Genomic DNA, 113,215 nt, shown 5'->3' on the forward strand with positions numbered 1-113,215 from the left:
AGGAGGGCGGGAAGATGGTTCCTTTGACGGAGTTGTGGCTGCCGATCGTGCTCTCGGCGGTGATTGTGTTCATCGCCAGTTCGATCATTCACATGGTGCTGCTCATCCACAAGAGTGACTACAAGCGACTGCCGAACGAGGAGAAGCTGCTCGAGGCCATGCGCAGCGAGACTCTGCCGACGGGCTTGTACCACTTTCCGCATGCCGCCAGCATGAAGGAATGCGGCTCGCCGGAGATGGTGGAGAAGTTCAAGAAGGGGCCCGTGGGCCTGCTCACCGTCATGCCTTCGGGCGCGCCGACGATGGGAAAGTTCCTGGGCTTGTGGTTCGTCTATTGCCTGTTGGTGGGATTCTTCACCGCCTACCTGGCAGGACGGACGCTGGCTCCGGGCACGCACTACCTGGCGGTGTTCCGGGTGGCGGGCACGGCGGCGTTCATGAGCTACGGCCTGGCCAGCTTCGTCGATTCGGTGTGGAAGGGGCAGCCCTGGAGCAACACCATCAAGCACATGATCGACGGGCTCATCTACGGGCTGCTCACCGCAGGGACGTTCGGCTGGCTGTGGCCGAGGTAAAGCGGCACTCAGCCGTAGGTCTTCAGCCATGAGCTAAGCCTGGGCGATCTGGGACGGGAAGTTGACCCAGGTTCGCGCTGGGAGGCTCCTCGCTTTTCGCCCTTGAGAAGCCTCCGGAGCGGCGAGAACTTTGCTATAGCGGTCCGCCTGCACATCTCGCTTTCGCGTCTCCCGTAAGGAGGGTAACCCTTCCCCGGTTACCCGAACCCCACGGAAGTGCCATTGTGACCAGTGCGTTACGGCCCTATTCTGAAATCCCCAGTGGTTCGGTGTCTCTTCCCCCTTACAGCGACGCCATTGCGGGACTATTCCCAGGGAGGAAACATGAAGCGGGTAAGCAAACTCGGATGGGTAGCGCTGGCACTGGTGGCGCTGGCAGCCACGGCCTTTGCGGGCAAGGCGCTGGTGCTGAAGGCGGATCTGACCGAGACCTGTTCGAACTGCCGGACCGATGTCAGCAACGAGACGCCGGGTCCGTACAGCGTACGCAATGACATTCCGGGGGGCTACTTGCCGGGCAACGGCGTGAAGTCGCAGATCCTGACGCACAGCGCGGTGTACACGCTGGACACCATGAGCACACTGGTCAACGGCGTGGTGGGTGCGGGGACGCGCTACGTCCGCATGCACTTCTACTCGCCGGTGGAAGGCCAGTTCCCCGGGCATGTGCTGCCTCCGTGCTGGCAGGGCGATTACGATCAGGAGCAGGCGGTGAACTGGTCGATCTTCTCTGACAATTCCATGTTCTTCGACAACATGACCATAGGCCAGTCCTATCCGGGGCGGGCGCGCATGGACTTTAACGTGCGCAACGGGGTGTGCGACCGGCAGATCTACCGCTACTACCTCTTGTGGCCGAGCGTGTGCATCAAGCGGACCGGAGCGACGTCATGGGAAGCCACTTCCGGCGCCTGCGAAACAAGCACGGTCAATTACGGCGAAGCCAACCTGCGCGGCCAGGGCGGACAAAGAAAGGAAACCATCAACTACGGCGACTGGCGCATGCCCTTCAAGCTGACCATCAGCGCGCCGTAAAGAAGCACTCAGCAGTCAGGCAAGACCAAACAAAGCACGGAGCAACAAGCTCCGTGCTTTTCTTCTTGGTCCTGTCGCCTAGTGTGCTGTTTCCGCCGACTGCTGACAGCTGAGTGCCGAGTGCTATTTCCGGCTCCAAGCCAGGCGAAGGCCCAGGCCAAGGAAGACGGTGCCGGTGAACCAGCGTTGCCAACGGGCAAGGCGCGGGCTGCGGCGCAGCAGATCGCCCAGGCGCCCGCCGGCGGCGGCGACAGCCAGGTTCACTAGCGTGCCCCCGACATCGAAGACCATCCCCAGAAACAGGATCTGAAAGGCGACCGAGCCGCGGCGCGCGTCCACGAACTGCGGCAGGAAGGCGAGGAAGAACAGCGCCACTTTGGGGTTCAGGACGTTGGTCACCACGCCCTGCCAGAAGATGCTGCGGAGGCTGGCGGGTTCCAGGGCTTCGGTCTCGAGGCTGCCGTTGCGGAGCGCCAGCAGGCGCACGCCGAGGCAGATGAGATAGGCGGCGCCGGCGTAACGGACTGCGTCGAAGGCCGCGGCGGAAGAAGCCAGCAGCGCCGCCAACCCGACGGCGGCAGCGACGATGTGCACCAGGCAGCCGACGAAGATCCCCACCGCGGAGACCACGCCTGCCTTGCGTCCCTGGCCCACGCTGCGGCCGATGACATAGAGCATGTCCGGCCCGGGAGTGACGTTAAGCAGGAGCGCCGCGGCCAGAAACGTCAGAAAAGCGGTTTGGTCAGGCATGGGCTAAAGATGCGCCCCGGTGGCAGGTGTTGCGGGAAAAGACGGCCAGCCGCGGCTGAACCCGGATAAGCACGGATGATTCTATCCGGTCGCCAACCGCCCCGTTCTCTTGCCAAAGGCGAGTAGGGCGCGGAGTGTGAATGAGCATTCATTTCCTGGGAAAAAACGCGAGACCCGATGCCGGCCCGCTCCGTCCAATAGCCATGCCCATACAAACTGTGAACCTGGCGGAGAAGTTCGGCCGTTTTTCCGAGCCATGGCAGCCCAAGATCGCGGGCGAGATCAACGACACTTACGTGAAGCTGGTGAAGTTCACGGGCGAGTTCGTGTGGCACCACCACGAACAGGAAGACGAGATGTTCCTGGTGGTGAAGGGTGTTATGCGCATGAAGCTGCGCGACCCCAAGGAGCGCGAACTGGTGGTGCGCCCGGGCGAGTTCGTCATCATTCCGCACGGCACCGAGCATTGCCCGGTGGCCGACGAGGAGGCGCACGTGGTGCTGTTCGAGCCCAAGACCACGCTCAATACCGGCAATGTCCGCAACGAGCGCACGCTGCCGGAACTGAAACGTGTGTGAAGAGCAGCACTCAGCAGTCAGCTTGAAGCAGGCGAGCAGTGGCTGAGTGCTGAATGCTGAGTGCTGAGTGCTGAGTGCTTCTTTTTCTCATCCAGCAGGCGAAACCGACTTCATCCAGCGCAGCTCGTCCAGCTTGTGACACACCTCTTCGAGGAACTTGGCGACCTTTTCCGGTTCCTCCAGCTTGCCGCCGCTGGAACGGATGGTCTCCTTGGTGATATCGACCGCCATGGTCAGCACTTCCGGCGCAATGGGCATGGGTGGCTCTCCTCCGAATGAGCGGGAAATATGGCGTAGAGGCGTGCGGGTGTCAAATCGTCGGAAGCAATAAGCGATTATCCGTAAGCTGAGAGCAAGCACGTTGAAGCGTCAGCGCCGAAATCCACCCGGGAGGCCCGGATGCGGGTTGTACACTGGTCGCGCAGGGCGTTCTTGAAGAGGGCTTCGCAGGAGCGACAGGAATGGTAAGCCGGCAAGTCGTGATTGCGTCGGGTCTGGCCGGAGATGCAGGGCCTGCTCATGATGCCGATCTTTCCGCGCTCACGCTATCGCAAGCGTCGCAACTCGTGCAGGGCAAGAAGATTTCCCCGGTCGAGCTGACCGAGGCCTGCCTCCACCGAATCGACCGGCTCGATCCCACGCTCAACGCCTTCATCACAGTGACGGCGGACTCCGCACTGGCCGAGGCCCGCGCCGCAGAAGCGGAGATCCAACGCGGACGTTGGAAAGGGCCACTGCATGGCATCCCGCTTGCCCTCAAGGACCTGGTGGACACGGCCGGTGTACGCACCACCGCAGGCAGCGGCGTGTTCAAGGACAGAGTCCCCTCTGCGGATGCGGAGGTTGTGCGCCGGCTGAAGGCGGCCGGGGCGGTGCTGCTGGGCAAGCTGAACCTGCACGAGTTCGCGTACGGCGGAAGCTCGGCAATCAGTGGTTTCGGTCCGGTTCGGAATCCCTGGGCACGCGACTACAGCACGGGCGGTTCTTCGGGCGGGTCGGCAGCGGCGGTGGCGGCTGGCCTGTGCTATGGCGCCATCGGCTCCGATACAGGAGGCTCCATCCGCCAGCCGGCGGGTTACTGCGGCATCGTCGGACTCAAGCCGACCTATGGACTGGTGAGCACGCGGGGCGTCGTACCTCTCTCCTGGTCTCTCGACCACGTGGGACCGATGACGCGCACAGTGAAAGACGCTGCCATGCTGCTCCAGGTGATTGCGGGTTACGATCCGCAAGAGCCGACCAGCATCGAACTGCCCGGTCGCGATTACGCTGGAGCTGTGACTGGCAAGACTGCTTCGCTCCGGCTGGGCATTCCGCGGGCCTACTTCTACGAGGGACTCGACCCCGAGATCGAAGCGGCGATGGAAGAGGGCTTGTCGACGCTGAAAAAGCTCACCGCGAGTCAGCGCGATATCGCCCCGCTGGCCAGCGACGGAACCTATGCCTCCATCCTGGATGCGTACACGACGGTATTCCTCGCGGAAGCGTACGCGTACCACCGGGAGTTCGCTGCGAAGACGCCGGAGCTCTACCAGGAAGCGACGCTCGGGAGAATCCGCGCCGGAGCCGACATCGCAACACCCGCATATATCGAGAGCCGTCGCCAACTCGACCAGATCCGGCGCTCGGTTTCGCAGGTGTTCGACACCGTGGACCTGCTGGTGACTCCGACCGCTCCTGTGCCTCCGTTCGCGATCGCCGACCTGTTGGGCGACATGAACGCGATTCGCGGTAAGGAGCTTCTGATGCTGCGCAACACGCGGCCCGTCAACCTGCTGGGGCTGCCCGCGGTCTCGGTCCCGTGCGGCTTCACGCGCGTGGGGTTACCCATCGGCATGCAGATCATCGGTCCGTCGGGAGGGGAAGAAACGGTGCTACGCCTGGCCCACGCCTACGAGCAGGCCACGGAGTGGCACAAGCGGCGGCCGGCGGACGACGTTTGACCGATTCGCTGCCTTCTTCAGTACCTCAAGCAGCTCTTATTCGCGCCCTTCAGCCGCTTTGACTAGAATGGTCGCATCTTTCCTCCCGGGGGCTTAGATGGCGTTGATCCAGTTCACTCGCAACCACAACGACCACTCGACCGACAAAGGCTACCAGTTCGAGTTTTTCTGCGACCGCTGCGGCAACGGGTTCACCAGCGAATTCAAGGCTTCGGCCACGGGGATGGCGGCCAGCGCGCTTCGCGCCGCCGGAGGGCTTTTCGGGGGTGTCCTGGGTTCGGCCGGGTCGAGCGCCTACGAGATCCAGCGCGCCGTCCAGGGTCCGGCGCACGACAAGGCCTATCGCGAAGCCATCGACGAGGCAAAGCCCAATTTCCGGCAATGTCCCAAGTGTTCGAAGTGGGTCTGCAAAGCGACCTGCTGGAACCAGAAACGCTCGCTCTGTTACGAGTGTGCACCCGACATCGATACTGAACTCGCCGCCGCCCAGGTGCAGGCTACGGTGGAGCAATTGAAGGAGAAGGTCCGCCAGCAGGACATGACCAAGGGCATCGATGCGACCCGCGAAGCCGTGGCGTATTGCCCGGAGTGCGGAGCCCATACCCAGGGCGCGAAGTTCTGTCCGCAATGCGGGAAGCCACTGCGCCCCAAGAACGAGTGTTCGAAATGTGGCACGAAGTTCGAAGCGGGCACGAAGTTCTGCCCGGAGTGCGGGAACAAGATAGCGTAGCCATGCTTGGACGTTAGAGGAATTGGCGGGATTATGGGCACCATGCGCATCGGCCGCAGATTCCTCTTGCATAGTGGTATCGTTCCGGGCTGGTCCTAGCCACTTCTCATCCTCGCCCGTGGCCGGGATTCTCTATCGTCCACTACGAGGATGTATGAACTGCAGGAGGTCGCAACAGTGGGGGAAAACAAGACCAAGTCAACCAACGCCAGCGTGAGCGCCTACATCGCCTCGCGCGCCAAGAATGAAGAGCAAAAGGCGGACAGCAAGGCGCTGATGTCCCTCTTCAAGAAGATCACAAAGCAGCCGCCCAAGATGTGGGGCCCGAGCATCGTCGGCTACGGCTCGTATCGCTACACCTACGAGAGCGGACGATCTGGGGAGATATTCCTGGCCGGCTTTGCGATTCGCGGCCCGGCGTTCGTGGTCTATGTCAATGCGAAAGGAGCAGCGCAGAAGGCGTTGCTGGCCAAGCTGGGCAAGCACTCGATGGGCAAGTCATGCCTCTACTTCAAGCGGCTGGCCGATCTTGACAAGGCTGTGCTCGAGAAGCTTATTTCGAACTCGATTGCCGCCGTGAAAGAGCAGTATGCCGGCACGGGCGCCGCGGGAAAGAGAGGCGCATGAATCAAACTGCCCCACTACCTTACCGGCGGGTCCGTTTGACCGCCGCCCCGCAAGCACGTTAGAATCAAATGGTTTGCCGGTAGTGCCAATCCCTCTAAGCAAGCGCCCGTCCCGCATCTGAGGGGCGGAGAGGCGATTCCAGCGCATCCCATCGGGGACGTTCAACGGAGGAAGCATCATGTACGCGGTCATTCGTGCGGGCGGGAAACAGTATCGGGTAGCGCCCGGCGACGTCATCCGGGTGGAGCGGGCGGGCCACAAGAACGGCCGGCTGGAGTTCGACGTGCTCGCCGTCTCGGCGGCCGAGGGCCAGATTTCGCGCGGCAACGGCGCCAGCGTGGTGGGCCAGGTAGTGGAAGAGGGCCGCGGCGCCAAGGTCATGGTCTTCCACTACAAGCGCAAGAAGCAATACAAGAAGTTGGCCGGACATCGGCAGCCGTTCACGGCGGTGCGCATCACCGAGATCGCGTTCGAAGGGCAGAAGTTCACCGCGCCCGAGCTTCCGGAAAAGAAAGTGAAGGCTCCGAAACCCAAGCCGGAAACGGTTCCGGCGGTGGAAGCGGAAGCCACTCCGGCTGCGAAGAAAGCCGAGCACAAGGCGAAAGCCAAGAAGGAAGCCAAGCCCAAGGCCGAAGCGCACGAGAAGAAGGCCGCCGCGCCCAAGGCAGCCGCAAAGCACAAGGCGTCCAAGCCGGCGGACAAAGGTAAGAAGAAGAAGTAAGTTGCCCTCAGGGGCTGAAGCCCCGGTCTATTGGGTGGCGCTTGACGGCGCGGCTAGAAGCCGCGCCCTTTCAAAGACGGGTTTTCTGAGAACGGACAACTGAGAACTGAGAACTAGCCATGGCACACAAAAAGGGACTGGGAAGTTCACGGAACGGCCGCGATTCCAACTCGCAGCGGCTGGGTGTGAAGGCGTTCGGCGGGCAACTGGTGTCCGGCGGCACCATCATCGTGCGGCAGCGGGGCACGCGCATCAAGCCGGGGCTGAACGTGGGCCGCGGCAAGGACGATACCCTGTTCGCCAAGATCACCGGGGTCATCAAGTTCCAGGACAAAGGCTCGATGGGGCGCTACGTCACGGTGGTCCCGGTGGATGAGCCGGCCAAGGCGTAGGGTTTCGCCACAGAGACACAGAGGCACAGAGAAATCTGTGCCTTTTTTGCTTTTCAAGAGCAGCCACGGATTCACACGGATGAACACGGAATTGCTCGCTTCCGCCACCGTGCTGGGCTACTTTCGGCGCGCCCCTATGGGGCTTGCGCGACCTCGCATTGCGAGGTCGCGGATGACAAGCTAGTGGGAGAGCAGGGTCGGCACGAGTGAACCGTGCTCTGATACAAATCAAGCTGTGGCATTCAAGAGTCCATGTTCTCCGTGCCTCTGTGTCTCCGTGGTGAACTGGCCACTGACCACTAGCCACTGACCACTGATGTTCATCGACGAAGCCAAAATCCGGGTGAAAGCGGGCGACGGAGGCAACGGCTGCGTGGCCTTCCGGCGGGAGAAGTTCGTGCCCCGCGGCGGGCCTTCGGGCGGCGATGGCGGCAAGGGCGGCGACGTCTATCTGGAATCCTCCGAGCGCCACAACACGCTGGTGCACTTCCGCTTCAATCCGGAATACAAAGCCGAACGCGGGCGGCACGGCGAAGGCTCGAACAAAACCGGTCGCGACGGAGCCGACATCGTGCTGAAAGTGCCGGTGGGTACCGTCGTCTACGACGAGGACACGGGCGAGCGCGTGCACGACTTCGCACGCGCCGACGAGCGCATCTGCATCGCCCGCGGCGGACGCGGCGGGCGCGGCAATGCCCGCTTCGCCACTTCGACCCACCAGGCGCCGCGCGAGTCCGAGCCCGGGCGTCCCGGAGAAGAGCGCCATCTGCGCCTGGAGCTGAAGCTGCTGGCGGACGTGGGGCTGGTGGGCTATCCCAACGTGGGCAAGTCCACGCTGATCTCGCGCATCTCGGCGGCGCGGCCCAAGATCGCCGACTACCCGTTCACCACCCTCCAGCCCAACCTGGGCGTGGTGGCGGTGGGCGAGGCGGCGGAAATGTTCAGCTTCGTGGTCGCTGATATTCCCGGGCTCATCGAAGGTGCGCACGCAGGCGCCGGCCTGGGCACGCAGTTCCTGAAGCACATCGAGCGCACGCGCCTGCTGGTGCACCTGGTGGACGTGAGCGAGGCGAGCGGCCGCCCCGATCCGGTGGAAGATTTCAACGTCATCATGAACGAGCTGGAGAGCTTCGGCGCGGGCCTGGAGCGGAAGCCCATGATGGTGGTGGCGTCGAAGCTGGACATCGCCGACCGCAAGTCACGCGACTCGAAGCTCGCCCGCCTGCGCCGCCACGCCCGGAAGCTCAAGCTCGAGTTCCATGCCATTTCCGCCGTGGCCGGCGAAGGGATCGACGAGCTCAAGTATGCGATGGCCGAGCGTGTGCGCCGGTTGCGCTCCCGGGTGACGGCTCTCGCCGCGGATTCACGCGGATAGACGCGGATTCTCTGTGTTCCTCCGTGTCCTCTGTGGTTAAACTCACGACAGTGCGAATTGCCCTTTTCGGCGGGACGTTTGACCCGGTGCACCGCGGACACTTGGCGGTTGCGCGCGCGGCCATTCGGCGCTATCGGCTGGACCGGGTGCTGTTCGCGCCCGCTGACCTGCCGCCGCACAAACTCAAGCGTCCGCTCACGCCTTTTTTCCATCGCCTGGCGATGCTGGCGCTGGCGGTTTCCGGAGAAGGCCGTTTCGTGGTCTCGGCGGTGGATGCGGCCGGCAAGCGCACGCGCGCCAGCTACTCCATCGAGACGGTACGCCGGCTGAAGCGGCGCCTGGGCAAGCGCGACCGCCTGTTCTTCCTCATCGGCATGGATGCCTTCAAGGACATCGCCACCTGGTACCGGCCGGAGGCGCTGCTCAAAGAGTGCGACTTCATCGTCGCCAGCCGGCCGGGATTCTCGTTGAAAGACGCGTTCGACGCTTTACCCCTCCGCCTGAAGCCCAAGGCGATCGTCGATCGCAAGCGCCACGCTATCGCGTTGGGAAAGACCACGGTGTACCTGATGGGCGGCGTGCGCGTGCCCGTCTCCGCCACTGAGGTGCGGGCGGCGGCGCGGCGGGGGAAGTCGCTCGCGACGCTGGTGCCGGCGCGCGTTGCGGCGTACATCCGCCGGGCCGGTCTTTACAAACGTTAGCCACGGATTTGCACGGATAAACACGGATTCCAGAAGCTCACCACTGAGGTCACCCTTCGGCCTCGCTCAGGGCGGGCTCCGGCAACGCGAAGGACCAGCCCTGGTGGAGTTTGCATCCGTGTAATCCGTGTTCATCCGTGGCAAGGCACTTCTCGCTGACGCGCGGCCACGCCGTCCAGTCGCTCACGCTATACTGGTCACGCCCACATATACACGAATGAGCACCGCGCAGATCCGCCGCCAGGTCGCCCAAGCCATCGCCGCCTGCCAATCGAAGAAAGCTGAAAACCTCACCGTGCTGCAGATGGACGCTGCGGCGTCGGCCTTCACCGACTATTTCGTTTTGTGCACGGGGCTGAACCCGCGCCAGATCCAGGCCATCTCGGACGAAGTGGAAGAAAAGCTGGAGAAAGCGGGGCTGCGGCCCACGCACGTCGAGGGCTACCACCAGGCCGAGTGGGTGCTGCTGGACTACGTGGACTTCGTGGTGCACGTGTTCAGCGAGCGGGCGCGCAACTACTACGACCTGGAGCGGCTGTGGAAGTCGGCGCGGCGGCTGGACCCGGCGACGCTGAAGGTCGCTGTGCCGCGGGCTCGTACCGGGGCGCGTCGTGCGGCGAAGCCGCGCAAAACGGTAAGCCGCCGGAGGCGCTGATCGCCATGCCGCGCGACGGCAGGAGCGCCGGCGCTTCGGAGATCCTGCACACCTGGATCGCCGCCGATCCGAAATCCGTACGCCTGCTGGAGCAGGTGAAGCGCGTGGCGGCGAGTTCCTCCACCGTCCTCATCCGCGGCGAGAGCGGCACAGGCAAGGACCTGCTGGCCACGCTGCTGCACTATCTTTCTGCGGGGCGCGCGGAGCCCCTGGTGAAGATCGATTGCGCCAGCCTGCCGCCGGAGCTGGTGGAGAGCGAACTGTTCGGCTACGAGCGCGGAGCTTTCACCGGGGCCACGCAGATGAAGCGCGGGCGGCTGGAAATGGCCGGCGCCGGCAGCATCGTGCTCGATGAAGTGGCGGCGCTGCCGCTGGCCGTGCAGGCCAAGATCCTGCGGGCCGTGGAGGAAAAACGCTGCGAGCGCCTCGGCGGCGACCGCCCCCTCCGCCTCGCCGCCCGTATCATCGCGCTTACCAGCGCCGACTTGGAGCATGCCGTCGCGCGGCACAGCTTCCGCGAAGACCTGTTCTACCGCTTGAACGTGATCCCGCTGGTTATTCCGCCGTTGCGCGAGCGGCCGGCGGACATCCGTCCGCTCGCTCTGCATTTCCTGAAGGCGCTGGCCGAGACCCATCGCCGTGCCGGGATGCGCCTGGCACCGGCGACCCTGCACACCTTCGAACGGTATAGCTTCCCCGGCAACGTGCGCGAGTTGCGCAACCTGATCGAGCGCGCGGTGGTCTATGGAACTGCTCCCGAGATTCAGCCGGAAGATCTGCCTGCCACCGTGCGCGAAGGCCGGGAGCGCCGCATGACGCTCGCAGAGATGGAGCGCGCCTATATCGCGGAAGTCTTGGACGCGGTGCGAGGGAAAAAGTCGAAGGCGGCGGAGATCCTGGGCATCAGCCGGAAGACTCTGTTGGAAAAGCGGAAGAAGTACGGGCTGGATTGAAACTGCTTGGCCGCGAATCAACGCGGATGACACGGATCTTATTTCGTGGATGATCTCATCAATCTCCGTGCCTCCGTGTCTCCGTGGTGAGGTGTTGCTTCGCCTCCCACGGCCCCAGCGTGCGGATATAAGCGTCCACGGTCTCGAGCTGAGCGAGCTCGATGCGGCAGCCGGCTTGCTCGGAGATTTCCTGCAACGCAGTCTCGAGCGCTACCGTGTGCAGCGAGTCGAACAGCGATTCATCCACCACGCTGCCTTCCCACAGACGGTCGTCCGGCCGCAGCAGTGTGCGCGGCACGCCGGTGGCCCGCTCCAGGTCCTCCAGCAGCTTGAACACGACTTCTTTTGGCAGCCCGGAACTCTGGTAGTAGGTCGCGAAGAAGGCTTCCGGCGATAACGGGGAGCGTCGCCGGATGCCCGCCGTGCGGCGCCGCTGCGCCACGAGGTTCCACAGCCAGGCGCCGGAGATGGCCAGCGGCACCACCACCATGACCACCAGCCCGACCTTGAGCAGGGTCTCCATGGGCGATTTCGGGAGAGGCTCGATTTTACGCGGCCGCGCGGCTCTGCGTCTTGGCAAGCCGGGCTGGTAGCATAGTGCGTCTCCCAAAGACTGAGAACTGAGAACCGGGAACTGAGAACTGCGTGTGAAGCTCCACATCGCCTGGATCGGGAAGACGAAAGAAAGCGCCATCCGCGCGCTGACCGAGGAGTATCTGAAGCGGCTGGGACGCTACACGCCCACCGAGCCCCATGAGCTGGCCGACGAAGCCGCGCTGCTCAAGCTGGTGGAAAAATCCAGCGGGCGCACACGGCCGACGTTCGTGGTGCTGGACGAGAAAGGGCGGCAGTTCACCTCCCAGGACTTCGCCGACCTGCTGCGCGACCAGCAGCAGCGCGGCGCCCAGAACCTGATCTTCGCCGTCGGCCCGGCCGACGGGTTCGCTCACAACACGCGCCACGTCGCCGACCTCGTGGTCTCCTTCGGCAAGATCACCCTGGCACACGAACTGGCGCGCGTCGTCCTGCTCGAACAACTCTACCGGGGATTTACAATCCTGCATGGGCATCCGTACCACAGAAGCAGTGGCTAGTGGTCAGTGGCCAGTGGCAGGCAAAATCCTCTCGAAAAACGAAAAACGAGAAACGGGAAACGAGGAACCGGCGTCATGGCTGACGTTCGCCGCGGTCTGATCATCGTGCATACCGGTCCCGGCAAGGGCAAGACCACCGCCGCCATGGGGACCGCCTTGCGTGCCGTCGGCCAGGGCATGAAAGTCCTGATGCTGCAGTTTCTGAAGGGCTCGTGGCACTACGGCGAGCTGGATGCCGTGCAGGCCTTCGGCGACAAGTTCGTGATGAAGCAGATGGGCCGTGGCTTTGTGAAGGTGGGTGGCGCCGAGCCTGACCCGGAAGACGTGCGCATGGTGGCCGAGGCCTGGGCGGAGGCGGAGAAGGCCATTCTCTCGGGCGACTGGGATTTGGTGATCCTGGACGAGATCAACTACGCCATCAGCTACGGCATGCTCGACCCGGCAAAAGTCGTGGAAACACTGAAAAAGAAGCCGGAGATGGTGCACGTCATCTTGACGGGGCGTAACGCGCATCCGACAATCGTCGAGCTGGCCGACACCGTCACCGAGATGCGCCAGGTCAAGCATGCCTACGAGAAGGGCGTGATGGCGCAGCGGGGCATAGAATACTGAGTACCGAGTGGCAAGTTGCGGGTACAGAGTTCGCGGTGACGGCTTTGCTTTTGCAGTTTAATGGCAACTAACCACTGACCCCTGGCAACCGCCGGCTATTGAGTACGGATTTCATGGTGCAGAGTTTGCTTTTGCAGTTACTGACAACTAGCCACTGACCACTGGCAACTGTCTTTCGATGGCTTGGTTCAAACGCGAAACCGGAGACCTGGAGCCCACGGGCGAGAAGCGCGTCCGCACCGAAGGGCTGTGGGTGAAGTGCGAAGGCTGCCGCCAGATCATCTGGAAGAAGGACCTGGAAGCCAACTGGAACGTCTGTCCCAAGTGCGACCGGCACTTCCGCATCGACGCCCGCACCCGCCTGGCCCTGTTGCTGGACGATGACAAGTACGAGACCTTCGACACCAACCTGGCTTCCACCGACCCGCTGAAGTTCGTGGACGTCCGCTCCTACGCCGAGCGCCTGCGCAAGACGCAGTCGGTCACCGGGCTGAAGGACGCGGTCATCAACGCCGCCGGCACGCTCGAGGGGCGGCCGGTCATCATGAGCTCGATGGAGTACAGCTTCATCGGGGGCTCCATGGGCGCGGTGGTGGGCGAAGCCATCACCCGGGCCATCGAGCGGGCCACCGAGCAGAAGAAGCCGCTCATCATCGTTTCCGCCTCGGGTGGCGCGCGCATGATGGAAGGCGTCGTCAGCCTGATGCAGATGGTCAAGATCTCGGCCGCGCTCGCCCGCCTGGACGAAGCCAAGCTGCCCTACATCTCCGTGCTCACCGACCCGACCACCGGCGGCGTCACCGCTTCCTACGCCATGCTGGGCGACTTGAATATCGCTGAGCCGGGCGCGCTCATCGGCTTCGCCGGGCCGCGCGTCATCGAGCAGACCATCCGCCAGAAGCTGCCGGAAGGCTTCCAGCGCGCCGAGTTCCTGCTGCAGCACGGCATGCTCGACGGCGTGGTCCACCGCAAGGAGATGAAGGCCTATATCGCCCGCGCCCTGAACTTCATGATGGCGAACGGGAAACCGAGCCACTAGTAATTGGCAATTCGCTACAGCGATAAGCAATAAGCGGCAAGCGATAAGCAATCAGGCTCTCATCCGCTAAAATCACCCCTGGCAACTAACCGCTGGCCACTGACCACTGCTTCATGTCCTACGCCGCTGCCGTTGAACGCCTGCTCGCCCTCGGCCACGAACTGCACGCCACGCCCTCACACAAGTTCGACCTCGGGAACATGCGGGTGCTGCTGGAGGCGCTCGCTCATCCTGAGCGCAAGTTCTCCAGTGTGCTGATCGCCGGCACCAACGGCAAGGGCTCGACGGCGGCCACGCTTGCCTCGATCCTCGAAGTCGCAGGCCACCGCACCGGCCTTTACACCTCGCCGCACCTGCTGCGCGTGAACGAACGTATTCGCGTGATGGGCGAAGAGATTTCGGACGACGAGTTTGCCAAGGCGCACGAACGAGTCGAGGAAGCCGCGCAGAAGCTGGTAACGGCGGGCTCCCTGCCCTGGCATCCCAGCTTCTTTGAGATGCTGACGGCCATGGCTTTCGAGCACTTCGCCAGGACCGGCGTGCGGCTGGCCGTGCTCGAAGTCGGCATGGGCGGGCGGCTGGACGCCACCAATGTAGTCGAGCCCGTCCTCAGCGTCATCACGGACATCGCGCTCGACCACCAGAAGTTCCTCGGCAACACCATCGCCGAGATCGCGCGCGAGAAGGCGGGCATCATCCGCCCGGGCGGCGTGGTGGTGACGCTGCCGCAGCATCCGGAAGCGAATGACGTGCTGGGCAATACCATCCTGGAGCGCGACGCCCGTGGCGTGAACGCGGTGCCCTACGTGCCACCGGTTTCGCCGGGATCGGAACTGGAAACTCGCAACTGGAAACGGGAAACTGATTTTCGCTCGCATTATCCCCTTGAAGTTCTCGGCTCGACCATCACCGTCGATTCCCCTCTCGCCGGCCGCCACCAGCTTCGCAACTTGGCGCTGGCCATCGCGGCCGCAGTTGAACTCAATGCACAAGGCTTTGCGCTGACCGCGCGTGACGTCGAGCGCGGCATCCGCGAAACCCGCTGGCGGGGCCGCCTGGAGATGCTGCCCGCCGCGGCAGGCCGCCCGGCAGTGCTGCTGGACGCCGCCCACAACCCGGCCGGGGCCTGGGCGCTGCGGGCAGCGCTTTCAGAGCTGGCGGGTGAGCAGCCGGTCACGCTGGTCTTTGCGGCCATGCGGGACAAGGCCATCGGCGAGATGGCCGAGATCCTGTTCCCCGTGGCTGCCCATGTTGTCGCCACGCGCGCGCAAAACCCGCGTTCGGCCACGCCCGATGAGGTGCGCGCCGCCGCGGCGCGCCTGGGCCAGGAGATTGCCGCCGAACCCGACGTCCCCGCTGCCCTGCGCCGCGCTTTTCAGTTCGCCGGACCGGATGGGCTGGTCGTCGTGGCCGGCTCCATTTACATTATCGGCGAAGCGATAGAGACCATTGAATCAGTCAATCAGTGAATCAGTGGAAAACCGTTGGGTCTTAGACGACCGGGTTGCTTTTCAATGATTCAATGACCAAATGATTCAATGATTCAATCGATCCACTTCCGTGGCCAAGCGAACCAACAAGCTCCGACACACTTTAAGTCTTCTACGCTCCATCCTCATCCTCAACAATCTGATCTATCTCTACACCGTTATTCTCGGCACACTTTCGCTTCTTTCCTCGCTTTTCGACTCGAGCGGCCGCGTGCAGCACTGGTTCGCGCGCACCTGGTCGTGGCTCATCCTGAAGACGGCCATGTGCCCGGTGACGGTCGAGGGTCTGGACAAGATCGATACTTCCAAGCCCTACATGTACGCGGTCAACCATCTTTCGGCGCTGGACATCCCCGTGGTGTACGCTCACCTGCCCTTCCAGTTCCGCATCATGGCCAAGGAGGAATTGTTCCACTACCCGTTCATGGGTTGGCATCTGCGGCGCTCCGGCCAGGTTTCCATCGACCGCTCGAACGCGCTGGCTTCCATGCGGAGCCTGAACCGCGCCGCCGAGACGCTGAAGGCCGGCATGCCGCTGGTGGTCTATCCCGAGGGCGGGCGCTCGGCCTCGGGCCAAATCATCCCCTTCCTGGGGGGCGTCTTCTACGCCGCCATCAAGGCGCAGGCGGACGTGGTTCCCATCGCCTTAGTCGGCACTTACGAGGCGCTCCCGATGGACACCTTCCACATCATGCCGCGGCGTCTGTTGATGCTGGTGGGCGAACCCATCTCCACCGCCGGCCTGGTGCCGCGCGACATGGACGCCCTCGCCCTCAAAGTGCAAAAGGCGGTTGAAGACCTATACTATTCGTGCGCGGAAGTTCCCGATCCGCGTGTTCAACCTTCGGAAGCGGTCGCCCCGCGAAGTGGCTGAATGCTACATGCTGATTGCTGACTGCTGATTCTTCATGAAGCCTCGCATCGCCATCCCTGTTCCCCACTCCTCCGACAAGGACTACGACGACCGCGCCTTGCCGCAGTACAAGAAAGCCGTCGAGCAGGCCGGAGGCGAGGTCGAGGTCATCCCCCTGGACAAGAGCCAGGAAGAAGTCGCGCAACTGCTGAAGCGCTGCGACGGCGTGCTGCTGCCGGGCAGCTCCGCCGACCTCGACCCGCAGAAGTACAGCGCCAGGCGCGACCCGCACACCAATCCCGCCGACCCGGCGCGCGACGCCGTCGACGAGCTGCTGCTGCAGGATGTGCACAACATGCGCAAGCCGCTGCTGGGCATCTGCTATGGCCTGCAGGCGCTGAACGTCTGGCGCACCGGGACCCTGGTGCAGCACATCCAGAGCAGCGTGAAGCACGATGCCGGGCGGAGAGTGAAAAAAGCCCACACCGTGAGCGTCGCACCCGACTCACGGCTGGCCAAGATCCTTTCCGACGCCCCGAATACCGAGCTCTATCCCTCGCCCGACTTTACCGCCATGCAGTTCAAAGTGAATTCCAGCCATCACCAGGCGGTGAAGAAGACAGGCAGCGGCCTGCGGGTTTCCGCGCGCTGCCCTGACGACAGCATCGTCGAAGCCGTGGAGGGCACTGAGCCCGACCACTGGCTCATCGGTGTGCAGTGGCACCCGGAGCGCACCGCCGACGAGGATCCTTGCTCCCGGGCCTTGTTCACTGCATTGGTGGAAGCCGCCCGCGAATGGCACGAAAGTCCCCGCGCCCAGGGTGAACCGGAGGGCCTGCCACCGTCGAAATTTGCCAGGCCCGCCAAAGGCAAGGTCAAGTAGCAGACCACATTGCCTGCCGCCCTCAATCTGTCCCTGTGCCCTCGGTGTCCTCTGTGGTTAAACTAGAAGATTCCCATGGTCCCGCTAAGCCTGGAAGGCAAGGTCGCGCTGATTACCGGGGGCTCGCGCGGCATCGGCGCGGCCACCGTCCGGATGTTCGTCCAGGCGGGGGCCCGGGTGATGTTCAACTACCAGCGAGCGCGCGCCGCTGCCGAGGCGCTGGTGAAAGAATGCGGTGCGGAGCGCTGCTCCGCCCTGCAGAGCGATCTGGCAAGCGAAGGCCCGGCCAAGGCGCTGGTCGAAGCAACGGTTGCCCGCTTCGGCCGGCTCGACATCCTGGTGGCCAACCACGGCATTTGGCCGCATGAGGACATCCCCATCGAGCAAATGACCGAGGAGCACTGGAAGCGCACTTTCGCCGTGAACCTGGAGAGCGTCTTCGGCCTGGTGAAGCACGCCGTGGCCCAGATGAAGCGGCAGGGCAAAGGCGGGCACATCGTGCTGGTCAGTTCCACTTCAGGCCAGCGCGGCGAGGCCTTCCACGTGGACTACTCCGCCACCAAGGGCGCGCTCATCAGCCTGACCAAGGGGCTCTCCACCGAGCTTGCGCCCCACGGCATCCTGGTGAATAGCGTGGCGCCCGGCTGGGTGGCCACGGAGATGGTCGCGCCCACCCTGGCCGACCCCAAGTCGCGCGAGTGGGTGCTGGCCGCGCAGCCTCTGCGACGGCTGGCTACCCCGGAAGAGGTCGCCGGACCCATCCTGTTCCTGTGCACCGAGCACGCCGGCTATATCACCGGCGAGATTCTCAACATCAACGGAGGGTCGGTGCTGGTGGGATGAGGCAGCGGCACAGCCAAAGTCTGCGTCCTACAGTCTGTCACATGCTCGTCGGCTCCCCAATTCGTCTGCTGCTGGTGATGGCCCTCACGGCCACGCTGGCCGCGGCCCGGCAGCAGGCTGTGCCGCCCGCTTCCGCCCCGACCTCGGCCAACTCCGCGGCGGCCGCCAACACGCAAAAGGCGCGTGCGGTTCTGGACCGCGCCCTCCAGGCGCTGGGCGGCAAGGCTTTCCTCGAATTCACCGACCGCGTGCAGCACGGCCGCACCAGCCGCTTCTACCGCGGCCGGCCGGTGGGCGTGGGCGGCGACTTCCGCCGCATCTGGAAGTGGCCCGGCAAGGAGCGCTACGAGTTCTTCAAGGGCGCCGAATGGGTGGTCATCTTCAACGGCGACGAAGGCTTCGACATCACCTACCACGGCACTCGCCACGTCGATCCGCCCGACCTTGAGGAGCACATCCGCCGCCGCGACCGCTCGCTCGACTATGTCTTCCGCCTCTGGCTAAGCGACCCCAAAACACTGCTGTTCCACGAAGGCACGGTCATCGTGGACCGCAACCCGGCCGATAAAGTCACACTCGTCAACCCCAGGAATCAGGACGTCAGCCTGTTCTTCGACGCCCAAACCGGACTGCCCGTCCGCCTTTCCTACACCTATCGCGACCCGCACACGCGCGAGAAAATCGAAGAGGGTGAGATTTTCGCCAACTACAAATCCATCCAGGGCATCCAGACGCCCATGCGCGTGCAGCGTACGCGCGACGGAGAGATGACCCGCCAGTACTTCTACGACAGCGTCACCTACAACACCGGCGTCGCGGACTCCCAGTTCGCCGCCAAAGTTACGTACGAGGCGCCAAAGACCTACCCACCCCGCTAGGGACAAAGCCGGGAAGTTGCGCCCCGAAAACCACGAACTGTGGCAAATCTGCCACAGACGCAAGCTCTCGGAAAGTGCTCTAATCCATTGAGCAGTAGTCGCCTGGCAGCCTCTGCCTTTGCTTTTCGAGCAGACAATCCGTGAGCCCGTGGGATGTCGCGGCGTCGGACTACACTCCGGCGCGCAGGTCGACCTGCGTATCCTGCCGGCGCCCGCGGGTGCTGGTGTCGTCTTCCGGCGCATGGACCTGGACGGCTTCGAAGTCGAAGCCACTGGGCGCAACGTGGCCCGCGTCAGTTACGCCACCAGCCTGATGAAAAAAGGCGTCTTCATCTCCACCACCGAACACCTGCTTTCGGCGTTCATCGGCATGGGCCTGGATAACGCCATCGTCGAGCTGGACAACCTCGAGCTTCCTATCCTGGATGGCAGCGCGCTGCCGTTCGTGGAGATGGTGCGCCGCGCCGGGCTCAAGCGCCAGCGCCGCAAACGCAGCTACCTGCGTGTCCGCAAAGAGATCGAGCTGCGCGACGGCGACAAGTTCATCGCCGTCTATCCTGCCGACCGCTATTCCGTTTCCTACCGCATCAACTTCCCACATCCTCTCATTGGCCGGGAGTTTTTCGAAGTCGCTCTGGGAGGGGTGGGAATGGACGCGGCCGCCGAAAGCGAGGCCTACAGCCGCGAGATCGCACCGGCCCGCACCTTCGGCTTCCGCCACGAGGAAAAGGCCATGCGCAACATGGGCCTCATTCGCGGCGCCACGGTCGAGAACTGCATCGTGCTCACCCGCGAGGGTGTGGAAAACGGTCCGCTGCGCTTCCCCGACGAATTCGTCCGACACAAAGTGCTGGATCTGATCGGCGACCTGGCCCTGGTGGGACGCCGCATCATCGGGCGCGTGGTGGCCGACCGCGCCGGCCATGCCATGCACACCGCCCTGGTTTCGCTCTTCCTCCGCGACCGCTCGCTCTGGGAGGAGGTCACCTGGGACGAAGTGGCCCAACCCGCCGCGGTGCTGGCCTGAAAGTCTTTGCTGGATCCTGATTGCTGAAGGCTGAGGGCTGAGTGTGGAGGTCAGCACGCCCGGCGCGTAGCGTCCACGAAAAACTGCGGCGCTTCCGGCGCGGTCTTCTCCTCCAGCCAGCGGCGATACTGCAGACGCGACATCTGCAGGATCTCTAGGAAGCGGACGCCCGCCCGGCCCTGCCGGTCGCTCCATGCCACCTCGCCGCGGGCCTCGACCGGCGTTCTTTTTCCCGGCAAGTCGAAGCGGATCTCCAGCCGGCTGCCCGCCGGGATGGGGTCCACGGTCTCCAGCAGCATGCCTTCTTCGCTCAGGTTGGCGGCGCGCGCATAGACGGCGTGCGCCCCCGGCAGCGTCAGCGAAACGGCCAGATCCACGGGGTAGCGGTCGTAGCGCCGCCGCTCCCGCTGCGCCAGCCCTGCCGCCGTGCGCAGGCTGCGCGTCGTGCGTTCCCGGCACAGCGGCTTGTCAAGCACGAAGTTGGCGCCCATGCGGAAGGCGGTTCCCACGCTGGTAAGCCCGTTCAGGATGGCGAAGCGGATCGCCCGCCGGTTGCCCGCCGCATGCCGCAACTCCATCAGGAGGTCGGCGGCGCCATCCATGTCATCGCAATCCACCACCACCGCGTCGAAGCGCTCCCGCTCCAGCAGGCGGGCCGCCTGGCGCAGCGAAGTGCAGACTTCCACCTCAGCGCGCACTTCGGCCAGCATTTGCCGCATCGGTCCCAGAACCTGGGGATCGCGGCTCAACAGGAGGGCATGGAGGGCCATGTTCTGAAGGTAGAGGTCCGCGTCAAAGTCGCCCAGATAACTTCGGTAACTCCGCGCCGCAGCCAACTGCTAACTGCTGCCTTTCTACGCTGTCGCTTCCGCCCGCGCCCGGATGAGGCTGCCGGCGGCACGCAGGGTGCGGGCACCACGCTCCGTGCTGATGGGCTTGTCCAGCACAAAGTGGGCTCCCATGCGGAATGCGGCCCCGCCTTTCGCGCTCCCGCTCAGGATGGCGAACACGATGGCGCGCCCATTCACCGGGTGCTGCCGCAACCGCTTCAGGAACTCCTCTGCGGCATGGAGGTCGTCGCAGTCCAGCAGGATGGCGTGGAACTTCCGGCTGGCCAGCAGGTCCTGGGCGGCGGGATGGCTGGGCGAGACGTCCAGCCGCATGTCCGCGTCGCGCAGCAGCCGCCGTAGCACGCTTTCCACACGCGGATCGTTAGTCACCAGGAGAGAGTCTGGTTGCATAACGTTGTTCACTCTAGCCGGGCCACCCTCGCCTCGCCAGATACCCAAAGTTACCCTGCCCTGTTACCGCCGGTTACCACGCCATTGCAGAGTCCAGCATTCTCTTAGCGTTAGCTCACCCGCTGGGCCTTGTGCCGGTACATTTGCTGATCCGCCGCCTCGACTGTGACCTCGACCGGTCTTCCGCGTAAGTACTCCGCCAAGCCGCAACTCAGGCTCATGCGATAGCCATCGTGGCCGTGGGTTTCGTTCCAGGCCCTCACCGCCGCATGCACGCGCTCGACCACCCGCTCGCTCTCCCGCAGCCCGGTTTCCCACAGCAGGGCCAGGAACTCGTCTCCGCCGTAGCGGATGATCGTGTCGGAGTTGCGCAAGGTGCGGCGCAGGACGTGCGCCACCTCGGCCAGCAACCGGTCCCCGGCTTGATGTCCCAAACGGGTATTGACCCGCTTGAACTCGTCCACGTCCATCATCAGCAGGGTCAGGGGATCGCCGCTGCGCTCCAACCGGCTCAGTTCCCGGGGCAGGACGTGCGTCAGGTAATGACGGCTGAAGGTTTCCGTCAGGGCGTCGGTGAGCGACGCCCACTGCAATGCCTCGTTACGCAGTACCTGGTCGATCAGTTCCTCGCGGGCCTTCCGCACGCGCAAGTGCTGCTGCATGACGTACACGTTCGCCAGAATCACCAGCGCGATGAATCCGAACAGCAGTTGCGGCAGGTAGCGCCCGTCGGCGCGCAGCATCCCCAGGTTCCAGGCCAGATTGGGAAGGATGATGCCCACCACGCCCGCCGCCACCACCAGCAACAGCAGGAGCGCGATTCCCCACAATTGGACATCGCGCGCCTCCAGGCCTTGGATCCGGCGCCGCAGGTCGGAAGCGCCCGCCGCCTCTGTCGTCATCCTGCCCTTGATGATAAGTGCGCGGCGCCGTTTCGGGTCCTCCCCGCACAACCGGCCGGACCTCCCCCGGCCCGATTTGGGATCGCAGAAGAGAACGGGAAACGGCCGGACCCGACGGTGGCTATGTCTGTGCCGCGCCTCTCGGCGCAGGCGTGGGATGAGTCGGCGAGGCGGCGAGGACCAATCCATCCTCGCTCCCCGGCCGTAATAGAAGGCGGGAGGTTACAGGTGCCGCACGGATTCGATCTCGAAAAATATCTCCGCAACACCCGGAAGGTCGACGTCAGCGACCTCGACTGGGCCGCCGTCCCCGAGCATCCGCTCTCGGCTGAGGAACGCCGCTGCCTGACCTACATGATGGATATCGAATCGCACACCATCGTCTATCTGAAGGGCATCCTGAACACCTGTGCCATCCGCGACCCGGAGACCACCGCGTTCCTGAATTGCTGGGCCTATGAGGAGTTCTTCCACGGCCACACCATCCGCCGCTTTCTGGAAGCGGCCGGCGCGCGCTTCTCCCCCACCCGCGCGGCGGAAGTGCAAGGCAAGGCTTCTTTCTATGAGTGGCTCAAGGACCTGGGCGCATCTCTGGCGTGCCAGCTTACCGACCACTTCCACGCCGCCTACCTCACCTACGGCGCGATTTCCGAGCTGACCACGCTCGAAGGCTACGGCGTCGTGGCCCGCCGCACGCGGCACCCCGTCCTGCGCGCATTGGTGCTGCGCCTGGCCAAAGACGAACGGCGCCACTTTTCCTTCTACTACAACAAGGCGCGCGAGCAGCTCGCGGCGCGCAACGCGCAGCGGCTCACTTCCTGGGTCATCCGCAACTTCTGGCTGCCTGTGGGTGGTGGTGTAAAGCCGGAGACCGAAGTGGATTGGATGATGCACTACGTGCTCGGCGATGAAGCCGGACACACCGTCGCTGCCCGCATCGATTCCACCATCGCCCGCCTGCCCGGCCTGGAATGGTTCGACCGCATCTCCCGCAGCCGCGCCGATGTCTTGCGCCAGCTGGGCGCAGCCCAGGCGCTTCCTGCGTTGGCCTGATTTCGGCTCGCAGCGCCGGCGTCTCGTCGGCTGCAGCGGCGGCATCCCTGCCGCCGCAACTCATAGTCACCGGGCAGGCTAACCCTTCTTGAAACCAGCCTATCCCTTACCCCTTCTTGATCATCTCCAGATCGATGGTGATCTCGACCGTCTCGCCCACCACCAGGCCGCCGGCGTCGAAGGTCTTGTCCCAGCTCACTCCGTAGTCGAAGCGGTTGATCTTGGTCCTGGCGGTTGCCCCCCGCCGCGTGTTGCCCCACGGGTCTTTGATCTCAGGTGTCGGGCCCTCCACTTCGAGCACCACCGGCTTGGTCACCCCGCGGATGGTCAGGTCGCCCGTCACCCGAAGCTTGCCTTCCCCCGCCTTCTCCACTTTCGTGGACTGGAACGTCATGGTGGGGAAATTGGCCACGTCGAGGAAATCCGCGCTCTTCAGGTGCGCGTCGCGCTTGGGCTCGCGCGTATCGATGGTGGTGGTGTCGATGGTAGCCTCGACGCGCGATTTCGTGATGTCTTTCTCATCCAGATACACGGTGCCGGTCACGTTGTGAAAGTTCCCGCGCACCGTGCTGATGAGCAGGTGGCGCGCCGAAAACTGCGCGCTCGAATGCTGCGTGTCGATCTGAAAGGTCGCGGTCTGGGCCGCCGCCGCTGGGCTCAGCGCCACCACTGCGGCGAGGAGGAGGAAGATTGTACGTTGCAGTCGCTTCATGGATTCTTAGACTCCTTGTTTAATCTCGACGTGAGCCGTTGCTACGACCGGTCCCGATGGCGCGGGCCTTTTCCAGCAGCCCGATCAGCCGGCGCAGCTCCGTCCGCTTCATGTGTCCGAGCTGCCGCCGGTGCGCTTCCAGCACCGGCCCGTCCAGCCTCTTCAGGATGCGCAACCCCGCCGCGCTGATACGCACGGTGACCACGCGCCGGTCCCTTCCGTCCCGCGCGCGTTGCGCCAGGCCGCGCTTTTCCAGGCGGTCCAGGAGGCGCGTGACGTCCGGGTCGCGCGTGACCATGCGCGCCGCGATCTCACTGCACGCCAGCCCCGCCTTCCCTGCCCCGCGCAGGATGCGCAGTACGTTGTACTGCGCTCCCGAAAGGCCTTCCCGCTTCAGGGTTCCCACCTCCGCCCGCGCCAGCACGTCGGCCGTGCGCTTCAGGTTGAGGTAGGCTTCTTCCTCCAGCGCCTGGAACGGCTTGGTCTGCAGGATCTCGCGTTGCAGTCTGCCTGCCATCAAGGAGCATAATAGTCGTTGCAACGACTATCGTCAAGAGGAATAGATGCTGGACGGGCGCCCAGGATTCAGGACTTGGATGGGAAAGGGACTCAGCCCTGCGTTACAACGGGCTCCAATGTGGGCTCTAGGCCTGGTGAGGAAGTATTGGCTGACCACCAGCCGCTAACCACTCACCACGGCTTTTTCCGCCGGCCGTATCGCCACCAGGTCGAAGTGTTCCAGCTCGTACCCGGCGGTCACCCAGGCGTCGAAGCCGCCCTCCAGCGGCCGGACACGGCTGAATCCGTGATCCATCAGCATGCGCGCCACACGGGCGGCCGAGGCCTCGTTCGGTCAAGTGCAGTAGAGGATGATCTCCCGATCTGCGGGCAGTTCCGGCACCTTGCGTTCCAGTTCGGTCGCATCCAGCAGCAGCGCCCCCGGGATGCGCCGCGGATCGCCCCGCCGCGCCGCGGGCGAGCGCACGTCCACCACCACCGGCGCCTTCCCTTCCGCGATCAGGCGGTTCAATTCTTCCACCCCGATGCGTGCCAGCCGCAACTCGTTGTAGAACCGCTTCCGCTCCCGCCACTTCACGAAGATGAACACCCCCAGCGCCGCGCCCACAATCACCAGCGCCCATCCTCCCAGGCTTTCCAGGTAGGTGATCACGCGGTCGATGGCGTCATGGAAGATCATTCCCAGCCCGATGCCCAACCCCGCCCAGATCACTGCGCCCATTCCGTCGTAGATGAGGAACGCCGCTGCTCCCAGCCGGGTTGCGCCGGCCACCGGCGGCGCCACCGTCGAGAATCCCGGAACGAACTTGGCCACGATCAGCGAGCGCGCGCCCCAGCGCTCAAACAATGACTCCGTCTGCCGCACGCACGAAACCGGCGAGAGCGACACGCGGCACAGCGCGCTCAGCACCCGATGCCCGTGGTACCGCCCCAGTCCATACCATGCCGTATCCGCGATCAGGCAGGCCAGCACCGCGGCCGCCAACAGTTCCGGCCCCGAGTGCAGCCCCATGCCCACGAGCGCGCCCGCCACCAGCAGCGTCGGGAACGCCGGAATCGGCAGCCCGAACTGCTCCCCCAGCACGTTCAGGAATACGAACGGCAGCCCATACTGCGCCACTTTGGAGGAAAGGTCGGTCACGCTTCTGCTCTCTCAGGCTCCTCTCATGAGATGGCGTACCCGCCGAAAAGACGCAACCGCCGATGGCCGACCGGCAAACCGCTGGCCACGGATTGACACAGATGACCACGGATCACCGGTAATCTACCCTTCGTGCAACCTTCGTGTCCGAAGCCTGCCCTGAGCATCGCCGAAGGGTGGTGCAGTTTTGTTTTTTTGGAATCCGCCCCAATCCGCGTTCCTTCGTGGCTACTCGATTTTCCGCACTTTGGCATCGCCCGCCGGCAGCGTGTCCCGCAGCTCTTTCACCGTGCGTCCCAGCACCGGATGCCTCGCCTCCGGCGCGATCTCCGCCAGCGGCTCCAGCACGAACCTGCGCGCGTGCATCGCCGGATGCGGGATCACCAGCTCGCCCGTATCCACCACCGCTTCCCCGAACAGCACAATGTCGATATCCAGCGTCCGCGGGCCCTTCGCCACCGCTCGCCGCCGCCCCGCTTCCTGCTCGATCATGCGGATTCGTGCCAGGAACTGCTTCGGCATCAGTTCCGTTTCCAGCGCCACGGCACAGTTCAGGAACCAATCCTGGCGCGTGTATTCGACGGGCTCGGTCTCGTACAACGCGGAGACCGCTCGGATCTCGCCCAGTTCCCCCAGCCGCCTTATCGCTTGTTCCAAATACTCGCGCCGCTCCCCCACATTCGACCCCAGCGAAAGATAGACCAGCTTCTTCACGATGGGAATCGTAGCAGCGCCTGATGACAAACTTCTATCTTTGAGGCCGTCATCCTGAACGAGGGAGGGCTCCCAAGCGTTCTCACCAGCTTGGGAAACCCGAGTGAAGGACCTGGGTCTTGCTTACGGAATCACTATGCTCCGCCCCGCCTCCGGAGCCACGATATTCGCCTCTTTCTCCGGGAAGCGGCTGAACAGGAAATCCAGGAACGCCCGCGACTTCGGCCGGCCCGACGTCCGGGCCAGCGCCATCCGCACCAGGAACACCAGCGCTTCCAGCACTTCGCTGTCGCGCAGGGTGGCGTAGCCCACGTGTTTCTGTTCCGTCTCCCGATAGCTGGCGATCATCTTCTCCAGCTCCGCCACGATGGACTGCTGCGTCCCCAGTCCCTGTTCTGTTCCGGTAATTAGGCCCGAGGAAGTCAGTGTCTGGTAGCGCCGCGTCAGCGCCGAAAGCGCCGCAATCAGGTCGCGATCCACCAGCGCCCGGTCCGTCCGCGCCGCTTTGACCAGCGCGAACGACAGCCCCACCATCAGCGGCTCGCGCTCGCGCAGCAGCGCCTGCCGGATCTCCACCTCGGCGAACACTTCGGCCGCGGGCAACTCATTCAGCGGACGGGGTTTCTCGCGCTCCCGCGCCTGCCGCAGGTAGGCACAATCGCTGGGACACTCCAGCGTCACTTCCCTCTCGGTGCCGCAGCACACCGCGCAAATCCGCCCATGCACCGCCGGGCAGAAGCGCCTTTCCTTCCGCGTCTCGCAGATCTGGCAAGCCATGGCTGGTTCGGCATTCTAATGGGCCGGAACCTTGCTTCCCATTTTGGGAATCAGGCCCCGCTACACCCACCCCTCCCATCCCCGCATTGCACTTGGTTTTGTGCAACCCCACCCCTCTCAAACCCGCATAAAAAGCGGGCCCGAGGCTTCCCATCCCTGCGAAACTGTTGTATTATGCGGCTCGGAACAGGGGAGCACTTCTTACCATCACACCCCCGAGAGGAGAAACACTCATGGGCATGACCAAGACACAACTCGTCCGTCACATGGCCGAGAAGATCGAAACCAGCAACAAGACCGCGGCCGCGTTCCTCGACGCGCTCTGCGACACCGCCATCAAGGAGACCAAGAAGAGCGGCGTGTTCGTGCTGCCCGGTCTGGGCCGCCTGAAGAAGGTGCAGCGCAAGGCGCGCATGGGCCGCAACCCGCAGACCGGCGAGGCCATCAAAATCCCCGCCAAGACCACCGCCAAGTTCTATCTCGCGAAGGCCGTGAAAGACGCCATCGCGCCCAAGAAGTAAACTTCTTTACCCCGCAGTTCCAGGGCCGGCTCCCGCGAGCCGGCCTTTCCTTTTTTCGCCGCCGATGCACGCGGATGGTGTTGTTGGAAAAGCGACGAGCGCTCACCAGCACCGTCATCCTGAGCGAGGGAGGGCTCCCGCGCGCAGTTTCCAGCGCGGGAAACCCGAGCGAAGGATCTTGGGTCCGATTTTTCCGAGGGGCACGACTTCAGTCGTGCCGACACGAATCGGCTGAACATCCGGCTTTAGCCGCTGGGGACCTCTTTCTATCCGTGTTCCTCCGTGCAATCCGTGCCTGCCTTTATACTGAAATCGTAATGTCGCCCATGCGCTTGGCTGCCCTGCTCGCGTTGTCACTCTCCGCCCTTGCCCAGGATTCCGTTCTCGCCCGCGGCGAGCAGATCGCGCGCACCAAGTGCGACACCTGTCACACTCTGCGCAACTCTGGCAAACCCGTCGTCGGCTTTCTCGCCGGCGGCAAGACGTTCGGCACCGTGGCGGCGCACAACCTCACGCCCGACCCTTCCGGCATCTCCTACTTTGATGAGAAGCTTTTCTTCGACGCACTGCGCAACAACAAGGTGGGCGCGCGCAAGCTTAAGCCCCTCATGACTCCCGTCGTCAAGAATCTCTCCGACGACGACCTGCGCGCCCTGTTCGCCTATCTCAAGACCATCCCGCCCGTGCAGCACCGCGTGGACAATACCGAACCGCCCACTTTCTGCAAGCTCTGCAAGCAGCGCCACGGCGCCGGCGACAGGAACTGAGGACCTCACCTCACCGCCGAGGCTGCTCAGTTCGCCGCCGGCTCGGCCACAACACGACTGGACCTTAGTGCAGCCTTCGTGTCCTTTGTGAAGGGACGACTGAAGAGTCCTGCTGAAGATTGCAGAGAACCACGAGGCCAGGGGCCGACAGCTAGTAGCTAGCAGCGCTTCACTTCAACACCACCTCAAACTCCACCTTCACCTCATTCTTCACCTTCACCGTCCCCCCGGCCACGCTGACCGGTTCCATCCCGAACTCTTTCTGCTTTACGCCCGCCGTGCCGGTGTAGCGCCCGTTGCCTCCCTTCACCCGCACCTCCACCGGGCGCGTCTGGCCGTGCAGGGTCAGTTCGCCGCGCACCGTCCACTCCTCGCCGCTTTTCCGCGCTTCGCTCGAGCGGAAGCGGATCTCCGGATAGCGCGCGCTGTCCAGCACCTTGGGGCCGTGCATGGTCTCCTGCACTTCCTGGCGCTCTTTCGCGTCCACATCCGGATCGAGCACCAGCAACTGCCGCGCGTCCACCGCGATTTCCACCTTGCCCCTGGTTTCGTCCACGCTTCCGCTCGTGATCGGCGCTCGGATCTCGTGGTTATGTCCGGCGAAGCTGAACAGCCCGCCGCGCAGCACCCGCACCGTCATGTGCGAGCGTTCCGTATCCACCGCCCGCGGCTGCTGCGCCACCGCCGCCGCGGCCGCCACGAGGACACACGCCAGGCTGGCCACTCTCTTCATGTCCGCTTAGATGCGCATTCCGGTCCGGAAGAGACGGGCCTATCTGAAAACTTGAAACTCGAGACTGGAAACTCCACGTATGTCGGTGCCCATGTCTGCGCCGCGCTGTTTGGCGCGAACGTGGGAGACAGCCTCGCACCGACGGATCGCATTAGCCGGCGATGCATCGGTGGGAGGCGTGCCTCGATGAAATCACGGTTTGTATCATGGCGCTCTTGGTTTCGGAGACATCGTCGTGCGCTGACGCGAGCGTGGGCTCAAGCACGGTCCCAGCCCCTGCAAGGGGCGGAAAATCTGTAGCCCAGGGTGCAGAGCGCAAGGGAGCGCAGCGACCGCGCGCTCGCAACCCTGGGTAGGCTGGCAAGAAACCCTCGCCCGACCGCATGCGACCGCAAACGGAAGGCGGGCGCAAACTCCGCATCTGTTCACAGTTCACAATTCATAGTTCGCAGTTCGCTGGTTTCCTGCCTTCTGCCTCCTGCCTCCTTTTTTCCTTTCAACCCGCTCCTTGCTCCGGGCATCTAATCTGTAAGGAAGCACAGAGGCGAACGAACGTCCTGACCAAGGACGGGAGGTGAGCGATGAGACGCACAGCAGTCATTCGCCGGTCGGCGCGCAACCACGGTGTGCGCACCGCCGTCATCAGTTCCGTGATCTCTGCCGTGCTGGCTTCGGCTCTGACCGCCTTCGCCATGCCGCGGCTCATGAATCAGGACAATCCGCTGCTCCAGGACGCGCTCTACAACGGCTCTTATACGTCGCAGCCTTATTCGTACCAGCGTCCGCGCGCGGTTCGCACCGCCCGAACGGCTCCGGTCGTCTATCAGGAGCCCGCGGTTTATCAGGAACCGGTGCGCAAGCCGCGCTCTACCGGTAAGTCGGTTCTGATCGTGGCCGGATCGGCCGGTGCCGGCGCCGGCATCGGCGCCCTCGCAGGTGGCAAGAAGGGTGCCGCCATCGGCGCTATCTCCGGCGGCGTGGCCGGCCTCATCTACGACCGCCTCACCGCCAACCGCTAACCCCCGCCTCCCCCGGGAAACGAAAGCCTCCTTGCCCACTCCGGGCAAGGAGGCTTTCGCATCAGCGGGAAGAGCTGAGCCGGTGGAGCCAAGGCAAGGGACTGTCCGAGCCGGCCGATTCGCCGCAGTGCCCGTCCCGAGCCCGGTTCACGGCCGGACGACGTACCCTGGCACTGCGCTTCAAGCGCAAGCCGGGCGCTCCGCCGGTCACCGGCGCACTGTTGTAACATGCCTTCACTCCGGGGTTGCCATGGTTGGTCAGACCATCTCTCACTACCGCATCCTGGAAAGACTGGGCGGCGGCGGGATGGGTGTCGTGTACAAGGCCGAAGACCTCCGTCTCGGACGCCACGTAGCTCTCAAGTTCCTGTCCGCCGATGTCTCCCGTGATCCCATGGCCATTGAGCGCTTCCAGCGCGAGGCCCGCGCCGCTTCCGCCCTCAACCATCCCCACATCTGTGTGATTTATGAGATCGATCAGCACCAGGGCGAGCCCTTCCTGGCCATGGAACTGCTCGAGGGCTCTACCCTCAAGCACCGCATCGGTGGGCGGCCCCTCGAACCCGCCCTCGTGGCCCGCTTCGGCCTCGAGCTCGCCGAAGCGCTTGCAGCCGCGCACGCCAAAGGCATTATTCATCGCGACATCAAGCCCGCGAATATCTTTGTCACGCTGGACCATCGAGTGAAGATTCTGGACTTCGGGCTGGCCAAGCTGCTCCGCCCGGTCAGTGATCTCTCCGCCACCGAAAGCCTTACGGAAACCGGCGTGACCGCCGGCACCTTACCTTACATGGCCCCCGAGCAGGTGCTCGGAAAAACCGTGGACGCACGCAGCGACATCTACGCCCTGGGCGCTGTTCTCTACGAGATGGCCACCGGCCGCCGTCCCTTCCCCGAAACACAGGGCGGTCAGTTGGTCGATGCCATCCTGCACGCCGACTTGCTCCCGCCTTCCCGCTTCCAGCCCGCCCTACCCGCGGAATTGGACCGCATCATCCTCAAGTGCTTGTCCAAGGATCCCGAGGATCGCTTCCAGTCCGCCAAAGACCTTGCCGTGGACCTCAGGCGCTTGACCGCGCCTGCGGCCGCGACAGCCACCCGTCCGGCGGTTCCCAGCCGCAAGCGCCAGGTCGTGGCCGCGGCAATCGTTGTTGCCGTCCTGGTTCTCGCCGTGCTCATCGCCTTTCGGCCCACTGCATCCCGCGAGCGCGCTGCTGCGGACGCGCAGCCGCTGCGCATCGAATCCCTCGCCGTCCTCCCGCTCGACAACCTCTCCGGCGATGCTGAGCAGGACTACTTGGCTGACGGCATGACCGAAGCGCTTATCACCGAACTCGCGCAGATCGAGCAGCTTCGCGTCATCTCCCGCACCTCCGTCATGCAGTTCAAGGCCACCCGCAAGCCCTTGCCCCAGATCGCCAAGGTGCTGGGTGTGGACGCCATCGTCGAAGGCTCCCTGCAGCGCTCCGGGGACCGCGTGGGCATCAACGTGCAACTCATCCATGCCCCCACCGACCGCCACCTGTGGGCCCGAGGCTACGAACGCGACCTGCGCGACGTGCTCGCCTTGCAGCGCGAGATCGCGCGCGCCATCTCCTCCGAAATCCGCGTTAAGCTCACGCCCCAGGTCGAAGCCCGCCTGGCTTCCTCTCAGCCCGTGAACCCCGTCGCCTACGAAGCCACGCTGAAAGGTTTCTACTACGTCCGCGCTTTGCAGGATGTTGATAAGGCGCCGCAGTACTTCCAGCAGGCTCTGGCCGCAGATCCGCGCTACGCCCGCGCCCACGCCGGCTTGGCTTACTACTACATGGTCGCCGTCGGCGACTGGGTCATTCCCAACCGCGAAGCATTCCCCAAGGCCAAGCAGGCCGCCCTCAAGGCCATCGACCTCGATCCCACCCTTGCCGAGGCCCACACCTACCTGGCCCTCGCCCACTTCATCTACGACCTCGACTGGGCCGCGGCCGACCGCGAGTTCCGCCGCGCCATTGAGCTGGACCCCCGCTCGCCCGATGCCCACGTCTGGTACGGTGCCTACCTCTCAGCAATGGGAAATTTCCCCGAATCCGAAAACCAAATTCGTCGCGCCCTCCAGTTCGATCCCCTCTCCTTCGAAGCCAATGTATTTTTGGGCTTTCAGTCCTACTGCGCACGCCGCTACCAGGCGGCCCTCGCGCAATTTCGCAACGCTCTCGAACTCCATCCAAACTACTTCTGGGCTTATATGCTGATGGGACAGGTTTACCAGCAGACCGGCCAGTATGCGGAGGCCATTCGCGCCTTCGAGCGTGCCCGCAGTCTGGCCCCCAACGGCCCCCCGGAGATTCTTGCTGGGCTGGCTGGCTCCTACGCTTTAGCCGGAAACCGTGCCGAGGCGCGCACACTCTTCGCCCGTCTCCAGGCCACCCGCCGGCAGCGCCACGTCCCGCCCCACGATCTCGCCACCGTCGCCCTGGCTCTGGGCGAACAGGAACAGGCTCTGGACCTGCTCGAAGATGCCTACGACGCTCGCTCCTGGTGGGTCGCCTGGCTTGCTGTCGATCCCCGCTTCGACAGCCTCCGCTCCCATCCCCGCTTCCAGAACTTCATCCGCCGACTCAACTTCCCCGCCGCGCCCTGACTCCGAGCCGCCGGTGGCTTTCCAGTTCGCAGATTTGCCGTGCGCAGTTCATCATTGACTATCCTTGTCCTGTGCCGGCGTCGATGAAACGGTCCAAACCGCGCCCATCGAAAGACCACCTCGCCTTCATGGCTCGAGCCATCGAACTCTCCCTGCGCAGCCTGGAAAGCGGGGATGGCGGCCCGTTCGGCGCCCTGGTTGTGAAGGACGGCCGCATCATCGCCGAAGGAACCAACCGGGTAACGCGGAACAACGATCCCACCGCTCACGCCGAGATCGTCGCCCTGCGCCGGGCCTGCAAGAAGCTGCGCAGCTTCCAGCTAATCGGCTGCGACATCTACGCCTCATGCGAGCCTTGTCCCATGTGCCTGGCGGCGCTCTACTGGGCCCGCCCCGCCAGGATCTTCTATGCGGGAACCCGCGCCGACGCCGCCCGGGCCGGCTTCCATGACGCTTACATCTACGACCAACTGGCGCTTCCTATCTCCCGCCGCACCCTCCCCATGACGCAGTTGATGCGCAAGCAGGCTCTCGCAGCCTTCCACGCCTGGGCCCGCAAGCCCGATCGCAAGCTCTACTGATTCGCCCGCCCTCCGTGCACCTCCGTGCCTCCGCGTCTCCGTGGTGTTCTTTGCTTTTTTGCCCCCTGCCCCTAGTGCCTCTTCGCCACGATGTACGACAGCACCCTGTCAAACTCCGCCAGCGACCGGTAGGTAATGACGATCTTCCCTCGCCCGTTGCGGTCTTTGATCTGCACCCGCGCGCCCAGCATGCGCGTCAATTCCTGCTCCGCCGCGCGCACGTTCGGGTCGACGTACTTCTGCGGACGCACGGCCGCCGCCTGTCCTTCGATCGGGTTCATCAGGTCGAACACCACGTCCTCGAGCTGCCGCACCGAAAGCGCGTCTTTCACGATCTTGGCGCCCACTTTCTTGATCTGTTCGGTGTCGGTCAGCATCATCAGCACCTTGGCGTGGCCGAAGCTGATGGGCCCGTTCTCGATGTTCATTTGCACTTCGAACGGTAATTTCAGTAACCGCAGAAAATTGGCGATGGTGGAACGCTCCACCCCCGTCTTGCGCGCCATCTCCTCCTGCGTCAGCCCGAACTCCCGCGAGAGCTTCTCGAACGCCCGCGCCTGCTCCATTGGGTTCAGGTCCTCGCGCTGCAGGTTCTCGATGATGGTCATCTCCGCTGCCTGCTCGTTCGAGACCTGGCGCACGATGGCCGGCACCGTCGTCTTCCCCGCTCGCTGCGAAGCCAGCCACCGCCGTTCGCCGGCAATCAGCTCGTAGCGCCCGCCCGCCGTCGGCCGCACCAGCACCGGCTGCACCACGCCCGTCGCGCGGATCGACGCCGCCAGCTCCGCCAGCGTCTGCTCCGGCATCTTGTGCCGCGTCTGGTACGGGCTGCGGTCGATTTGGTCCACCGGGATCTCGACTACGCCCGGTCCCCCGCCCGCCTCACGCTCCAACACTGCTGCCGCGGTTGCCGCCGCCGCGGACGAAGACGAGCCCGTCGCCGCTGTCAACGCTGCTGTGGGCGCTGCCGCCGTAGCGTCCGCCCTTGACGTCCCGCCTCCCGCCGGCTTCGACGGCAGCAGCGCATCCAACCCACGCCCCAAGGCCTTCCGCTTGTCCATCGTCATGCACTTTGCCTCCTAATGTTTCCTCTCTTCAGAAGCTGTCATCCCGGGCGAGGGAGGGCTCCCGCGCGCTTACGCCACGGTCGCACCGCGCATCAGCGCGGTGCGGCTGTCGTGCGCGGGAAACCCGAGCCGAGGGACCTCGGGTTTTGCTTTTCACTTCGCACCAGGGCCGACTTCAGTCGTGCCGAAAACGCCGCCACCGCAAGCTATGGGGCTTCAGCCCCTGAGGTCACCTGCTCCGGTTCGCTCAGCGCCTCTGCCGCCGCTTCGCTCGCGCAAACTTCCCGCTTCCTCCCGCGCTCGATCAGTTCCTTCGCCAGCCGCAGGTAGCTTTCCGCTCCACGTGACTTTACATCATAAAGTAAGGCCGGCTGCCCGTGGCTCGGCGCTTCCGCCAGCCGCACGTTGCGCGGGATGGTGGCCGCGCACAGCTTCTCCCCGAAGAACGCGCGCAGCTCCGCCGCCACCTGCTGCGCCAGGTTGGTGCGCTCATCGAACATGGTCAGCAGCACGCCCTCGATCTCCAGGCGCGGGTTCAGCGTCTCGCGCACGCGCTCCATGGTGTTCAGCAGTTCCGTGACGCCCTCGAGCGCGAAGTACTCCGCCTGCATCGGAATGAGCACCGAGTCCGCCGCCACCAGCGCGTTCAGCGTCAGCAGATCCAGCGCCGGCGGGCAATCGATCACCGTGAAGGCGAAGCGTTCGCGCAGCGGTGCGAGCGCCTGCCGTAAGCGATACTCGCGCTGCTCCGCGCTCACCAGCTCCAGGTTGGCGCCGATCAGGTTGCGGTGCGCGGAGATCAGTGTGAGGCCTTCAAGCGCTGTGGGCTGCAGCGCGTCCTCAGCCGGTGCCGCCGCCATGATCAAGTCGTAGGTGCTGATTCGTTCCGGGTCGCGGGTAAAGCCCAAGCCGCTGGTGGTGTTGGACTGGGGATCGCAGTCCACCAGCAGCGTCGCTACTTCCGCCGCCGCAAAGGACGCGGCTAAGTTGATGGCAGTCGTGGTCTTGCCCACGCCGCCCTTCTGATTGGCAACCGCGATAACGCGTCCCATCAGGTCGTTTGGAGAATCGCTGACCCCAGCCTACCCTACGGTTTCGCACCGCGCAATGCCCCAGATTTGTGCAACCATAAAGGGCGGGGCCTGGGTAGCCCTTGGCACCCCAACGAGATTGTTCCACGTGGAACAATTTCGGCTTCGTGGTGACTGCTTCGGCTATTGACTGTAGAACGTTTGTTCCACGTGGAGCAATTGCCCATGGTCCCTAGATGGATGCAAGTAGTTGTACTAACTACCTTGGTTATCCTACCACTATCATGTTACTTTTATCGGCTTTAGTTAGTAATGTATATAGGTTATGCCGTACCAAATGTAGCCATTGTCCCACAGGTTAGGGATTAGGTTCCTGGCCCGAACAGCTAAGGCCAAAGGACAGCCACTTGTTGTTAACCAGGTAGGTACAAGCTCCACTTTTGTGCCCAAGGGGACTCGCAAGCGGTTGAATCGGGCTGGGTATTCACTGAAAACGACGCATCTTTTTCCACTCATGCTCGGAGTGATTCGTAACTAGCTGGGTGCGCTCGCGACCACTAAAACGCGGCTGGCGGATTGAGGAAGCGCGATGGGAGGCGACCAGGGAAGGGCGGGAAGAAGGCGGGCGGCCCTGGGGAACTGGCCGGCACCGATTAATAGAGCCAGGCGGCCACCGGGCGAGACCAGGCGGGCGGCAACGGGGAGGATGCGCTCGAACTTTTCGACGGCGCGCAGCGTCACCAGATCGGCGCGGGCGGGGAAGTCCTGAGCGCGGCCGTGGAAGACGGTCGCATCGACGAGGCCGAGCGCGCGGATGACCTCGCGCAGGAAGGCGGACTTGCGCGCGTGCGACTCGATGAGGGTGAGGCGGAGGGCGGGGGCGTAGATCTTCAAGGGCAGGCCCGGAAATCCTGCGCCTGAGCCGACATCGATGGCTGTCGATGTATCAGCGGGCGTGAGCAGGTGGCGGGCGGCGAACAACGATTCGCCGAAGTGCCGGGTGACAATCTGCTCGGGGTCGCGTACCGCGGTGAGATTCACGCGCTGATTCCACCGTAACAATACATCGATGTAGGTCGATATGCCTTGGAGTTGCGCCGGGGCCAGTGCCTGGATGAAGGGGGAGAGCAGAGCAGAGATGTGGGCGGTGTGCACGGCGCGAAGATTTAACCACAAAGGACACCAAGGACCACGAAGGCGAAAAGGGACGCGATAATGCGCCGCCATCGGGGGCGGGGCGCGTGGTCGGCAGGACCATCTTGCACTATCGCATCGTGGAAAAGCTGGGCGGCGGCGGGATGGGTGTGGTCTACAAGGCCGAGGACACGCGGCTGGGCCGTCCGGTGGCGCTGAAGTTCCTTCCCCAAGAACTTTCCCGCGATGCGCAGGCATTAGCGCGCTTCGAGCGGAAAGCGCGAGCGGCCTCGGCGCTGAATCATCCCGGCATCTGCACCATCCACGACATCGGCGAGGAGCAGGGCGAGCACTTCATCGTGATGGAGTACATGGAGGGCTTGACCCTGAAGCATGTGATCGGGGGCGGCCGATGGAGACGGAAACGCTAGAGCGGCGTTGTGCGCCCTCCTTCCGCCTGCGTCCGCCGGGGGCGGACTCCGGCTCGGTCGGGCGCGGGATTGTTAAGAGCCTACCCAGGGTTCCGAGCGCGCGGTCGTTGCGCTTCCTTGCGCTCTCCACCCTGGGCTACAAATTTGCCGCCCCTGCGGGGCTGCGGCCGGGGAACATCGGACCGCACGTCAGCGCTCCGGAAACACGGGAGCGACGAGGGGCGGGTTTCCCCACGTCTGCGCCGAAAGCGTGGCGCAGGCATGGGGCACCAAGGCGGCGAGCACGTCGAAGGCCAGCGGCTAAAGCCAGCTGCTCTGTTGCACAGCCTGTCGGCACGGCTGAAGCCGTGCCCTGATACGAATCGACTTCGTCTCCTACGCCTGCGTCGAAACGGCGTGGCGCAGACCTGGGGCACAAAGGCTTGTTTCTGCTTGAGAGGACGTGGCGAGAAGGCTCTCCCGTCCTGTGGCTCCAAAAAACGGAAGCGACAAGGGTAGGGCAGCCGGCTTTGGTGAAATGTGAACGATGAACTTGTGAACTACGAACTGCGCACTACGAACTGTGAACCGCGAGCCGTACGGCTCAACTATAATGCGCGGCACGGATGGCGCTGCCTTCGGGTACCAAGCTAGGACCGTACGAGATTGTGGAGCCCATCGGGGCGGGCGGGATGGGCGAGGTGTATCGCGCGCGCGACACGCGGCTGGAGCGCACGGTCGCAATCAAGGTCCTGCCTTCTCATCTTTCCTCGGATCCGGAGCGCAAGCAGCGATTCGAGCGTGAAGCCAGGGCCATTTCATCTCTCCAGCATCCGCACATCTGCACGTTGCACGACGTAGGCTCACAGGACGGCATCGACTTCCTGGTGATGGAGCACCTGGAAGGTGAGACCCTGGCCGAGCGCCTGAAGAAAGGGGCGCTGGCGACCGAGCAGGTGCTGAAGATCGGGATGGAAGTGGCGGATGCGCTGGACAAGGCGCACCGGAAGGGCGTGGTGCACCGCGATCTGAAGCCGGGAAACATCATGCTGACGAAGTCGGGAGCGAAGCTGCTGGATTTCGGGTTGGCGAAAGGAACGGCGGCGGTGGGGTCGGGCACGCTCGCGACGGCCATCACGGCGCCCACTCCGGTGAGCCCGGCGAGTCCCGCCACTCCACTGACCCAGCATGGAACGGTGGTGGGCACCTTTCAGTACATGTCGCCGGAGCAGGTCGAAGGGAAGGAAGCGGACGCGCGCACGGACATCTTCGCCCTGGGCGCGGTGCTGTACGAGATGGCGACGGGAAAGCGCGCGTTCGAAGGCAAGAGCCAGTTGAGCGTGGCCAGCGCAATCCTGGAGAAGGATCCGGAACCGATCACCCGGGTGCAGCCGCTGGCTCCGGCGGCGCTGGAGCACGTGGTGAGGACGTGCCTGGCGAAAGACCCGGAGGAGCGCTGGCAGAGCGCAGCGGATGTGAAGCGGGAGCTGCGGTGGATTGCGGAAGGGGGCTCGACAGCGGCGGCTGCGGCGATGGCCGCTCCCCAGCGCAAGGCGCGGGAGCGGCTGGGGTGGGGGGTGGCGGCAGCGATGGCGCTGGTGGCGGTCGCGCTGAGCGCAGGCTACCGGTGGGGAGGCAGCGCGCCGGCACCGGAAGTGGCCAAGCGCTTCGCGGTGACGTTGCCGGCTTCCACGGTGTTGTTCACCGGCTTGACGAATGCGATCGCGGTCTCACCTGACGGCCGGTATTTCGTCTATCGCGCCGCGCAGAGCACCGGAGGCTGGCAGTTGTTCCTGCACTCGGTGAGCGAACTGGAAGCCAAACCGATCCCGGGCAGTGAGGATGCGCTGAATCCGTTCTTTTCGCCGGACGGGAAGTGGGTGGCATTCTTCGCCGGCGGGAAGCTGAAAAAAGCAGCGCTCTCGGGCGGTGCGCCGCTGATCATCAGCGATGCGCCGGAGGGGCGTGGGGCGAGCTGGGGGCCGGACGACACGATCGTGTTCGGGCTTCCGGGCAACAACGGCCTGCGGCGCGTTTCGGCGAAGGGGGGAAAGGCCGAGGAACTGACGCGTCTGGATGCCAGCCAGAGGGAGGTGAGCCATCGCTGGCCGGAGTTCCTGCCGGGAGGAAAGGAAGTGGTGTTCGCGATCCAGGGCCTCTCGGCGAACTGGGAGGATGCGCGCATCGCCGTGCTCTCCCTGGAGACGGGAAGGTGGCGCACGCTGTTGGAGGGTGGGTCCAATCCCCATTACTCGCCGACCGGTCATCTGGTCTATGCGCGCGCCGGGATGCTGATGGCGGTGCCGTTCGACGTGAAGCGGCTGGAAGTTACCGGTTCCCCCGTGCCGGTGCTGGAGGAAGTGTTCATGAACCGGACGGCGGGAAACGCCGAGGCGGCGTTCTCACCGGAGGGGACGCTGCTGTACGTGGCCGGCCGGGGCACGGAAGAACCGCGCGAGCTGGTATGGGTGGATCGCAAGGGAACGACGCAGGCGACAGGACTGGCGTCGGCAGCCTTCGAACAGCCCATGCTTTCGCCGGACGGAAAGAAGGTGGCGGTGCACATGCTGCCTCCCAGCGACGACATCTGGGTGTACGACCTGGAGCGGGGCACGCTGACACGGCTGACCTTCCAGGCAGGCGAAGACGAGTCGCCGGCATGGTCGGCGGACGGCAAACATGTGACCTACAGTTCCACAATCAGCGACGCTCCACGCGCCATCCTGTGGAAGAACGCGGACGGAAGCGGGACGGAGGAAACGCTGGCCAGCACCGGGCTTCATATCCATCTAGGCACGGTGTCGCGCGATGGCAAGTGGCTGGCGTATACCAATTACGAGTCGGAGACGCGGGGCGATCTATGGCTGCTGCCGCTCGACGGAGAACGCAAGCCGCAGCCGTTCCTGCAGACGCCCTTCAACGAGCGCGATCCGAAGATCTCACCCGATGGGCAATGGATCGCCTACACCTCGGATGAGACCGGCCGGGACGAAGTCTACGTGCAGGCGCTAGGGGGCGCGGGAGGGAAGTACCAGGTGTCGTCGGCCGGCGGCTTCGGGGGGTTGTGGGCACGTAACGGGCGGGAGCTGTTCTACCGCAACGACAACTAGGTGATGGCGGTGGCGGTGACAACGAAGTCGGGCTTCAGCGCCTCGCCGCCGCGACTGCTGTTCGAAGGATCCTATGACGTGCACCCGCGCCGCGAAGGCGTGTGGGACATCTCTGCGGATGGACAGCGGTTCCTGATGGTGCGGCCCATGTTCAATCAGGGGCCGCCCATCCAGCTCCGCGTGGTGCTGAACTTCTTCAGCGAATTGCGGCGCCGGACGGAAGCGGGCGGAGCGAAGTAGATTTGGCCTGCTTCACGCCGGCCGTTCTCAAAGTTTCGTAAGCGGCTTTCTGATTGCCGTACAGGGGGTTCCATGGGTCGCATCCAGGCAATTGCCAAGTTCACGTATCAGTGGGGAATGGTGGTGGGCGTGGTGGCCGTGATTTACCGGCTGGTCTCGATCAGCCCGGTGGGGGAGAGCATCGCGAGGAGCACGACCATCGAGCCGCGGAACGCGCTGCAACTCAGCGTGCTGTTACTGCTGATGTCAATCGCCAGCGCGATGTACGCCGGCGGGGCGGCGAAGACGGGATAGGAACAGACCCGATTAACCCACGGAGGCCACAGAGGACTGCGGACTGTGATGGAAAGCCAACCTTAGCGGTCCCTGCGGCCAACAGAAGGCGCAAGACTGCGGCCTTCTGCGAGCCGGAGCAGTAGTCGGGTGTGCCGCCCCTTGCGGGGCTCGACATTCTCTCCTTTCCTCACCCAGCGCTGACGAGTGTGCGTGAGAAGTGGTGTGCCGCCCCCTGCGGTGTTTGTGTCGTAGCCGTTCTGTCGCCCCTCTGGGGCTCGGGTTGTCCCCACTCCCGCCCACGGCTTACGCCGTGGGCTACAAATCTTGCGCCGCTTCGCGGCTAAGAATGTCCTGTTCGTTCCACACTTGAAAGCCGCCTCCAGGTACGACACAAATACCTACGGGGCTCGTTCATCTTCCACTTTCTACCCAGCACTTCCGCGCCGGGCTAACGAATGCCGCCCCCCTCGACTTCGCTCGGGGCAGGCTTCGCGGGCTGGAAGATGAAAGCTTTGGGCCACCTCGAAACCCCGAAGGCAGTTCTCACGCACACTCTGACGCGCCGGGCTCACCCAAAGGCCGCCCTGCGGGCTGAAGCTGTGCGGCTCCACGAATCCGATCGTGGTCGCGACACAGAATAGCTCGTGTTGACGCCACGTCCTTGTTCTCCCACCCTATTGCTCCCACAGCGGGAGCAACAAGGGTGGGCAACCGCAGAGAGGGGAGACTAGAGGCGGTGGAAGCGTGGCCCACGTCAGCGCCGAAGAGCGCGGCGCGAACGTGGGCACCATCGGCGGTGTTCCTCCGAAAATCAGCGGGGCACCAAGGAACGGAAGGAACCAGTAAGGCCCAGGGCTCGCGCTCGGGGCGGTTACAATGAACGGCCGTGAAGATGGCGATCACGCGGGCGGTGAGCCGGGCGATCGGGCGGTGCGAGCTGACGCACCTGGAGCGCAAGCCCATCGATGCGCAGCGGGCGACGGAGCAGCATGAGCAGTACGAGGCCTGCCTGCGCGGGTTGGGCTGCGAAGTACAGAGCCTGCCCGAAGAACCCGAGCTGGCGGACTCAGTGTTCGTCGAGGACGCGGCGGTGGTCCTGGATGAAGTGGCGGTGGTGACGCGGCCGGGGGCGGAGTCGCGGCGGGCGGAGACGGCGAGTGTGGCGCGGGCGCTGGAGCCGTATCGCGAGCTGGTGCGTATTGAAGCGCCGGGCACCCTGGATGGCGGCGATGTGCTGCAGTCGGGCCGCACGCTCTACGTGGGGCGCACGGCACGGACCAACGACGCGGGCATTCAGCAACTGGCCAAACTGGTGGAACCGCGGGGATACAAAGTCGTGCCGGTCGAAGTGCGCGGCTGCCTGCACCTGAAGACGGCGGTGACCCAGGTCGGGGAGAATATGCTGCTGGTCAATCCGCAGATGGTGGAGACGGGAGCGTTCGGGGGCGCGGAGTTTGTCGAGGTGGATGAGTCGGAGCCCACCGCAGGGAACGCGCTGCTGATCGATGGTACGGTGGTCTATCCGGCGGCGTACGAGAAGACGTTGCGGCGGCTGGAGCAGCAGGGGATCAAGGTCGCGGCGGTGGACGTTTCCGAGTTGCTGAAGGCGGAAGCCGGTGTGACCTGCTGCAGCCTGGTGTTTGAAAAGCATTAACCACAGAGGGGACAGAGGGACACGGAGCCAGGCGGCAGGAGGCAGGAAAGGCGAACGGTGAACTGCGAACCACGAACTGCGATGGCGTCGTGCCTACGGCACTGTGCCCTCGATGGGATTCGCTACCCAGCGCTGCTGGGCTACGATACGTCGTCCTCCTGCAGCGGACTTATGCCGAGTGGCATGTGCTGCGGATTCTTGGATGGTTGAGTCATCGCCGAAGCTTGGCAGCAGAGATTGTGGCAGAACTGAGTCCCCTAATTTGAATAGGTGATTGCAGTAGGGGTCCCGCGCTTCGCTCGGGACTGAGAGTTGCAGGAAGGGAATCAATGAAAACGATTCTGTGGGTTGTGTGCGTGGCTCTTTTCGTTCCAGCAGCGCTGGCGGATGAGGGGCACCAGGGGCACGAGCTGACGGCGGAGCAACTGGGCACGGTGAGCTTTCCGACCTCGTGCGCGCCGGCGGTACAGAAGCAGATGGAGCGCGGCGTGGCGCTGCTGCATTCGTTCTGGTACGGCGAGGCGGAACGGACGTTCGCGGCGGCGCAGAAGCAGGATGCGAAGTGCGCCATGGCGCTGTGGGGCCAGGCCATGAGCCTGTGGCATCCGCTGTGGGATCCTCCGGAAAAGGAAAGCCTGAAGCGCGGCCTGGCGCTGGTGGAGAAGGCGGAAAAGATGGCGGCGACGCCGCGCGAGCAGGCGTACATCGCGGCGCTGAAGACGTTCTACCGTGGCTGGGAGACGAAGGACTTCCACACCCGCGCGGTGGCCTACGAGCAGGCCATGGCGGAGATGCACCAGCAGCATCCGGAGGACCGCGAGGCCGCCATCTTTTATGCGCTCTCGCTGCTGGCCACCGCGGACCCGAAGGACAAGACCTATGCCAATCAGCAGAAGGCAGGGCGGATCCTGAACGAGCTGTTGCCCGGGATGCCGAACCATCCCGGAATTGCGCACTACCTGATCCACAGCTTCGATCATCCGGGGATCGCGGAGCAGGGCCTGGCGGCGGCGCGGCGGTACGCGGCCATCGCGCCCGCTTCGGCGCACGCGCGGCACATGCCCAGCCACATCTTCACACGGCTGGGATTGTGGCAGGAGTCGGAGGCGTCGAACCTTTCGGCGATCGAGGCGGCCGAGGCCGCGATGGCGCAGGGGAAACAGGGCCTGAGCGACAAGCTGCATGCCATGGACTACGCGGCGTACGCATCCTTGCAGTGCGGCGAAGAACAGCAAGCGGCGCGGCTGGCGAAGGAAGCGGAGGCCATCGCGAAGAATCAGAAGGAATGGAGCGGGCGGCGTGGCGCCTTCGGGTACGCGCTGACAGGCTCGCGGTACGTGCTGGAGCGCCGGCAGTGGAGCGAGGCGGCGGCGCTGTGGGTTCCGCAGAACGCCAGCGCGGAGGCGCAGGCGCTGGTGCACTGGACGCGGACCGTGGGCGCGGCGCGGAGCGGCGACGCGGAAATGGCCAGAAAGGAACTGGCGAAGCTGAGGGCTGCGGTGCGGGGCATCGGTGGGGATACTTCCGGGTACGGCTGGCATCCGGGAGACCTGGAAGTGGAAACGGCGCGCGCGTGGGTGGCGCAGGCCGAAGGCAAGGCGGCGGAGGCGGAACAGCGGATGCGGCGCGCGGCCGACCGCGAAGATGACGGCGAGCTGGGAGCGATCGCGTATCCGCCCATCGTGCCGGCGCGCGAGATGCTGGCCGACCTGTTGCTGGAACAGCAGCGACCCGCACATGCGCTGGCCGAGTACGAGGCCGTGCTGAAGGATTCTCCGGACCGGTTCAACGCGCTGTACGGGGCGGCGCGGGCAGCGGAGTCGGCGGGGAAGAGCGAAACGGCAGCGGAGTATTACGCGCGGCTGCTGAGAGTCAGCGGCGGGGAGCAGGCGACCAGGCCGGAAGTGGCGAGAGCGAAGAGCGCGGTCAAGGGCGACTGATTCAGTGAATCATTGAATCAGTCAATCTATGAGCCAATGATTCCCTGAAGCGGCGGGACTGGATCTCGATGTAGACGTTTACCAGGGAGACGGCGGCGGGGGTGACGCCGGGGATGCGCGAAGCCTGGGCGAGGGTGCGCGGACGGACGCGCTCGAGCTTTTCCTTCATCTCGCGGGAGAGACCGCTGACACTGGCGTAGTCGAACCAGTCGGGGATGGAGCGCTGCTCGGCCTTCTTCAGGCGCTCGATGGCGCGCTCCTGCTGGCGCAGGTAGCCTTCGTACTTGATCTCGGTCTCGACGGACTTCAATTCCAAGTGGTCAGTGGTCAGTGGCGTGTGGTCAGAGCTTCGCAGCACCGGCGCGAGATGCTCGATGCGGACCTCGGGGCGCTTGAGGAGCTGGGCGAGGGTGCCCTCCAAGTTCTCAGTTCCCAGTTCCCGGTTCTCAGAGAGAAGCACTTTGCGCATCTGATCCGTCAGGCGCGTCTTCTCGAGCAGCCCTGCAAGACTCCGCATGCGCTCCTGCTTGGCGAGGAAGTCGCGCCAGGCGTCGTCGCCGATCAAGCCGACGCGGCGGCCGTGGGGCGTGAGGCGGCGGTCGGCGTTATCGATGCGCAGGTGGAGGCGGAACTCGGCGCGCGAGGTGAACATGCGGTAGGGCTCGTTGGTGCCCTTGGAGACGAGGTCGTCGATGAGGATGGCGGTGTAGGCCTCGGTGCGGTCGAGTATGAGCGGCGGCTCGCCCTTCACCTTGAGGGCGGCGTTGATGCCGGCCATGATGCCCTGGCAGGCGGCTTCTTCGTATCCGGAGGTGCCGTTGATCTGGCCGGCGAGGAAGAGCCCGGCGATCTTTTTGGTCTCAAGAGTGCGCTCGAGTTCGGTGGGATCGATGGAGTCGTACTCGATGGCGTAGCCGGGGCGCAGCATCTCGGCGCGCTCGAGACCGGGGACGGACTTGATCATGGCCAGTTGCACGTCCACGGGCATGGAGGTGGACATGCCGTTGACGTAGATGGAGTGCGTGTCCAGGCCCTCGGGCTCGAGGAAGATCTGGTGCTGGGCGTGGTGCGGGAACTTGACGATCTTGTCTTCGATCGAGGGGCAGTAGCGCGGGCCGATGGACTTGATCTGGCCGCTGTACATGGGCGAGCGATGGACGTTCTCGGCGATGATGCGATGCGTCTCCGCGGTGGTGAAGGCGATGTAACAGGGCACCTGCTCGCGGGTGATGCGCCGCGTGCGGAAACTGAAAGGCGTGGGCTCAGGGTCGCCGGGCTGCTGCTGGAAGGCGGACCAGTCGATGGTGCGTCCGTCGAGGCGCGGGGGCGTGCCGGTCTTGAGGCGGCAGCCGCGCAGGCCGAGCAGCTTCAGCGCTTCGCCCAGGAGCTGGGAGGGCGGTTCGCCGGCGCGTCCGGCGGGATGGGTCTGCTCGCCGCAGTGGATCAGGCCGTTGAGAAAGGTGCCGGTAGTGATGATGACGGCCTGCGCGCCGATGGAGCGGCCGTCGTGGAGGCGCACGCCGCGACAAACGCGGCGGCGCGAGTTCTCAGTTTTCAGTTTTCGGTTCTCAGTCTCGGAAGCAGTTTCTGAAAACTGAGAACCGGGAACTGAAAGCTCTTCGACGATCAGATCCACCACCTCGGCCTGCTTGACGGTGAGATTGGGTTGGGACTCGAGCACCTGGCGCATCTTGAGGCGGTACTGCTGCTTGTCGCATTGGGCGCGGGGCGACCAGACGGCGGGGCCGCGCGAGGTGTTGAGCAGGCGGAACTGGATGCCGACGGCGTCGGTGACCTCTCCCATGATGCCGCCGAGGGCGTCCACTTCGCGAACCAGGTGTCCCTTGGCAATACCGCCCACGGCCGGGTTGCAGGACATCTGCGCGATGAGGTCGGTGTTGAGCGTGAACAGCGCGGTGCGCAAACCCATGCGCGCCGCGGCCATGGCGGCCTCGCAGCCGGCGTGCCCGGCGCCGATGACGACAAGATCGTAGTGTTCGGTGAAAGACATCAGCACTCAGCGGTCAGCACTCAGTATTCAGCCAAGGCAAGATTTTAGCAGCGGTTCGCAGGCTGGCCGGCCACGACACCCGATTGTCTGACTGTGGCGCGCTCCCGTATAGTTCCTTCTGCAGTCCTTTGCAACACTGAGGAGTCGCCATGAATAAGGAACAGTTTCTCGCCGAACTGGACGCGCGCATCGCCAAGTACGACCTGCTGTGCCATCCCTTCTACCAGGCCTGGAGCGCGGGGAAGCTGACGCGCGAGGACCTGCGCGAGTACGCCGCGGACTACTACCATCACGTGGCGGCGTTCCCGCAGTATCTCGGGGAGCTGGCGGCACGGACGGTGGACGGCGGGTTGCGTGGCGCCATCCTGGCCAATCGCGCCGACGAACTGGGCGCCGACGGCGGGCCGGTCCACCACGAGCTGTGGCTGGATTTCGCCGAGGGCATGGGGGCGGACCGCCCCACGGTGGCCAGGCGGGAGCCGGTGGCCGCCGTGCGGGAGCTGATGGCGACCTTCCGTCGCATCGCACAGGAAGGCACCCCGGTGGAAGCGCTGGCCTCGTTCTACGCCTACGAGTCGCAAGTGCCGCGCGTGGCGCAGGCGAAGGCGCGCGGGCTGCGCGAGTGGTATGGCGCAGATGCGAAGACGTGCGCGTACTTCACGTTGCATACGACGGCGGACGTTCAGCACTCGAAGGTCTGGCGGGAACAGTTGTGGTCTCAGGTGTCAGGTGTCGGGTCCCAGGAAGAAGCGCTGGAGGCCGCGGAGAAGGCGGCGCGGGCGCTGTGGCAAGCGCTGGACGGGATTGAAAGGGAGCGGCAGGCGCGGAAGGCCGCTTGACCAGCGAGGACACAGGGAACACAGAGAGCTACGAACTGTGATCTGCGACCTGTGAACTCGAAAAGCCGACCACGAAGGGCACAAAGGTCACACGAAGGATGGCGAAAGAAGTTCCGATAGGGACGCGGGGCGAGGCGGAAGAAGAAGTGCGCTTCGAGCACACGCTGACCTACCATCATGAGAGCCTGCCTCCGGTGTATTCCACGCCGGACATGATCCGCCTGATGGAGACGGCGGCGTTCCACGCGCTGCAGCCCTTCTGCGATGAAGGTGAGATTACCGTGGGCACGGCCATCCACATCGAGCATCGTGCGGCAGTGGGCATCAGTACGCGAGTGCGGGCGGAAGCAGTCGTGGAGGCCTTTGACGGCCGCTTCTACACCTTGCGCGTCACCGTGCGCAGCGGGGAGCAGGAACTAGGACGCGGCACGGTGGACCGGGCGGTGGTGCATCTGGGGAAGTTCAAGGAACGATACGAAAAAAACGGGAAGTAATCTGCTGCCTTCCCTCGCTCGCACTCCCTCCAACATCGCCTTCGCTCCGATATCGGTCGCGCTCGCTCGGGAAGGCAGCGCGATGAGGCGGCTGCCGGTTTGGCACGACTGAAGTCGTGCCCTGATACGAAGCCCACGCCAGCGGGTCGCTTCGTTACTCTCGTTTAGAATCACAGCCTATCTCGCTCACATTCCAAATCGAGGCGCGGTCCGGCCCTGCCCGCGCCGGGCGGCTGATCACGCCGCACGGCGAAGTCCAGACTCCGGTGTTCATGCCGGTGGGCACGCTGGCATCCGTAAAAGGCGTTCCGCAGGAGACGCTGGAGGAGCTGGGCGTCGAGCTGGTGCTGGCCAATACCTATCACCTGTATCTCCGGCCGGGATGCGAAGTGGTGCGGCAGACGGGCGGCCTGCACGGCTTCATGGGCTGGCGGCGAGCGCTGCTGACCGATTCCGGCGGATACCAGGTCTTCAGCCTGAACGAGCTGCGCAAGCTGAGTGGGGAGGGCGTGGAATTCCGCTCGCACCTCGATGGCTCCACGCACTTCTTCACCCCGGAGAGTGCGACGGCGGCGCAGATCGCGCTGGGCGCGGACATCATCATGGCCTTCGACGAGTGCACGGAGTTCCCGGCCGATAAGCGGCGGGCGCGGGAGTCCATGGAGCTGACGCTGCGCTGGGCGGAACGGTGTAAGCGGTACTTTGACGAGCATAAGGGCGAGGTGCCGTGGGGTGATGTGGTTTGTGGTGAATCCCGAGCGGCCGAGCAGGGGATAGGGGTCCCTCGACTCCGGACTCCGTCGTCTGCGACTCCGTCGTCCTTCGCTCGGGATGACAAGCAAAGGCGCCTCGCTCAGGATGACGGCAGCAGTCTGAGCGGAGCTTCCCAGGCGCTGTTTGGCATCGTGCAGGGTGGGATGCACGCAGAGCTGCGGCGGGAGTCGGCGGAGAGGACGGTGGGAATCGGTTTTGACGGGTACGCCATCGGAGGACTGAGCGTAGGCGAGCCGCGGACGGCGACGCGGGAGATGGTGGAGGCCACGCTGCCGTTCCTTCCGGCGGACAAGCCGCGCTACCTGATGGGCGTAGGGACGCCGGAGGAGATCACCGCCTACGCGCGGCTGGGCATCGACATGATGGATTGCGTGCTGCCCACGCGGGCGGCACGCCACGGTTTGCTATACACGTCCGAGGGCAAGGTACAGATCAAGAGCGCGCGTTACGCCCGGGACCAGGGGCCGATCGACGCGCGCTGCGGCTGCCGGGTGTGCGCGCGATACTCGCGGGCGTATCTGCGGCACCTGTACGCGAGCGGCGAGCCGCTGGCGGCGGCGCTCAACACGGTGCACAATCTGGCCTTCTACCTTGACACAATGCGGCGCGTCCGGCATGCTATAAAACTTGGGGATTTGGCCGGATTTCCGTCCGGTGACTGCACGACAGCCTAAGGCTCCCCGCGAATCCACGGAACAGGGCAGGTTCGGGAAAGTCCCATCCACAGAAGCAACAAAGGCTCAAACTGGGCCGGGATGCCGGAGACGGATTCGGATTTCCCAGTGACAGATTCCAGGGAAGGCGTGCTCCGGGTGCGCTCGGACGCATGGGAAGAGCGGTTGGGGTGTGATGGTCTGGCACAACTTCGGGTTCCTGGTATGGCAGCAGCAGCGCGGCGGGGAAGGCGGCGGCTGGCTGTTGTGGCTGCCGCTGGTCTTCATCTTCGCCATCTTCTACTTCCTGCTGATCCTGCCGCAGCAGAAGCGGCAGAAGAAATGGCAGGAGATGCTGGGCAACCTGAAGGCCGGGGACAAGGTGGTGACCAGCGGAGGCATCCGCGGCACCATCATCGGACTGCGCGAGGACTCCATCCACCTGCGGGTGCCGCCGGACAATCTGCGGCTGGAGATCGCGCGGTCGGCGGTGGTCTCCGTGGCGCCGGCGGAAGAAAGCAAGAGTTAGACCGAGGGGCTGCGATTCGGTAGGGCGAAATCGTCCTGATGAAAAAGAACCTGCTGGGCAAGACGATCTTCATCGTGGTGGTGGTGCTGGCGTTCGCCTTCGGCATCGTCGGCATCCCCAGGACCTGGGATGCCAAGGGCTTGGCGGAGAGCATTCAGAGCCGCATCCACCTGGGGCTGGACCTGAAGGGCGGCACCCACCTGATCCTGCAGGTGGTGGTGAATGACGCGGTCAAGTCGGAATCGGACCGGGTGATCGAGCGTCTGAAGGAGGAACTGCGGAAGGCGAACATCGTCTACGCCGAGATGCGGCTGCCCGACGAGAAGAACGAGCCGGAGCGGATCGAGATCGGCGGCGTGGCCCCGGAGTCGAGCGGGGAGCTGCGGCGCATCGTGACCGAGACGCTGCCGGATTGGGACATGACCTCCGGGGTGGAGAACCGCTGGACCCTGCGCATGAAGCCGCAGCCGCTGGCGCTGTTGAAGGAGCGCAGCGTGCAGCAGGCGATCGAGACCATCCGCAGCCGGGTGGATTCGCTCGGCGTCAGCGAACCCGTCATTCAGGAGCATGGCCTGGGGCAGTACCAGATCCTGGTGCAGTTGCCGGGCGTGGATGACCCGGCGCGGGTGAAAGACATCATGCAGTCCACGGCGCTGCTGGAGATCCGGCAGTCGCTGGGCGGACCCTACGCCAGCGAGCAGGAAGCGGTGGCGGCCAACGGCGGCATCCTGCCGGCCGACGCGGTGTTGCTGCGGGGCTCGACCAGCGCGCGCCGCGACGGCGGCCCGCAAGAAGAGTGGTACCTGATCTCGCGCGCCTCGGCGGTGGCGGGCCAGGAACTGCGCGACGCCCGGGCCACCCGCGACGAATACGGACGCCCGGCGGTCAGCTTCGACCTGACCGGCGAGGGCGGCCGCCGCTTCTTTGCCTTCACCAGCGCCCACGTGGGTGACAACCTGGCCGTGGTGCTGGATAACCGCGTGGTCGAGGTGGCGCGCATCGAGGAGCCCATCCGCGACAGCGGGCGCATCACCGGCACTTTCACCGAGCAGCAGACGCGGGACCTGGCGCTCAAGCTGCGCTCGGGCGCGCTGCCGGCCTCCATCCAGTACCGCGAGGAGCGCACGGTAGGGCCGTCGCTGGGCGCGGATTCCATCAAGGACGGAGTGAAAGCCGCCATCATCGGCCTGGTGGCCGTGATGGGATTCATGCTGCTCTACTACCACTGGGCGGGCATCAACGCCAACGTCGGCCTGCTGCTGAACCTGGTGATCCTGCTGGGATTCCTGGGATTGAGCGGGGCGACCCTGACCCTGCCCGGCATCGCGGGCGTGATCCTGACGGTCGGCATGGGCGTGGATTCGAACGTGCTGATCTTCGAGCGCATCCGGGAAGAATTGCGCAGCGGCAAGACGGCGCCCTCGGCGGTGGAGCAGGGCTTTTCGCGCGCCTGGCTCACCATCGTGGACACGCACGTGACCACCATCGTTTCGGCGGCCATCCTGTTCATCTTCGGCACCGGGCCGGTGCGCGGGTTCGCGGTCACACTGACCTTCGGCCTGCTGGCCAATCTGTTCACGGCGGTATTCGTCTCGCGGGTGATTTTCGACGCCATCCTGCAGCGCAAGGAACGGGGCGCCGCCCTGAGCATCTAGGAGAGTAGGAACGACCAGTGGAACTGTTTCGCAACGCGAATTATGACTTCCTGGGGCGCAAGTGGCTCTTCATGGGCGGCTCCGTAATCCTGCTGCTGGTGGGGCTGGTCTCGCTGGGGCTGCGGGCGGGCTCGTGGCGCCTCTGGCAGGGCGTTCCCCTGGGCGTGGACTTCAAGGGCGGCACGCTGGTCTACGTGAAGTTCAGCCACCCGCCGAACGAGGACAAGATCCGCGCCGACATGCAGGCGGCGGGACTCTCGAACGCCCGCATCCAGCGCTACGGCGCGCCGGGCAACAACGAAGTCATCATCGCGCTGGAGCAGAGGGCCACCACCGAGGAAGCCCTGGACCAGGGCAAACTGGCCATCATCCAGGCGCTGGGCCAGGACGCGCCGGCCGGCAAGCTAGACCTGAACAACACCGGCACGCGAGCGCTGCAGGATCGCCTGCTGGCGCGCGATCCGCTGCGGGCCGGCAGCGATGCCGCAGCGCGCTACGCCGAGATCGCGAAATCCATCACCGACTACCGCGACCAAGAGCGCGGCGGCGTGCTCAGCTCCGTGGAAGAGCTGAAGGGCCGGGTGGATGCCGCGGTGCTGCAGACGCTGCAGGAGGAGTTCTTCGTCTCCGACTTCGGGGTGCGCAATGTGGAGATCGTGGGGGCGCAGGTGGGGGCGCAGCTCCGGCGGCAGGCCCTGCTGGCGACGCTCTATTCGCTGGCCGGCATGCTGATTTATATTGCGGTGCGCTTCGAGCCGGTGTACGGTGCGGCGGCCGTCGTGGCGGTGTTTCACGACACGCTGATCACGGTGGGCGCTTTCTCGGTGGCCAACAAGGAGATTTCGCTGACGGTGATCGCCGCCATCCTGACCCTGGTCGGCTACTCGATGAACGACACCATCGTGATTTTCGACCGCGTGCGCGAGAACCTGAAGCTGATGCGCCGGGCGCCGCTGGCGGAGGTGATGAACCGAAGCATCAACCAGACGCTGAGCCGGACCATCCTGACTTCGGGCCTGACATTCCTGACGGTGCTATCCTTGTACCTCTTCGGGGGCGAGGTGCTGAACGGGTTTTCCTTCGCCCTGGTGGTCGGCATCCTGGTCGGGACCTATTCTTCGTTCGGCATCGCGGCGCCGCTGGTGGTGCTGTACTACGAAAGGAAGGCTCAAAAAGAGGGCCGGGGTCCGGTCGCCGTGGCGGGGGAAGGTTCCAAGCGGGAGCGAGAAAAAATCCGCGCAAAGGCGTAAGATACTGGGCCTCGCCGGAGGCCGGAGGGGATTGGAGCAAAGCGGGCCCCGGCGGTGTCTAACATCGTGAGGGAGTGCAGGCAAGGGAGAGAAGTGTATGTTTGAAGACAGCCTGATCGAATCCACCAGCCGGTTCAAGACCAAGCAGAAATGGACGACGCTGCTGTCGTTCGTGCTGCAGGCGTTCCTGATCATGATCATGATCCTGATCCCCCTCATCTATACCGAGGCCCTGCCCAAGGCGCAGCTTACGACCTTCCTGGTGGCGCCGCCCCCGCCGCCGCCTCCTCCGCCGCCCCCGGCGGAAGTGATCCGGGCGGTCAAGGTGGTGCAGACGGACATCATCGACGGGCAGCTTCGCTCGCCGACCAAGATTCCCCAGAAGGTGGCGATGATCAAGGAAGAAGAAGCGCCGCCGCCGGTGTCGGCGATGGGCGGAGTGGTGGGCGGCGTACCGGGCGGCGTGCCCGGCGGCTCGATGGGAGGCGTGCTGGGCGGCATCATCGGCTCGACCACTGTAGCCGTGCCCAAGGCCGTGACCCCGCAGCGCATCCGCGTGTCGCAGGGCGTGGTGGAAGGCAACGCCATCAGCCAGCCCAAGCCGTTGTATCCGGCCATGGCCAAGATGGCCCGCGTGCAGGGCCAGGTCGTATTGCAGGCCATTATCAGCAAGACAGGGGTCATCGAGAACCTGCGCGTGGTCAGCGGCCACCCCATGCTGCAGCAGGCCGCGCTGGACGCGGTACGGCAGTGGCGTTACCGCCCGTATCTGCTGAACGGGGAGCCGGTGGAAGTGGAAACCACGATCACCGTCAACTTTACGCTGGCCGGCGGTTAAGCGAGTTTGAAACGGGAGGGCAAGCCTTCCCAAGGGAGTTTTGAAGCCGGAACCCGGGCGGGCGGAGGCCCGGAAGCAAAGGGCGCGAGCCCCCGGCAAGGCAATCTCACGACCGCACCCGAAAAACCCGGTCTTACCGAAGTTTCTGAGGAGGAGAAAACCGAGTCATGGTCCTGACAAATCTAACAACCTTTGTTCTTACCCAGTCCCCGCTGGTGGCGATGTGGATGCTCCAGGAAGGCGGCGGCCAGGTGGGATGGGATCCAGTCTCACTGTGGAAGCAGATGGGCTGGCTGGCGCGCATCGTGGTGGTGATCCTGTTCATCGAGTCGGCGTGGTCGATCGGCGTGATGATCGATCGCTGGATCGCCTACAGCGCGGCCCGCAAGCAGTCGCGCGTGTTCGCGCCGCAGGTGGCGGGAGCGCTGCGCGAGGGCAAGCTGGATGAAGCCATCCGCGTGGCCGAGCGCAACAAGAAGAGCCACCTGGCCAAGGTCGTGACCGCGGGCTTGCAGGAGTTCCGCGCGCACCAGGAATCCACGGAACTGGCGGGCGAGCAGATCGAAGCTTCCAAGCGCGCACTGGAGCGGGCGCAAGCCATCGTGCACGCCGAGCTGAAGCGCGGCCTGGGCGGACTGGCCACTATCGGCGCCACGGCTCCCTTCGTCGGGCTGCTGGGCACCGTGGTCGGCATCCTCAACGCCTTCAAGCAGATTTCAGAGCAGAAGGCGACCGGTCTGGGCGCCGTGGCGGGCGGCATCTCCGAAGCTCTGGTGGCCACCGCCATCGGGCTGTTCGTCGCCATCCCGGCGGTGATGATGTACAACTACTTTTCCGCCAAGGTCGAGGCCTTCGACGTGGAGATGGACAACTCCTCGAGCGAGCTGATCGACTACTTCCTGAAGCGGCGGCAGGTCGTGAAGCGGGCGTCGTAAGACGGCCGCGGGAGTCCAGGCATGGCAGTCAAGCGCAAGTTGCCGATCAACTCCGACATCAACGTCACGCCCATGGCGGACGTGATGCTGGTGCTGTTGATCATCTTTATGGTGGTCACGCCCATGCTGCAGAAGGGCGTGAGCGTGGACCTGGCCAAGACCGACAACCCGGTCCAGATGCCCGATGCCGACAAGGAAGACGCCCTGCTGGTGGCCGTGATGCGCGACGGCAAGGTGTTCTTCGGCACCGAGCAGATCGGTCCGGATGAGCTGACCCAGCGCGTCAAGGACCGCATCGCCAACCGGGTGGACAAGCGCGTCTACATCCGCGCGGACGCGCGCGCCCGCTACAAGAACGTGGTCGAGGTGGTGGATAACGTCCGTTCGGCGGGCGTGGACCAGCTCGGCCTCTTGACCGAGCAGCGTCGTCCGCTGGCCGGGAAGGAAGGGGCGCCGCCCCCCGGAGGCGGCGGCCAGCCGTAGAGGAGAAGGCATATGGCAATTTCTATCGGAGGGCCAGGTGGCGGTCCCAAGTCGGACATCAACATCACGCCGCTGATCGACGTCATGCTGGTGCTGCTGGTCATCTTCATGGTGATCACGCCGCTGACACCCAAAGGGCTGGAGGCGCTGGTACCTCAGCCGCCGCCGCCCAACCAGCAACAGCAACCGCCCAGCGTGGATCGCACGATTGTGGTGCAGTTGATCAAGGCGCCGGGCCGCCCGGCGTTGAAGATCAACCAGGATGATGTCACCTGGGAGACGCTCAAGACCCGCCTGGAAGACATCTACAAGACGCGCGCCGAGCGGGTGATGTTCGTCAAGGCGGATGATGACGTCGAATTCTCAGAAGTGGCGCAGGTCATCGACATCGCGCACTCCGCCCAGGTGGACAAGGTGGGCCTGATCACCGCCAAGATCGAGGCCGGCCAGTAGACTCCTCAGGGAGAGAACCGACCAAGATGAGAACCGCACAACGCATCCTGCTGCTGGTGGCCCTGGCCGGGCTGGCGCTGGGCGCTTCCGGCTGCAACAAGCTCAAGGCCCGGGACCGCCTCAACAAGGGCGTGCAGGCCTACAAACAGGCCAAGTACGAGGACGCGATCGAGCGCTTCAAGGAAGCCGTCGAGCTCGACCCGCAGCTCAAGAACGCCAAGCTGTACCTGGCCACGGCCTACGCGCAGCAGTTCATTCCCGGAGTAGAAAGCCCGGAGAACATGCGCACGGCGGAACTCGCCATCGAGCAGTATTCCAAGGTACTGGAGGGCGACCCGCGCGACCTGACAAGCCTGAAGGGCATCGCCTCGCTGTACTTCAACATGAAGAAGTTCGACAAGTCGAAGGAATACCACCGCAAGGTGATGGAAGTGGATCCCAACGATCCCGAGACCTACTATTCCATCGCCGTGATCGACTGGACGGAGAGCTACGCGCTCCGTCAGGAGAAGCGGGCAGCCATCGGCCTGCAGCCCACCGAGCCGCTGAAAGACAAGAAAGTGTGTGCGGAGCTGGTGCAGGCGAACTCGACGCGGGTGGAGGAAGGGATCGATTTGCTGAAAAAGGCCATCGACCTGCGCCCCGACTACGACGACGCCATGGCCTACCTGAACCTGCTCTACCGGGAAAAAGCCGACATCCAGTGCGACAACCCGGAACTGCGGGCCGAGTTGCTCAAGCTGGCCGACGAAATGGTGGAGAAGACCATGGCCGTGAAACAGAAACGGGCCGCGGAAGCCGAAAAACACGCGCCTGGCGGCGTGACCCTCGGCCAATAGCTGTAGTCCTCCTCAGAAAAGCGAGGCCCCTCGAAGCGAGGGGCCTTTCCTTTTAGAATCGAGATGTCGCCTGGGTTGCACCGAAGCATCCGTCCATGTTCCGCAAGATCCTGATCGCCAACCGGGGTGAGATTGCGGTGCGCGTGCTGCGCGCCTGCCGCGAGATGGGCATCGCCACGGTGGCCGTGTACTCGGAGGCCGACCGTGCCTCCCTGCACGTCCGGCGAGCCGACGAAGCCTGCTGCATCGGAGGGGCCGCGGCGACGGAGTCCTACCTGAACATGGCGAAAATCCTCGAGGCCGCGCGGCGCAGCGGGGCCGAGGCCATCCATCCCGGCTACGGCTTTCTCTCTGAGAATGCAAGATTCGCGCGCGCCTGCGTCGAAGCGGGGGTGAAGTTCATCGGGCCGCCCGCGGAGGCCATGGAACGCATGGGCTCGAAGACGCGCGCCCGGCAGGCCATGGAGCAGGCGGGCGTACCGCTGGTGCCGGGGACGGCGCGCGGCCTGGCATCGGTCGAGAAAGCAGCACAGGTTGCGGCCAGAATCGGCTACCCGCTACTGCTCAAGGCTTCCGCTGGTGGAGGCGGCAAAGGCATGCGCCGCGTGGACACTCCCCAGGAACTGGCGGCCGCGTTCCGCGACGCCCAAAGTGAAGCCGAGCGCGCCTTCGGGGATGCCGAGGTGTACATCGAGAAGCTGCTCGAGCGGCCGCGTCATATCGAAGTCCAGGTGCTGGGCGATGAGCACGGCCATCTGATCCACTTGGGCGAGCGCGAGTGCTCCCTGCAACGGCGCCACCAGAAGGTCCTGGAGGAATCGCCTTCATCCCTGGTGGACGCCGAAATGCGGCGCCGCATGGGCGAAACAGCAGTGCGTGTAGCCCGCGCCGCCGGCTACGCCAGCGCCGGCACCGTCGAGTTCCTGGTGGACGCCGACCGCAACTTCTACTTCCTGGAGATGAACACCCGCCTGCAAGTGGAGCACCCGGTGACGGAGATGGTCACCGGGCTCGACCTGGTGCAGTGGCAGATCCGTATCGCGGCGGGCGAGCGCCTGCCCTTCAGGCAGGACGACATCCAGATGCGGGGGCACGCCATCGAGTGCCGCATCTACGCCGAGGATCCGGACAACAACTTCTTTCCATCACCCGGCAAGATCACCCGGCTGCTGGCGCCTTCGGGCCCGGGCATCCGGGAGGACAGCGGCATCTACGAAGGCTGGACCGTGCCTCTGGAGTACGACCCGCTGCTTTCGAAGCTGGTGGCACACGCGCCGACGCGCGCCGAAGCCGCGGCCCGCCTGTCCCGCGCCTTGGACGAGTACTTCGTGGGCGGCATCAAGACCACGTTGCCGCTGTTCCGGCGCCTACTGCGTCATCCGGATTTCCTGGCGGGAAGGCTCGACACGGGCTTCCTCGACCGGCTTCTGGAAAAGGCCGAGGAAACTCCCGCGACGACCGATGGCCTGACCGCGGATCACATTGCGGCCATCGCTGCGGCCGTGTTTCAGGCCGAAGGACACTCGGCGGCCCAGGTGCCGACCGGTGTCAGGACGAATGGAGCGCGTCCCTCGGCTCCGGAGCGGCCCTCGGGATGGAAGCAGGCGGCGCGACGGGAGGCGCTGCGCCAACAGGAATGACCTACGAAGTGCGCATCGACGGCCAGAGCTACCGCGTGGAGCTGGAGCGCGGAGACCAGCCCAACGACTGGCGCTGCCGGCTGGACGGTCGCGAACTGGCGCTGGACGCCGTGTTCCCCGAGCGCGACCTGCTCTCGCTGCTGGTGGGCGGGCGTTCCTATGAGATCAAGCGGGAAGTGGTGGGCCGCGACCTGCACATGGTGCTGGCCGGCGTGCGCCGTCAGGCGGAAGTGCGCGACCCGCGAACGCTCAAGTCGCGCCGTGCCGGAGAAGCCGCCGGCGGCGGCCCCAGGAAGCTGGTCGCGCCCATGCCGGGCAAGGTGGTGCGGCTACTGGTGGCGGAGAACGACGCCGTCGAGGCCGGGCAGGGAATAGCGGTGATTGAGGCCATGAAGATGCAGAACGAGCTCAAGTCACCGAAGAAAGGCGTGGTGCGGAAGATCCTGGCCAGCGAAGGCGCGGCAGTGAATGCGGGAGAGACGCTGGCGGTGGTGGAGTGAGAACCATCTGGTCATGTCATATTCTGGTCATCTGGTGATCTGAGCGGAGGGTGGCCCGGCCGTGAAGAGTCGTCGTCCGCCGCGGCGGACCCGGAATGACGCGGGCTGCGACTAGAGAATGTACCTTGACAAGTCCTGGTCCTTGACGATGTCGGCCAGCATCTTGCGCACGTAGTCGGCGTCCACGGTGATCTCGCGCTGCTTCATCTCCGGGGCGTCGAAGCTGATCTCATCGAGCACGCGTTCCATGATGGTATGCAGGCGACGCGCGCCGATGTTCTCCGTGGATTCGTTCACGCGGAAGGCGAAACGCGCCACTTCCTCCAGCGCCTCCTGCGTGAATTCGAGCTTCAGGTTCTCGGTCTCGAGCAGCGCGGTGTACTGCTTGACCAGCGACGACTTGGGTTCGGTCAGGATGCGGATGAAATCCTCGATGGTGAGCGAGTGCAGCTCCACGCGAATGGGGAAGCGGCCCTGCAGCTCGGGGATGAGGTCGCTGGGCTTGGAGACGTGGAAGGCGCCGGCGGCGATGAACAGCACGTGGTCGGTGCGCACCATGCCGTAGCGCGTGTTGACCGTGGTGCCCTCGACGATGGGCAGGATGTCGCGTTGCACGCCTTCGCGGGAGACGTCGGGCCCATGCCCGCTCTCGCGCCCGGCGATTTTGTCGATCTCATCCAGGAAGATGATGCCGCTTTGTTCCACGCGCTGCAGCGCGGTGCGCTGCACCTGGTCCATATCTACGAGGCGCTGTTCCTCTTCCTGCACCAGGTAGTCCATGGCCTCGCTGACCTTCATTTTCCGCTTCTTGGTGCGTTGCCCGAAGATATTGGGCAGCATGTCCTTCACGTTGATGTCCATCTCCTCGACGCCCTGGTTGGAGACGATTTCGAAAGTAGGGAAGGACTTTTCGCGCACCTCGATCTCCACCACGCGGTCATCGAGCTTGCCTTCGCGCAACTGCTGGCGCAGCTTCTCGCGGCTGCGGGTGTAGCTTTCGCCGCCGTCACCGGGTACGCCGAAGCCCGGAGCCGAGGGCGGCAGCAGGAGGTCAAGCAGGCGCTCTTCGGCGTTGAGCTCGGCGCGGTCGGCCACGTCCTCCAGCTTCTCCCCGCGCACCATCTCAATGGCAATCTCCACCAAATCGCGCACCATGGACTCGACGTCGCGGCCGACGTAGCCCACCTCGGTGAACTTCGAAGCTTCGACCTTGAGGAAGGGTGAATTGGCCAGCCGGGCCAGGCGGCGCGCGATCTCCGTCTTGCCCACGCCGGTGGGGCCGATCATGATGATGTTCTTGGGCATGATCTCTTCCGCCATGTCGGGCGGGAGCTTCTGCCGGCGCATGCGGTTGCGCAGCGCGATGGCCACGGCGCGCTTGGCCGCCTTCTGCCCCACGACGTACTTGTCCAGTTCGCTGACGATCTCGCGCGGCGTCAGCTCGTCCAGGACGACCTGTTCTTCCTCTGCGGTTCCGGGTAGGTAGATGGCCATGACTTCAGTTCTCAGTTCCCAGTCCTCAGCGGACCAGGTCCCTAGAGCTCCTCCACGGTAATGTGCTCATTGGTATAGATGCAGATTCGGGCGGCGATCTTCATGGCTTCTTCCACGATTTTTCGCGCCGGCAACTGGGTGTGGTCGTAGAGAGCGCGGGCAGCGGAGAGCGCATAAGGTCCGCCGCTGCCGATGGCGGCGATGCCGTCGTCGGGCTCGATGATGTCTCCGGTGCCGCTGATCAGGTAGGTAGTGGTCTTGTCCGTGACCAGGAGCAGCGCTTCCAGGTGGCGCAGGATCTTGTCCGTGCGCCAGTCCTTGGCCAGCTCTACAGCCGCCCGCCCCAGGTTGCCGTGGAACTGTTCGAGCTTCGATTCAAATCGACTGAAGAGCGAGAAGGCGTCGGCGGTGGAGCCCGCAAAACCGGCCAGGATCTTGTCCTGATAAAGCCGCCGGATCTTCTTGGCCGTGTGCTTGAGGACGTCGTGGCCGACGGTGACCTGGCCGTCGGCCGCCATCACCACGGCGCCGTCGCGGCGCACGCACAGGACAGTGGTGGAACGCACTGGTAGTGTCTTCTTCATGAGCGCAATCTTCGATTATACGAGGTTTTGTTAACTGACCACTGGCCACTGACCACTGACAACCGGGTTCTCACCCGCCCTGGGCGTCGTTGGTCAGCGAGGTCTCCAGCGCATCCAGTTGATGGGAAAGGTCGTCCACCAGCGATTGCAGCAGGTTGCGGATGGAGAGGATGCCAAGCAGTTTGCCGTTGGCGTCCGTGATGGGCAGGTGGCGGATGTGGCGCTCCAGCATGATGTTCAGCGCCTCGCTGGCGGTCATCTCCAGGCCCGCCATCTCCACCGGCGTGGTGGCGATGTCCTTCACAGGCGTGCGGGCGGGGTCCTTGCCGCTGAGGGCGAATTTCTGCAGCACGTCGCGCTCGGTGAAGATGCCCGCCACCAGTCCGCGGTCGTCCACCAGGGCGACGGCGCCCACGCGGTGTTCGAGCATGCACTGGATGGCATCCTTCACGCTGGCCTGCACCCCTACGGTCGCCGGGTTCTCGTCACACAGTTCCAGGATGTTCATCGGGCACCTCCTTCACGCGTTTGGAAGCCTGCATTATGCTCCTGGACGGGCGCGTGTCAATAGCTCACGACTCCAAAAGGCTTCACCGCCGAGATCGCCGAGCGCGCCGCCATTGTCGTTCCGAGCGAAGCGAGGAATCCCCACCCGCGTAGGACTGTCAGGGTAGAGGGAGGCTTCGCTTCGCTCCGCATGACAACCAGCGTCTGGGAGCCTACGGATCAGGTATCAGTCACTCTTTTTGAAGAGCTTGCCGTCCTTCATCACGAACGTCACCCGCTCAAGTTCGCGCACATCCTTCAGGGGATCGCCATGGACCGCGATGATGTCGGCGTACGCGCCGGGCGCGATCACCCCCAGCTTGCCCTGCATGCCGAGCAGCTCCGCGGCGCGCGACGTGGCCGCGCGGATGGCCTCCGCCGGTGTCATGCCGAACTCCACCATATGGCGGAACTCCTGCGCCATGGGCTCGCTCCAGGGAAAGCCGCCGGCGTCGGTGCCAAAGGCGATCTTCACGCCCGCCTTCATCGCCTTCTGGAACGATGGCCCGTGCACTTCGACGCGCTTGCGGTCCAGGCGGCCTTGCGGCGTGTTCTCCGGCTCCCAGTAGAAGTAGTAGGGCGAGAAGGTGGGCACGTACCACGTTCCCTGGCGGACCATCTGCTGGATGGCGGCGTCGTCGAGTTCCAGGCCGTGCTCGATGGAGTCGCAGCCTCCGTCGAGAGCTCGGTGCAAGCCTTCGCCGTTGTAGGCATGGCAGGCGACCTTCTTCCCCCAGCCGTGGGTCTCATCCACGATGGCGCGCAGCTCCTCCAGCGTGAGCGTGGGTTGCGATTGCAGGCGTCCCTGCTCGTCCACCCAGGAGCGATGGGTCATGTAGACCTTGATCCAGTCGGCGCCGTGGTCGAGCTGTTCGCGCGCCGCCTTGCGGGCTTCCACCGGCCCGTCCACGATCTGCACGCCTTTGGGCACGGTGATCTCCGGCGCGTAGCCGCGCAAGAGATAGCCGCCGGTAGAGGAAATGGCGCGGGTCGAGGCGAAGATGCGCGGTCCGGGAATGTATCCCTGCTCGATGGCCTGCTTGATGCCGACGTCGCCGTAGCCGGCGCCTTCGGTTTCCACGTCGCGGATGGTGGTGAACCCCTGCTCCAGCGCCCGGCGCGCGGAAACCGTGGCTCGCGCTGCCCGGAACGCCAGCCCGTGCTTGAGCAACTGCACGTCGTAGCCCCCCTCCGCGGGGTCCTCTCCTTGCAGAAAGATGTGGGTGTGCGTGTCGATCAGGCCGGGCAGGACGGTCGCCGACGAAAGATCGATGACCTGAGCGCCCGGCGGCAAGGTCACCTTCGCAGCTTCGCCTACGGCCTCAATGCGGCCGCCGCGGACGACGATGACGACGTTGCGGCGCGGCCCGGCCTCGGTGCCGTCGATCAGCGTCCCGGCACGGATGACCACCACCGGTTCCGCTCCGGCTGCAGCCGTTTGCGCCACGGCGCCTGCCGTGCAGACCGCCGCTGCCAGAATCACTCCAGTGAACCAGCGCATCGAAGCCTCCTCGTTGACCAGGGCGTATAGGAATACGCCCCGGCGCCCGGACTTGCCAAGTGGGTAATCGCAGGGCGATTACGTTGGTTTGGCCCCGCCGGTGAGCCGGACGTCCCGCGCAAGACGCCTTCGCAGCCCGCATGCGATAATAGAAGCTCATTCGATGCTCAGGCGGCTAACTATGTGGATGTTCCGTTCTTCGGTGGCGCTGGCGCTGTTGGTGTGCGTGGGGTGCTCGGCGCAATCGGCCACCAATGAAACCAACCGGCGCCTGGAGCGCCAGGTGCGCGTGTACTTCAAGGTCCCGGCCACGGTAAACGTCGCGGTCAAGGAACGCAAGCCCAGCGACTTCCCGGGTTTCGAAAAGGTGACCGTAACGCTCTCCGACGATACGCGTTCCAGCAGCTACGACTTCCTGCTCTCCCAGGACGAGAAAACGCTCTACCGCCTGACGACTGTGGACATCAGCAAGGATCCGTTCGCCGAGAACGTGAAGAAGATCGACACCACCGGCCGGCCCGTCCGCGGCAACAAGGACGCCAAGGTCGAGATCGTCGTCTACGACGACTTCCAGTGTCCCTACTGCGCGCGCATGCACGGCTATCTCTTCCAGGACATCATTAAGACGCACGGCGACCGCATCCGCGTGCTGTACAAGGACTATCCGCTGCAGAGCATCCATCCCTGGGCCACGCACGCCGCCATCAACGCCAACTGCCTGGCGGCGCAGAACCATGACGCGTATTGGGACTTCGCCGACCGCATCCATCTGAACCAGAAGGAAGTCACGGGCGAGAACCGTCCGCTGCCGGAGCAACTGGCCGTCCTGGACAGGATCGCGATGGAGTACGGCGGCAAGCACAAGCTGGACGCGAGCCGGCTGGAGGCCTGCATCAAGAAGGCGGATGATTCCGCCGTCCGCGCCTCCATCGCGGAAGGCGACGCCCTCGGCGTGGACTCGACCCCGCAACTGTTCATCAACGGGGAGCTGGTCGCGGGAGCGGTGCCGCCCAAGGACCTGCGCGCGGTGCTGGACCGCATTCTGGTGGAGAACGGCCAGCAGCCGCCGGCTGCGGCAGCGCAGAACGCGGGCGCGCCTTCGTCGGCGCCCGCGCAAAGTGTTCCGAACAACTGAGACGGGAAGCCTTCCCGCCGGCGTGCAGCGTGCGCAGCGGCCGGGCGAGGCCTCCCTGGTGGAGGAAGTGACCCTCTTGAACCCGACTCGCTTTCGCATCTGCACCCCAGTGGTTTTCCTGCTGGCACTGACTCTTTTGGCCGGATGCAAGAAGACGGAAAGCTCCGCCGATACTGCCGCTACCGTCAACGGCCGCAAGATCCTGCGCAGCGAAGTGGACAAGTACTTCGCCAACCAGACTTCGGGCGCGCCGCAGCCGCCCAAGGGCGAGCAGGCCACCAGCCTGCGCCTGAGCATCCTGCGCGACCTCATCGATCAGGAGATCATGATGCAGCGCGCCGAGAAGCTCGGCCTGCTGGCGACCGATGCCGAAGTGGACAGCAAGCTCACCGAGTTCAAGGCCCCCTACACCCAGGAGGAGTTTGACAAGCGCCTGAAGGAGCGCAACCTCACCCTCGACGATCTGAAGCGCGACCTCCGCCGCAACCTGACCATCCAGAAGGTCCTCAACAAGGACATTTCCTCCAAGATCACCATCTCCGACGCCGACGTCTCCGGTTACTACGAGGAGCACAAGGCTGAGTTCAACCTCATCGAGCCGCGCGTGCACCTGGCCCAGATCGTGGTCACCACCGCGCCCAACCCGCAGGTCCGCAATCAGAAGAACTCCAAGGCGCAGAACGAAGCCGAGGCCCGCAAGAAGATTCAGGAGATCATGAACCGCCTGGAAAGCGGCGAGGACTTCGCCACCCTGGCCATGAACTGGTCCGAGGACCCGCAGACCGCCTCCAACGGCGGCGACCTGGGTTTTGTGCCGGAGTCGGCGCTGAAGCAGGGCGAGGAGCCCGCCACCCGCGACGCCGTCATGCGGCTCAAGCCGGGCGAGACCAGCGGCATCATCCCGGTGGTGAACCCGCGCACCCGTGAGCTGTGGGGCTTCCGCATCATCCGGGTGCTGGCCAAGGAACCCGCCGGGCAGCGCGACCTCAACGATCCCCGCGTGCAGGAGATCATCCGCGGTCAGCTCCGCGAACGCCGTGAGCAGCTTCTCAAGGCCGCCTACTACGAGGTGGTCCGCAACGAGGCCCGCATCGAGAACCTGCTGGCCAAGGAAGTGCTGGGCAGCGCCGAGAACAAGTGAGCGCATGGCGTGCCGGTTCGCTCGGCCTCGCTGGTCGAGGACCTGAGACCTTGACCCGACACCTGACACCTCGCACCCGACCTGTTACCCTGTAACGCTCGCATGAACCGGCTTTCCGCCTTCCCGGCCGCGGGGTTGCTGTTGTTGTGTGCGGCGTGCGCGGTGCCCGGGGCGCCCCAGCCTCCTTCTCTGGAGCTTCCGCGCCCGGTTCGCGACCTTGAGGCGCGGCGCAAGGGCGACCGTGTCCTGCTGGCCTGGACGCCCCCCGCCGAAACCACGGACGCCACCCGCATCGCCCGCCCGGGCGTGACGCGCGTGTGCCGCTTGCCGGATGCGCAAGCCACCACGTGTGCCCCGGCGGGCGAACTTGTCGCCGGTCGCTGGGCAGGCGTCCCACGCGCGGAGTTCACCGACCGCATCCCGCCGGAGGAGCAAAGTGCGAACCCGGCCGGATTCCGCTACTACGCCGTTGAAACCCTGAACGACCGCGGCCAGAGCGCCGGACTCTCCAACCGCGTCCAGGTTCCGCTCGCGCCCACGCTCGAGCCCCCGAGCGACCTGCGGGCCGCACTCAGCGCCGAAGGCATTACGCTCACCTGGACCGGTCGCATCCATCAGCACGCAGAGCCGCAGATGCGCCATCGGTATCGCCTGTACCGTCGCAGTCCCGGCGGGCCGGATGCGGTCATCGCCGAGTTCCTGCTCACCACCGCGCCCGAAGCGCGCATTGTCGACCGCGCCTTCGACTGGGAAAAGACGTACCAGTATCGCGTCGCCGTGGTCACGGTTTTTCCGCGGGATGGCGAAGCGCCCATCGAAGTGGAGGGCGAGGACTCGGCGGCGGTAGAAGTCGTAGCCCACGATACCTTCCCGCCTGCAGCACCCACCGGCCTGCAAGCGGTTTCTTCCGCGAGCGGTGCCGAGCGATTCGTGGACCTCATTTGGACCGCGAACACCGAGGCCGACCTCGCGGGCTATCACGTCTATCGCCGCGACCCCACGCCGCCGCACCGGCGCGCAGCCGGCACCGGCGATCCTGGTGAATTCCTGCCGCCCCGCCGCATCACCTCCGAATTGGTGAAAGCCCCCGCCTTCCGCGACTCCCAGGTCGAGCCCGGGAAGCGATATCTTTACTCGGTCACCGCCGTAGACGTGCGCGGCAACGAGAGCCCGCCCTCGGCGGAAGCGTCCGAGACGGTGCCCGAGTAGCCATGCGATTCTGCCGCTTCCAATCCGCCGAGGGTCCGCGCTACGGCCGCATCGACGCCGTCGCCGGGCGCGATTGCATCATCGAGATCATCGCGCCGCCCTTCCCGCCCGCGGGCGTCGAGCCGGCGCAGCCGCTGCCCCGTCCGCTGCCCGTCGAGTACGCGCAACTGCTGGTTCCCGTCGAGCCCTCGAAGATCGTCTGCATCGGCCGCAACTATCGCGAGCACGCCAAAGAACTGGAGCACGAGATTCCGACCGAGCCCATGTTCTTCCTCAAGCCGCCGTCCTCGCTTCTTGCGCACGCAGGAGTCATCCGCTGCCCGCGGGAATCCCAGCGCGTGGACCACGAGGGCGAGCTGGCCCTGGTCATCGCCCGCACCTGCTCCCGACTGGCCGAGGGCGAGGACGTGCGGCCGTTCATCCTCGGCTACACCTGCCTCAACGACGTGACCGCCCGCGACCTGCAGCCCAAGTCCGGCCCCTGGACCCGGGCCAAGGGTTTCGACACTTTCTGTCCCGTGGGCCCGCTGGTGAGCGATGGGCTGGATCCCTGGGCTGGGGTGGCGGTCGAAACCCGGGTGAACGGTCAGGTGCGCCAGCAGGGAAACACACGCGATTTCCTGTTTCCCCTCGATGCTATAATCCGTGCCATCTCCCGCGTCATGACCTTGCTTCCCGGCGACCTCGTCGCTACGGGCACGCCCGCGGGCGTGGGCCCGCTCCAGACCGGGGACACAGTGGAGGTGAGCGTGGAGGGCGTGGGCACCTTGCGCAACACCGTCATGGACGAGTGATACAGGTGCAACCAAGATGAAATTCTTCCTCGACACCGCCAACCTGAACGAGATTCGCGAGGCCGCCGCCCTCGGCATCCTCGACGGCGTCACCACCAACCCGTCTCTGGTGGCCAAGGAGGGCAAGCCCTTCAAGGAGACCATCCTCGAGATCTGTTCCGTCGTGGATGGCCCGGTGAACGTTGAGGTGGTCGCCACCGATGCCGGCGGAATGTGCAGGGAAGCGCACGACTACGTCACCTGGCACAAGAGCGTGGTGGTCAAGCTGCCCACCACGCGCGAAGGATTGAAGGCCTGCAAGTGCCTTTCCGGGGAGGGCATCCGCACCAACCTGACGCTGTGCTTCTCACCCAACCAGGCGCTGCTGGTGGCCAAGGCCGGAGCCACCTATGTAAGCCCCTTCGTGGGCCGCCTCGATGACATCAGCCACGTGGGCATGGACGTGGTCCGCACAACGGTGCAGATCTACCGGAATTACGGCTACGCGACGCAGGTGCTGGCGGCGTCCCTGCGGCATCCTCTGCACGTGGTGGAGGCCGCGCTGGCCGGCGCGCACGTGGCCACCATGCCTTTCAAGGTTTTCGAGCTCATGCTCAAGCATCCGCTGACCGATCGCGGCCTGGAACAGTTCCTCAAGGATTGGGAGAAAGCGAAGAAATAGTGGCTAGTGGTCGGTGGCCAGTGGTCAGTTTCAGAATCCCCAAGGTCCTTTCTTCCCGCCATCCTGAGCGCAGGATCTCGGTTTTCTTCCCGCGACTTTAGCCAATGGATCGTACGCTTCTCTACATCACCTCCGCGGCTGTCGCCATCGCCGGCTCGGCTGCCGCCGTCTCCTGGTTCCGTCGCCGTAAGACTCCCGAGCAGCGCGAGCGCGAACGGCGCCAGCGCCTGGTGGCGACCGGCCGCATCATCGACGGCACCATCCTCGATGTGCACGAGGTTCCTTCGACCGCAGGTCCGCTGCAACTGCTCGTCTACCGCTACGACGTGCGCGGCGTTTCCTACGAAGCCTCGCAGGACGTCACCCATCTGCGTCAATACCTGGACCTCCACTCCTGCCGTATCGGCGTGCCCGCCGCCGTGAAGTACGACCCCCACAATCCCGGCGACTCCATCGTCATCGCCGAGGGCTGGTCGGGCCTCCGGTCATAACCCTTGCGGTGCCCCGCCTCAGGTCTGCGCGATGCTCTTCCGCGCAGACGTGGGGAAAGGCCGCGCTGACGCCATGCCCCGGGGCTACAGAGTGTCCCGGATTCCGCGTAACCGTCGGCCGTACCAGGCATCTACATGATTTGGCGGCACTAACTGAAATCCGGCTGTGCTCCCGTGGTTTTGCAACTGCGTTGATACAATAAACTGCAGATGTCGAGTCTTCCGCTTCCCATCGCGGCGTTCGTGGCAGGGCTGGTGTCGTTCCTTTCGCCCTGCGTGCTGCCGCTGGTCCCCGGCTATGTTTCGCTCATCTCCGGCGTGGGTGTGGAAGAGCTCAAGACCCGCGAGCAGCGCCTGCTGGGCGCCTTGATGCGCAACTCGCTGATGTTCATCCTGGGCTTCTCGGCAGTGTTCATCGCGCTGGGTGCGGTTGCGACCACGGTGGGGCAGATGGCCCGCGACTATTACCCCATCCTGACCCGCGTGGCCGGCCTGGTAATCATCGTGTTCGGCCTGCATCTCACCGGGTTGATGAAGATCAAGGCCCTCTACGCGGATAAGCGCCTGCACAGCGTCAAGGGCGGCTCCACCATGGCGGGCGCCTTCCTGGTGGGATTCGCCTTCGCCTTCGGCTGGACGCCCTGCATCGGGCCCATCCTGGCTACCATCCTGGCGCTAGCGGGCTCGCAGGAGCAGGTCATCCAGGGCGTCGCTCTGCTGGCCGTGTACTCGCTGGGACTGGCGGTGCCGTTCCTGCTGACTTCGCTGGGCATCGACCGCTTCCTCGAGTTCTACGCGCGCTTCCGGCGGTACTTGAATGCGGTGGAGGTCGGCAGTGGCGTTCTGCTCATCCTCATCGGTACTCTGGTGTTCACGCGCAAGCTGACCCTGCTGGCGGGATGGTTGAACCAGATGCCCGTCTTCCGCTGGCTGGTTGAGGGATATCTGTGAAGCGCAACGCAATCGTGCTTTCGGTAGTGACGCTGGCGGTGGCCCTGATGCTCTATGCCGGCAGCCGCCTGGCCGTGCCCCACGACAAGCCTGCCGCAGGCGGCAAACTGCGCGGCAATCCGCAGGGCGCGCTGGCGCCCGACTTCACCTTGCAGTCACTCGACGGGCGCACCGTGCGCCTGGCCGATCTGCGCGGCAAGGCCGTGGTGCTGAACTTCTGGGCCACCTGGTGCGGGCCCTGCAAGATCGAAATGCCCTGGCTGGACGAGTTCCAGAAGAAATACAGCGCCCAGGGCGTGGAGGTCATCGGCGTCTCCATGGATGAGGACCGCAGCAAGGTGGGCCCCTTCATCCAGGAGCTGGGCGTCGGGTACACCATCCTGCATGGCACCGAGGAAGTCGGTGACGCCTACGGCGGCGTGCAGTTCCTGCCCGCCACCTTCTATATCGATCGCGAAGGCAAGATTGTGGACCGGGTCTTCGGCCTGGTGAGCCACAGCGAGATCGAGGGCAATATCAAGAAGTCCATGGGCACGGTCGCCGCCGTCCCACCGGCGCAGGAGCATGCAGACACGCACGAGGGACATTGAGCCGATGTTCGGGTTCGTATCAGGGGACGACTTCAGTCGTGCCGATACGCAGCCATTAACCATGGGGCTTTAGCGCGTGAGGTAAGGCGAGATGAATTCAGGACCAACCCGCGAAGCGCGCGGCAGTATGAGAAGGTGCCCCATGTCTGCGCCTTGGCGTTCGGCGCAGACGCGGGAAAAATGGGCTCTACAGCAGTCGCGAAGCGACGGCAAATCGATAGCCCAGCACGTAAGTGCTGGGTGGCAGAAGCGAGTGGCGCCCGAGTCCCGTAGGGACGGCACCCAGGGAAGAGAAACGATGTTCGCGAAACTAACCTCCGGATTCTTATTGATGGCCCTGTTCACCCTCCCGCTCGCCGCGCAATGGAGCAATCCGCCGACGGCACCGACGGTGAACGTCGCGCCGGTCGCGCCCATCACCGTAGCCGCGGGAAAGGCCACGCAGGTGCCCATCCGCTTCACGCTCACCAAGGGCTTCCACGTGAATTCCAACGTCCCCCGGTCGGAGCTGCTTATCCCCACCGTGCTCATGCTCAACGCTCCCGCACCTGCGATTACCTTCGATATCGCCTATCCCAAGGGCGAGGACGTGGCCTTCGACTTCGCGCCCAAGGAGAAGCTGAATGTCTACACGGGCGAGTTCATCCTGAACGTGCGTGTGAAGGCGGCGCGTTCTGCAGCTGCGGGCACCCACAAAGTCGCAGGCGACCTGCGCTACCAGGCCTGTAACGACCGTGCCTGCTTCCCGCCGAAGAAAGTTCCCGTGGCCTTCGATCTCGTAGTGACTAAATAGCTCTGGGTACGACTGACATCGTGCCGAACAGGCAGACGACCCCTAGGCAGCGGATACCATGTTGACGATCAGCAATTCGTCAGTCGCGAAGCGACGGAAACTCGAAAGCCCAGCACGTTAGTGCTGGGTGAAGATTGGAGAACGGTCCGAGTCGCGTAGCGACGGCACCTGAGAGAAATCTGACCAACCTTAATCACTCCGTCCGTATCTGCATCGTGTCGTCGATGCTGAGCTGGCGCGGCACGCCCCGCTCAGGCGTCCCCGTATGCGTGGCCACGATGCGGAACCCGCCCTCGGTAATCTCCGCCGAATACTGATACGGCCCGCGGCTGTTCGTCGGCATGGAGATGTCACCGGCCGCGCGCAGCTCGTCGATGGTGGCGTACTTGCCCTCGGTGGCGAAGTGGCGCCGCTCAGCATTGGCCAGCGCGATCAGGTCGTTCTTCACGCCCGCCACATCGATGGTCGCCCGCGGGCTGCCTCCCTCCGTCGGCGCCACGTTCTGCGCCTGGCGCGTGAAGATGTAGAAGCCAACCGCTACCACCACCAACAGCCCGACGAATCCCAGCGCCCGTCCCATGATGCCCTCCGCTCGGGCATTCTAATGCTGTATGGCTCACGTTTGTCGTGTCTGGAAGACATGCAACTTTTCCCTCATGGGTTCACAGCGCTTTTTCGATCTTCGCCCAGGTGTCCTTCAGCGCCACCGTCCGGTTGAACACCGGCTTCCCCGGCTTGGAATCGGGATCGACGCAGAAGTACCCTAGGCGCTCGAACTGGTAGCGTGCGCCGACCGCCGCCCCGGCCAGTGAAGGCTCCAGCTTGCAGCCGCTGAGAATGACCAGCGAGTTCGGATCAAGATTAGCGGTGAAGTCCTGGCCGTCCTCCGTCTGGTTGGGGTCGGGCTTGGTGAACAGCTTGTCGTAGAGCCGCACTTCGGCGTCAAGCGCATGCGCCGCTGACACCCAGTGGATGGTCGCTTTGACCTTGCGTCCGTCCGGAGCATTCCCGCCCCGCGTGGCAGGATCGTAGGTACAGCGCACCTCGACCACTTCGCCCTTGGCGTCCTTCACCACGCTCTTGCAGGTTACGAAGTAGCCGTAGCGCAGCCGCACTTCGCGGCCGGGCGCCAGCCGGTGGTAGCCCTTGGGCGGGTCTTCCCGGAAGTCGTCCTGCTCGATGTAAAGCTCCCGTGAGAAAGGAACCTTGCGAGTTCCCGCAGCGGGATCTTCCGGGTTGTTGACGGCTTCGACTTCCTCCACCTGCCCTTCGGGGTAGTTCTCGATCACCAGCTTCAGGGGGCGGAGCACGGCCATCACCCGCGGCGCGCGCGCGTTCAGCTCCTTGCGCACAAAGTGCTCCAGCATCGCGTAGTCGGTCGTCCCGTTGGTGCGCGAGACGCCCACCGCGGCGCAGAAATTGCGGATGGCCTCCGGCGGAAAGCCGCGCCGCCGCAGCCCGCAAAGCGTGGGCATGCGCGGATCGTCCCAGCCGCTCACATGACCTTCCTGCACCAGTTGCAGCAGCTTGCGCTTGCTCAGCACCGTGTAGGTGAGGTTGAGGCGGTCGAACTCGATCTGCTGCGAAGGAAAGATGCCCAGGTTCTCGATGAACCAGCGGTAGAGCGGCTGATGGTCGGCGAACTCCAGCGTGCACATCGAGTGCGTGATTCGCTCGATGGAATCGCTCTGGCCGTGCGCATAATCGTAGGTCGGATAGATGCACCACTTGTTCCCGGTGCGATGGTGCGCTGCATGCACGATGCGGTACATCACCGGATCACGCAGGTTCAGGTTGGGTGAAGCCATGTCGATCTTCGCGCGCAGCGTCCGCGACCCGTTGGGGAACTCGCCCTTGCGCATGCGCCCGAACAGGTCGAGGTTCTCCTCGACCGAGCGGTTGCGATACGGGCTTTCGCGGCCGGGCTCGGTCAACGTGCCGCGATATTCGCGGACTTCATCGGCGCTCAGATCGTCCACGTAGGCCTTGCCCGCCTTAATGAGTTGAACGGCCCACTCGTAGAGCTGATCGAAGTAGTCGGAGGCGTAGAACAGGCCGTCCCACTCGTAGCCCAGCCAGCGCACATCTTCTTGGATGGACTCGACGTACTCGGTTTCCTCCTTTTCCGGATTGGTATCGTCGAAGCGCAGGTTGGTGCGGCCGCCGAATTCGTCGGCGAGGGAAAAGTCGAGGTAGATGGCTTTGGCGTGCCCGATGTGGAGATACCCGTTGGGCTCGGGAGGGAACCGCGTCTGGATAACGGCGTCGCCGAACTTCCGCGTCCGCAGATCCTCGACGATGATGTCGCGGATGAAGTTCGAGGGCTTCACCTCGGCCGAGGCGGCCGCTCCGGCGTCCACGGCAGGCTTCGGGTTCTTGGCGGCTTCGGGCATGGGCGGAGCCAATCTCCATCTTAGCAACTGGGCCTACTCCTGCAGTTGGAACGCCCGCAACCGGCCCCACATGCCGCCCAACCGGGTACCTTAGTAACCTCGGAACGCATTGACGGAGGCTGGGTTCGGCCCTATAGTGCAGACAAAACCGTTTGCCGCATCGAGGCCGGTTCGCGCGTCCCTGGCCATCCCCGGGCGAGATGCCGCGCGGTGGGACACTGGGTGGATATCAATCTGATTCGGACGCTGGCGGAAGCAGCCTTCGCCCTGCTGCTGCTCGCTTCGTTTTCTCTCTACCTCCGCCGCCGCACTACCCGCCTGCACGGGCAGATCCACGAAAACCTGCTGGCGTTTTCCAGTCTGGACGTGGATCCGCGGCGCATGATGGACGCCACTGACCTCGTCCCCAGCCTGCAGAAGTTCCTGGACCGGCTGGCCACGCTGCTCCGGGTGGAGAGCATCGCCATCTCGATCGAAGGCCCACTGCGCAGCACGCTGCCTTCAGTGCAGCGCGGCTTCACCAAGGACTTCCTGGAGCGCGGGGAGCGCTACGGCGGCCTGGCGGCGCTGGCGCAGTTAGCGCGTGCCCGCGGAGGGATTTACTCGACGCTCGACCTGCAGGCAGAAGCGCGCCTCGATCCGGAACGGGCGGCGGCAGCCTGGAGTGTTTTCCAACCGGACAAAGTGTGGTCCGTGACCGCCGTCCGCCTGGAGACGCATGAGCGCGAGATGGGCCTGCTGGTGTTCGGGCATCCGCGCGGCCAGACCTTCAGCCAGGAGCAGCTCCGCCTGCTCAAGGGCGTGGCCATGCAGATCGCCCTGACGCTGGAGAACTACGTCTTCATGCATGACGCTCAGCGGCGCACGCGCGAGTTCGAATTGATGACGCAGATCGGGCAGGTAGTGAGTTCGCGCCTCGATCCCGATGAAGTGCTGCTGGCCGTGCAGCGTGAGCTGGGCCGCCTGTTCGACACCTCGACCTTCTACGTAGCGTTCCAGTTCGGCGACCAGATCCGCTTCGAGCTGGAGGTCGATGAAGGGGAGATCCGGCCCAAGCGCTCCACCAAGGCCGGCAACGGTCTGACCGAGTACATCGTGCGCACCGGACGTCCGCTGCTGGTGGAAGCGGACATGGAGACGGTTCGTACGCGCCTGGGGCTCGATGGCAGCCTGCGCCCGTCAAAGTCGTTCTGCGGCGTGCCCATCCTGATGTACGGACGGCCGGTGGGCGCCATGGCCGCCATGCACTACGCCAAGGAGTACGTCTACGGGCAGCGCGACCTGGACGTGATGACCACGGCTTCCGGCTACGTGGCCGTGGCCATCGAGAACGCGCGCATGTTCGCTGAGGAGCAGCGCCGCTCGCGCTACCTGGGCTTTTTGAACAACATCTCCAAGACCGCCATCTCCAGCCAGGACGCCGACCAGATGATGGCGGAGATCGTGGGCGAGATCCAGAAGAACTTCCACTACGACCACATCGGCATTGGCTTGCTGGACTACGCCACCAAGGACATTGAGATCAAGGCCGAAGCCGGCTCCACGGCGCAGGCGCTGGGCAAGCGCGTGCCGCTGGGCGTAGGCATTCTGGGCCGCGCCGCGCGCACCTCCGAGATGGTGCTGGTGCAGAACACCGGTGAGAGCCATTTGCTGGGCATCCTGCCGGAATCGAAATCGGTGCTGTGCGTCCCCATCGCCTACAGCGAGACCATGCTGGGCGTGCTGAACGTGGAGAGCCGCCGGGAGAACGCCTTCAGCGAGCAGGAAGTGCTGATCCTGCGCACGCTTGCCGACCTGCTGGCGACCGCGCTGCACAACGCCTTCGTCTTCCAGAAAATGCAGCAGCAGTCCATCACCGACGGCCTGACCGGGATCAAGACAAGGCGCTTCTTCGTGGAAGCCCTGCAGGCAGAGTGGAAGCGCGCCTCGCGTACCGGGCGCCCGTTCTCGGTTGTGCTGATCGACCTGGACAAGTTCAAGGAAGTGAACGACTCGATGGGGCACCTGGAAGGCGACCTGGTGCTGGCGCGCATCGGGCGCCTGCTGGAGCAGAAGGTGCGGCAGTCGAACGTGGTGGCCCGCTACGGCGGGGACGAGTTCATCATCCTGATGCCGGAAACCGGAATGGAACAGGCGCAGATCCTTTCCGAGCGCCTGCGGCTGTGGATCGCCACCGATCCCATGCTGAACGAGCGCCACATCACCGGCAGCTTCGGGGTGGCCACCTTTCCGCTCCACGGCGCGACGGTGGAGGACGTGGTGCGCGTGGCCGACGCGGGCATGTACGTCTCCAAGCGCAAGGGCGGCAACCACGTCTCCATCGCGGGCGAGTTCGCCGAAGGCGGGCAGCAGCCCCACCAGCAGCTCATCTCCAGCTACGTGGAGGGCTTCCTGCAGCGTGAACACACGGGACCGTCGGCGGCCGAGGAACTGGTGAGCACCCTGCGACAGTTGAGCTCCGAGTGCAGCGAAGGGGACCGCGCCGAAGTGCTGATGAACGCGCTGCGCACGCTGACGCGCGCCGCCGAGTCGCGCGAGATCGCCGCCTCCGGGCACGGCGAATCCGTGGCGCGAATCGCCGAGGCCATTGGCCGCGAATTGATGCTCAAGCCGGAGGACCTGGCGGACCTGGTCTACGCCGCGCGTATCCACGACGTGGGCAAGATCGTGATTCCCGAGCGCTTCCTCAACAAGCCGGACCTGCTCAACGACAGCGAGTACACCGTGGTGAAGGAGCACGTACGCTTGGGAGCGCAACTGCTGGAGCTGGTTCCCGGCGCCATGCGCGTGGTGCGTTTTGTGCGCCACCATCACGAACGCTTCGACGGCACTGGCTACCCCGACGGGCTCAAGGGCGAAGAGATCCCGCTGGGCGCGCGCATCATCGGCGTGGCCGAGGCCTATGCCCTCATGACCACGGAGCGGCCGTACGCCCAGGTGCGCAGCCAGCAGGAAGCCATCGCGGAGATGGAGTCGCTGAGCGGCACGCAGTTCGACGGCATGCTGGTGCGCCTGCTCGTCCACCACCTGAAGACCAAGGCCGAAGCTCCGGCGCGCAAGGGCCGGTAGCCGCCTTCAGCGCGCCAGCCGGACGAAGAACGCGAATGCTCTCATAAGCCGTCGGACCAGGACGGTCAACGGCGTTGCCGCGGGCGGCGGGTGAGCAAGACCACCACCTGCGCCATGGCGGTGTTGCGCAGGCCCAGGCCCTCCGGCGTCTTTGCCTTCAGGCTGACAGCCGAGACAGCAACGCCGAGGAGTCCGGCCACGTGTTTGCGGATGCGCAGGGCATGCGGGCCGACTTTGGGCTCTGCCAGCACCAGGGTAGAATCCACGTTGGCGACGCGGAAGCCTGTGCGTGCGACCTGCTTCAACGCTTCGCCCAGGAAGATGGCGGAGTCCGCGCCCTTCCATTTCTTCTCCGAGGGCGGAAAGTAGGAGCCGATGTCACCGGCGGCCACGGCGCCCAGCAGGGCGTCGGTCAGGGCGTGCAGCAGGACGTCGCCGTCGGAATGCCCGGCCAGGCCGCGCGGGTGCGCCAGCCTCACCCCGCCCAGCTTCAGCGGGATGCCGCGACGAAAAACGTGCGAATCAAAACCGTAGCCGATTCTCATGCTCTTCCGCCGCGGATTCACGCGGATGAACGCGGATTCTTCTTTCTCTCATTTGCAAAGACAAAGCGATTGAACTGAGGCTTCGGTTCAAAATTGAGGAGCAGGCCCACTTCGACTGGAGTCGCACGCAGGTAGTTGTCCCGCCTATCGCCAAAGTATTGATTCTCCATTTTCTTATCCGCGTGTATCCGCGGAAATCCGCGGTTCAAGCGTTTTTCTTTTCCTGGGCCAGATAAAACTCAGCCAGCTCCAAATCCGCCGGGCTGGTGATCTTGAGGTTGCGGGCGGAGCCCATGACCACCGCCACCTCATGTCCCGAGCGTTCGACCAGGGAGGCCTCGTCGGTGCCGGTGAAGCCGTCCGCCTGGGCTTCATCGAAGGCTTTCTTCACTACATCGTAGCGGAAGCCCTGCGGGGTCTGAGCCATGACCACGCGCTCACGCGGGATGGTGGTGATGACGATAGCACCCTCGGCGGTGCGGTCGACTTGCTTGATGGTGTCTACAGCAGGGACGCCCGCGATGGCTGCGCCATGCCTGGCGGCGGCAGCGATCACGTTGCCGATGGTCTCCCTGTCCACGAAGGGGCGCACGGCATCATGCACCAGCACGATATCGTCCGGGGCCGGCTGCGAGCGGCGCTCAAGCTCCGCCAGGGCGTTGGCCACCGACTGCTGGCGGTTTTCGCCACCCTCCACCAGGCGGACCGGGCGCGCCGGGCGCTCCTGGTCCAGGCGCGGGGCGAAGCGCTCGCTGTCCAGTGAACGCAGCGCCACATAGATCTCGGCAACCTCGGCCAGGGCGGTGAACTTGCGCAGGGTATGTATGAGGATGGGGACGCCGGCCATCTCGGTGAACTGCTTGGGCGCACCCGCCACGGGCGCCATGCGCGTGCCCAGCCCAGCGGCGGGGATGATGACGAAGACCCTCATCGGGGGCGAAAAGTATAGAACAGGTGTCAGTGGTCAGTGGCCAGTTGCCAGTTGAAAAAAGCCAAGAGGCAGCCACGGATTACACGGGTGAGCACGAATGACTTCTATGGCTGAGTGCGGAACGCGGAATGCGCCATGCGCGCGGCCTTAACTGACCACTGATCCCTGGCCACTGGCCACTGCCGTTACGGCTCGACCGGCGGCCGCTCGACCACGATGGGCTGAGGGCGGCGGGCTTCCTGGGCCGGCGAACGCGGCTCGGACGGTCGGATCTCGGCGGGGCGGATGGCGGCCGTCGAATCGGTGAGCTTGCCGAAGATCATCTTGCCGGCCGTGGTCTGGAGGACCGAGGTCACGGAAATCTCCACGTTCTTGCCGATCATGCGGCGGGCATTATCCACCACGACCATGGTGCCGTCGTCGAGGTACGCCACGCCCTGGTTGTACTCCTTGCCCTCCTTGAGGATAAAGACCTTCATGGCCTCGCCCGGCAGCACGATGGGCTTCAGGGAATTGGCCAGTTCGTTGATGTTGAGCACGGGCACGCCCTGGAGCTGGGCGACCTTGTTGAGGTTGAAGTCGTTGGTGACGATCTTGGCCTCGTAAACTTTGGCCAGTTCGATGAGCTTCAGGTCCACCTCGCGGACCGTAGGAAAGTCGTCGTCGACGATCTGCACGTCGAGCGAGGCGATCTTCTGGATGCGTTGCAGGATGTCCAGGCCCCGGCGGCCACGGTTGCGCTTGAGCGAATCGGCCGAATCCGCCACCAACTGCAGCTCACGCAGCACAAAACGCGGAATCACGATGACGCCGTCGAGGAAGCCGGTTTCGGCGATATCTGCGATACGGCCGTCGATGATCACGCTGGTGTCAAGAATCTTGTAGCTCTTCTTGCCCTGCTTCTCGCCCCCGAACACGCCGCCCAGGGCGTTCAGATTCAGCAGGTCGCCCTTGTTGGCCCCAAGGATGAGGCCGACGTAGGCCATAAGCAGGACGACCATGAGCTGCAGGAAGCTCTGGGTGGAACCGGGAGCGATGCTGTTGCGGATGACCAGGCTGAACAGGTAGGCACCGAGGATGCCCAGGATGCTGCCGATGGCCGCCCCGATGAGCCGGCGCAGGCTGATGACGCGCAGGCGCACCTCGAACAGGATGACCCCCACACCGAGGAGGAACCCGAGGACGGCGGCATAGGCTGCGGGCAGCCCGAAGGGCTTCAGGGCGACGGCCGCCACCGCCACCACCACGATAAAAATCAGGCGGATGAGGACTAAATCCATGTCGGGACCTCCTTCCTAAGGCCGCCGGCACTGCTAATGATGCGGCTCCTACCACTTCGGTCCCGTGCAACTTTCCACGCTCGGAGCCTATGAAAGATGACGTCGCTCCGACCCGGGACGACAATCCAAACCCCTGCTCCCGGGAATACCTAGCGCCAACCTATAACAACCTCGCTGCCAAGAGCTATGGCACGGAAGTGCCAATTCCGCGCAGTTATCACAAGAATAAACATAGCACAGCATATTGTTATTGACCAAGTTACTAAAAGGAAGCATCGTAGGGTGCGGCAGCGAACGGGCTGCCCCAAGGTCCACAGCGGCGCAGGCGAACCAGCCTGCGCCGAAAAAACAGACTCAGCCCACCCGAAAGGGAGATGAGCGGGCTTGCCTCCACCGGACGAGAGGCGGGGGCTGGAAAAACCGGCGCAAAAATTCTCGGGGGAGAACGCGCCGGTTTTTTCCTTTCTAGGCGACTCCTTTTCAAGCCCTGCGTCTTCACTTTACGGCGCGATTGCCCGCCCGGTACAATCCGCCGTTCCGGCGTCCGGGCCGGGACTGAGGGAGGCAGAAGTGCCCAGGCAAGGCATCGAAGCCACGCTGCTCGCAGTGCTGATGACCGCCACGCTGCCGGCGTGGGCCAAGTACATCCCCGACCCCATTGTGAAGTACCAGATCAGCGCGCGGCTCGACCCCCGCACCAAGATGGTGCACGGCAGCGAGACCATCGAGTGGCGCAACGCTTCCGGCGACACCATCACCGACTTGCAGTTCCATCTGTATCTGAACGCCTTCAAGAACACCCAGACCACATTCATGCGGGAAGGAGGCGGCACGCAGCGGCGGGTGAAGTTCCGCGCGCGTGAGGACGCCTGGGGCTACATGCAGGTGCGCCGCATCCTCGTGGACGGCGAGGACCTGACCATCGCGATGGAGTACATCCAGCCGGACGACGGCAACAAACAGGACCAGACGGTGATGCGGCTGCCGCTTACGCATGCCATCGGGCCGGGCGGGCGGGCCAAGATCGAGATCGAGTGGGTGTCAAAGCTGCCGCGGGTGTTCGCGCGCACGGGATTCCAGGACGACTTCTTTTTCGTGGCCCAGTGGTATCCCAAGCCGGGAGTCTATGAAGCGGCCGGGGAGCGGCATCGCGGCCGGGGCGGGTGGAACTGCCATCAGTTCCACGCCCAAAGCGAGTTTTACGCGGATTTCGGCACCTTCGACGTGGACCTGACGGTGCCGCGCGACTTTGCCGTGGCCGCCACCGGAATGCGCCGCAGCCGCACCGAGAATCCCGATGGCACCGCCACGTACAACTACTACCAGGAGGACGTGCACGATTTCGCCTGGGTGGCGCAGCCGCTGTCCCAGGTGGTGATCGACGAACGCACGTTCGTGGCCAACGAGCGCGTTACGGAAGATGAGTATCGTGAGTGGGCGGAGAAGACCGGGGTCTCGCCCGACGAGCTGCGGCTGGACGACGTGCGAATCATCCTGTTCATGCAGAAGGAGCACGCGGCCCAGGCGACCCGGCACTACTGGGCGGTAGCCCACGCCATCAAGTGGTACGGGCTCTGGTACGGGAAGTACCCCTACGAGACGATCACGGTGGTCGATCCGCCGTGGAGCGGGTCCGGGGCCGGGGGCATGGAGTATCCGACCTTGATTACCGCCGGAACGGTGTTCTGGCCGGGCAAGGCCGACCTCCACGAAGGGCCTGAGTCGGTCACCGTGCATGAGTTCGGCCACCAGTACTGGTACGGGCTGGTGGCCAACAACGAGTTCGAGGAAGCCTGGCTCGACGAGGGCTTCAACACCTACTCGACCGGCAAGGTGCTGGAGCGCACCTTCGGACCCGACTATTCGTACGAGTACATTCTCGGAGTGCCGGTGCCGGCGCGGCCGTGGGTGAAGATCTGGGCGCCCCGCTATCCGTGGAAGGGCGTGAAGCAGGTGGGCATCGGGCAGTACTGGGAGTGGGTGCCGCTGTTCCAGCAATACGGCCGGACGCGCGCCTTTTGGGAGTACGCAGCCACGGATCAGGTGCAGCGCAACGCCTGGGAGTTCTTCAACCGCGAGAGCTACTCGGCACAGTCCTATGCCAAGACCGAGCTGACCCTGCGCACGCTGGAGGAAATGCTGGGAGACCGCTGGCCGCGGGTGATGCGCACCTACTTCCAGCGCTGGCGCTTCCGGCATCCCGATGCGCAGGACTTCATGGCCGTAGTGCGGGAAGTCTCCGGGCGCGACATGGGCTGGTTCTTCGACCAGTCGCTGAACTGGTCCAGCACCCTGGAATACTCGGTGACCTTTCATACGGGCAAGCGCACGCCCAAGGAGGGCTACTTCGACGACAACGGCGAGCCGAAACTGGTCACGGCCTCACCCGCGCCGGCGCCGGGAACGCCGGACAACGTGGAGTCGGAAGTGATCGTGCGCCGCCTGGGCAACATGCGGTTTCCGGTGGTGCTGCACGTGAGATTCGCCGACGGAAAGGAAGTGCGGGAGCGATGGGACGGGAACTATCGCTGGGCGAAATTCCAGTACCGCAACCGGCCGGCGATCGTCTCGGCGGAGATCGATCGCGATTTTACCTGGAAGCTGGAAGTCCCGCGGACCGACAACAGCGCGCTGGCCGAGCCCGTGCGCCTGGCGGCCGACAAGTGGTATCTGCGCTGGGTGGTGTGGATCCAGAACGTCCTGATGACTTTTTCTTTTTTTGCGTGAGACATGCCGCCGGTCCGAAGCGCGAAAACGGCGATGACGGCGGGACTGCGGGCCGCCTGGCGCGCGCCCTGGATGGTGCTGGTGTTCTTCGGCGCCAACCTGCTGCTGGCCGCCGCCGTGGCCGCGCCCATGCACCTGGCCATCTCCGAACACGTCGGCCGCAGCATGGTGGGGGAGGAACTGGCACGGGGCTTCAGCGCCGCCTGGCTCACCGAGTTCCAGATCGCGTACGAAGGATTCCTCGAGGGTTTTTCCGTCGCCATCGTATACGGAGGGCTGCTTTTTCTGGCGCTCAACACGGTGCTGGCCGGAGGGGCGCTTGAGGTGTTTGCGGAAGGCGAAGGGGCGCGCATGGACGCCTTCGGACGCGGCATGGGAAAGTACTTTGCGCGATTCGCCCGGCTGGCGCTGATCGGGTCGGCGCTCTACTTCCTGGCTTTCCTGGTGTGGCAGGACCAGGCCTCCAAGCTGCTGGACCGGGTGTTCCGCGGCTCCGTCACCGAGTACTGGCATTTCTATCTCAACTGGGTGCGGGCGGCCCTGCTGTTCCTGTGCGTCATGCTGATCAACGTGACGCTGGAATACGCGCGCGCCGACGTCGTGACCTGCGACCGCCAGTCGGCGCTGGCGGCGCTCGGCCAGGCTGCGGGATTCGTGCTGCGGCACTGGCCGCGGGTGCTGGCCATCTATTTCGGCCTGGGGACGCTGACGCTGCTGGCGATCCTGCTCTACGCCGTTTTTGCCCGCTTCTTCCCGCAGTCCTCCGTGGTGACCGTGCTGGTGTGGTTCGTGGTGGCGCAGGCCCTGCTGTGGGCACGCTGGCTGTTCCGTCTGGCCTCGTGGGGCGCTGCGGTGAACTTCTACGAGCAAATCAGAATTCGTTCCTAACGAAATTCCTGCCGGCTCCGACTTCCGCAGCTCATCTGGACGACTTGGACGGCCGAAGCTTGTCTGCGTGACGAAGCGGTTGTTCGCCGTGACGAAACGGCAAGCGCTTTTCCCTCAGCCCGCGTCCAACAAGGAGCATGACAGGTTCATGTAAAACGTCGCGCGAGGCCACGCAGCGAACCGTGAACTTTTTGGGAGCGGGCCGCGTACGCAAGAGTAGGCCGGCTGAACCTGGCAGGCCTGTAGAGGTTGTTGGGAAAAAGCAGTAGCAAGAAAAAGTAGACGGGGTTAAACGGGTAGTCTCGCTTGTGGTTTGGCGGCCTCGGCGAGGACGATCCCAAGGAGGGCACCCGGCCCGCGATGGGCCGAGGCTCTGCGTTTAACCCCGGACTCATTGTAGGTCGTTTTTCGCCATTTGCAAGCCCGCAGGCGGGCTTGGCGAAGCGACACAGCCACCGCCAGAAACTTCCTCAAGGAGGAGATCCATGAAGCGTTCCAGAATCCTGACGATTCTGACAGCCGTAGCCGTGCTGGCCGTGTCGCTGAGCGCCTTCGCTGCCACCGGCAAGACCACCATCAAGCTCTATGAACCCAAGCTGCTCAACGGCCAGGAACTGAAAGCCGGCGAGTACAACGTGAAGTGGGAGCGCAACAGTTCCGAAGCCGAAGTCACGTTCCTGCAGGGCAAGAAGGTCGTGGCCACGGCGAAGGGGAAGTTCGTGGACCGCGGCCAGGCCTCGCAGAACGACGCGCTGGTGACCAAGCGGAACGGCAGCGCCCACGAGCAAATCACCGAACTGCGCTTCGCGGGAAAGTCGGAAGTGCTGCTGCTCGCCGAATAAGCGCTGTGCGCCGGTGTTACGGAAAGGGGAAGCCCACGGGCTTCCCCTGGTTTTTCTGCGGCGGCGTGGCGGCTACTTCACGTTCTCCTGAGTGCAGAGCACGTCGTTGTAATAGTTAAGGAGAGCGCGTTTGGGCTTGTCTTTCATGCCGCCGAGGGGGACCTGGGCGTCGCGGGTCGAGTTGCCGATCATCGGCATGGTGCCGAGGCGTGTTATCCGTCCGCTGGAAAGCTCCAGGTACACCGGCACCAGCATCTGGAAATTCGCATCCACATTGGACTGGGTGATCTTGAAGCTCAGCACCGGATTTCCATCTGCACCCTGAGTCAGGCTGTGCGAGAACTGATAGTGGGGCAGCGCGGTGCCATAGACGTACTGGTTGAAGAACCAGTCCATGCGGCGATTCTGCGTGATGTCGATCTCCGGCGGCATGTGCTTCTCCACCACGGCTTTGAAATCCTCGGTGGTGGCCGGCTGGTTGGCGTAGGTGCGCACAAAGTCCTGCATCATGGCCTGGAAGGCCTGGTCGCCCTTCTGCGGTGTCCACATCAGCATGCGCAGCATATGCAGGATATAGGCGCCCTTGGGATACACCAGGTCGCGATAGACGTTCGTTCCCATCTTCCGCTTGATCGCGCGGATCCCCAGCGTGACGGGCGCCGCGTCGATGCTGCGATAGCCCTCGGCATTACGATCGGTCAACTGCTTGCGCAGGTCATTCCAGAACTGGATGAACTCCTTATCATTCTTCTGAATGAGCTGCAGGAAGAGTGAAGCGGACATGTGGGCGAAGCCCTCGCTCATCCACTGGTCGCGGTAGCCTCCCCAGCCGACGGTGTGGCCCCACCACTGATGAGCCACCTCATGCGCGGTGACCACCTTGAAATACGTGACCAGCTCAGGAGGCAGGGTTCCAAAAAGGGAGTGCCGCGTGGTGGAGTCAAGAAAGGAGCACAAGGGAAGGTAGACCAGCGCCGGCCACGCCTGTCCGAAGCTGCAAGCCGTCTGCTGGGTGATGGCCACATGCTTGTACGGAGCGGCGCCGAAGTAGTGGTTGAACAACTGGACGGAAAGCTGCCCCTCGGCCAGCGCTTTGTCCATCAGGGTAATCGTGCTCATCGTGCCCGTGGGCGGAATGTATTGCTCGATGCGGTCCGTTCCTTGCGCCGGAAGGGCGCCAATATTCTGGATGGAGCGCACCCAATCGGGCTGGATCTGGTTGGCATAGGTCTCGACGGAATAGGCCTCCTTGTCGAGCTTGGCTTGCTTGCGCTTAAACAATCCAAAGTTAAAGCCTGCGACAGCTTGTGGAACCTCACTGCGCCACTCGGAGATGCTCTGGTTGCCCTCCACGTATTCGCGCACCATGGTCCCGGTACCTGCGGTCTGCATCCCCTTGGGAACGCGGAAAGTCAGTTCATAGGTCGCGTAATCGCCAAACGTGCTATTGGGGTACCAGTTGTGCCGGGCCACAGGGAAGTAGTTTCCGCCTCCTTCATTGGTCACAGCATCTTTGCCCTCGTAGATGGTGCGAAGGGTGAAGCGTTCGCCCGCCGCCAAGGGCTTGGGCAGAACGACGAAAAACTGGGGGTCTTGGTGGTGGGCCTCCTGGATGAACACCAGGAGCTGACCATCCTGCCCGGTAACGCTTTCCACCCGCAGCTTGCGAAACAAATCAAAGGGGACGACGCGAAGCCCGTTCACCTGCGAGACGATGGTTGTGGTCGCGTCGCCGCGCAGCCGTCCGCTTTTCTCCAGCAAGGCATCCAGCTTCTGGGACTCGATGTCAAAGGGCGCATTCTTCTGTTTGCCGCTGGCCTTGCCGGCGGCGTATTCGGGGGAGAAGTGGAAGGCCGCCCAGACGCCCCAGTTGTCGTCGTCCCAGGTGATGAGGGCAACTTCCTCGGGTGCGGTGCCGAATATCGGGGGGCCGGTTTCCGGGCTCCCCATGTCCGGCACACCGAACGGATCGATGAAGTAAATCATCTTGCCGCTGTACTTCTTGCCGCGGATGAAGGCCACGAACAACTTGCCGGGCTCGGGGCTGAGGACGTCCTGCAGGATGCGCCCGTGGAGGTTGTAGGCCAGGCGGCCGCGCAGTGCGTCCTGGATCTCCTGCAGTGCTGAAGCCGCCCCGCCTCCGCCCCCGCCCGGCGAGGCGCCGGCGGCCTTCTTGATCTCGCTGTCGGTTCCGTCGGTGAAACGCAGGACGAGCTGACTGAAGTCCTCGCTGAACGGCTGCCCCTTGGTCAGCAGGGCCAGGCTGTTGCGCTCCATTTCGATCGGAGGGGTGAGTGAGAAGCTGCCCTCGCCCAGGAACACGGCGCCGGTGACCTTGCCGTTCACCGCCGCCAGGAAGTGGAAGGTTCCCACCTTGAAGGTGAAGGTGCCGGCGTCGCGTTTCAGCACCAGGTTGCTGACCGACGCCACTTCACCACTGAGGGCGATGTTGCGCAGCGCCTGGTAGGTGGGATCCGTGTTCGGCGTTTGCGGTGCCGGGGTCGAGGGTGGCGCGGGCGCGGCGGGACGCGGCGTGACCTCCTGCGCAAAGGCGGCGCACCCGATGCCCAGACAAGCAAGGACCACAACGGCGCTGAAAGGCCTGATGGGACGCATACGGACCCTCCGAAAGGCCCATTATAGGAGCGCGGGCGGGATGTCAAGCGTGCTGCGCCCGGGATTTCCGAAAGCGGAACAGGCGGCACAGAACAGAGGTTTGGCAAAGAGGCGATTTTTCCGCTGTGTGCCGAGCCACCAAAGCCGGTCGCGTGCGAGTCGCCGAGCGGCAGAGCTGGGTCTATCGGCTCCACCGTAAGCTTCAGTACTTGGGCATGCCGGGATCGATCTTGTCGGCCCAGGCGAGGATGCCGCCGGCCAGGTTCTTCACCTTGCGGAAGCCGGCGGTGCGCAGGAAGTCGACCGCTTTGGCGGAGCGCACGCCTGAGCGGCAGTGGGCCACGATCTCGCGGCTGGAGTCCAGTTCGTGCACGCGCTTGGGCAGGTCGCCCAGCGGGAGCAGATAGCCCTTGAGGTTGCAGATCTGGTATTCGTGCGGCTCGCGCACGTCGAGGATGAAGATGTCGTCACCCGCGTCGAGCCGCCGCTTGAGCTCTTCCACCGTGATCTGGGGGACGTTGGTGGTGAGTGGCGCTTCTTCCTCTCCGCGGATGCCGCAGAACTCCTGGTAGTCGATTAGCTCCTTCACCGTCGGGTTGGGGCCGCAGGCAGGGCACTCCGGGTTCTTGCGCAGCTTGAGCTGGCGGAAGTTCATGCCCATGGCGTCCACCAGGAGCAGGCGTCCGATGAGCGGCTCGCCCTTCCCCAGGATGAGCTTGATGGTCTCCGTTGCCTGAATGACGCCGATCAGCCCAGGCAGGATGCCCAGCACGCCGCCTTCGGCGCAGGACGGCACCAGGCCGGGCGGCGGCGGCTCCGGATACAGGCAGCGATAGCAGGGGCCGTCCTTGGTGGCGAACACGCTGGCCTGGCCTTCGAAGCGGAAGATGGAACCGTAGACGTTGGGCTTTCCGGTGAGCACGCAGGCGTCGTTCACCAGGTAACGGGTGGGGAAGTTGTCGGTGCCGTCGGCGATGACGTCGAAGTCGCGGAAGATCTCGAGCGCGTTCTGGCTGGTGAGCCTGGTTTCGAACTTGCGGATCTCCACGAAAGGATTGATGCTCTTCAGCGTTTCTTCCGCCGATTCCAGCTTCTTGCGGCCTACGTCCTCGGTGCCATGGATGATCTGGCGCTGCAGATTGGTAAAGTCCACCACGTCGAAGTCCACGATGCCCAGCGTGCCCACGCCCGCCGCCGCCAGGTACATGGCCAGCGGCGATCCCAGGCCGCCCGCGCCGATGCACAGAACCTTCGCCGCCTTCAGCTTCTGCTGCCCTTCCATGCCCACTTCGGGCATGATGAGATGGCGCGAGTAGCGCAGGATCTCCTCGTTGGAGAGCGCTTCGCCGGCGGGTTTGAGAGTCACGGTCGCCATGAGAATTGAATCATTAAATCATTGCGGGAGCGGTTCCGGAAATGCGTCGAATCGTCAGTGAACAAATGAATCAAATCATCAATCCGTATTCTACCGCTCCACCCGCGATCGAGGGGACGATGGAGAGTGAATCCTCTTCGCGCACGGGCGTATTCTCCTTCTCCAGATAGCGGATGTCCTCGTCGTTCAAGTAGACGTTCACAAAGGCGCGCAGGCGGCCGTCCTCGGTGAAAAGCTGCTTGCGCAGCTCGGCGTGCTGCGCGGTGAGGTTGGCGAGCGCCTCGCCCACGGTGCGCCCCGGCACCTCCACCACGTCCTGCTTCCCGGCATACTGCCGCAGCGGAGTTGGAATATGGACCTTCATCGCCTCTCTCCGGTTTCAGATGCCGCCACCGGCACTTTCGATTCACCCGGCACTACCTCCACCGGCTCCGGCTCGAAGCGTTTGTCCTCTTCGCCCGTGCCCGCCAGGAGGAAACTGTTCGTGGCGCCGGCCCCTCCTTTCTCGACGCTGGTGATGACGTAAGAGCAGCCGTACCAGTGCGCCTCGGCCAGATCGGTCTGGGACCACTGTGGCGGATGATCGGGATGCGAATGGTAGAAGCCGATGATATCCAGGCCCTGCTCCCGCGCCTGCCGCTGCACCCGCACCAGTTCACGTGGGTCGATGTGGTACCGGTTCTGCGGAGAATCAAGGCGCGTGTTGCCGCAGCGGACAACGGCCTCGACCTGCCGCACGTCACCCTCCACCCGCCCCACCAGCACTCCGCAGCACTCGTGGGGATAGGTCTGTTCGCCGTGAAGGCGAAGACCGTCAAAGGCGGATTGGGAGAGTCGAAGCATTGTGAATTTAGAATTTGTTAATTGGGTAATCTGGTAATTGAAGAAATTTGATGATCGGGCTGTTGTGGTGAAGGGTCCAATTACCAAATTACTCAATTACCCAATCCGCTCATTCCTCCCAGAACCTTTCGCTCAAGTATTTGTCGCCCGAATCCGGGAACACTGTGACTATCATCGCTTCCTGCTTATGAGCCACCAGCTCACGCGCCACCTGCCGGCAGCCGACCACGGCGGCGCCGGACGAGACACCGACCAGCAGGCCCTCTTCCCGTGCCAGCCGCTTGACCATCGCGTACGCGTCCTCGGTGGAGATGCCAAGGTCGCGGTCGGCGAGGCTCGGATCATAGATCTTCGGCACAATGGCCGTGGCCATGTGCTTGGCGCCCTCGATGCCATGGAAGGCCGAGTCCGGCTGCAGCGAGATGCACTCGATCTTCGGGTTCAGCTCTTTCAGGCGGCGCGCCGTGCCCACGAACGTTCCGCTGGTTCCCAGCATGGCAACAAAGTGCGTGACGCGGCCGCCCGTCTGCTGCCAGATCTCATTTGCGGTGCCGCAATAGTGGGCGCGCCAGTTGGCGTCGTTCGAGTACTGGTCGGCATAGAAGTAACGCTCGGGCGCCGCCGCGTGCATCTCCTGCGCCTTGCGGATGGCGCCATCGGAGCCTTCGCCCGGGTCGGTAAACACGATCTCGGCCCCGTAGGCGCGCAGAATGCGCTTGCGCTCCACCGAAACGTTCTCCGGCATGCACAGGGTCACCGGGAAGCCGCGCGCCGCGCCGATCATCGCGTAGGCGATGCCGGTGTTGCCGCTGGTGGAATCCAGCAGCGTCTTGCCCGGACCCAACTCTCCGGTGCGAAACGCATCATTCACGATGCTCAGCGCCGCCCGGTCTTTGACCGAGCCGCCTGGGTTCAGCCATTCCGCCTTACCCAGGAGGATGATGCCGGGCAGGTCGGCGGTCACGCGCTCCAGCCGGATCAGGGGCGTATTGCCCACGCCCTCCAGCACGCCCCGGCCCGGCCTTTCCACGGCTTCAGGTCCGGCGGGGATGGCGAAACGCTCGGCTTGGGCCGCTTTTTTCATTCCTGGTGTCAATCTGGTTAATCCCAGCTAAGTGGTTCGGACTCAGTCCGATAGAGCACACCCGGAGCACTGCGGGGAGGCTTTTACAATAGTCCAGGGCGTTTCTTTAGGGCAACGCACGATAACTTAGATGTATCGTATCGCTTCCAGGGTGCGATTCTGGACATTGAACCGCGCCCGGCCCGAATGGCCCGTCTCCCAGCTTCACTCCCCCGGACGGCGATGGCTGGTTCGGTGACCTTTCACTAGAGGGAGCATCCAAATCAGTAATGGGTAAACAACTGGCAACACGGACGTACGAAGAAGCGCTGGCCTGGCTGCGCGAACACGGCTTCGACGTGCTGGAAGCGCCGGGCACCTCGCACCGCGTCTTCGTCAAGAAGCTGAACTGCTCCGCCGCCCTCGAAAAGGACGAGCACGAGGGCGTGCGCATCTTCGCCAAGCCCGGCTACCTGGTGGGCGGCGAGATCTCAAAGCTGGTGGACCGGGGCTACCAGAAGTTCCTCAAGACGTCGCGCACCGAAGTTCCGGCCACTGCCGACCACCTGCAGGCGCTGCATGCCTTCACCGAGGAATTGCGGGAGGCCACCGGCGCCACCAGCCTCTACAACGAGTCGCTGGGGACGGTGAGCGACCGCTATGTGTACGACCGCGTCGTCGGCCGCGACCAGCCCGAGCCGCAGCGTCCCAAGCGTCCCTGGCAGGCGGAGCCGGCGGCTGCGGGCAAGCGCCGCGCCTAGCTCCCCCAAGTATCCAACTTCACACTAGGCCCGAGCGACGGGCTTGGAGACACTCATCTGGACGCCGGCGCGTTCGTGCGCCGCGTCCCGCCACCACCATGAGCCAGGCATGGCAGCCGATCGAGGGCTTGAACTGGTTCGACGTCGACGATCCCAACTCGCCGGCGCTTGATGAACTGGCCGCACGCTTCGGTCTGCACGAGCTGCAGATCGAGGACTGCCGCCACCGCGGCCAGCGCGCCAAGACCGAGGAGTACGAGAGCTACATCTTCACCGTGCTCAAGCACCTGCGTCCCGGCCGCAGGGTCAACTTTGACGACTTCGATATTTTCCTCGCCAAAGACTTCCTCATTACCGTGCACGACGGCGAATGCGCGTTGATTGACCGCGTACGCCGCCGGGCGCTGGAGCGCAATCGGGGCAAGCGCCTGGACTTGCTCTTCTATCTGCTCACCGACGCTGTGGTCGACGAGTATTTTCCCCTGCTTGACGAAGTGGCCGATGCCACCGAGACCATCGAGTCCGAGGTCCTGCACCGCCCCGAGCCCCCCGTCCTGCGCCGCATCTTCACGCTGAAGCGCAGGCTGGTGGAGTTCCGCCGCGTGGTCGGAGGCATGCGCGAGGTGGCCAACGCCATCATCCGCCGCGAACACGGCCTGGTGGGTGACGACCTCGACGCCTACTTCCGCGACGTCTACGACCACCTGGTCCGTACGCTCGACGTCATCGAGAGCCAGCGCGACCTGCTCACCGGCTCGCTCGACATCTATCTCTCCGCCATCGCCAACCGCACCAACGAAGCCATGAAGGTGATGACCCTCTACGGCACGATCGCGCTGCCCCTGGTGATCATCACCGGTTTCTTCGGCATGAACCTGCACCTGCCCTGGGCAGACCATCCCTACGGCGCGTGGTACGCCAGCGGCGTCATGGCCCTCTCCATCCTGCTGGTGCTGATCTACCTGCGCAGGAAGCGGTGGATCTGAGAATGCCGGCCAGCGAGCTGCTGAGCCTAGCGCCGCGCCCGTTGCAGGCGGCGGTACGCTTCGCTCCGCGAGAGGCCGAGTTCCCTGGCTACAATCTTCAGCGCTGCTTTCTCGTCCAGCTCACGTTCGCGCATCACCTGGCGAAGCCGGGCCGCGATTTCTGGCGCCTTCTTTTCCGCGGTTGCACCCGCCTCGGCCTTGCCGATCAGCAGCGTGCACTCGCCCTTGACGGACCGCGCTCGCAGTTCTGCGAGCACATCGGCCGCCCGCCCGCGCAGGAACTCCTCGTGCAGCTTGGTTACCTCGCGCGCCACCACCACGGGGCGATTGCCCCCCAGCACCTCCACCACGTCCTCCAGCGTTTCCAGCAAGCGGTGTGGCGCTTCGTAGAAGATTTCCGTGCTCGCGGAGGCGCGGATAGCCGCCAGCGCATCGCGCCGGACCCCTCGCTTCGCCGGCAGAAATCCGCCGAAGCGAAAAGAGTCGGTCGGCAGGCCTGCGGCCGCCAGGGCCGCGACGAACGCCGAAGCTCCCGGCACCGGGACTACGGCGATGCCGTGTGCGACCGCCAGCGCCACCAGCCGGTACCCCGGATCGGAGATCCCCGGCGTGCCCGCATCCGAGACCAGGGCCACGGCTACGCCGCGCTCCAGCTCCGCTACCAGTTCGCGCGCGCGCTCCACCTCGTTGTGCTCGTGGTAGCTGAGGGTGCGCTTTGCGATACCGTAGTGGTCGAGCAGCTTGCGCGTCTGTCGGGTATCCTCGCAGGCGATCAGGTCGGCTTCTTTCAGGACGCGCAGCGCGCGCAGGGTGATGTCCTCCAGATTCCCGATGGGCGTGGCCACGACGTACAGCGTCCCGCGCGCCTGCGTCATGGCGCGCAGTCTATCATCCGTGCGTGAATTGATAGAATCGAGCGGCAAACCGCTGTGAGGGAACTTGTGTTAGGCCGTTTTGCGGGCGTGAGCGAGTCCGCCTAGGCGGACGAGCGGGAGTCCGCAGAGCCTGCCCTGAGCGAAGTCGAAGGGCGAAATCCTGAGCGAAGGACCTGGGCCTATGCCTTTGTACGAATATCAGTGCAGAAAGTGCCAGCACCGCTTCGAGCGGATACAGAAGTTCTCCGACCCCGTTCTGAAGAAATGCCCGGAATGTGGCGGCGCGCTCGAGCAGTTGCTTTCGGCGCCCGCAGTCCAGTTCAAGGGCAGCGGCTGGTACGTCACCGATTACGCGCGCAAGGGCGCAGCCAAAGCTGCCGAAGGCGCGGGCGAAAAGCCGGCAGAATCGGCGACCGAAGAAAAAGCCGAGGCCAAGCCCAAGGCCGAGAAGCCCGAGCACAAGAAGCACCGCCACAAGAAGAAAGACTAACCGCGGCCCCCTCCCCTGAGTCGTTTGGTTTGCCTGCGGCATCGAACACCAGGGAGGCACTCATGATTGAGCTTCGTCCTGCCGCCGAGCGCGGCCACGCCAACCACGGCTGGCTCGACACCTGGCATACCTTTTCCTTCGACACCTATCACGAACCCGAGCACATGGGTTTCCGCGCGCTGCGCGTCATCAACGAGGACTTTGTCGCCCCCGGCGCCGGCTTTCCCATGCATCCGCACCGCGACATGGAGATCGTCACCTACGTGCTCGAGGGGGCGCTCCAGCACAAGGACAGCCTGGGTAACGGCAGCATCATCCGCCCCGGCGACGGCCAGCGCATGAGCGCCGGCTCCGGCATCCTGCACAGCGAGTTCAACGCCTCGAAGACCGAGCCCGTGCACCTGCTGCAGATATGGATCCGCCCGGAGCGCCGCGGCCTCGAGCCCGGCTATGAGCAGAAAGAATTCCCGTTGGAAGAAAAGCGCGGACGTTTGCGGCCGATTGCTGCGCGGGATGGCCGCGAAGGGGCGGTCACCATCCACCAGGACGTGACCCTCTACGCCTCCACGCTTGCGCCCGGCCAGCAGGTCGAGCACACCCTCACCCCCGGCCGCCACGCCTGGCTGCAGGTCGCTCGCGGAGCGGTGGCGCTCAACGGCACAGGACTCAATCAGGGCGATGGCGCCGCGGTCAGCGAAGAAGAGAAGCTCACCATCCGCGCCGAGCAGGACGCTGAAATCCTGCTGTTCGACTTGGCGTAGCGCCGGCGTCCTCGCCGGCTGCCACGCGGAAGTCCCGCCCGCCCGCGCGCGCACGTCTCCTCCTTCGTAGAGACGCAGCTTGCTGCGTCTCGGAGACGTTGCAAGCAACGTCTCTACGCAGTTGCGCTTGTTATTCCTCAGCGATGTCTCGGAATGGCAAAAGCTATGACGGTGCCCCATGTCTGCGCCACGTTTTTCGGCGCAGACGTGGGGTAAGGGGGGGGTTACGCCGTCTTCGGCACCCGTGCCCGCTCCACCTCGAACGCCATCTTCCGCGACTTCGTGTCGGCGTCCACCACCACGTGGTCGCCGTGCAGCACTTCCCCATCGAGGATCTTGAGCGCCAGCGGATCCTGGATGAGCCGCTGGATGGCGCGCTTCAGCGGCCGTGCCCCGTAGTTGGCGTCGTAGCCTTCGGCGAACAGCAGGTCGCGCGCCGCATCGGTGAGCTCCAGTGAGATTTTGCGGTCCGCCAGCAGTCGCCGCAGGTCTTCCAGGCGCAGGTCGATGATCTTCGTCAGCTGTTCCTTGCCCAGCGGGTTGAACAGGATGATGTCGTCCACGCGGTTCAGGAACTCCGGTTTGAAGTGCGCCTGCATGGCGTTCATCACCTGCCGGCGCGCCTCTTCGAAGTCCTCGGGCGTCTGCAGCGCCGAAGCCTGCAGATACGCCGAGCCGATGTTCGAGGTCATGATCAGCACCGCGTTCTTGAAGTCCACCGTGCGGCCCTTGCCGTCGGTCAGGCGGCCGTCATCCATGATTTGCAGCAGGATGTTGAACACATCCGGGTGGGCCTTCTCGATCTCGTCGAACAGCACCACCGCATACGGGCGCCGGCGCACCTGCTCGGTCAGTTGCCCGCCTTCCTCGTAGCCCACGTAGCCCGGCGGCGCGCCGATCAAACGCGCCACGGCATGCTTCTCCATGTACTCGGACATGTCGAGCCGCACCATGGCGTGCTCGTCATCGAACAGGAACTCGGCCAGCGCGCGCGCCAGCTCCGTCTTGCCCACGCCGGTCGGCCCCAGGAAAATGAACGAGCCGATGGGCCGCCGCGGGTCGCTCAATCCCGCCCGCGACCGCCGGATGGCGTTCGCCACCCTCTCCAGCGCCGCCTCCTGCCCCACCACGCGCTGGCGCAGCCGCTCCTCCATCCGGATGAGCTTGTGCACCTCGCCCTCCAGCATCTTCGAGACCGGGATGCCGGTCCACTTGGAGACGATGCGCGCCACGTCCTCTTCATCCACTTCTTCCTTCAGCATGCGCGAGCCCGCCTTCGATTCCTCCTCGCTCAGCCGCGCCAGCTCCTTCTCCGCCTGCCGCAGCTCGCCGTAGCGGATCGCGGCCACGCGCTCCAGGTCGCCCTTGCGCTCCGCCTGCTGCTCTTCCAGCTTCAGCTTCTCGATCCGCTCCTTCAACTCGCGGATGCGCCCGATCTGCTGCTTCTCCTGCTTCCAGCGCACTTTGAGCGCATCCGCCTGTTCGCGGACGTTGGCCAGTTCTTTCTCGACTGCGGCCAGACGCTCGCGCGAGTTGGGATCGTTCTCCTTCTTCAACGCCTGGCGCTCGATCTCCAGTTGCGTGGCCCGCCGCTCCAGTTCGTCGATCTCCACCGGCATGGAGTCGATCTCGATGCGCAGCGAGGCGGCGGCCTCATCGATCAGGTCGATGGCTTTGTCGGGCAGAAAGCGGTCGGAGATGTAACGATGCGAGAGCGTGGCCGCGGCCACGATGGCCGAGTCCTTGATGCGCACCCCGTGGTGCACCTCGTAGCGCTCCTTCAGGCCGCGCAGAATGGCGATGGTGTCGGCCACATTGGGCTCGCCCACGAATACGATCTGGAAGCGGCGTTCGAGCGCCGCATCCTTCTCAATGTGTTTGCGGTACTCGTTCAGCGTGGTGGCGCCGATGGCGCGCAGTTCGCCGCGCGCCAGCGCCGGCTTCAGCATGTTCGAGGCGTCGATCGCCCCTTCCGCCGCACCCGCTCCCACCAGCGTGTGCAGCTCGTCGATGAACAGAATGATCTGCCCCTCGGATTCCTCGATCTCTTTGAGCACCGCCTTCAAGCGGTCTTCGAACTCGCCCCGATACTTGGCGCCTGCCACCATGGCGCCCAGGTCGAGCGCTACGACGCGCTTCGACTTCAGCGCCTCCGGCACGTCGCCGGAGACGATGCGTTGCGCCAGCCCCTCGACGATGGCCGTCTTGCCCACGCCCGGCTCGCCGATCAGCACCGGGTTGTTCTTGGTGCGGCGGGAAAGCACCTGCACCACGCGCCGGATCTCGTCATCCCGCCCGATCACCGGGTCGAGCTTGCCGCGGCGCGCCAGCTCCGTTAAGTCACGAGCGTAGCGCTCCAGCGCCTGGTACTTGGCTTCCGGGTTGGGATCGGTCACCGTCTGCGAGCCCCGCACGGTAGCCAGCGCCTTCAGGATGGCGTCGCGCGTCGCACCCTGCCTCGCCAGGATGACCTGCGCCGCGTCACCTTGGGCCTCTGCCAGGCTGAGCAGCAGGTGTTCGGTCGAGACGTATTCGTCCTTGAACTGCTGCGCTTCCTTGAAAGCGCGCTCGATGGCCTGCGCCAGCGCATCCGAAAGGCTGGGCTGCCGTGCGCCCGACCCGGAGAGCTTGGGCAGGCCGTCGACCTGGCGCCGCGCCTCCATGGCCACGGTCTGCGCGTTCACACCGATCTTCTCCAGCACTGGCACCACGATGCCTTCGCGGTCTTCCACCAACGCCGCCAGAAGATGGACGGGCAGAATCTCCGGATTGCCCAGTTGCGCCGCCAGGTCGTTGGCCGCGCGCACCGCTTCCTGCGCCTTGATGGTCAGCTTCTCCCAACGAATGCTCATGTTCGCATTACCTTCTTCCTGTTCATCTTCCGGTTGTCATCCCGGGCGGGGGAAGGCTCCCGCGCGCTTACGCCACAGCCGCGCCGCGCGCATCGCCGTGCCCCTGGTCGTGCGCCGGAAGCCCGAGTCGAGGCCCCTTCGGTCTTGCCTTGCGGCGTCCATCGGCGCTTCCCGCTCCAACGAAAAGGCGGAAGACCGGAAACCGCCCGGCCTCCCGCCTGTGTTGCCATGCATTCCGGGCTTCAGGCAGCTTTGCCCTTGGCCTCGAGTGTCTTCTGGCCGACCTGCACCTTGATCTGCTTGGGTTTGGCTTCGGCCTTCTTGGGCAGCCGGATCCTCAGCACGCCGTTCTCGCACTCGGCGGTCACCTGGTCCGGCTCGATGGTGTTGGGCACGGTGAAGCTGCGCGTGAACGCCCCATAACGCCGCTCGATGCGATGGAAGTTCTCCTCCTTCTCTTCCTTTTCGAACTTCCGCTCGCCCTTCACCGTCAGCGTGTTGTTCTCCAGGTTCACGTCCAGGTCCTTCATCTCGATGCCCGGGACTTCCATCTTCAGCGTGATGGCGTGCTCATCCTCGTACACATCCACCGCGGGCACAAAGCCGGTGGTCATCAGGGCTTCGTTGCTGGGGAATGGCGTCTCCTGGAAGAGCCGGTTCAACCGGTCCTGCAGGGTGGTGAGCTCACGAAATGGATCCCAACGGGTCAGTAGTGTCATTTTCCCTTTCAACCTCCATCCGAAAGTCTCGAACTGCTCTGATGTCAGGAGGCCTGCTTCGGCCTCTGTATTAGTCGACACAAATAATAAAATCTTAGTGTATGATTGTCAAGTACAAATTTGTCCTTATTTTTCAGTAAGTTACTGAAAGTATGATGCACTTAAGGTAGGCCGTTTCTGGAACGGAAAGCATCACCGGGTGGTCCTTCGCCTGGCCCCTGCGTTCCAGGACGCGCAGCGTGCGATGAGCGTCGGCTGCGGCGGCGCGGAGCGTCTCCATGAATTCGGTCTCGCTGACGTGGTAGCTGCAGGAGCAGGTGACCAGCACCCCGCCCGGACGCAGCATCTTCATGGCCCGCAGGTTGATCTCCTTGTATCCGCGCAGCGCAGTGGGCAGGCTGCGGCGGGAGCGCGCGAAGGCCGGAGGATCGAGCACGATGGTATCGAACTGGCGCCCTGCGGCCGCATAGTCCTTGAGCAGGTCGAAGGCGTTGCCCTCGATCCACTCGATCTCCGGCCGGCCTTCCGCTTGATTGAGTGCGGCGTTGCGTTCCGCCGCCTCCAGTGCCGGGCGCGAACTGTCCACGCCCGTCACGCTGCGGCACACCCCCGCCAGATGGAGCGCGAACCCGCCCTGATAGCAGAACATGTCCAGCGCATCGCCATGCGCCCAGGCTGCCGCCGCGGCGTAGTTTTCGCGCTGGTCCAAAAACGCTCCCGTCTTCTGGCCGGCGAGTGCGTCATAGTGCAAGCGCACGCCGTTCATGCTCACGACTGTCGCTGTCTTCCCGCCCGCCAGCAAGCGATCGGTCACGGGCGGCAGCTTCTCCAACTGGCGGATGCGTGCTTCTGCCCGTTCCACGATTCCGGCGGGCGCCATCCGCTCGACCAGCGTGTCGACCACCGCTTGGCGCACCGGTGCCCGGTCCATGGACTGGGTCAGGATCTGCAGGGAGAGCACGTCGTTGTACCGGTCGACGATCAGGCCGGGCAGCGAGTCCGCCTCGCTGAACACCAGCCGGAAGGCATTGCTGTCGCGCACCACCCGGCGCCGGTAATCGATGGCCTGCTCGAGGCGCTGCCGCAGCAGGCCGGCTAGCTCGCTCTCCGCGACGGCACGGCTGGAAAGCAGGCGCAGCGCGATTTCTGAGGCGCTGCTGTAAAAGGCACTGCCGAGCACGCGCCCGCGCCGGTCGTGTACCGTGACCAGATCGCCCGCGGCCGCCTGCGCCGAGACGACGTCCGACCGGTAGACCCAGAGATGGCCGCCCGCCAGCCGGGCTGCGCCGCGCGCGCTCACCACTACCGACGGCCTGGATACGCCGCGCTTCAGCGCGTCCGGGCCTTCAGGGCGTCCAGGGCAGCCTGTACCCGGGGCGCGTTGGGATTGTTGGGCGATTCCCGCAGGAAGATCGTGTACTCGGCCATGGCGTCGGTTTCCTTGTTCATCGCCTCATAGGCGCGCGCCGCGATCAGGTGGCAGGCGGCGAACTGCTCATGAGGGACGGCATGGACTTTGGTGGCTGTGGCCGCGGCTGCCTCCGGCTTGTGCAGCAGCAATTGAACCTGCGCCAGCATGGTGAGCGTCTGCGCATCCAGCGGTTCGGTGGCCAGTGCTTTGTCGAAGCTTGTCCCGGCCTCCGCGTACCTTTTTTCCTGGAACAGCAGGAGGCCGAGGTTGCGATGCGCGCGGGCGTAGCGACCGTTGATCGCGATTGCCTTCTCGAACATGGCCCGCCCCCGTTCCCGCTCGCCGGTATTCATGTACACCACGCCCAGATCGTTGTGCGCGGCTGCGTACTGCGGATACAGGCTGATGGCCTTCTCGAAGCGCGCTCGCGCTTCCCCCCACTTCCCTTCCTCCATCGCCTTGCCGCCTTTTTCGTATTCCTTGCGGGCCTTGCCCGGCACGTTCAGGTCCGCGGCGGAGACCATGGCCTCCTCCGGCACGGCCAGGCTGCCGTCCGCGTTCTTGGCGCGCTCCACGCGCACAAATTCCGTGTGCGAGTTCTGGCTACGCGAGATGGTGAAGGCGCCGGTTGTCGTCTCCTGGATGCCCATCCCGCTGACTCGTATCCGGTACGTACCCGGTTGCACCCCGGAGAACTCCACCTGCCCCTGATCGTCCGTGAACGCTTCGGTGGTGTACTGTTCGCTTCCCGTCAGCAGTTGTACGCGCAACTGCATTTTCGCCGGCCGGTCATCGCTGTAGGTGACGCGCACCATGACCCGGGCGAAAGTCGTTCCCTCGACGGAAGGCGTGCGCTGGCCCCAAGCGAAAAGAGGCGACAGCAGGAAAAGGGCGCACAGAGTGTGGACTCGGCGAACCATGGCGGTACTCCTTTCGGCATCGACGAAGGTCCCGGCCGCGTCGCTGCCTCGACACCCTTCAAGCCGGCGTACCGCTTTCGGCAACCGGCTCTCCGGGTTCTGGTTCCTCCTCTTCCGGTTCCAGAACCGCTGCCGCCCGCTTGCGCGAACGGCTGGGCTCCGGATGCGGCTCATGCGACGGGTCGTAGTACAGGATGCGGCCGCAGGAGTCGCAGGTGACGATGGAATCGTTGCGGCGCACTTCGTTGTACGTCTGCGGACGCAGCAGCACGTGGCACTCGCCGCACTGGTGGTCGCGGGCTTCGGTGACGGCGTTCGTCTTGCGCAGCTTCAACACCCGGTCGTAGCGTTCGACCACGTCGGGCGTGATCCGGGCGCGCAGCGCGTCGCGCTTGGCGGTCCACTCCCCGAGCAGGGCCTCGTCTTCGGCAGTGCGGGCCCGCGCCTCCGCTTTTTCCTTCTCGATCTCCGCCGTTTCTTCCTGCAGCTCCGCCTCGGCCGCCTTGATCGCTGCCTCGTGGGCGTCGGCTGCAACCATGTCTTCGAGGATCTTGTCCTCGGCGGCGCGGATCTGGCTCTCCGCGTACTCGATCTCGTGCAGCAACGCCTTGTACTGCTCGTTGGTCTTCACCGCCAGGGACTGCTCGCGGTACTTGGAAATCTTCGCCCGCTGATCCTGGATCTCGGCTTCGTGGTGCTTACGATCCTTCTGATTGGCGGCCAGAGCCGCCTTGGCTTTCTCCAGTTGGCTCCGGGTGTGGGCCAGCTTCTCTTCGATGGCGGCCACGCGCCGCGGCAGGGCCTGGATCTCGGCCGTGAGGCGGGCGATCTCCCGATCCGCTTCCTGCAGCGCGATCAGGTTGGAGAGGTCCGGATGCATAACCACTCGGCGGGAAAATACCGCGCCATTGTACCACCGCGCTTCGGCCTCCCGGCGGCCCGTTCCCGCTGCTGGCGCGGTGTACACTGAATTCGGATGCCCGGCGCGCTCCACCGCGTCGCCTGCGGTGCAGAACGATTCGTGTCCCGTCCTGAAGCCAAGACCGCCTTGCCGCCCCGGCTCGCGCTGGGGGATTTCGAGCTCAGCGTGCTCTCCGACGGCTCGTACTACTCCGATGGCGGAGCCTTCTTCGGCGTGGTCCCGAAGGTCCTGTGGGAGCGCAAGTGGCCGGCCGACGCGCAGAACCGCATCCGTCCTGCCCTGAACTCGCTGCTGGTGCGCACCGGCGAGCACACCGTGCTCATCGAGACCGGCGCCGGGAACAAGCTCAGCGAGAAGCTGCAGCGGATCTACCAGCACCAGCCGATGCTGCTGGAGAGCCTGGCCGCCGCGGGTGTCGCCGCTGACGACATCGATATCGTGATCAACACCCACCTGCACTTCGATCACTGCGGCTGGAACACGGTGCTGCGGAACGGCAAGCCCGTGGCCACGTTCCCGCGAGCCACCTACTACGTGCAGCAGGGCGAACTGGAGCGCGCGCATGAGCAGCACGAGCGCGACCGCGTGAGCTACATCAGCGCCAACTACGATCCGCTGGTGGCGAGCGGCCAGATGCGCCTGTTGCGCGGCGACCGCGAGATCGTGCCCGGCGTCACGGTGCGTGTGCTGCCGGGCCACACCCGTCACATGCAGGCCGTGATGGTGGAGAGCGGCGGGCGGCGGGCATGCTACATCTCCGACTTGATCCCCACTACCCATCATCTCAAGCCGACCTGGACGCTGGGCTACGACCTTTACCCGCTGGAGACCATCGCGAATCGCCATCGCGTGTACGCCGAGGCCATCCCGCAGCGCTGGCTGATGGTCTTCACCCACGATCCGACGACGCCCTGGGCCTACCTGGAAGCCGACGATGCCGGCGGCATCGTGGCCCGGCCAGTGACGACCTAGCCTGCGCCGGAGGTGGGGTATCCCCTCCCCCTATTTCGCTGGAAAATATTGGGGGTAAAGGGGGTTAGGCGATTCAGCCCCGGGAAAATATTGATGTCAAAGAGCTTAGAGCCAAAATATTCAAAACAGGTAACTTATCAAAATGGTAAGTTACAATTAAATACTATATCAATCATGTAGAACTTGTCAAGAAGAAATCGAAGGAAAAACGGGAGCGACAGGCCCTGCCCGCTCGGTCCGCGTTGCTCCCTCGCGGCCCCTCGGGATGACAATTCATTTGGGGGCCGCTTACAGCGGGGCTGAAGCCGCGCCCTTTCAAGACAGGATCAACAGAGCCAGACAGCCTCTTGATTCTTCACGCGCAAGGGAGGGGTAGAACCCACGTTAGCGCCGAAGAGCACGGCGCGAACGTGGGGCACCGTCGAGCTTCGCTGGCGGACGTGGCCCCGCGTCCTACACGACCGTAATCCCACGTCTCCGCCGGAAGGCATGGCGCAGACATGGGGCACCGGCAAGGCACCGTCAGGGCTGAACATCAGGCGGCGGGCGTCGGTTGGGCCAACAGGCTTTCGAAGAACGCTTCCACCCGCTCCAGGATCTGCTGCTCAGTACGCGACTCATAGACGGCTTTGCGCAGGGCGGCGCCGCCGGCGACGCCGTGGGTGAACCAGGAGACGAACTGCTTCATCTTGCCTTCGGCGCCGGGCATCTGCTCGTCGATCAGCATGCGGAAGTAGGTGCGGATCATCTGGTAGCGGTCGGCGTCGGTGGGATGGTCGTAGGCGCCGGTGGCGGTGTACTGCGCGATCTGGCGGAAGATCCAGGGGTTCGAGGCCGCCATGCGGCCGATCATCACGCCGTCGCAGCCGGTGCGGGCGACCATGGCGGAGGCGTCCTCGGGCGTGCGGATGTCGCCGTTCCCGATCACCGGGATCGAGACCGCCTGCTTGACCGACGCAATCCACTCCCAACGGGCGTTGCCGGTGTAGCCCTGCTCGCGGGTGCGGGCGTGCAGCGCCACGGCGCTCAGGCCGCAGTCCTCGGCCATGCGGGCGAGTTGGACGCAGACGATCTCCTGGTCGTTCCAGCCGGCGCGGAACTTCACCGTGAAAGGGATGCGGACGGCGGCGCGCACACGCTCGAAAATCTGGCGGATGCGCGGCAGGTCACGCAGCAGTCCCGAACCGCCGTTGCACTTGACGACTTTCTTGGCCGGACAGCCGAGGTTCAGGTCCACCAAGTCGAAGCCCAGGTCTTCGACCAGGCGGGCAGCATCCGCCATGACCTGGGGGTCGCTGCCGAAGAGCTGCGCCGAGATGGGATGCTCGTCCGAGTAGAAGTGCAGGTAGCGGCGGGCCTTCTTGTCCCTGGCGCGCAAGACGCCGTCGGCGGAGGTGAACTCGGTCATGATGAGGCCGCAGCCGCCCAGGTTGCGGATGAAGCGGCGAAAGACGGTGTCGGTGACGCCGGCCATGGGAGCCAGGAACGTGGCGGGCGCAATCTCGACCCCGTCGATTCGCACACATCCGGGCACGGTCGCCGCTGCAGGCGCGGCCGCGAGCGAAGGAGGCGGGCCGTCCCAGAACTTCTGCACGAGCCTTATTCTACAGGCACGCGCTGCTATGGGAGAATGCGCGCGGCATTGATTTCTGCAGGGCTGGAGGGAGCCATGGTGGGTGAGTTTCGAGCGTTTCTTGTGAAGGAGAACGTAATGGCGCTGGCGACCGGGTTCATCCTGGGGGCGGCGGTGGGCAAGGTAGTGACGGCGCTGGTCAACGACCTGATCATGCCCTTGGTCGGCATGGTGACGCCCTCAGGCGAATGGCGGCAGATCACGTGGGAGGTGGGGTCGGGCAAGTTCCTGGTGGGCGATTTCGCGGGCGCGATCGTGGATTTTGTGATTATCGCGGCGGTGGTGTTCCTCATCGCCAAAGCGATGTTCAAGCCGGAGCCGGCGCCGGCGACCAAGAATTGCCCGGCATGCACCGAGACCATTGCGGCGGGGGCCACGCGGTGCAAGTGGTGCACACAGGCGGTGTGATCTTCGCCCACCCTGTCGCTCGCGAGCGACAAGGGTGGAGCACACGCGCGCGGACGGACGCGAATTAGGCCCGAGGAATGCCTCGCTATGGCCGAGGGCCACGAGGACCTGCCTCAGGGTTAAAGCCCTCTTGGGAGAGACCGCTTACGGCCGGAAAGCCGTGCCCCTCCAAGGGGCAACCCGAGGCGCAGTCTAGTTCTTCTTTTCGCTGCCTTTGGCGTACTTCCGGCGGAAACGCTCGACGCGGCCGGCGGTATCGATAAGCTTCTGCTTGCCGGTGAAGAAGGGGTGGCAGTTGGAGCAGATCTCCACGTTGATGTTGCCCTTGTGGGTGGAGCGGGTGGTGAAGGTGTTGCCGCAGGCGCAGTGCACCCGCACTTCGTTGTAGGCAGGATGGATACCGGCTTTCATGTTAGGAAGAAACTCCTCGCTGCAAAGCGTTTATTCTACCGGACGACCGGCGGAAGCGGCAAACGGAAGGCTATATCCCCACGTTAGCGCCGCCGAAACAGCGCGGCGCGAACGTGGGGCACCACGGCACTAACATCAAGTTTTCCCACCCTTTCGCTCGAAAAAGCGCGAGCGAAAAGGGTGGGGCACCCGCAAGTCTCCTACCCACGTTAGCGCCGAAACAGCGCGGCGCGAACGTGGGGCACCAAGTCGGGTACCAAGTCGAGGAGGAGATTTCCTCGGATTTCCACAGCAAAGGCGAGAAGCGCACAGCCGGGGGAACAACTCCGGCAGCATCGCGGTTGCGTCCGATGGAACGCGGACGTAGAGTGCTGAGCATGGCTGTGGTCGAAGAGAAACTCTGCCCGCTGTGCCGGGGCTCGGGGTGGAAGGAGGTCGAGGGCGGGCGGCGGGCGCGCTGCGACTGCCGCCTTGCGGAGCGGGCCGAGAAGCTACTGGAGCAGGCGCGCATTCCTGCGCGCTACGAGCATTGCGAGCTTTCCGACTTCCATGCCGATTTTCCGGGAGCGCATCCCTCGCTGGCTTCGGCGCGGCTGGCTGCGGGAAGGTTCGTCGAAGAGTATCCGCTCGAGTCTACGGGATTGCTGCTGGTGGGCTCGATCGGCGTGGGCAAGACGCACCTGGCGGTCGGGATCCTGAAAGAACTGATCCGCGCCAAGGGAGCGCACTGCCTGTTCACGGACTACCGCGACCTGCTGAAGCAGATCCAGAACTCGTACAATCCCTCGGTCCAGACCACGGAGATGGAACTGCTGCGCCCCGTGTTCGAGGCGGAAGTGCTGGTGCTCGACGAGCTGGGCGCGGTAAAGCCGACCGAGTGGGTGTGGGACACAGTCAGCTTGATCCTGAACACGCGCTATAACGACCGCCGGACGACCATCATCACGACCAATTTTCCCGACCTGCCGCCCTCCAGCGTCACCGGCGCCGTGCGGGCGGCACGGGAAGAGACCCTGGGCGACCGCATCGGGGAGCGCATGCGCTCCCGGCTGCAAGAAATGTGCCGCAAGATCGAGATACAGGGACAGGACTTCCGGCAGCGGGTAAGCAGCGCCAGCTTCCGATAGGAACCCTCTCACCACGGAGACACGGAGGCACGGAGAATACGAAGTTACTTCCATCGCTTCGTCGAGTGGCGGCGCCTTCCGATGGCCAGATAACCCGATGACTACATGACTGGATTTCCTCCGTGTCTCCGTGTCTCCGTAGTGCGAAAATCCTCTTGTGCTGGCACAGGTCGTCGAATTCCTACCGGAGCGTGACGCGGAGATCCTGGCAGCGATTCCGGCGGCGCCGGGCGTGTTCCTGCTGCGCGGGGGAGCGGGAAGCGAGCCGTATGCGGCGAAGACGGCCAACCTGCGGCGGCGGCTTACGCGGCTGCTCGGTCCGGCGGAAGAGCGCTCGACACGCCTGAACCTGCGCGAGCGAGCGCGGACCATCGAATACACGGCCACGGGTTCGGATTTCGAATCCGGCCTGCTGCTGTACCGCGTGCTGCGCCAGATCTTTCCGCAGACGTACCGCGCGCGCCTGCGACTGCGCTTTGCGCCGCTGGTACGGCTGAACCTGGATAATCCCTGGCCGCGCGCCTTTCTGACGCGGCGGCTTTCGCTGCGCGGGCGATCGGTGTACTACGGTCCGTTCCCGTCGCGGGCTACGGCGGAGAAGTTCCTGAATGATTCCCTCGACCTGTACAAGATGCGGCGCTGCGACTTCGACCTCAATCCCGATCCGGCGTTTCCCGGCTGCATCTACTCCGAAATGAAGATGTGTCTGGCGCCGTGCTTCAAGGGCTGCACAGACGCCGAGTACGTCGCCGAGGTCAGGCGCGTGCAAGAGTATCTGGATACGTGCGGGCGGTCGCTGGAGTCGGAACTGGCGGCTGAACGGGAGAAGGCTTCTGCCGCGCTCGAATTCGAGGCCGCTTCCGCCCTCCATGCGCGGCTGGAGAAGGCGCAGGCGGCGGCAGCGCAGGCGCCGGAGCTGGTCCGGAGGCTCGACCGGCTGCACGGCGTCATCGTGCAGCGCTCAGCGGAGCCGCATTCGGTGGCGCTGTTCCGGGTGGAGGCGGGCGTGATCGGCGCGCCCATTGCGTTCGCAGTGGAGCCGCGGCAAGGCAAACCGGTCTCGATGGAAGCGCGGCTGGCGGAGGCGCTGGCCACGGTGTCCGCGGCCCAGGAGACTTCGGCCCTCGAGCGCATGGAACACCTGGCCCTCCTCAAGCACTGGTATTACCGCTCAAGCCGCGTGGGCGAGATCTTCCTGACGGATGAACGGGATGAATTGCCGATGCGGCGGCTGGTGCGGGGCGTGTCGCGAGTGTACCGGGGCGAACGAGCAACAGACTTCACCGCGGAGAACGCAGAGAGCGCGGAGAAACCCTTGGCCACGGATGAACACGGATGACACGGATCGATTGCGAAGTAACCAGATCAAGAATCCCCGGGATGCCCCGTGACCATCCGTGGCTACCGATTTTCTTTGCGCTCTCTGCGTTCTCGGCGGTGAATCGGGATTTAAGCTTACTTGTGTGACCCGGCCGTCAATTTACGCCGCCGGACGCGATTCCTCACCGCCTGGCCCATGGCTTTTTCGCCGGGCGGCGGCTCGCATTCCTGGATGCCGAAGCTCTCGCGCATCTCGCAACCGAAGTTGGGGTCCCACTTCCAGTTGATCAGCGCCACCACGACGAGGGCGATACAGGCGCCCAGGCCCGCGGCGAGCATGTCTTTCTGCGCGTCCCAGATGTCGCCCTGCGAGCCCAGGAAGGCGAGGCCGGCCTCCGGGCTGACGCGCGCGGCCACGCGCCACTCGATGATCTCGTAGACGGCGGAGAGCGAGAGCGTGACGTCGAGCGGGAGGTAGAAACCCCAGAATCCCTTTACGCGCGCCAGGCGCAGGAACACTTCGCGCACCGGGTACGCGAACAGCAGGCCATAGGAGAAGTGGACGAAGCGGTCGTACATGTTGCGGTCGGCGCCGAACCATCGCTGCAGCGTGAAACCGAAGGGCACCTCGGCATAGGTGTAGTGCGCCCCGATGAGGTGCAGGCACATGGCCAGCGTGATGAGGGTGTAGGAGACGTCAGAGAAGCGGAAGTAGCGGCCAGTGAGGATGATCAGCGGAACAAAAAGGAAAACAAGCAGGTTCTCCAGCAGCCAGTCCTTGGGGAAGAGGGGCCGGATTGCGGCCCAGGTCCAAACGGTGATGAAGACCAGCAGCAGTCCAAGACGATAGCGGTTCATGGGGACCTCCTGGTGGTCGGCCTTAGAAGCTCCCGCAGGGATTTCCGATGATCGGGCCGGTGCACTATTGAACCACTTCTCGATCCGTGTTCATCCGTGCGAATCCGTGGCCGGGGTTTTCCGCTTGCGGAAGATGACGCGCACGCCGTCGCGCCAGCGCTCGTCGATGCCGAGCAGAGTACAGTCGATCTCCGGGGCAAGATAGCGCAAGAGCACGTCCGTAGCCGGGTGGACGTGCAGCGCAGGTGCGACCAGCAGGAGGAGCGGAGGCTCTGCCGAAAGCTCGCGGCCGGCAAAGTAGCCGAACTGGCGGAACTCGCCGCGCTGATGATGCCAGACGACGCGCGCCCAGTAGTCCAGTCCTTGCAGCGGCAAGTGGATGTCTTCGCCGGCCTTGAGCTCCAAAACGGCGAGCCGGCCCTCGCGTGTGGCGGCCAGCACGTCGATCATGGCGCGGTCGCCGGCAGCGAACGCCGGCACCTGGGAATAGACGCAGGCGGGGTCGAGGCGGGTGTCGAGAGCGGAGACGTCGCGGGCCACCAGCGACTCCAGCCAGCGCTCCGGCTGCATGCGCCACAAGGGATGGTCGCGCGGACCGGCGGGCGAGCGCGTGGCGGCGATGGCCTGGGCCAGCGCTACGAACCGGGCCTCGGTCTCCGCAGTGAGAACCGTTTCTTCCGGCGCGATGCCGAAAACGACTTGTTCCTCGGCGCGAAAGCCTTCGCCCGGAGCCGAGCGGGCACGCGCGAACTCCAGGCCATGCAGGCGGAAAGAAACCTCCGCGGACGAGAGCACTTTGACCTCGGCTTCGGGAACCAGGGCGAGAACGCGCTCGATGGCGGCGAACCGGAGGCGGGTCGTGGACTCATCCACGCAGCGCACCAGACGGGTGGCGACGTTGCCGCGGTCGCCGGTGTCGAGCTCATCGAGGGTCGCGTCACGCTCGTTGACTTCGAAGAGCTGGAAGCGGGCGGCGGTGCGATCGAGGTGCGCCATGCGCTCGCGCACGATGGTGCCGCGTCCGGCGGGCACGAACAGCTTCAAGCCCTCGATGACCAAGCGCGCGGCTTCGCGCCGGCGGAGATGGTCGAGCCAAAGCAGCCCAAAAGTGAGGGCGCCATCGACGGCGGCCTGCGTCTCACTCGCATTCACCCCCAGGACGGCGAAGGCGGAACGCCCGCGGCGAAGCATCCCCCGGGCGTAGACCGGGCCGAAGGAGCGCTCCAGGTCCATGGCCGAGGTCAGCGCCGTCGTGCGCAGGTCCGGAAAATTGCGCTCCAAAATACGTCGCAATCGCTGGCGGTAGGCGGAACGGGCAGCTGGTCGCGCCGCAGGCGGGCGGCGGTCACGGTCGCGAAGGATTTCCATGCGCGCCGGCCGCGACTGCCCGAAACGCTGCACGGAAAGGCGCAGCGTGCCGCGGGATTCTTCCGCCTCCAAAACGCGGACCACGGTGTTGCGCTGCTCCGACCACAGGTGCAGCAGGCAGCGGCCGCGGTCGGCAGAGACCGAGTAGCGCGCGGTCGAGAAATCGAACACCTCTTCGCCGCTTTCGATGACGAGGGCGTCGCGCGCGCCGGCGAGGAAGTCCGAAAGCGCGCGCGCCAGTGATTCCGGCGTCATGGCGGGAGATTCTCTCACCACAGAGGCACGGAGACACGGAGAAGCTGAGTCTTGTTTTGGTTCGGGAGGGAAACGGAGCGCTGCGTCCTCCGCGTGCAGCACGGCATCTCATGGGATAATCGAAGAGTCCGCCATGCAGGATGTCCAACCATTCTTCGAGCGCTTCGGACTGACGGAGCGCGACCTGGAGCGCTACCTGGGCGCGGCGCTTTCGGCCGGCGGCGACTACGCCGACCTGTACTTCGAATATCAGCTCACGACCTCCATCCTGGTGGATGAGTCGCTGGTGAAGTCGGCGAGCCAGGGGCTTTCCGCGGGCTGCGGCGTGCGGGTGATTTCGGGCGAGCGCACGGGGTACGCCCACACCGACGACCTTGCGCCAGAGAAGGTGCTGCATGCGGCGCGCACGGCGGCGCTGATCGCCAGCGGCCCGGCGCGTACGCCGGTAGCGGGCATGAAGCGGGCGCCGGTGCGCGACCTTTATCCGGTGAGGACGAGCGCTGCGGAGAACGAGGTGACGGCGAAGTTGGAGCTGGCGCTGCGTGCCGACCGCGCCGCGCGCGCCTACGATCCGCGCATCGCGCAGGTGCGGGTGAGCTGGGCGGACGAGGCGCGGCACATCCTGGTGGCTGGGTCGGACGGCAGCGTCGCCTGGGACCTGCAGCCGTTGGCGCGCTTCAACGTGAGCTGTATCGCCAAGTCCGACGGCGTTTCTGCGCGCGGCACTTCGGGGGGCGGGGGCCGCGTGGGGCTGGATTTCTTCGAGACGCAAAAGACGCCGGAGCACTTCGCCAAGGAGGCAGCGCGCCAGGCCGTCGTGCAACTGGACGCGCGCGAAGCGCCGGCGGGCGAGATGCCGGTGGTGCTGGGCCCGGGCTGGCCGGGCATCCTGCTGCACGAAGCCATCGGCCACGGCCTGGAAGCAGACTTCAACCGCAAGAAGACCTCGGCGTTCGCCGGGTTGCTGGGACAGCGCGTCGCCAGTCCCAAGTGCACGGTGGTGGACAATGGCACGCTGCCTTCCCGGCGCGGCTCGCTCAACGTGGACGACGAAGGGTCGCCAACACAGAACACGGTGCTCATCGAGAACGGGATCCTGAAGGGCTACCTGAGCGACAAGCTTTCGGGGCGGCTGATGGGCATCCCGGATACGGGCAACGGACGCCGCGAAAGCTACGAGCACATCCCCATGCCGCGCATGACCAACACCTACATGCTGGCGGGCGAGGATTCGCCGGAGGACATCGTACGCTCGGTGGAGCGCGGCGTGTACGCGGCCAACTTCGGCGGCGGGCAGGTGGACATCACCAGCGGCAAGTTCGTGTTCTCGGCCTCGGAAGCGTACCTGATCGAAGACGGCAGGATCACCGCGCCTCTCAAGAACTGCACGCTCATCGGCAACGGGCCGGACGTGCTGACGCGCGTCTCCATGGTGGGCAACGACCTGGCGCTCGACGAGGGCGTGGGCACCTGCGGCAAGGATGGCCAGTCGGTGCCGGTGGGCGTCGGTATCCCCACGCTCAAGGTGGACCGCATCACCGTGGGCGGCACGGCGCAGCGGCAGGTGGGGACGGACTTCCGGAGCTAAGGATTCATTACAGAGACACAGCGGGATTGATCATTGAATTATCGGATCATTGAAACATTTGACTACGATCGCGGTGTGGGGCGAGCTTGACGGGGCGCGCGTTTGAGCTCGCAAGCGAACACAACTCCTTGCCAACCTCCATTCTGACAACTGATCTCAAACAGCTTGCCGCCGATGTCGTGCGTCGCGCGACCGCGGCCGGCGCCACCGCGGCTGAAGCGGTGGTGCGCGAAGGTGATGAGTTCTCTACCGTCGTGCGCCTGGGTGAGGTCGAGACGCTCAAGCAGGCGAGCTCGCATGCCATGGGCCTGCGCGTCTTCTTCGGCCACCGGGCGGCTTCGACCTATACCACGGACTTTTCTCCGGCGGGGATCGCGCGCATGATCGAAGGCGCACTGGCGCTGGCGCGCGTGGCGTCCGAAGATCCGCATGCCGGTTTGCCGGACGCGTCACAACTGGGCACGCTTGCCGGCGATTTGGACCTGTTCCACGACGACGTCGAGTCGCTCTCGACTGCGGACCGCATCGATTACGCGCGGCGCGCCGAACGGGCCGCGCTCGACTTCGACCCACACATCACCAACTCCGAAGGCGGATCGTTCGACGCCGCTTCGGGGCGCAAGGTGCTGGCCAACTCGCTGGGATTCACGGGCGAGTACCGGCGCTCGTACTGCAGCGTGGCTGCGGTGCCGGTAGCGCAACAGGAAGGCGCGGCCATGCAGCGTGACTACTGGTACGCGGTGTCGCGCTCGCTCGAGAAGCTGGAGCCGCCGGAGCAGGTGGGACGCGTGGCGGCACAACGTGCGCTACGCCGCCTCGGCGCGCGCAAGGTCCCGACGGCATGCGTACCGGTGGTGTTCGAGTCCATGGCAGCGCAGTCCTTGCTGGGACACATCTTCGAGGCGGCGAACGGCGACTCCATCTACCGCGGGGCTTCGTTCCTTGAAGGCAAACTGGGGCAGGCGATCGCGAGCGCGAACGTCACCGTGATCGACGACGGCACCATGCCCGGCGGATTTGGAACATCCCCTTTTGACGGCGAAGGCGTACCCACGCGGCGTACCGTGGTAATCGAGCGCGGCGTACTGCAGTCGTACCTGCTCAACACCTACACCGCGCGCAAGCTGGGATTGCAGACGACGGGCAACGCCTCGCGGGGCCTGGCGGGGACGCCGGGCATCGGCGCGGGCAACTTTTTCCTTCAGCCGGGCACACGCACACCACAGCAGCTCATCGCAGACATCGCGGACGGATTCTACGTCACCGAGCTCCTGGGCTTCGGCGTGAACCTGGTGACGGGCGACTACTCGCGTGGCGCCAGCGGGCTGTGGATCTCGCGCGGCGAGCTGGCGTATCCGGTCGAGGAGGTCACGATCGCCGGCAACCTGAAGGATATGCTGCGCAACATCGCAGAGATTGCCAGCGACCTGGAGTTCCGCGGCTCCGTGGCCTGCCCCACGTTGCGCATCGACGGCCTGACCGTAGCGGGCGAGTAGTAGAATCGCTGCCGTGGAGCCGCTTTCTCCCGAAGGCAATCCTCCGGAAACTGAACGGAGCGTGGCTTGGCCCGCCATTGGCGCGGGGGCACTGCTGGTGGTGCTCGCGATCGGCGCCCTCGTGCTGCTCACGCGACCATCCGGGGAGCGAACGGCGCAACCCGTCAGCGAGGGTCCCCACGCCTACGGCGAAAAGCTTCAGTTCGCCGACCTGAAGATGAGCGAGGTGGCGAACTTCGTCGGCGGCAAGGTGACCTACCTCGAAGGCCAGCTTACGAATCAGGGTGACCGTACGGTGAGCGGCGTCACGGTCGAGATCGTCTTTCGGAATTCGCTAGGCGAAGTGGTGCAGAAAGAGACGCTGCCGGTGAAGGTGCATGAGCAGCGCGGTCCCTACGTGGACGTCACCGATCTGAAAGCTGCCCCGCTGAAGCCCGGCGAGACGCGCGGCTTCCGCCTGATCTTCGATCATGTCAGCGCCGACTGGAACCGGGAGTATCCGGCGATCACGGTGACGGCAGTGAGTTTCAATTGACGATTGAATCATTGAGTCATGGAATCAATGGAGAACGTCTGCGGTCAGCGAGAGCGCGAAAGTCTCAAGCGCCGGCCGCGCAATGATCCAATGAACAAATGATTCAATCTACAATTGGTTTCATGGGCGAAGTGAAGACCGTGCGCCTGACGGAGGCCGTCAAGGCGGCGGGTTGAGCTTCCAAGCTGAGTCCGGCGGCGCTGGACGCGGTGCTTGGGAGATTAGCCCGGCAACAGGACGCGAACGTGCTGGTCGGCTTCGACAAAGCCGACGACGCCGGGGTGTACAAGATTTCCGACGAGCTCGCGCTGGTGCATACGGTGGACTTCTTCACGCCTATCGTCGACGATCCGTTCACGTTCGGCCAGATCGCGGCGGTCAACTCGCTGAGCGACGTCTATGCCATGGGCGGGCGGCCTCTGAACGCCCTCACCCTGGTCTGCTTCCCGGAAAAGGGCGACCTGGCGGTGCTGGAGCAGATCCTGGCCGGGGGTCTCTCCAAGATGATGGAAGCGGGTTGCACCATTGTCGGCGGGCACTCCACCCGCGACGAAGAGATCAAGTTCGGCTACGCGGTCACCGGCACCATCCATCCGCAACGTGTTCTTCCCAACTCCGGCGCAAGGCCGGGCGACCGCCTGCTGCTGACCAAGGCCCTCGGCACGGGCGTGATCTCGACTGCCATCAAGCGCGGCAAGGCAGAGCCGGCGTGGGTGGAGGCCGCCGTCAATTCCATGACCACGCTCAACCGCGCAGCGGCGGAGGTGATGACCGATTCCGCCTACGAAGTGCACAGTTGTACGGACATCACCGGCTTCGGGCTGATCGGACATGCGCGCGAGGTAGCGCTGGCCTCGGGTGTGAGCCTGCGCCTGGCGGCTTCCCGCGTGCCGCTGCTCGAAGGCGCGCTCCAGTGCGTGCGGGAAAAACACGTCCCCGGCGGGCTCAAAGCCAATCGCGAGTTCGCTGAATGCGTGGTGGAGTGGGATGACGCAGTGGAAGAAGACTTGCGTACGCTGTTGTTCGATCCGCAGACCGCCGGGGGTCTGCTGATCTCCGTCGCCGCCAAGGACAGCGACGCCCTTCTGCGCGCACTGCGCGACCGCCGCCTGCCGGCGGCTGAGGTCGGCGAGGTCCTGCGGGCGGCAAAGCCGCTGATTCGGGTCAGCTAACTCGGCTCAAGGGCAAAGGGAGGGGCAGATGTGCGAAGGTCCTTTTTCACCCACTTCTAATCCTGCCTTCCCTCGATGGCCAGCAGCAGCACGATGGCGGCGGCAGCCAGGCGGCGATCGAGCTTGCGTTCGCGGTCGGGCGTCAGGTCCACGTCCAGCGTGTGCACGAAGGGATTGAAGCGCTGCGCGGCCTTGCCCACATGCTGTCCGCCGACCTCGAAGTGGTAGGTCTGGGGGATCAGGTTGGAGAGGAATCGGCGCAGGGTGGCCATCAAAGCGCTGTCCTCCTTGATCAGCCCGATCTCGCGGTCGCCGGCGTCGAGGATAGTCCACTCGTCGATCAGGATGGACTTCAGCCCCTTGCGGCGCAGCGCCCCGACCTTCTGCTGCTGGCGTGAATCGGTCACGTCATAGGTGGCGGAGATGTCGAGCATCTGCCGCGCCTTGATGGTCAGCAGCTCCTGCGTAGCACTCTCGTCCGCGTACAGCCGGATGTCCTCCTTCAGCTTGAACAGCTTCTGTTTCAGGAAGCCGATTACGCGCCCCTGCGGATCGTAGAAATGGAACTTGGGAGCGATGTCAAAGACCTTGGCGCGGGCCGTGAAGCGGTCGTGATTGAACGCGGCGGGTGTGGCCGGAGACGTGGCCATGCAGTCCTCCTCAGCAGCAAAATTGCGCCGATGGTAGCGCTGGAATCCTCAGCCCGCAACCGGAATTCTCGGCGTACCGCGTTCACTTACAGGTCAGTGTGGAGGTGGCCGTGAGCTTGCGCCCGGCGTTCGCCTCCGCCGGCAGGGTAGCGGTCACCGTCACCGCGCCGGACGTCGGTCCCAGGCAGGTGGCGGTACCGAAGGTCGCGCCCGGTGTGTTGCTGATGCTGACGTTGACGGGATCGGAAACCGACCAAACCACGGCGGTCGCCGGGTCGGGGTCGGACTGGATGGTGCAGGCAACGGTCGTCGTGCTGCCCGAGGCAATGAACTTCTGCGAACTGCCCACAAAGATGGTTGCGGTCGCGGGTGAAGCGCTCAGCGTAGAGATGAAGCAGAACGTGCTCGTGTCGCAACCCGCCAGCAGGAAGGAGAGCAGGAAGAAGAGGCCGAG

114 protein-coding genes (1 of these 114 only partly in view) are annotated in these 113,215 nt (G+C 64.6%); 71 read left to right on the forward strand and 43 right to left on the reverse strand.

The window, feature by feature from the left end; translation table 11 throughout:
* Nucleotides 1-14 precede the first annotated feature (14 nt).
* Nucleotides 15-575 carry a hypothetical protein gene (locus tag VNK82_13795; protein HXE92025.1) on the forward strand — a complete coding sequence of 187 codons (561 nt, stop codon included), beginning with the start codon at nt 15-17 and terminating at the stop codon, nt 573-575.
* A 324-nt stretch (nt 576-899) separates the two neighbouring features.
* Nucleotides 900-1,610, forward strand: a complete 711-nt coding sequence (locus VNK82_13800) for a hypothetical protein (protein HXE92026.1) — start codon at nt 900-902, stop codon at nt 1,608-1,610.
* Between the two features lie 123 nt (nt 1,611-1,733).
* Here the strand turns inward: VNK82_13800 and VNK82_13805 are convergent, their stop codons facing one another.
* A complete protein-coding gene (locus VNK82_13805) occupies nt 1,734-2,360 on the reverse strand; it encodes a LysE family translocator (protein HXE92027.1) in 627 nt (208 codons plus the stop codon).
* Nucleotides 2,361-2,563: 203 nt separating this feature from the next.
* Here VNK82_13805 and VNK82_13810 point away from each other — a divergent pair, with 203 nt between their 5' ends.
* A complete protein-coding gene (locus VNK82_13810; GenBank protein HXE92028.1) occupies nt 2,564-2,938 on the forward strand; it encodes a cupin domain-containing protein in 375 nt (124 codons plus the stop codon).
* 87 nt (nt 2,939-3,025) lie between these two features.
* On the opposite strand, the gene VNK82_13815 is transcribed toward VNK82_13810, so the two are convergent.
* Nucleotides 3,026-3,196, reverse strand: a complete 171-nt coding sequence (locus VNK82_13815) for a hypothetical protein (protein HXE92029.1) — start codon at nt 3,194-3,196, stop codon at nt 3,026-3,028.
* A gap of 203 nt (nt 3,197-3,399) precedes the next feature.
* Between VNK82_13815 and VNK82_13820 the strand changes: the two genes are divergently transcribed.
* The 9 genes from VNK82_13820 to VNK82_13860 all read left to right on the forward strand — a co-directional run bounded on the left by VNK82_13820 (nt 3,400) and on the right by VNK82_13860 (nt 11,035).
* On the forward strand, nt 3,400-4,881 hold the full coding sequence (locus VNK82_13820; GenBank protein HXE92030.1) for an amidase: 1,482 nt from the start codon (nt 3,400-3,402) through the stop codon (nt 4,879-4,881).
* A gap of 97 nt (nt 4,882-4,978) precedes the next feature.
* Entirely contained in the window at nt 4,979-5,611 is a 633-nt protein-coding gene (locus tag VNK82_13825) for a zinc ribbon domain-containing protein (GenBank protein ID HXE92031.1), read from the forward strand.
* A 150-nt stretch (nt 5,612-5,761) separates the two neighbouring features.
* Entirely contained in the window at nt 5,762-6,238 is a 477-nt protein-coding gene (locus VNK82_13830; protein HXE92032.1) for a DUF1801 domain-containing protein, read from the forward strand.
* Between the two features lie 178 nt (nt 6,239-6,416).
* A complete protein-coding gene (rplU, locus tag VNK82_13835; protein HXE92033.1) occupies nt 6,417-6,959 on the forward strand; it encodes a 50S ribosomal protein L21 in 543 nt (180 codons plus the stop codon).
* Nucleotides 6,960-7,078: 119 nt separating this feature from the next.
* A complete protein-coding gene (gene rpmA / locus VNK82_13840) occupies nt 7,079-7,351 on the forward strand; it encodes a 50S ribosomal protein L27 (protein HXE92034.1) in 273 nt (90 codons plus the stop codon).
* Between the two features lie 316 nt (nt 7,352-7,667).
* Nucleotides 7,668-8,726, forward strand: coding sequence for a GTPase ObgE (obgE, locus tag VNK82_13845; protein HXE92035.1), 1,059 nt, complete (start codon nt 7,668-7,670; stop codon nt 8,724-8,726).
* 50 nt (nt 8,727-8,776) lie between these two features.
* On the forward strand, nt 8,777-9,427 hold the full coding sequence (gene nadD / locus VNK82_13850) for a nicotinate-nucleotide adenylyltransferase (GenBank protein ID HXE92036.1): 651 nt from the start codon (nt 8,777-8,779) through the stop codon (nt 9,425-9,427).
* A gap of 217 nt (nt 9,428-9,644) precedes the next feature.
* Entirely contained in the window at nt 9,645-10,082 is a 438-nt protein-coding gene (gene rsfS / locus VNK82_13855) for a ribosome silencing factor (GenBank protein ID HXE92037.1), read from the forward strand.
* A gap of 5 nt (nt 10,083-10,087) precedes the next feature.
* Nucleotides 10,088-11,035 (forward strand): sigma-54 dependent transcriptional regulator, encoded by a 948-nt coding sequence (locus VNK82_13860; protein ID HXE92038.1) that lies wholly within the window; start codon nt 10,088-10,090, stop codon nt 11,033-11,035.
* Between the two features lie 58 nt (nt 11,036-11,093).
* On the opposite strand, the gene VNK82_13865 is transcribed toward VNK82_13860, so the two are convergent.
* Nucleotides 11,094-11,558, reverse strand: a complete 465-nt coding sequence (locus tag VNK82_13865) for a hypothetical protein (GenBank protein ID HXE92039.1) — start codon at nt 11,556-11,558, stop codon at nt 11,094-11,096.
* A 124-nt stretch (nt 11,559-11,682) separates the two neighbouring features.
* On the opposite strand from VNK82_13865, the gene VNK82_13870 reads away from it, so the two are divergent.
* The 9 genes from VNK82_13870 to lpxC all read left to right on the forward strand — a co-directional run bounded on the left by VNK82_13870 (nt 11,683) and on the right by lpxC (nt 19,754).
* Complete coding sequence (locus VNK82_13870) at nt 11,683-12,129, forward strand: 23S rRNA (pseudouridine(1915)-N(3))-methyltransferase RlmH (GenBank protein ID HXE92040.1); 447 nt, start codon at nt 11,683-11,685, stop codon at nt 12,127-12,129.
* Between the two features lie 6 nt (nt 12,130-12,135).
* Nucleotides 12,136-12,741: a cob(I)yrinic acid a,c-diamide adenosyltransferase gene (gene cobO, locus VNK82_13875; GenBank protein HXE92041.1), complete on the forward strand. Its 606-nt coding sequence runs from the start codon at nt 12,136-12,138 to the stop codon at nt 12,739-12,741.
* Between the two features lie 178 nt (nt 12,742-12,919).
* Nucleotides 12,920-13,780 (forward strand): acetyl-CoA carboxylase, carboxyltransferase subunit beta, encoded by an 861-nt coding sequence (accD, locus tag VNK82_13880; protein HXE92042.1) that lies wholly within the window; start codon nt 12,920-12,922, stop codon nt 13,778-13,780.
* Nucleotides 13,781-13,893: 113 nt separating this feature from the next.
* The gene (locus VNK82_13885; GenBank protein ID HXE92043.1) at nt 13,894-15,249 is read left to right on the forward strand and encodes a folylpolyglutamate synthase/dihydrofolate synthase family protein; all 1,356 of its coding nucleotides are present in this window, start codon (nt 13,894-13,896) and stop codon (nt 15,247-15,249) included.
* A gap of 91 nt (nt 15,250-15,340) precedes the next feature.
* Complete coding sequence (locus tag VNK82_13890; protein HXE92044.1) at nt 15,341-16,144, forward strand: lysophospholipid acyltransferase family protein; 804 nt, start codon at nt 15,341-15,343, stop codon at nt 16,142-16,144.
* 34 nt (nt 16,145-16,178) lie between these two features.
* Nucleotides 16,179-17,006 carry a gamma-glutamyl-gamma-aminobutyrate hydrolase family protein gene (locus VNK82_13895; protein HXE92045.1) on the forward strand — a complete coding sequence of 276 codons (828 nt, stop codon included), beginning with the start codon at nt 16,179-16,181 and terminating at the stop codon, nt 17,004-17,006.
* Nucleotides 17,007-17,081: 75 nt separating this feature from the next.
* On the forward strand, nt 17,082-17,849 hold the full coding sequence (locus tag VNK82_13900) for an SDR family oxidoreductase (GenBank protein ID HXE92046.1): 768 nt from the start codon (nt 17,082-17,084) through the stop codon (nt 17,847-17,849).
* Between the two features lie 41 nt (nt 17,850-17,890).
* Nucleotides 17,891-18,727 (forward strand): hypothetical protein, encoded by an 837-nt coding sequence (locus VNK82_13905; protein HXE92047.1) that lies wholly within the window; start codon nt 17,891-17,893, stop codon nt 18,725-18,727.
* Between the two features lie 118 nt (nt 18,728-18,845).
* Entirely contained in the window at nt 18,846-19,754 is a 909-nt protein-coding gene (gene lpxC, locus VNK82_13910) for a UDP-3-O-acyl-N-acetylglucosamine deacetylase (GenBank protein HXE92048.1), read from the forward strand.
* Nucleotides 19,755-19,804: 50 nt separating this feature from the next.
* Here the strand turns inward: lpxC and VNK82_13915 are convergent, their stop codons facing one another.
* The 3 genes from VNK82_13915 to VNK82_13925 all read right to left on the reverse strand — a co-directional run bounded on the left by VNK82_13915 (nt 19,805) and on the right by VNK82_13925 (nt 21,897).
* Nucleotides 19,805-20,524, reverse strand: coding sequence for a response regulator (locus VNK82_13915; GenBank protein HXE92049.1), 720 nt, complete (start codon nt 20,522-20,524; stop codon nt 19,805-19,807).
* Nucleotides 20,525-20,608: 84 nt separating this feature from the next.
* A complete protein-coding gene (locus VNK82_13920; protein HXE92050.1) occupies nt 20,609-20,956 on the reverse strand; it encodes a hypothetical protein in 348 nt (115 codons plus the stop codon).
* 149 nt (nt 20,957-21,105) lie between these two features.
* On the reverse strand, nt 21,106-21,897 hold the full coding sequence (locus VNK82_13925; protein ID HXE92051.1) for a GGDEF domain-containing protein: 792 nt from the start codon (nt 21,895-21,897) through the stop codon (nt 21,106-21,108).
* Nucleotides 21,898-22,125: 228 nt separating this feature from the next.
* On the opposite strand from VNK82_13925, the gene VNK82_13930 reads away from it, so the two are divergent.
* Nucleotides 22,126-22,950 carry a hypothetical protein gene (locus tag VNK82_13930; GenBank protein HXE92052.1) on the forward strand — a complete coding sequence of 275 codons (825 nt, stop codon included), beginning with the start codon at nt 22,126-22,128 and terminating at the stop codon, nt 22,948-22,950.
* 106 nt (nt 22,951-23,056) lie between these two features.
* Here VNK82_13930 and VNK82_13935 read toward each other — a convergent pair whose 3' ends face one another.
* From VNK82_13935 to VNK82_13960, 6 genes are all read right to left on the reverse strand, one after another.
* A complete protein-coding gene (locus tag VNK82_13935; GenBank protein HXE92053.1) occupies nt 23,057-23,662 on the reverse strand; it encodes a YceI family protein in 606 nt (201 codons plus the stop codon).
* A gap of 19 nt (nt 23,663-23,681) precedes the next feature.
* Nucleotides 23,682-24,179 (reverse strand): MarR family transcriptional regulator, encoded by a 498-nt coding sequence (locus tag VNK82_13940; protein ID HXE92054.1) that lies wholly within the window; start codon nt 24,177-24,179, stop codon nt 23,682-23,684.
* A 165-nt stretch (nt 24,180-24,344) separates the two neighbouring features.
* The gene (locus VNK82_13945) at nt 24,345-24,476 is read right to left on the reverse strand and encodes a hypothetical protein (GenBank protein ID HXE92055.1); all 132 of its coding nucleotides are present in this window, start codon (nt 24,474-24,476) and stop codon (nt 24,345-24,347) included.
* 39 nt (nt 24,477-24,515) lie between these two features.
* Nucleotides 24,516-25,322: a VTT domain-containing protein gene (locus tag VNK82_13950; GenBank protein ID HXE92056.1), complete on the reverse strand. Its 807-nt coding sequence runs from the start codon at nt 25,320-25,322 to the stop codon at nt 24,516-24,518.
* A 228-nt stretch (nt 25,323-25,550) separates the two neighbouring features.
* The gene (gene folK / locus VNK82_13955) at nt 25,551-26,036 is read right to left on the reverse strand and encodes a 2-amino-4-hydroxy-6-hydroxymethyldihydropteridine diphosphokinase (protein HXE92057.1); all 486 of its coding nucleotides are present in this window, start codon (nt 26,034-26,036) and stop codon (nt 25,551-25,553) included.
* Nucleotides 26,037-26,159: 123 nt separating this feature from the next.
* Nucleotides 26,160-26,813, reverse strand: a complete 654-nt coding sequence (locus VNK82_13960; GenBank protein HXE92058.1) for a hypothetical protein — start codon at nt 26,811-26,813, stop codon at nt 26,160-26,162.
* A 233-nt stretch (nt 26,814-27,046) separates the two neighbouring features.
* On the opposite strand from VNK82_13960, the gene VNK82_13965 reads away from it, so the two are divergent.
* A complete protein-coding gene (locus VNK82_13965; protein HXE92059.1) occupies nt 27,047-27,334 on the forward strand; it encodes an HU family DNA-binding protein in 288 nt (95 codons plus the stop codon).
* Nucleotides 27,335-27,651: 317 nt separating this feature from the next.
* Entirely contained in the window at nt 27,652-28,101 is a 450-nt protein-coding gene (locus tag VNK82_13970) for a c-type cytochrome (GenBank protein HXE92060.1), read from the forward strand.
* A 169-nt stretch (nt 28,102-28,270) separates the two neighbouring features.
* On the opposite strand, the gene VNK82_13975 is transcribed toward VNK82_13970, so the two are convergent.
* Nucleotides 28,271-28,834 carry a YceI family protein gene (locus tag VNK82_13975; protein HXE92061.1) on the reverse strand — a complete coding sequence of 188 codons (564 nt, stop codon included), beginning with the start codon at nt 28,832-28,834 and terminating at the stop codon, nt 28,271-28,273.
* A gap of 581 nt (nt 28,835-29,415) precedes the next feature.
* Between VNK82_13975 and VNK82_13980 the strand changes: the two genes are divergently transcribed.
* The 3 genes from VNK82_13980 (at nt 29,416) to VNK82_13990 (ending at nt 33,054) form a co-directional block, all read left to right on the forward strand.
* A complete protein-coding gene (locus tag VNK82_13980) occupies nt 29,416-29,853 on the forward strand; it encodes a hypothetical protein (GenBank protein ID HXE92062.1) in 438 nt (145 codons plus the stop codon).
* A 250-nt stretch (nt 29,854-30,103) separates the two neighbouring features.
* Nucleotides 30,104-32,473, forward strand: a complete 2,370-nt coding sequence (locus tag VNK82_13985) for a protein kinase (protein HXE92063.1) — start codon at nt 30,104-30,106, stop codon at nt 32,471-32,473.
* Between the two features lie 83 nt (nt 32,474-32,556).
* Complete coding sequence (locus VNK82_13990) at nt 32,557-33,054, forward strand: nucleoside deaminase (protein HXE92064.1); 498 nt, start codon at nt 32,557-32,559, stop codon at nt 33,052-33,054.
* A 71-nt stretch (nt 33,055-33,125) separates the two neighbouring features.
* Here VNK82_13990 and VNK82_13995 read toward each other — a convergent pair whose 3' ends face one another.
* The 3 genes from VNK82_13995 to rsmG form a co-directional block, all read right to left on the reverse strand.
* Nucleotides 33,126-34,121 (reverse strand): ParB/RepB/Spo0J family partition protein, encoded by a 996-nt coding sequence (locus tag VNK82_13995; GenBank protein HXE92065.1) that lies wholly within the window; start codon nt 34,119-34,121, stop codon nt 33,126-33,128.
* A gap of 206 nt (nt 34,122-34,327) precedes the next feature.
* Nucleotides 34,328-35,173: a ParA family protein gene (locus VNK82_14000; protein HXE92066.1), complete on the reverse strand. Its 846-nt coding sequence runs from the start codon at nt 35,171-35,173 to the stop codon at nt 34,328-34,330.
* A gap of 513 nt (nt 35,174-35,686) precedes the next feature.
* Nucleotides 35,687-36,379: a 16S rRNA (guanine(527)-N(7))-methyltransferase RsmG gene (gene rsmG, locus VNK82_14005; protein ID HXE92067.1), complete on the reverse strand. Its 693-nt coding sequence runs from the start codon at nt 36,377-36,379 to the stop codon at nt 35,687-35,689.
* A gap of 14 nt (nt 36,380-36,393) precedes the next feature.
* On the opposite strand from rsmG, the gene VNK82_14010 reads away from it, so the two are divergent.
* From VNK82_14010 to VNK82_14035, 6 genes are all read left to right on the forward strand, one after another.
* On the forward strand, nt 36,394-36,717 hold the full coding sequence (locus VNK82_14010; GenBank protein ID HXE92068.1) for a protein kinase: 324 nt from the start codon (nt 36,394-36,396) through the stop codon (nt 36,715-36,717).
* A 605-nt stretch (nt 36,718-37,322) separates the two neighbouring features.
* Entirely contained in the window at nt 37,323-39,806 is a 2,484-nt protein-coding gene (locus VNK82_14015; GenBank protein HXE92069.1) for a protein kinase, read from the forward strand.
* Nucleotides 39,807-39,815: 9 nt separating this feature from the next.
* Entirely contained in the window at nt 39,816-40,046 is a 231-nt protein-coding gene (locus tag VNK82_14020) for a hypothetical protein (GenBank protein ID HXE92070.1), read from the forward strand.
* Nucleotides 40,047-40,118: 72 nt separating this feature from the next.
* Complete coding sequence (locus tag VNK82_14025) at nt 40,119-40,340, forward strand: hypothetical protein (GenBank protein HXE92071.1); 222 nt, start codon at nt 40,119-40,121, stop codon at nt 40,338-40,340.
* Nucleotides 40,341-41,214: 874 nt separating this feature from the next.
* Nucleotides 41,215-41,976 carry an arginine deiminase-related protein gene (locus tag VNK82_14030; protein HXE92072.1) on the forward strand — a complete coding sequence of 254 codons (762 nt, stop codon included), beginning with the start codon at nt 41,215-41,217 and terminating at the stop codon, nt 41,974-41,976.
* Between the two features lie 329 nt (nt 41,977-42,305).
* A complete protein-coding gene (locus VNK82_14035) occupies nt 42,306-43,916 on the forward strand; it encodes a tetratricopeptide repeat protein (GenBank protein ID HXE92073.1) in 1,611 nt (536 codons plus the stop codon).
* Between the two features lies 1 nt (nt 43,917).
* On the opposite strand, the gene mnmG is transcribed toward VNK82_14035, so the two are convergent.
* The gene (gene mnmG / locus VNK82_14040; protein HXE92074.1) at nt 43,918-45,927 is read right to left on the reverse strand and encodes a tRNA uridine-5-carboxymethylaminomethyl(34) synthesis enzyme MnmG; all 2,010 of its coding nucleotides are present in this window, start codon (nt 45,925-45,927) and stop codon (nt 43,918-43,920) included.
* A 149-nt stretch (nt 45,928-46,076) separates the two neighbouring features.
* Here mnmG and VNK82_14045 point away from each other — a divergent pair, with 149 nt between their 5' ends.
* The 13 genes from VNK82_14045 to VNK82_14105 all read left to right on the forward strand — a co-directional run bounded on the left by VNK82_14045 (nt 46,077) and on the right by VNK82_14105 (nt 57,809).
* Nucleotides 46,077-46,766, forward strand: a complete 690-nt coding sequence (locus tag VNK82_14045; protein HXE92075.1) for a CADD family putative folate metabolism protein — start codon at nt 46,077-46,079, stop codon at nt 46,764-46,766.
* A gap of 98 nt (nt 46,767-46,864) precedes the next feature.
* On the forward strand, nt 46,865-47,260 hold the full coding sequence (locus VNK82_14050) for a hotdog domain-containing protein (protein ID HXE92076.1): 396 nt from the start codon (nt 46,865-46,867) through the stop codon (nt 47,258-47,260).
* Between the two features lie 197 nt (nt 47,261-47,457).
* Nucleotides 47,458-48,708, forward strand: coding sequence for a tRNA guanosine(34) transglycosylase Tgt (locus VNK82_14055; protein ID HXE92077.1), 1,251 nt, complete (start codon nt 47,458-47,460; stop codon nt 48,706-48,708).
* 175 nt (nt 48,709-48,883) lie between these two features.
* Nucleotides 48,884-49,216, forward strand: coding sequence for a preprotein translocase subunit YajC (yajC, locus tag VNK82_14060; GenBank protein HXE92078.1), 333 nt, complete (start codon nt 48,884-48,886; stop codon nt 49,214-49,216).
* Between the two features lie 38 nt (nt 49,217-49,254).
* Nucleotides 49,255-50,871 carry a protein translocase subunit SecD gene (secD, locus tag VNK82_14065; protein ID HXE92079.1) on the forward strand — a complete coding sequence of 539 codons (1,617 nt, stop codon included), beginning with the start codon at nt 49,255-49,257 and terminating at the stop codon, nt 50,869-50,871.
* Nucleotides 50,872-50,888: 17 nt separating this feature from the next.
* Entirely contained in the window at nt 50,889-52,121 is a 1,233-nt protein-coding gene (secF, locus tag VNK82_14070) for a protein translocase subunit SecF (protein HXE92080.1), read from the forward strand.
* A 97-nt stretch (nt 52,122-52,218) separates the two neighbouring features.
* Nucleotides 52,219-52,959, forward strand: coding sequence for an energy transducer TonB (locus tag VNK82_14075; protein ID HXE92081.1), 741 nt, complete (start codon nt 52,219-52,221; stop codon nt 52,957-52,959).
* Nucleotides 52,960-53,126: 167 nt separating this feature from the next.
* Nucleotides 53,127-53,894: a MotA/TolQ/ExbB proton channel family protein gene (locus tag VNK82_14080; GenBank protein ID HXE92082.1), complete on the forward strand. Its 768-nt coding sequence runs from the start codon at nt 53,127-53,129 to the stop codon at nt 53,892-53,894.
* Between the two features lie 21 nt (nt 53,895-53,915).
* Nucleotides 53,916-54,377, forward strand: coding sequence for a biopolymer transporter ExbD (locus VNK82_14085; GenBank protein ID HXE92083.1), 462 nt, complete (start codon nt 53,916-53,918; stop codon nt 54,375-54,377).
* 12 nt (nt 54,378-54,389) lie between these two features.
* Nucleotides 54,390-54,830, forward strand: a complete 441-nt coding sequence (locus VNK82_14090; protein HXE92084.1) for a biopolymer transporter ExbD — start codon at nt 54,390-54,392, stop codon at nt 54,828-54,830.
* A 26-nt stretch (nt 54,831-54,856) separates the two neighbouring features.
* Nucleotides 54,857-55,669: a hypothetical protein gene (locus VNK82_14095; GenBank protein ID HXE92085.1), complete on the forward strand. Its 813-nt coding sequence runs from the start codon at nt 54,857-54,859 to the stop codon at nt 55,667-55,669.
* A 95-nt stretch (nt 55,670-55,764) separates the two neighbouring features.
* Nucleotides 55,765-57,309 (forward strand): acetyl-CoA carboxylase biotin carboxylase subunit, encoded by a 1,545-nt coding sequence (gene accC / locus VNK82_14100; protein HXE92086.1) that lies wholly within the window; start codon nt 55,765-55,767, stop codon nt 57,307-57,309.
* The gene (locus VNK82_14105; protein HXE92087.1) at nt 57,306-57,809 is read left to right on the forward strand and encodes an acetyl-CoA carboxylase biotin carboxyl carrier protein subunit; all 504 of its coding nucleotides are present in this window, start codon (nt 57,306-57,308) and stop codon (nt 57,807-57,809) included. Before accC ends, VNK82_14105 begins: the two co-directional genes overlap by 4 nt.
* Before the next feature lie 111 nt (nt 57,810-57,920).
* Here the strand turns inward: VNK82_14105 and hslU are convergent, their stop codons facing one another.
* The 4 genes from hslU to VNK82_14125 form a co-directional block, all read right to left on the reverse strand.
* Nucleotides 57,921-59,303 carry an ATP-dependent protease ATPase subunit HslU gene (hslU, locus tag VNK82_14110; GenBank protein ID HXE92088.1) on the reverse strand — a complete coding sequence of 461 codons (1,383 nt, stop codon included), beginning with the start codon at nt 59,301-59,303 and terminating at the stop codon, nt 57,921-57,923.
* A 41-nt stretch (nt 59,304-59,344) separates the two neighbouring features.
* Nucleotides 59,345-59,887: an ATP-dependent protease subunit HslV gene (gene hslV / locus VNK82_14115; GenBank protein HXE92089.1), complete on the reverse strand. Its 543-nt coding sequence runs from the start codon at nt 59,885-59,887 to the stop codon at nt 59,345-59,347.
* A 70-nt stretch (nt 59,888-59,957) separates the two neighbouring features.
* Nucleotides 59,958-60,395 (reverse strand): CBS domain-containing protein, encoded by a 438-nt coding sequence (locus VNK82_14120; GenBank protein ID HXE92090.1) that lies wholly within the window; start codon nt 60,393-60,395, stop codon nt 59,958-59,960.
* A gap of 225 nt (nt 60,396-60,620) precedes the next feature.
* Complete coding sequence (locus tag VNK82_14125) at nt 60,621-61,934, reverse strand: amidohydrolase family protein (GenBank protein ID HXE92091.1); 1,314 nt, start codon at nt 61,932-61,934, stop codon at nt 60,621-60,623.
* Between the two features lie 187 nt (nt 61,935-62,121).
* Between VNK82_14125 and VNK82_14130 the strand changes: the two genes are divergently transcribed.
* From VNK82_14130 to VNK82_14170, 9 genes are all read left to right on the forward strand, one after another.
* Nucleotides 62,122-63,069, forward strand: coding sequence for a thioredoxin domain-containing protein (locus tag VNK82_14130; protein ID HXE92092.1), 948 nt, complete (start codon nt 62,122-62,124; stop codon nt 63,067-63,069).
* Complete coding sequence (locus tag VNK82_14135) at nt 63,053-64,210, forward strand: SurA N-terminal domain-containing protein (protein ID HXE92093.1); 1,158 nt, start codon at nt 63,053-63,055, stop codon at nt 64,208-64,210. Before VNK82_14130 ends, VNK82_14135 begins: the two co-directional genes overlap by 17 nt.
* A 102-nt stretch (nt 64,211-64,312) precedes the next feature.
* Nucleotides 64,313-65,419, forward strand: coding sequence for a fibronectin type III domain-containing protein (locus tag VNK82_14140; protein ID HXE92094.1), 1,107 nt, complete (start codon nt 64,313-64,315; stop codon nt 65,417-65,419).
* 2 nt (nt 65,420-65,421) lie between these two features.
* Nucleotides 65,422-66,213: a fumarylacetoacetate hydrolase family protein gene (locus VNK82_14145; GenBank protein HXE92095.1), complete on the forward strand. Its 792-nt coding sequence runs from the start codon at nt 65,422-65,424 to the stop codon at nt 66,211-66,213.
* 16 nt (nt 66,214-66,229) lie between these two features.
* A complete protein-coding gene (gene fsa, locus VNK82_14150; protein ID HXE92096.1) occupies nt 66,230-66,874 on the forward strand; it encodes a fructose-6-phosphate aldolase in 645 nt (214 codons plus the stop codon).
* 104 nt (nt 66,875-66,978) lie between these two features.
* Nucleotides 66,979-67,365, forward strand: a complete 387-nt coding sequence (locus tag VNK82_14155; GenBank protein HXE92097.1) for a hypothetical protein — start codon at nt 66,979-66,981, stop codon at nt 67,363-67,365.
* 210 nt (nt 67,366-67,575) lie between these two features.
* Entirely contained in the window at nt 67,576-68,316 is a 741-nt protein-coding gene (locus VNK82_14160) for a cytochrome c biogenesis protein CcdA (GenBank protein HXE92098.1), read from the forward strand.
* Nucleotides 68,313-68,906, forward strand: coding sequence for a TlpA disulfide reductase family protein (locus VNK82_14165; GenBank protein ID HXE92099.1), 594 nt, complete (start codon nt 68,313-68,315; stop codon nt 68,904-68,906). The genes VNK82_14160 and VNK82_14165 overlap by 4 nt, the downstream gene beginning before the upstream one ends.
* Nucleotides 68,907-69,204: 298 nt before the next feature.
* On the forward strand, nt 69,205-69,699 hold the full coding sequence (locus VNK82_14170) for a protein-disulfide reductase DsbD domain-containing protein (GenBank protein HXE92100.1): 495 nt from the start codon (nt 69,205-69,207) through the stop codon (nt 69,697-69,699).
* A 193-nt stretch (nt 69,700-69,892) separates the two neighbouring features.
* Here VNK82_14170 and VNK82_14175 read toward each other — a convergent pair whose 3' ends face one another.
* Both VNK82_14175 and VNK82_14180 read right to left on the reverse strand, forming a co-directional pair.
* Nucleotides 69,893-70,279 carry a hypothetical protein gene (locus VNK82_14175; GenBank protein HXE92101.1) on the reverse strand — a complete coding sequence of 129 codons (387 nt, stop codon included), beginning with the start codon at nt 70,277-70,279 and terminating at the stop codon, nt 69,893-69,895.
* Between the two features lie 82 nt (nt 70,280-70,361).
* Entirely contained in the window at nt 70,362-72,092 is a 1,731-nt protein-coding gene (locus VNK82_14180) for a glutamine--tRNA ligase/YqeY domain fusion protein (GenBank protein ID HXE92102.1), read from the reverse strand.
* 222 nt (nt 72,093-72,314) lie between these two features.
* Here VNK82_14180 and VNK82_14185 point away from each other — a divergent pair, with 222 nt between their 5' ends.
* Nucleotides 72,315-75,161, forward strand: coding sequence for a diguanylate cyclase (locus tag VNK82_14185; protein ID HXE92103.1), 2,847 nt, complete (start codon nt 72,315-72,317; stop codon nt 75,159-75,161).
* Nucleotides 75,162-75,226: 65 nt separating this feature from the next.
* Here VNK82_14185 and ispF read toward each other — a convergent pair whose 3' ends face one another.
* The 3 genes from ispF to VNK82_14200 all read right to left on the reverse strand — a co-directional run bounded on the left by ispF (nt 75,227) and on the right by VNK82_14200 (nt 77,917).
* Nucleotides 75,227-75,706, reverse strand: a complete 480-nt coding sequence (gene ispF, locus VNK82_14190; GenBank protein ID HXE92104.1) for a 2-C-methyl-D-erythritol 2,4-cyclodiphosphate synthase — start codon at nt 75,704-75,706, stop codon at nt 75,227-75,229.
* Between the two features lie 205 nt (nt 75,707-75,911).
* Entirely contained in the window at nt 75,912-76,637 is a 726-nt protein-coding gene (gene ispD / locus VNK82_14195; protein ID HXE92105.1) for a 2-C-methyl-D-erythritol 4-phosphate cytidylyltransferase, read from the reverse strand.
* A 185-nt stretch (nt 76,638-76,822) separates the two neighbouring features.
* Nucleotides 76,823-77,917 carry a PIN domain-containing protein gene (locus tag VNK82_14200; protein HXE92106.1) on the reverse strand — a complete coding sequence of 365 codons (1,095 nt, stop codon included), beginning with the start codon at nt 77,915-77,917 and terminating at the stop codon, nt 76,823-76,825.
* Between the two features lie 570 nt (nt 77,918-78,487).
* Between VNK82_14200 and VNK82_14205 the strand changes: the two genes are divergently transcribed.
* The 3 genes from VNK82_14205 to VNK82_14215 all read left to right on the forward strand — a co-directional run bounded on the left by VNK82_14205 (nt 78,488) and on the right by VNK82_14215 (nt 82,374).
* Complete coding sequence (locus VNK82_14205) at nt 78,488-80,644, forward strand: M1 family metallopeptidase (protein HXE92107.1); 2,157 nt, start codon at nt 78,488-78,490, stop codon at nt 80,642-80,644.
* 3 nt (nt 80,645-80,647) lie between these two features.
* On the forward strand, nt 80,648-81,532 hold the full coding sequence (locus tag VNK82_14210; GenBank protein HXE92108.1) for a hypothetical protein: 885 nt from the start codon (nt 80,648-80,650) through the stop codon (nt 81,530-81,532).
* A gap of 485 nt (nt 81,533-82,017) precedes the next feature.
* A complete protein-coding gene (locus VNK82_14215; GenBank protein ID HXE92109.1) occupies nt 82,018-82,374 on the forward strand; it encodes a hypothetical protein in 357 nt (118 codons plus the stop codon).
* Between the two features lie 72 nt (nt 82,375-82,446).
* On the opposite strand, the gene VNK82_14220 is transcribed toward VNK82_14215, so the two are convergent.
* The 5 genes from VNK82_14220 to VNK82_14240 all read right to left on the reverse strand — a co-directional run bounded on the left by VNK82_14220 (nt 82,447) and on the right by VNK82_14240 (nt 88,292).
* Complete coding sequence (locus VNK82_14220) at nt 82,447-84,990, reverse strand: M1 family aminopeptidase (protein HXE92110.1); 2,544 nt, start codon at nt 84,988-84,990, stop codon at nt 82,447-82,449.
* Nucleotides 84,991-85,192: 202 nt separating this feature from the next.
* Entirely contained in the window at nt 85,193-86,365 is a 1,173-nt protein-coding gene (gene moeB, locus VNK82_14225; GenBank protein HXE92111.1) for a molybdopterin-synthase adenylyltransferase MoeB, read from the reverse strand.
* Nucleotides 86,366-86,435: 70 nt separating this feature from the next.
* Entirely contained in the window at nt 86,436-86,729 is a 294-nt protein-coding gene (locus VNK82_14230) for a ubiquitin-like small modifier protein 1 (protein ID HXE92112.1), read from the reverse strand.
* Nucleotides 86,726-87,208, reverse strand: a complete 483-nt coding sequence (locus VNK82_14235; protein HXE92113.1) for a M67 family metallopeptidase — start codon at nt 87,206-87,208, stop codon at nt 86,726-86,728. The genes VNK82_14230 and VNK82_14235 overlap by 4 nt, the downstream gene beginning before the upstream one ends.
* A gap of 109 nt (nt 87,209-87,317) precedes the next feature.
* Complete coding sequence (locus VNK82_14240; GenBank protein HXE92114.1) at nt 87,318-88,292, reverse strand: cysteine synthase family protein; 975 nt, start codon at nt 88,290-88,292, stop codon at nt 87,318-87,320.
* Nucleotides 88,293-88,561: 269 nt separating this feature from the next.
* Here VNK82_14240 and VNK82_14245 point away from each other — a divergent pair, with 269 nt between their 5' ends.
* Complete coding sequence (locus tag VNK82_14245; GenBank protein ID HXE92115.1) at nt 88,562-89,032, forward strand: hypothetical protein; 471 nt, start codon at nt 88,562-88,564, stop codon at nt 89,030-89,032.
* A 98-nt stretch (nt 89,033-89,130) separates the two neighbouring features.
* Complete coding sequence (corA, locus tag VNK82_14250; protein HXE92116.1) at nt 89,131-90,018, forward strand: magnesium/cobalt transporter CorA; 888 nt, start codon at nt 89,131-89,133, stop codon at nt 90,016-90,018.
* 26 nt (nt 90,019-90,044) lie between these two features.
* Here corA and rsmI read toward each other — a convergent pair whose 3' ends face one another.
* The gene (gene rsmI, locus VNK82_14255) at nt 90,045-90,893 is read right to left on the reverse strand and encodes a 16S rRNA (cytidine(1402)-2'-O)-methyltransferase (protein ID HXE92117.1); all 849 of its coding nucleotides are present in this window, start codon (nt 90,891-90,893) and stop codon (nt 90,045-90,047) included.
* Nucleotides 90,894-91,074: 181 nt separating this feature from the next.
* Between rsmI and VNK82_14260 the strand changes: the two genes are divergently transcribed.
* Together VNK82_14260 and VNK82_14265 are read left to right on the forward strand one after the other, a co-directional pair.
* Nucleotides 91,075-91,383 (forward strand): zinc ribbon domain-containing protein, encoded by a 309-nt coding sequence (locus tag VNK82_14260; GenBank protein HXE92118.1) that lies wholly within the window; start codon nt 91,075-91,077, stop codon nt 91,381-91,383.
* A gap of 62 nt (nt 91,384-91,445) precedes the next feature.
* Entirely contained in the window at nt 91,446-92,144 is a 699-nt protein-coding gene (locus tag VNK82_14265) for a pirin family protein (protein HXE92119.1), read from the forward strand.
* 224 nt (nt 92,145-92,368) lie between these two features.
* Here VNK82_14265 and clpB read toward each other — a convergent pair whose 3' ends face one another.
* The 5 genes from clpB to VNK82_14290 all read right to left on the reverse strand — a co-directional run bounded on the left by clpB (nt 92,369) and on the right by VNK82_14290 (nt 98,926).
* On the reverse strand, nt 92,369-94,996 hold the full coding sequence (gene clpB / locus VNK82_14270; GenBank protein ID HXE92120.1) for an ATP-dependent chaperone ClpB: 2,628 nt from the start codon (nt 94,994-94,996) through the stop codon (nt 92,369-92,371).
* 242 nt (nt 94,997-95,238) lie between these two features.
* The gene (locus VNK82_14275; protein ID HXE92121.1) at nt 95,239-95,715 is read right to left on the reverse strand and encodes an Hsp20/alpha crystallin family protein; all 477 of its coding nucleotides are present in this window, start codon (nt 95,713-95,715) and stop codon (nt 95,239-95,241) included.
* A gap of 133 nt (nt 95,716-95,848) precedes the next feature.
* On the reverse strand, nt 95,849-97,015 hold the full coding sequence (locus tag VNK82_14280) for a class I SAM-dependent rRNA methyltransferase (protein ID HXE92122.1): 1,167 nt from the start codon (nt 97,013-97,015) through the stop codon (nt 95,849-95,851).
* Nucleotides 97,016-97,044: 29 nt separating this feature from the next.
* A complete protein-coding gene (locus VNK82_14285; protein ID HXE92123.1) occupies nt 97,045-98,046 on the reverse strand; it encodes a tetratricopeptide repeat protein in 1,002 nt (333 codons plus the stop codon).
* Nucleotides 98,047-98,104: 58 nt separating this feature from the next.
* Nucleotides 98,105-98,926 (reverse strand): C4-type zinc ribbon domain-containing protein, encoded by an 822-nt coding sequence (locus tag VNK82_14290; GenBank protein HXE92124.1) that lies wholly within the window; start codon nt 98,924-98,926, stop codon nt 98,105-98,107.
* Nucleotides 98,927-99,067: 141 nt separating this feature from the next.
* On the opposite strand from VNK82_14290, the gene VNK82_14295 reads away from it, so the two are divergent.
* Nucleotides 99,068-99,940 (forward strand): MBL fold metallo-hydrolase, encoded by an 873-nt coding sequence (locus tag VNK82_14295; protein ID HXE92125.1) that lies wholly within the window; start codon nt 99,068-99,070, stop codon nt 99,938-99,940.
* Between the two features lie 535 nt (nt 99,941-100,475).
* Here VNK82_14295 and dusB read toward each other — a convergent pair.
* The gene (gene dusB, locus VNK82_14300; protein ID HXE92126.1) at nt 100,476-101,534 is read right to left on the reverse strand and encodes a tRNA dihydrouridine synthase DusB; all 1,059 of its coding nucleotides are present in this window, start codon (nt 101,532-101,534) and stop codon (nt 100,476-100,478) included.
* 75 nt (nt 101,535-101,609) lie between these two features.
* Here dusB and mscL point away from each other — a divergent pair, with 75 nt between their 5' ends.
* Complete coding sequence (gene mscL / locus VNK82_14305; protein ID HXE92127.1) at nt 101,610-101,981, forward strand: large conductance mechanosensitive channel protein MscL; 372 nt, start codon at nt 101,610-101,612, stop codon at nt 101,979-101,981.
* A 192-nt stretch (nt 101,982-102,173) separates the two neighbouring features.
* Here mscL and rpmE read toward each other — a convergent pair whose 3' ends face one another.
* Nucleotides 102,174-102,392: a 50S ribosomal protein L31 gene (gene rpmE / locus VNK82_14310; protein ID HXE92128.1), complete on the reverse strand. Its 219-nt coding sequence runs from the start codon at nt 102,390-102,392 to the stop codon at nt 102,174-102,176.
* 377 nt (nt 102,393-102,769) lie between these two features.
* Here rpmE and VNK82_14315 point away from each other — a divergent pair, with 377 nt between their 5' ends.
* Both VNK82_14315 and VNK82_14320 read left to right on the forward strand, forming a co-directional pair.
* Entirely contained in the window at nt 102,770-103,519 is a 750-nt protein-coding gene (locus VNK82_14315) for an ATP-binding protein (GenBank protein HXE92129.1), read from the forward strand.
* 157 nt (nt 103,520-103,676) lie between these two features.
* Entirely contained in the window at nt 103,677-104,858 is a 1,182-nt protein-coding gene (locus tag VNK82_14320; GenBank protein ID HXE92130.1) for a hypothetical protein, read from the forward strand.
* 116 nt (nt 104,859-104,974) lie between these two features.
* Here VNK82_14320 and VNK82_14325 read toward each other — a convergent pair whose 3' ends face one another.
* The gene (locus VNK82_14325; GenBank protein ID HXE92131.1) at nt 104,975-105,697 is read right to left on the reverse strand and encodes a DUF2238 domain-containing protein; all 723 of its coding nucleotides are present in this window, start codon (nt 105,695-105,697) and stop codon (nt 104,975-104,977) included.
* 90 nt (nt 105,698-105,787) lie between these two features.
* Nucleotides 105,788-107,320, reverse strand: a complete 1,533-nt coding sequence (locus tag VNK82_14330) for a hypothetical protein (protein HXE92132.1) — start codon at nt 107,318-107,320, stop codon at nt 105,788-105,790.
* A 133-nt stretch (nt 107,321-107,453) separates the two neighbouring features.
* On the opposite strand from VNK82_14330, the gene tldD reads away from it, so the two are divergent.
* The 4 genes from tldD (at nt 107,454) to selD (ending at nt 112,111) form a co-directional block, all read left to right on the forward strand.
* Entirely contained in the window at nt 107,454-108,908 is a 1,455-nt protein-coding gene (gene tldD / locus VNK82_14335) for a metalloprotease TldD (GenBank protein HXE92133.1), read from the forward strand.
* A 179-nt stretch (nt 108,909-109,087) separates the two neighbouring features.
* Nucleotides 109,088-110,404 (forward strand): metallopeptidase TldD-related protein, encoded by a 1,317-nt coding sequence (locus VNK82_14340; protein HXE92134.1) that lies wholly within the window; start codon nt 109,088-109,090, stop codon nt 110,402-110,404.
* A gap of 61 nt (nt 110,405-110,465) precedes the next feature.
* Nucleotides 110,466-110,939, forward strand: coding sequence for a DUF2393 family protein (locus tag VNK82_14345; GenBank protein HXE92135.1), 474 nt, complete (start codon nt 110,466-110,468; stop codon nt 110,937-110,939).
* Nucleotides 110,940-111,061: 122 nt separating this feature from the next.
* A complete protein-coding gene (selD, locus tag VNK82_14350; GenBank protein ID HXE92136.1) occupies nt 111,062-112,111 on the forward strand; it encodes a selenide, water dikinase SelD in 1,050 nt (349 codons plus the stop codon).
* Nucleotides 112,112-112,167: 56 nt separating this feature from the next.
* On the opposite strand, the gene VNK82_14355 is transcribed toward selD, so the two are convergent.
* Nucleotides 112,168-112,761 (reverse strand): hypothetical protein, encoded by a 594-nt coding sequence (locus VNK82_14355; GenBank protein ID HXE92137.1) that lies wholly within the window; start codon nt 112,759-112,761, stop codon nt 112,168-112,170.
* Between the two features lie 82 nt (nt 112,762-112,843).
* Nucleotides 112,844-113,215, reverse strand: partial view of a hypothetical protein gene (locus VNK82_14360; protein HXE92138.1) — the 3' portion only. The gene runs 18 nt beyond the window's last position; 372 of the gene's 390 nt are visible here — the last part of the coding sequence; the start codon falls outside the window, past its right edge; its stop codon occupies nt 112,844-112,846.

This window comes from Terriglobales bacterium, assembly GCA_035573675.1.
Classification (GTDB): domain Bacteria; phylum Acidobacteriota; class Terriglobia; order Terriglobales; family Acidobacteriaceae; genus DATMAB01.

Bases quoted from the DNA above. Each gene is read 5' to 3' on its own strand.
- VNK82_13805 (HXE92027.1), bottom strand. From the start codon at position 2,360: ATGCCTGACCAAACCGCTTTTCTGACGTTTCTGGCCGCGGCGCTCCTG.
- VNK82_13995 (HXE92065.1), bottom strand. From the start codon at position 34,121: ATGACGATGGACAAGCGGAAGGCCTTGGGGCGTGGGTTGGATGCGCTG.
- VNK82_14140 (HXE92094.1), top strand. From the start codon at position 64,313: ATGAACCGGCTTTCCGCCTTCCCGGCCGCGGGGTTGCTGTTGTTGTGT.
- VNK82_14035 (HXE92073.1), top strand. From the start codon at position 42,306: ATGAAAACGATTCTGTGGGTTGTGTGCGTGGCTCTTTTCGTTCCAGCA.
- VNK82_13830 (HXE92032.1), top strand. From the start codon at position 5,762: ATGTATGAACTGCAGGAGGTCGCAACAGTGGGGGAAAACAAGACCAAG.
- VNK82_13925 (HXE92051.1), bottom strand. From the start codon at position 21,897: ATGACGACAGAGGCGGCGGGCGCTTCCGACCTGCGGCGCCGGATCCAA.
- VNK82_13820 (HXE92030.1), top strand. From the start codon at position 3,400: ATGGTAAGCCGGCAAGTCGTGATTGCGTCGGGTCTGGCCGGAGATGCA.
- VNK82_14355 (HXE92137.1), bottom strand. From the start codon at position 112,761: ATGGCCACGTCTCCGGCCACACCCGCCGCGTTCAATCACGACCGCTTC.
- VNK82_14155 (HXE92097.1), top strand. From the start codon at position 66,979: ATGGATCGTACGCTTCTCTACATCACCTCCGCGGCTGTCGCCATCGCC.
- VNK82_14045 (HXE92075.1), top strand. From the start codon at position 46,077: ATGAATAAGGAACAGTTTCTCGCCGAACTGGACGCGCGCATCGCCAAG.
- VNK82_13860 (HXE92038.1), top strand. From the start codon at position 10,088: ATGCCGCGCGACGGCAGGAGCGCCGGCGCTTCGGAGATCCTGCACACC.
- VNK82_14160 (HXE92098.1), top strand. From the start codon at position 67,576: ATGTCGAGTCTTCCGCTTCCCATCGCGGCGTTCGTGGCAGGGCTGGTG.
- mscL (HXE92127.1), top strand. From the start codon at position 101,610: ATGGTGGGTGAGTTTCGAGCGTTTCTTGTGAAGGAGAACGTAATGGCG.
- VNK82_14120 (HXE92090.1), bottom strand. From the start codon at position 60,395: ATGAACATCCTGGAACTGTGTGACGAGAACCCGGCGACCGTAGGGGTG.
- tldD (HXE92133.1), top strand. From the start codon at position 107,454: ATGCAGGATGTCCAACCATTCTTCGAGCGCTTCGGACTGACGGAGCGC.
- VNK82_14025 (HXE92071.1), top strand. From the start codon at position 40,119: ATGGGTCGCATCCAGGCAATTGCCAAGTTCACGTATCAGTGGGGAATG.
- hslU (HXE92088.1), bottom strand. From the start codon at position 59,303: ATGGCCATCTACCTACCCGGAACCGCAGAGGAAGAACAGGTCGTCCTG.
- VNK82_13885 (HXE92043.1), top strand. From the start codon at position 13,894: ATGTCCTACGCCGCTGCCGTTGAACGCCTGCTCGCCCTCGGCCACGAA.
- rpmA (HXE92034.1), top strand. From the start codon at position 7,079: ATGGCACACAAAAAGGGACTGGGAAGTTCACGGAACGGCCGCGATTCC.
- VNK82_13865 (HXE92039.1), bottom strand. From the start codon at position 11,558: ATGGAGACCCTGCTCAAGGTCGGGCTGGTGGTCATGGTGGTGGTGCCG.
- moeB (HXE92111.1), bottom strand. From the start codon at position 86,365: ATGGCGACCGTGACTCTCAAACCCGCCGGCGAAGCGCTCTCCAACGAG.
- VNK82_13895 (HXE92045.1), top strand. From the start codon at position 16,179: ATGAAGCCTCGCATCGCCATCCCTGTTCCCCACTCCTCCGACAAGGAC.
- VNK82_14075 (HXE92081.1), top strand. From the start codon at position 52,219: ATGTTTGAAGACAGCCTGATCGAATCCACCAGCCGGTTCAAGACCAAG.
- VNK82_14050 (HXE92076.1), top strand. From the start codon at position 46,865: ATGGCGAAAGAAGTTCCGATAGGGACGCGGGGCGAGGCGGAAGAAGAA.
- VNK82_14080 (HXE92082.1), top strand. From the start codon at position 53,127: ATGGTCCTGACAAATCTAACAACCTTTGTTCTTACCCAGTCCCCGCTG.
- VNK82_14015 (HXE92069.1), top strand. From the start codon at position 37,323: ATGGCGCTGCCTTCGGGTACCAAGCTAGGACCGTACGAGATTGTGGAG.
- rplU (HXE92033.1), top strand. From the start codon at position 6,417: ATGTACGCGGTCATTCGTGCGGGCGGGAAACAGTATCGGGTAGCGCCC.
- VNK82_14240 (HXE92114.1), bottom strand. From the start codon at position 88,292: ATGAAAAAAGCGGCCCAAGCCGAGCGTTTCGCCATCCCCGCCGGACCT.
- clpB (HXE92120.1), bottom strand. From the start codon at position 94,996: ATGAGCATTCGTTGGGAGAAGCTGACCATCAAGGCGCAGGAAGCGGTG.
- VNK82_14000 (HXE92066.1), bottom strand. From the start codon at position 35,173: ATGGGACGCGTTATCGCGGTTGCCAATCAGAAGGGCGGCGTGGGCAAG.
- VNK82_14330 (HXE92132.1), bottom strand. From the start codon at position 107,320: ATGACGCCGGAATCACTGGCGCGCGCGCTTTCGGACTTCCTCGCCGGC.
- VNK82_14210 (HXE92108.1), top strand. From the start codon at position 80,648: ATGCCGCCGGTCCGAAGCGCGAAAACGGCGATGACGGCGGGACTGCGG.
- VNK82_14090 (HXE92084.1), top strand. From the start codon at position 54,390: ATGGCAATTTCTATCGGAGGGCCAGGTGGCGGTCCCAAGTCGGACATC.
- VNK82_14095 (HXE92085.1), top strand. From the start codon at position 54,857: ATGAGAACCGCACAACGCATCCTGCTGCTGGTGGCCCTGGCCGGGCTG.
- mnmG (HXE92074.1), bottom strand. From the start codon at position 45,927: ATGTCTTTCACCGAACACTACGATCTTGTCGTCATCGGCGCCGGGCAC.
- corA (HXE92116.1), top strand. From the start codon at position 89,131: ATGAGCCAGGCATGGCAGCCGATCGAGGGCTTGAACTGGTTCGACGTC.
- VNK82_13900 (HXE92046.1), top strand. From the start codon at position 17,082: ATGGTCCCGCTAAGCCTGGAAGGCAAGGTCGCGCTGATTACCGGGGGC.
- VNK82_14030 (HXE92072.1), top strand. From the start codon at position 41,215: ATGGCGATCACGCGGGCGGTGAGCCGGGCGATCGGGCGGTGCGAGCTG.
- VNK82_14200 (HXE92106.1), bottom strand. From the start codon at position 77,917: ATGGATTTAGTCCTCATCCGCCTGATTTTTATCGTGGTGGTGGCGGTG.
- hslV (HXE92089.1), bottom strand. From the start codon at position 59,887: ATGAAGAAGACACTACCAGTGCGTTCCACCACTGTCCTGTGCGTGCGC.
- VNK82_13980 (HXE92062.1), top strand. From the start codon at position 29,416: ATGAGACGCACAGCAGTCATTCGCCGGTCGGCGCGCAACCACGGTGTG.
- VNK82_13800 (HXE92026.1), top strand. From the start codon at position 900: ATGAAGCGGGTAAGCAAACTCGGATGGGTAGCGCTGGCACTGGTGGCG.
- VNK82_13905 (HXE92047.1), top strand. From the start codon at position 17,891: ATGCTCGTCGGCTCCCCAATTCGTCTGCTGCTGGTGATGGCCCTCACG.
- VNK82_14220 (HXE92110.1), bottom strand. From the start codon at position 84,990: ATGCGTCCCATCAGGCCTTTCAGCGCCGTTGTGGTCCTTGCTTGTCTG.
- VNK82_14325 (HXE92131.1), bottom strand. From the start codon at position 105,697: ATGAACCGCTATCGTCTTGGACTGCTGCTGGTCTTCATCACCGTTTGG.
- rsmG (HXE92067.1), bottom strand. From the start codon at position 36,379: ATGGCGGCGCATTATCGCGTCCCTTTTCGCCTTCGTGGTCCTTGGTGT.
- VNK82_13815 (HXE92029.1), bottom strand. From the start codon at position 3,196: ATGCCCATTGCGCCGGAAGTGCTGACCATGGCGGTCGATATCACCAAG.
- VNK82_14085 (HXE92083.1), top strand. From the start codon at position 53,916: ATGGCAGTCAAGCGCAAGTTGCCGATCAACTCCGACATCAACGTCACG.
- VNK82_13795 (HXE92025.1), top strand. From the start codon at position 15: ATGGTTCCTTTGACGGAGTTGTGGCTGCCGATCGTGCTCTCGGCGGTG.
- VNK82_13940 (HXE92054.1), bottom strand. From the start codon at position 24,179: ATGGCAGGCAGACTGCAACGCGAGATCCTGCAGACCAAGCCGTTCCAG.
- VNK82_14245 (HXE92115.1), top strand. From the start codon at position 88,562: ATGGGTAAACAACTGGCAACACGGACGTACGAAGAAGCGCTGGCCTGG.
- VNK82_13810 (HXE92028.1), top strand. From the start codon at position 2,564: ATGCCCATACAAACTGTGAACCTGGCGGAGAAGTTCGGCCGTTTTTCC.
- VNK82_14175 (HXE92101.1), bottom strand. From the start codon at position 70,279: ATGGGACGGGCGCTGGGATTCGTCGGGCTGTTGGTGGTGGTAGCGGTT.
- VNK82_14290 (HXE92124.1), bottom strand. From the start codon at position 98,926: ATGCATCCGGACCTCTCCAACCTGATCGCGCTGCAGGAAGCGGATCGG.
- VNK82_13990 (HXE92064.1), top strand. From the start codon at position 32,557: ATGAAACGGTCCAAACCGCGCCCATCGAAAGACCACCTCGCCTTCATG.
- accD (HXE92042.1), top strand. From the start codon at position 12,920: ATGGCTTGGTTCAAACGCGAAACCGGAGACCTGGAGCCCACGGGCGAG.
- VNK82_14260 (HXE92118.1), top strand. From the start codon at position 91,075: ATGCCTTTGTACGAATATCAGTGCAGAAAGTGCCAGCACCGCTTCGAG.
- fsa (HXE92096.1), top strand. From the start codon at position 66,230: ATGAAATTCTTCCTCGACACCGCCAACCTGAACGAGATTCGCGAGGCC.
- VNK82_13960 (HXE92058.1), bottom strand. From the start codon at position 26,813: ATGGCTTGCCAGATCTGCGAGACGCGGAAGGAAAGGCGCTTCTGCCCG.
- VNK82_14105 (HXE92087.1), top strand. From the start codon at position 57,306: ATGACCTACGAAGTGCGCATCGACGGCCAGAGCTACCGCGTGGAGCTG.
- VNK82_14230 (HXE92112.1), bottom strand. From the start codon at position 86,729: ATGAAGGTCCATATTCCAACTCCGCTGCGGCAGTATGCCGGGAAGCAG.
- accC (HXE92086.1), top strand. From the start codon at position 55,765: ATGTTCCGCAAGATCCTGATCGCCAACCGGGGTGAGATTGCGGTGCGC.
- VNK82_13985 (HXE92063.1), top strand. From the start codon at position 30,104: ATGGTTGGTCAGACCATCTCTCACTACCGCATCCTGGAAAGACTGGGC.
- rpmE (HXE92128.1), bottom strand. From the start codon at position 102,392: ATGAAAGCCGGTATCCATCCTGCCTACAACGAAGTGCGGGTGCACTGC.
- VNK82_13935 (HXE92053.1), bottom strand. From the start codon at position 23,662: ATGAAGCGACTGCAACGTACAATCTTCCTCCTCCTCGCCGCAGTGGTG.
- rsfS (HXE92037.1), top strand. From the start codon at position 9,645: ATGAGCACCGCGCAGATCCGCCGCCAGGTCGCCCAAGCCATCGCCGCC.
- obgE (HXE92035.1), top strand. From the start codon at position 7,668: ATGTTCATCGACGAAGCCAAAATCCGGGTGAAAGCGGGCGACGGAGGC.
- VNK82_13965 (HXE92059.1), top strand. From the start codon at position 27,047: ATGGGCATGACCAAGACACAACTCGTCCGTCACATGGCCGAGAAGATC.
- VNK82_13915 (HXE92049.1), bottom strand. From the start codon at position 20,524: ATGGCCCTCCATGCCCTCCTGTTGAGCCGCGATCCCCAGGTTCTGGGA.
- ispD (HXE92105.1), bottom strand. From the start codon at position 76,637: ATGAGGGTCTTCGTCATCATCCCCGCCGCTGGGCTGGGCACGCGCATG.
- VNK82_14145 (HXE92095.1), top strand. From the start codon at position 65,422: ATGCGATTCTGCCGCTTCCAATCCGCCGAGGGTCCGCGCTACGGCCGC.
- VNK82_14265 (HXE92119.1), top strand. From the start codon at position 91,446: ATGATTGAGCTTCGTCCTGCCGCCGAGCGCGGCCACGCCAACCACGGC.
- VNK82_13970 (HXE92060.1), top strand. From the start codon at position 27,652: ATGTCGCCCATGCGCTTGGCTGCCCTGCTCGCGTTGTCACTCTCCGCC.
- VNK82_13975 (HXE92061.1), bottom strand. From the start codon at position 28,834: ATGAAGAGAGTGGCCAGCCTGGCGTGTGTCCTCGTGGCGGCCGCGGCG.
- VNK82_14275 (HXE92121.1), bottom strand. From the start codon at position 95,715: ATGACACTACTGACCCGTTGGGATCCATTTCGTGAGCTCACCACCCTG.
- yajC (HXE92078.1), top strand. From the start codon at position 48,884: ATGGTCTGGCACAACTTCGGGTTCCTGGTATGGCAGCAGCAGCGCGGC.
- VNK82_14125 (HXE92091.1), bottom strand. From the start codon at position 61,934: ATGCGCTGGTTCACTGGAGTGATTCTGGCAGCGGCGGTCTGCACGGCA.
- VNK82_14235 (HXE92113.1), bottom strand. From the start codon at position 87,208: ATGCTTCGACTCTCCCAATCCGCCTTTGACGGTCTTCGCCTTCACGGC.
- VNK82_14285 (HXE92123.1), bottom strand. From the start codon at position 98,046: ATGGTTCGCCGAGTCCACACTCTGTGCGCCCTTTTCCTGCTGTCGCCT.
- VNK82_14180 (HXE92102.1), bottom strand. From the start codon at position 72,092: ATGCCCGAAGCCGCCAAGAACCCGAAGCCTGCCGTGGACGCCGGAGCG.
- VNK82_14315 (HXE92129.1), top strand. From the start codon at position 102,770: ATGGCTGTGGTCGAAGAGAAACTCTGCCCGCTGTGCCGGGGCTCGGGG.
- secD (HXE92079.1), top strand. From the start codon at position 49,255: ATGAAAAAGAACCTGCTGGGCAAGACGATCTTCATCGTGGTGGTGGTG.
- rsmI (HXE92117.1), bottom strand. From the start codon at position 90,893: ATGACGCAGGCGCGCGGGACGCTGTACGTCGTGGCCACGCCCATCGGG.
- ispF (HXE92104.1), bottom strand. From the start codon at position 75,706: ATGAGAATCGGCTACGGTTTTGATTCGCACGTTTTTCGTCGCGGCATC.
- VNK82_13945 (HXE92055.1), bottom strand. From the start codon at position 24,476: ATGGATCACGGATTCAGCCGTGTCCGGCCGCTGGAGGGCGGCTTCGAC.
- VNK82_14215 (HXE92109.1), top strand. From the start codon at position 82,018: ATGAAGCGTTCCAGAATCCTGACGATTCTGACAGCCGTAGCCGTGCTG.
- VNK82_14170 (HXE92100.1), top strand. From the start codon at position 69,205: ATGTTCGCGAAACTAACCTCCGGATTCTTATTGATGGCCCTGTTCACC.
- VNK82_14130 (HXE92092.1), top strand. From the start codon at position 62,122: ATGTTCCGTTCTTCGGTGGCGCTGGCGCTGTTGGTGTGCGTGGGGTGC.
- VNK82_13825 (HXE92031.1), top strand. From the start codon at position 4,979: ATGGCGTTGATCCAGTTCACTCGCAACCACAACGACCACTCGACCGAC.